Annotated in this window: 114 protein-coding genes (1 of these 114 running past the window's edge); 67 read left to right on the top strand and 47 right to left on the bottom strand. The window is 37.9% G+C overall.

What is annotated here, in order from left to right:
* The 7 genes in view from Q1K34_RS04615 to mnhG are tightly spaced (at most 6 nt apart) and all read left to right on the top strand, a layout consistent with a single transcriptional unit that may run on beyond the window.
* Positions 1 to 1,121, top strand: the 3' portion of a protein-coding gene (locus Q1K34_RS04615; protein WP_300435140.1) for a putative monovalent cation/H+ antiporter subunit A. It extends 1,234 nt beyond the left edge of the window; 1,121 of the gene's 2,355 nt are visible here — the last part of the coding sequence; its start codon lies beyond the left edge, outside the window; it ends in the stop codon at positions 1,119 to 1,121.
* Positions 1,122 to 1,124: 3 nt separating this feature from the next.
* Positions 1,125 to 1,541, top strand: coding sequence for a Na+/H+ antiporter subunit B (locus Q1K34_RS04610; protein WP_300435137.1), 417 nt, complete (start codon positions 1,125 to 1,127; stop codon positions 1,539 to 1,541).
* A 1-nt stretch (position 1,542) separates the two neighbouring features.
* Entirely contained in the window at positions 1,543 to 1,896 is a 354-nt protein-coding gene (locus Q1K34_RS04605) for a Na+/H+ antiporter subunit C (RefSeq protein WP_300435134.1), read from the top strand.
* Positions 1,893 to 3,407: a proton-conducting transporter membrane subunit gene (locus Q1K34_RS04600; protein WP_300435132.1), complete on the top strand. Its 1,515-nt coding sequence runs from the start codon at positions 1,893 to 1,895 to the stop codon at positions 3,405 to 3,407. The genes Q1K34_RS04605 and Q1K34_RS04600 overlap by 4 nt, the downstream gene beginning before the upstream one ends.
* A gap of 6 nt (positions 3,408 to 3,413) precedes the next feature.
* Entirely contained in the window at positions 3,414 to 3,890 is a 477-nt protein-coding gene (locus Q1K34_RS04595; protein WP_300435231.1) for a Na+/H+ antiporter subunit E, read from the top strand.
* The gene (locus Q1K34_RS04590) at positions 3,887 to 4,159 is read left to right on the top strand and encodes a cation:proton antiporter (RefSeq protein ID WP_300435129.1); all 273 of its coding nucleotides are present in this window, start codon (positions 3,887 to 3,889) and stop codon (positions 4,157 to 4,159) included. The genes Q1K34_RS04595 and Q1K34_RS04590 overlap by 4 nt, the downstream gene beginning before the upstream one ends.
* Entirely contained in the window at positions 4,156 to 4,560 is a 405-nt protein-coding gene (mnhG, locus tag Q1K34_RS04585) for a monovalent cation/H(+) antiporter subunit G (protein WP_300435126.1), read from the top strand. The genes Q1K34_RS04590 and mnhG overlap by 4 nt, the downstream gene beginning before the upstream one ends.
* A 15-nt stretch (positions 4,561 to 4,575) precedes the next feature.
* Here mnhG and Q1K34_RS04580 read toward each other — a convergent pair whose 3' ends face one another.
* Complete coding sequence (locus tag Q1K34_RS04580; protein WP_300435124.1) at positions 4,576 to 5,010, bottom strand: MgtC/SapB family protein; 435 nt, start codon at positions 5,008 to 5,010, stop codon at positions 4,576 to 4,578.
* A 34-nt stretch (positions 5,011 to 5,044) separates the two neighbouring features.
* Between Q1K34_RS04580 and Q1K34_RS04575 the strand changes: the two genes are divergently transcribed.
* The 8 genes from Q1K34_RS04575 (at position 5,045) to Q1K34_RS04540 (ending at position 12,937) form a co-directional block, all read left to right on the top strand.
* Positions 5,045 to 6,202, top strand: coding sequence for a pyridoxal phosphate-dependent aminotransferase family protein (locus tag Q1K34_RS04575; protein ID WP_300435121.1), 1,158 nt, complete (start codon positions 5,045 to 5,047; stop codon positions 6,200 to 6,202).
* Positions 6,202 to 6,825, top strand: a complete 624-nt coding sequence (bioD, locus tag Q1K34_RS04570) for a dethiobiotin synthase (protein WP_300435118.1) — start codon at positions 6,202 to 6,204, stop codon at positions 6,823 to 6,825. The genes Q1K34_RS04575 and bioD overlap by 1 nt, the downstream gene beginning before the upstream one ends.
* Positions 6,813 to 8,102, top strand: coding sequence for an adenosylmethionine--8-amino-7-oxononanoate transaminase (gene bioA, locus Q1K34_RS04565; RefSeq protein ID WP_300435115.1), 1,290 nt, complete (start codon positions 6,813 to 6,815; stop codon positions 8,100 to 8,102). The genes bioD and bioA overlap by 13 nt, the downstream gene beginning before the upstream one ends.
* Before the next feature lie 78 nt (positions 8,103 to 8,180).
* Positions 8,181 to 8,780 carry an SET domain-containing protein gene (locus Q1K34_RS04560; RefSeq protein WP_300435113.1) on the top strand — a complete coding sequence of 200 codons (600 nt, stop codon included), beginning with the start codon at positions 8,181 to 8,183 and terminating at the stop codon, positions 8,778 to 8,780.
* Between the two features lie 55 nt (positions 8,781 to 8,835).
* Positions 8,836 to 9,990 (top strand): beta-ketoacyl synthase N-terminal-like domain-containing protein, encoded by a 1,155-nt coding sequence (locus Q1K34_RS04555; RefSeq protein WP_300435111.1) that lies wholly within the window; start codon positions 8,836 to 8,838, stop codon positions 9,988 to 9,990.
* An 89-nt stretch (positions 9,991 to 10,079) separates the two neighbouring features.
* Positions 10,080 to 11,171, top strand: a complete 1,092-nt coding sequence (gene bioB, locus Q1K34_RS04550) for a biotin synthase BioB (RefSeq protein WP_300435109.1) — start codon at positions 10,080 to 10,082, stop codon at positions 11,169 to 11,171.
* 15 nt (positions 11,172 to 11,186) lie between these two features.
* Positions 11,187 to 12,059, top strand: coding sequence for a cupin-like domain-containing protein (locus Q1K34_RS04545; RefSeq protein ID WP_300435107.1), 873 nt, complete (start codon positions 11,187 to 11,189; stop codon positions 12,057 to 12,059).
* Complete coding sequence (locus Q1K34_RS04540; RefSeq protein WP_300435104.1) at positions 12,056 to 12,937, top strand: cupin-like domain-containing protein; 882 nt, start codon at positions 12,056 to 12,058, stop codon at positions 12,935 to 12,937. The genes Q1K34_RS04545 and Q1K34_RS04540 overlap by 4 nt, the downstream gene beginning before the upstream one ends.
* Here Q1K34_RS04540 and Q1K34_RS04535 read toward each other — a convergent pair.
* From Q1K34_RS04535 to Q1K34_RS04520, 4 genes are all read right to left on the bottom strand, one after another.
* Positions 12,927 to 13,403 carry a regulatory protein RecX gene (locus Q1K34_RS04535; RefSeq protein WP_300435101.1) on the bottom strand — a complete coding sequence of 159 codons (477 nt, stop codon included), beginning with the start codon at positions 13,401 to 13,403 and terminating at the stop codon, positions 12,927 to 12,929. The two genes, Q1K34_RS04540 and Q1K34_RS04535, sit on opposite strands and share 11 nt — an antisense overlap.
* A gap of 404 nt (positions 13,404 to 13,807) precedes the next feature.
* Positions 13,808 to 14,290 (bottom strand): ferritin-like domain-containing protein, encoded by a 483-nt coding sequence (locus tag Q1K34_RS04530; protein ID WP_300435099.1) that lies wholly within the window; start codon positions 14,288 to 14,290, stop codon positions 13,808 to 13,810.
* A 208-nt stretch (positions 14,291 to 14,498) separates the two neighbouring features.
* Positions 14,499 to 16,037, bottom strand: coding sequence for an Rne/Rng family ribonuclease (locus tag Q1K34_RS04525; RefSeq protein ID WP_300435096.1), 1,539 nt, complete (start codon positions 16,035 to 16,037; stop codon positions 14,499 to 14,501).
* A gap of 315 nt (positions 16,038 to 16,352) precedes the next feature.
* Positions 16,353 to 16,643, bottom strand: a complete 291-nt coding sequence (locus tag Q1K34_RS04520) for an HU family DNA-binding protein (RefSeq protein ID WP_011711414.1) — start codon at positions 16,641 to 16,643, stop codon at positions 16,353 to 16,355.
* Between the two features lie 140 nt (positions 16,644 to 16,783).
* Here Q1K34_RS04520 and mutY point away from each other — a divergent pair, with 140 nt between their 5' ends.
* The 7 genes from mutY (at position 16,784) to Q1K34_RS04485 (ending at position 25,746) form a co-directional block, all read left to right on the top strand.
* Positions 16,784 to 17,836 carry an A/G-specific adenine glycosylase gene (gene mutY, locus Q1K34_RS04515; RefSeq protein ID WP_300435092.1) on the top strand — a complete coding sequence of 351 codons (1,053 nt, stop codon included), beginning with the start codon at positions 16,784 to 16,786 and terminating at the stop codon, positions 17,834 to 17,836.
* A 109-nt stretch (positions 17,837 to 17,945) separates the two neighbouring features.
* Positions 17,946 to 18,416 carry a single-stranded DNA-binding protein gene (locus Q1K34_RS04510; protein ID WP_300435090.1) on the top strand — a complete coding sequence of 157 codons (471 nt, stop codon included), beginning with the start codon at positions 17,946 to 17,948 and terminating at the stop codon, positions 18,414 to 18,416.
* A gap of 21 nt (positions 18,417 to 18,437) precedes the next feature.
* A complete protein-coding gene (locus Q1K34_RS04505) occupies positions 18,438 to 19,760 on the top strand; it encodes a gliding motility-associated protein GldE (protein ID WP_300435088.1) in 1,323 nt (440 codons plus the stop codon).
* Positions 19,757 to 20,326 carry a gliding motility lipoprotein GldD gene (gene gldD, locus Q1K34_RS04500; RefSeq protein ID WP_300435085.1) on the top strand — a complete coding sequence of 190 codons (570 nt, stop codon included), beginning with the start codon at positions 19,757 to 19,759 and terminating at the stop codon, positions 20,324 to 20,326. The genes Q1K34_RS04505 and gldD overlap by 4 nt, the downstream gene beginning before the upstream one ends.
* 90 nt (positions 20,327 to 20,416) lie before the next feature.
* Positions 20,417 to 23,410 (top strand): SusC/RagA family TonB-linked outer membrane protein, encoded by a 2,994-nt coding sequence (locus Q1K34_RS04495; RefSeq protein WP_300435082.1) that lies wholly within the window; start codon positions 20,417 to 20,419, stop codon positions 23,408 to 23,410.
* A 10-nt stretch (positions 23,411 to 23,420) separates the two neighbouring features.
* Entirely contained in the window at positions 23,421 to 24,740 is a 1,320-nt protein-coding gene (locus Q1K34_RS04490; protein WP_300435079.1) for a RagB/SusD family nutrient uptake outer membrane protein, read from the top strand.
* 106 nt (positions 24,741 to 24,846) lie between these two features.
* Positions 24,847 to 25,746, top strand: coding sequence for a DMT family transporter (locus Q1K34_RS04485; RefSeq protein WP_300435076.1), 900 nt, complete (start codon positions 24,847 to 24,849; stop codon positions 25,744 to 25,746).
* A 50-nt stretch (positions 25,747 to 25,796) separates the two neighbouring features.
* Here the strand turns inward: Q1K34_RS04485 and Q1K34_RS04480 are convergent, their stop codons facing one another.
* Both Q1K34_RS04480 and Q1K34_RS04475 read right to left on the bottom strand, forming a co-directional pair.
* Positions 25,797 to 27,863 carry a pitrilysin family protein gene (locus tag Q1K34_RS04480; protein ID WP_300435073.1) on the bottom strand — a complete coding sequence of 689 codons (2,067 nt, stop codon included), beginning with the start codon at positions 27,861 to 27,863 and terminating at the stop codon, positions 25,797 to 25,799.
* Positions 27,864 to 27,882: 19 nt separating this feature from the next.
* On the bottom strand, positions 27,883 to 29,208 hold the full coding sequence (locus Q1K34_RS04475; RefSeq protein ID WP_300435070.1) for a pitrilysin family protein: 1,326 nt from the start codon (positions 29,206 to 29,208) through the stop codon (positions 27,883 to 27,885).
* 168 nt (positions 29,209 to 29,376) lie between these two features.
* Here Q1K34_RS04475 and Q1K34_RS04470 point away from each other — a divergent pair, with 168 nt between their 5' ends.
* The 4 genes from Q1K34_RS04470 to Q1K34_RS04455 all read left to right on the top strand — a co-directional run bounded on the left by Q1K34_RS04470 (position 29,377) and on the right by Q1K34_RS04455 (position 31,164).
* Positions 29,377 to 29,841: a DUF4199 domain-containing protein gene (locus Q1K34_RS04470; protein ID WP_300435067.1), complete on the top strand. Its 465-nt coding sequence runs from the start codon at positions 29,377 to 29,379 to the stop codon at positions 29,839 to 29,841.
* A gap of 117 nt (positions 29,842 to 29,958) precedes the next feature.
* On the top strand, positions 29,959 to 30,480 hold the full coding sequence (rplU, locus tag Q1K34_RS04465) for a 50S ribosomal protein L21 (protein WP_300435064.1): 522 nt from the start codon (positions 29,959 to 29,961) through the stop codon (positions 30,478 to 30,480).
* A gap of 25 nt (positions 30,481 to 30,505) precedes the next feature.
* The gene (rpmA, locus tag Q1K34_RS04460) at positions 30,506 to 30,766 is read left to right on the top strand and encodes a 50S ribosomal protein L27 (protein WP_026913974.1); all 261 of its coding nucleotides are present in this window, start codon (positions 30,506 to 30,508) and stop codon (positions 30,764 to 30,766) included.
* Positions 30,767 to 30,867: 101 nt separating this feature from the next.
* The gene (locus Q1K34_RS04455) at positions 30,868 to 31,164 is read left to right on the top strand and encodes a TIGR03643 family protein (RefSeq protein ID WP_300435058.1); all 297 of its coding nucleotides are present in this window, start codon (positions 30,868 to 30,870) and stop codon (positions 31,162 to 31,164) included.
* A 57-nt stretch (positions 31,165 to 31,221) separates the two neighbouring features.
* Here the strand turns inward: Q1K34_RS04455 and Q1K34_RS04450 are convergent, their stop codons facing one another.
* Positions 31,222 to 32,448: a hypothetical protein gene (locus Q1K34_RS04450; protein ID WP_300435055.1), complete on the bottom strand. Its 1,227-nt coding sequence runs from the start codon at positions 32,446 to 32,448 to the stop codon at positions 31,222 to 31,224.
* 143 nt (positions 32,449 to 32,591) lie between these two features.
* On the opposite strand from Q1K34_RS04450, the gene miaB reads away from it, so the two are divergent.
* The 7 genes from miaB (at position 32,592) to groL (ending at position 39,394) form a co-directional block, all read left to right on the top strand.
* Positions 32,592 to 34,037: a tRNA (N6-isopentenyl adenosine(37)-C2)-methylthiotransferase MiaB gene (gene miaB / locus Q1K34_RS04445; RefSeq protein ID WP_300435052.1), complete on the top strand. Its 1,446-nt coding sequence runs from the start codon at positions 32,592 to 32,594 to the stop codon at positions 34,035 to 34,037.
* A 72-nt stretch (positions 34,038 to 34,109) separates the two neighbouring features.
* Positions 34,110 to 35,375, top strand: a complete 1,266-nt coding sequence (locus Q1K34_RS04440; RefSeq protein ID WP_300435050.1) for a sigma-54 dependent transcriptional regulator — start codon at positions 34,110 to 34,112, stop codon at positions 35,373 to 35,375.
* Between the two features lie 105 nt (positions 35,376 to 35,480).
* Positions 35,481 to 35,984 (top strand): LptE family protein, encoded by a 504-nt coding sequence (locus tag Q1K34_RS04435; RefSeq protein ID WP_300435047.1) that lies wholly within the window; start codon positions 35,481 to 35,483, stop codon positions 35,982 to 35,984.
* Entirely contained in the window at positions 35,984 to 36,859 is an 876-nt protein-coding gene (locus tag Q1K34_RS04430) for a hypothetical protein (protein ID WP_300435044.1), read from the top strand. The genes Q1K34_RS04435 and Q1K34_RS04430 overlap by 1 nt, the downstream gene beginning before the upstream one ends.
* 2 nt (positions 36,860 to 36,861) lie before the next feature.
* Positions 36,862 to 37,206: a preprotein translocase subunit SecG gene (gene secG / locus Q1K34_RS04425; protein WP_300435042.1), complete on the top strand. Its 345-nt coding sequence runs from the start codon at positions 36,862 to 36,864 to the stop codon at positions 37,204 to 37,206.
* Between the two features lie 152 nt (positions 37,207 to 37,358).
* Positions 37,359 to 37,634 carry a co-chaperone GroES gene (gene groES / locus Q1K34_RS04420; protein ID WP_300435041.1) on the top strand — a complete coding sequence of 92 codons (276 nt, stop codon included), beginning with the start codon at positions 37,359 to 37,361 and terminating at the stop codon, positions 37,632 to 37,634.
* 122 nt (positions 37,635 to 37,756) lie between these two features.
* A complete protein-coding gene (groL, locus tag Q1K34_RS04415) occupies positions 37,757 to 39,394 on the top strand; it encodes a chaperonin GroEL (protein WP_300435039.1) in 1,638 nt (545 codons plus the stop codon).
* Between the two features lie 374 nt (positions 39,395 to 39,768).
* Here groL and Q1K34_RS04410 read toward each other — a convergent pair whose 3' ends face one another.
* From Q1K34_RS04410 to Q1K34_RS04400, 3 genes are all read right to left on the bottom strand, one after another.
* Entirely contained in the window at positions 39,769 to 40,398 is a 630-nt protein-coding gene (locus Q1K34_RS04410; protein WP_300435037.1) for a copper homeostasis protein CutC, read from the bottom strand.
* A gap of 17 nt (positions 40,399 to 40,415) precedes the next feature.
* Positions 40,416 to 42,572 carry a molybdopterin cofactor-binding domain-containing protein gene (locus tag Q1K34_RS04405; RefSeq protein WP_300435035.1) on the bottom strand — a complete coding sequence of 719 codons (2,157 nt, stop codon included), beginning with the start codon at positions 42,570 to 42,572 and terminating at the stop codon, positions 40,416 to 40,418.
* 94 nt (positions 42,573 to 42,666) lie between these two features.
* Entirely contained in the window at positions 42,667 to 43,122 is a 456-nt protein-coding gene (locus Q1K34_RS04400) for an SRPBCC domain-containing protein (protein ID WP_300435033.1), read from the bottom strand.
* A 121-nt stretch (positions 43,123 to 43,243) separates the two neighbouring features.
* Between Q1K34_RS04400 and Q1K34_RS04395 the strand changes: the two genes are divergently transcribed.
* A complete protein-coding gene (locus Q1K34_RS04395) occupies positions 43,244 to 44,722 on the top strand; it encodes an SLC13 family permease (RefSeq protein WP_300435030.1) in 1,479 nt (492 codons plus the stop codon).
* Here the strand turns inward: Q1K34_RS04395 and Q1K34_RS04390 are convergent.
* Complete coding sequence (locus Q1K34_RS04390; protein ID WP_300435027.1) at positions 44,719 to 45,768, bottom strand: AraC family transcriptional regulator; 1,050 nt, start codon at positions 45,766 to 45,768, stop codon at positions 44,719 to 44,721. The genes Q1K34_RS04395 and Q1K34_RS04390 overlap by 4 nt on opposite strands.
* Before the next feature lie 276 nt (positions 45,769 to 46,044).
* Between Q1K34_RS04390 and Q1K34_RS04385 the strand changes: the two genes are divergently transcribed.
* From Q1K34_RS04385 to Q1K34_RS04360, 6 genes are all read left to right on the top strand, one after another.
* Positions 46,045 to 46,227, top strand: a complete 183-nt coding sequence (locus tag Q1K34_RS04385) for a hypothetical protein (RefSeq protein WP_300435025.1) — start codon at positions 46,045 to 46,047, stop codon at positions 46,225 to 46,227.
* A gap of 34 nt (positions 46,228 to 46,261) precedes the next feature.
* Positions 46,262 to 46,807: a rhodanese-like domain-containing protein gene (locus Q1K34_RS04380; RefSeq protein ID WP_300435023.1), complete on the top strand. Its 546-nt coding sequence runs from the start codon at positions 46,262 to 46,264 to the stop codon at positions 46,805 to 46,807.
* Complete coding sequence (locus tag Q1K34_RS04375; protein ID WP_300435021.1) at positions 46,808 to 47,416, top strand: TIGR04282 family arsenosugar biosynthesis glycosyltransferase; 609 nt, start codon at positions 46,808 to 46,810, stop codon at positions 47,414 to 47,416.
* Complete coding sequence (locus Q1K34_RS04370) at positions 47,413 to 48,225, top strand: purine-nucleoside phosphorylase (RefSeq protein ID WP_300435018.1); 813 nt, start codon at positions 47,413 to 47,415, stop codon at positions 48,223 to 48,225. The genes Q1K34_RS04375 and Q1K34_RS04370 overlap by 4 nt, the downstream gene beginning before the upstream one ends.
* 82 nt (positions 48,226 to 48,307) lie before the next feature.
* The gene (locus Q1K34_RS04365; protein ID WP_300435016.1) at positions 48,308 to 49,099 is read left to right on the top strand and encodes a DUF547 domain-containing protein; all 792 of its coding nucleotides are present in this window, start codon (positions 48,308 to 48,310) and stop codon (positions 49,097 to 49,099) included.
* Positions 49,100 to 49,107: 8 nt separating this feature from the next.
* A complete protein-coding gene (locus Q1K34_RS04360; protein ID WP_300435013.1) occupies positions 49,108 to 49,794 on the top strand; it encodes a TIGR04283 family arsenosugar biosynthesis glycosyltransferase in 687 nt (228 codons plus the stop codon).
* On the opposite strand, the gene Q1K34_RS04355 is transcribed toward Q1K34_RS04360, so the two are convergent.
* Positions 49,784 to 50,815: a glycoside hydrolase gene (locus Q1K34_RS04355; protein WP_300435010.1), complete on the bottom strand. Its 1,032-nt coding sequence runs from the start codon at positions 50,813 to 50,815 to the stop codon at positions 49,784 to 49,786. The genes Q1K34_RS04360 and Q1K34_RS04355 overlap by 11 nt on opposite strands.
* A 100-nt stretch (positions 50,816 to 50,915) precedes the next feature.
* On the opposite strand from Q1K34_RS04355, the gene Q1K34_RS04350 reads away from it, so the two are divergent.
* The 5 genes from Q1K34_RS04350 (at position 50,916) to Q1K34_RS04330 (ending at position 57,477) form a co-directional block, all read left to right on the top strand.
* Positions 50,916 to 52,202 carry an FAD/NAD(P)-binding oxidoreductase gene (locus Q1K34_RS04350; protein WP_300435007.1) on the top strand — a complete coding sequence of 429 codons (1,287 nt, stop codon included), beginning with the start codon at positions 50,916 to 50,918 and terminating at the stop codon, positions 52,200 to 52,202.
* A gap of 2 nt (positions 52,203 to 52,204) precedes the next feature.
* The gene (locus tag Q1K34_RS04345; protein WP_300435004.1) at positions 52,205 to 53,800 is read left to right on the top strand and encodes a 4Fe-4S dicluster domain-containing protein; all 1,596 of its coding nucleotides are present in this window, start codon (positions 52,205 to 52,207) and stop codon (positions 53,798 to 53,800) included.
* 62 nt (positions 53,801 to 53,862) lie between these two features.
* Positions 53,863 to 54,552: a glycosyltransferase family 2 protein gene (locus Q1K34_RS04340; RefSeq protein ID WP_300435001.1), complete on the top strand. Its 690-nt coding sequence runs from the start codon at positions 53,863 to 53,865 to the stop codon at positions 54,550 to 54,552.
* Positions 54,549 to 56,021: a glycosyltransferase family 2 protein gene (locus Q1K34_RS04335; RefSeq protein WP_300434998.1), complete on the top strand. Its 1,473-nt coding sequence runs from the start codon at positions 54,549 to 54,551 to the stop codon at positions 56,019 to 56,021. Before Q1K34_RS04340 ends, Q1K34_RS04335 begins: the two co-directional genes overlap by 4 nt.
* 28 nt (positions 56,022 to 56,049) lie before the next feature.
* Entirely contained in the window at positions 56,050 to 57,477 is a 1,428-nt protein-coding gene (locus Q1K34_RS04330) for a mannosyltransferase (RefSeq protein WP_300434996.1), read from the top strand.
* Between the two features lie 98 nt (positions 57,478 to 57,575).
* On the opposite strand, the gene Q1K34_RS04325 is transcribed toward Q1K34_RS04330, so the two are convergent.
* From Q1K34_RS04325 to Q1K34_RS04285, 10 genes are all read right to left on the bottom strand, one after another.
* On the bottom strand, positions 57,576 to 58,223 hold the full coding sequence (locus Q1K34_RS04325) for a lipid-A-disaccharide synthase N-terminal domain-containing protein (protein WP_300434993.1): 648 nt from the start codon (positions 58,221 to 58,223) through the stop codon (positions 57,576 to 57,578).
* Positions 58,224 to 58,303: 80 nt separating this feature from the next.
* Positions 58,304 to 59,275: a deoxyhypusine synthase family protein gene (locus tag Q1K34_RS04320; RefSeq protein ID WP_300434990.1), complete on the bottom strand. Its 972-nt coding sequence runs from the start codon at positions 59,273 to 59,275 to the stop codon at positions 58,304 to 58,306.
* The gene (gene speB, locus Q1K34_RS04315; RefSeq protein WP_300434987.1) at positions 59,268 to 60,143 is read right to left on the bottom strand and encodes an agmatinase; all 876 of its coding nucleotides are present in this window, start codon (positions 60,141 to 60,143) and stop codon (positions 59,268 to 59,270) included. Before speB ends, Q1K34_RS04320 begins: the two co-directional genes overlap by 8 nt.
* 46 nt (positions 60,144 to 60,189) lie before the next feature.
* Positions 60,190 to 61,593, bottom strand: a complete 1,404-nt coding sequence (locus Q1K34_RS04310) for an arginine decarboxylase (protein ID WP_300434984.1) — start codon at positions 61,591 to 61,593, stop codon at positions 60,190 to 60,192.
* A 274-nt stretch (positions 61,594 to 61,867) separates the two neighbouring features.
* Positions 61,868 to 62,752 (bottom strand): pseudouridine synthase, encoded by an 885-nt coding sequence (locus Q1K34_RS04305; protein WP_300434982.1) that lies wholly within the window; start codon positions 62,750 to 62,752, stop codon positions 61,868 to 61,870.
* Between the two features lie 80 nt (positions 62,753 to 62,832).
* Positions 62,833 to 63,738: a geranylgeranylglycerol-phosphate geranylgeranyltransferase gene (locus Q1K34_RS04300; RefSeq protein WP_300434980.1), complete on the bottom strand. Its 906-nt coding sequence runs from the start codon at positions 63,736 to 63,738 to the stop codon at positions 62,833 to 62,835.
* Positions 63,739 to 63,747: 9 nt separating this feature from the next.
* Positions 63,748 to 64,686: a mevalonate kinase gene (locus Q1K34_RS04295; protein WP_300434977.1), complete on the bottom strand. Its 939-nt coding sequence runs from the start codon at positions 64,684 to 64,686 to the stop codon at positions 63,748 to 63,750.
* The gene (locus tag Q1K34_RS04290; protein WP_300434974.1) at positions 64,683 to 64,946 is read right to left on the bottom strand and encodes a DUF2442 domain-containing protein; all 264 of its coding nucleotides are present in this window, start codon (positions 64,944 to 64,946) and stop codon (positions 64,683 to 64,685) included. The genes Q1K34_RS04295 and Q1K34_RS04290 overlap by 4 nt, the downstream gene beginning before the upstream one ends.
* Positions 64,943 to 65,143, bottom strand: a complete 201-nt coding sequence (locus tag Q1K34_RS17995; RefSeq protein WP_367183303.1) for a DUF4160 domain-containing protein — start codon at positions 65,141 to 65,143, stop codon at positions 64,943 to 64,945. The genes Q1K34_RS04290 and Q1K34_RS17995 overlap by 4 nt, the downstream gene beginning before the upstream one ends.
* A 33-nt stretch (positions 65,144 to 65,176) precedes the next feature.
* Positions 65,177 to 66,268: a diphosphomevalonate decarboxylase gene (locus Q1K34_RS04285; RefSeq protein WP_300434972.1), complete on the bottom strand. Its 1,092-nt coding sequence runs from the start codon at positions 66,266 to 66,268 to the stop codon at positions 65,177 to 65,179.
* A 97-nt stretch (positions 66,269 to 66,365) separates the two neighbouring features.
* Here Q1K34_RS04285 and Q1K34_RS04280 point away from each other — a divergent pair, with 97 nt between their 5' ends.
* Positions 66,366 to 66,845 (top strand): TspO/MBR family protein, encoded by a 480-nt coding sequence (locus Q1K34_RS04280; protein ID WP_300434970.1) that lies wholly within the window; start codon positions 66,366 to 66,368, stop codon positions 66,843 to 66,845.
* On the opposite strand, the gene Q1K34_RS04275 is transcribed toward Q1K34_RS04280, so the two are convergent.
* The gene (locus tag Q1K34_RS04275; RefSeq protein WP_300434967.1) at positions 66,814 to 68,043 is read right to left on the bottom strand and encodes an NAD(P)/FAD-dependent oxidoreductase; all 1,230 of its coding nucleotides are present in this window, start codon (positions 68,041 to 68,043) and stop codon (positions 66,814 to 66,816) included. The two genes, Q1K34_RS04280 and Q1K34_RS04275, sit on opposite strands and share 32 nt — an antisense overlap.
* Positions 68,044 to 68,102: 59 nt before the next feature.
* Positions 68,103 to 68,816 (bottom strand): glycerophosphodiester phosphodiesterase family protein, encoded by a 714-nt coding sequence (locus Q1K34_RS04270; RefSeq protein WP_300434964.1) that lies wholly within the window; start codon positions 68,814 to 68,816, stop codon positions 68,103 to 68,105.
* 159 nt (positions 68,817 to 68,975) lie between these two features.
* On the opposite strand from Q1K34_RS04270, the gene Q1K34_RS04265 reads away from it, so the two are divergent.
* From Q1K34_RS04265 to Q1K34_RS04245, 5 genes are read left to right on the top strand one after another with little or no spacing between them, the layout of a single operon-like run.
* Positions 68,976 to 69,824 (top strand): SDR family oxidoreductase, encoded by an 849-nt coding sequence (locus Q1K34_RS04265; protein WP_300434961.1) that lies wholly within the window; start codon positions 68,976 to 68,978, stop codon positions 69,822 to 69,824.
* 9 nt (positions 69,825 to 69,833) lie between these two features.
* Positions 69,834 to 70,355 carry a DUF421 domain-containing protein gene (locus tag Q1K34_RS04260; RefSeq protein WP_300434958.1) on the top strand — a complete coding sequence of 174 codons (522 nt, stop codon included), beginning with the start codon at positions 69,834 to 69,836 and terminating at the stop codon, positions 70,353 to 70,355.
* A gap of 10 nt (positions 70,356 to 70,365) precedes the next feature.
* A complete protein-coding gene (gntA, locus tag Q1K34_RS04255; RefSeq protein WP_300434956.1) occupies positions 70,366 to 71,061 on the top strand; it encodes a guanitoxin biosynthesis heme-dependent pre-guanitoxin N-hydroxylase GntA in 696 nt (231 codons plus the stop codon).
* Positions 71,062 to 71,063: 2 nt separating this feature from the next.
* Positions 71,064 to 71,696 (top strand): FMN-binding negative transcriptional regulator, encoded by a 633-nt coding sequence (locus Q1K34_RS04250; RefSeq protein WP_300434953.1) that lies wholly within the window; start codon positions 71,064 to 71,066, stop codon positions 71,694 to 71,696.
* A complete protein-coding gene (locus tag Q1K34_RS04245) occupies positions 71,697 to 72,275 on the top strand; it encodes an urea carboxylase-associated family protein (RefSeq protein WP_300434950.1) in 579 nt (192 codons plus the stop codon).
* A gap of 16 nt (positions 72,276 to 72,291) precedes the next feature.
* Here Q1K34_RS04245 and Q1K34_RS04240 read toward each other — a convergent pair whose 3' ends face one another.
* Positions 72,292 to 73,011 carry a TerC family protein gene (locus Q1K34_RS04240; protein ID WP_300434947.1) on the bottom strand — a complete coding sequence of 240 codons (720 nt, stop codon included), beginning with the start codon at positions 73,009 to 73,011 and terminating at the stop codon, positions 72,292 to 72,294.
* A gap of 294 nt (positions 73,012 to 73,305) precedes the next feature.
* Positions 73,306 to 73,794, bottom strand: a complete 489-nt coding sequence (locus Q1K34_RS04235) for a hypothetical protein (RefSeq protein ID WP_300434944.1) — start codon at positions 73,792 to 73,794, stop codon at positions 73,306 to 73,308.
* 212 nt (positions 73,795 to 74,006) lie between these two features.
* Here Q1K34_RS04235 and Q1K34_RS04230 point away from each other — a divergent pair, with 212 nt between their 5' ends.
* From Q1K34_RS04230 to Q1K34_RS04215, 4 genes are all read left to right on the top strand, one after another.
* Positions 74,007 to 75,764 carry an SLC13 family permease gene (locus Q1K34_RS04230; RefSeq protein ID WP_300434942.1) on the top strand — a complete coding sequence of 586 codons (1,758 nt, stop codon included), beginning with the start codon at positions 74,007 to 74,009 and terminating at the stop codon, positions 75,762 to 75,764.
* 158 nt (positions 75,765 to 75,922) lie between these two features.
* Positions 75,923 to 77,263, top strand: coding sequence for a sugar porter family MFS transporter (locus Q1K34_RS04225; protein WP_300434939.1), 1,341 nt, complete (start codon positions 75,923 to 75,925; stop codon positions 77,261 to 77,263).
* A gap of 1 nt (position 77,264) precedes the next feature.
* Entirely contained in the window at positions 77,265 to 78,905 is a 1,641-nt protein-coding gene (locus tag Q1K34_RS04220) for a glycoside hydrolase family 32 protein (protein ID WP_300434936.1), read from the top strand.
* Between the two features lie 181 nt (positions 78,906 to 79,086).
* Positions 79,087 to 79,989, top strand: a complete 903-nt coding sequence (locus Q1K34_RS04215; RefSeq protein WP_300434933.1) for a PfkB family carbohydrate kinase — start codon at positions 79,087 to 79,089, stop codon at positions 79,987 to 79,989.
* 153 nt (positions 79,990 to 80,142) lie between these two features.
* On the opposite strand, the gene Q1K34_RS04210 is transcribed toward Q1K34_RS04215, so the two are convergent.
* Together Q1K34_RS04210 and Q1K34_RS04205 are read right to left on the bottom strand one after the other, a co-directional pair.
* Entirely contained in the window at positions 80,143 to 81,543 is a 1,401-nt protein-coding gene (locus tag Q1K34_RS04210; RefSeq protein WP_300434930.1) for a glycosyltransferase family 2 protein, read from the bottom strand.
* A 192-nt stretch (positions 81,544 to 81,735) separates the two neighbouring features.
* Positions 81,736 to 82,254 (bottom strand): DUF4494 domain-containing protein, encoded by a 519-nt coding sequence (locus Q1K34_RS04205; protein WP_300434927.1) that lies wholly within the window; start codon positions 82,252 to 82,254, stop codon positions 81,736 to 81,738.
* A 253-nt stretch (positions 82,255 to 82,507) separates the two neighbouring features.
* Here Q1K34_RS04205 and Q1K34_RS04200 point away from each other — a divergent pair, with 253 nt between their 5' ends.
* A complete protein-coding gene (locus Q1K34_RS04200; protein ID WP_300434925.1) occupies positions 82,508 to 82,813 on the top strand; it encodes a hypothetical protein in 306 nt (101 codons plus the stop codon).
* Between the two features lie 25 nt (positions 82,814 to 82,838).
* On the opposite strand, the gene Q1K34_RS04195 is transcribed toward Q1K34_RS04200, so the two are convergent.
* The 13 genes from Q1K34_RS04195 to Q1K34_RS04135 all read right to left on the bottom strand — a co-directional run bounded on the left by Q1K34_RS04195 (position 82,839) and on the right by Q1K34_RS04135 (position 99,009).
* Positions 82,839 to 84,707: an adenylate/guanylate cyclase domain-containing protein gene (locus Q1K34_RS04195; RefSeq protein WP_300434923.1), complete on the bottom strand. Its 1,869-nt coding sequence runs from the start codon at positions 84,705 to 84,707 to the stop codon at positions 82,839 to 82,841.
* A gap of 10 nt (positions 84,708 to 84,717) precedes the next feature.
* Complete coding sequence (locus tag Q1K34_RS04190) at positions 84,718 to 85,185, bottom strand: hypothetical protein (protein ID WP_300434921.1); 468 nt, start codon at positions 85,183 to 85,185, stop codon at positions 84,718 to 84,720.
* Positions 85,186 to 85,695: 510 nt separating this feature from the next.
* Positions 85,696 to 86,682, bottom strand: a complete 987-nt coding sequence (locus Q1K34_RS04185; protein WP_367183299.1) for a phosphotransferase — start codon at positions 86,680 to 86,682, stop codon at positions 85,696 to 85,698.
* 12 nt (positions 86,683 to 86,694) lie between these two features.
* Entirely contained in the window at positions 86,695 to 87,606 is a 912-nt protein-coding gene (locus Q1K34_RS04180; protein WP_300434918.1) for a nucleoside hydrolase, read from the bottom strand.
* Between the two features lie 341 nt (positions 87,607 to 87,947).
* Positions 87,948 to 88,697 carry an ABC transporter ATP-binding protein gene (locus Q1K34_RS04175; protein WP_300434915.1) on the bottom strand — a complete coding sequence of 250 codons (750 nt, stop codon included), beginning with the start codon at positions 88,695 to 88,697 and terminating at the stop codon, positions 87,948 to 87,950.
* On the bottom strand, positions 88,697 to 89,470 hold the full coding sequence (locus tag Q1K34_RS04170; protein WP_300434912.1) for an ABC transporter permease: 774 nt from the start codon (positions 89,468 to 89,470) through the stop codon (positions 88,697 to 88,699). Before Q1K34_RS04170 ends, Q1K34_RS04175 begins: the two co-directional genes overlap by 1 nt.
* Positions 89,460 to 90,314, bottom strand: coding sequence for an ABC transporter permease (locus tag Q1K34_RS04165; RefSeq protein WP_300434909.1), 855 nt, complete (start codon positions 90,312 to 90,314; stop codon positions 89,460 to 89,462). Before Q1K34_RS04165 ends, Q1K34_RS04170 begins: the two co-directional genes overlap by 11 nt.
* Positions 90,304 to 91,530 carry an ABC transporter substrate-binding protein gene (locus tag Q1K34_RS04160; protein WP_300434907.1) on the bottom strand — a complete coding sequence of 409 codons (1,227 nt, stop codon included), beginning with the start codon at positions 91,528 to 91,530 and terminating at the stop codon, positions 90,304 to 90,306. The genes Q1K34_RS04165 and Q1K34_RS04160 overlap by 11 nt, the downstream gene beginning before the upstream one ends.
* Positions 91,531 to 91,932: 402 nt before the next feature.
* A complete protein-coding gene (locus Q1K34_RS04155) occupies positions 91,933 to 93,375 on the bottom strand; it encodes a SusD/RagB family nutrient-binding outer membrane lipoprotein (protein WP_300434905.1) in 1,443 nt (480 codons plus the stop codon).
* 11 nt (positions 93,376 to 93,386) lie between these two features.
* Complete coding sequence (locus tag Q1K34_RS04150) at positions 93,387 to 96,605, bottom strand: SusC/RagA family TonB-linked outer membrane protein (RefSeq protein WP_300434902.1); 3,219 nt, start codon at positions 96,603 to 96,605, stop codon at positions 93,387 to 93,389.
* A gap of 79 nt (positions 96,606 to 96,684) precedes the next feature.
* Positions 96,685 to 97,215, bottom strand: a complete 531-nt coding sequence (locus Q1K34_RS04145) for a DUF2064 domain-containing protein (RefSeq protein WP_300435225.1) — start codon at positions 97,213 to 97,215, stop codon at positions 96,685 to 96,687.
* Positions 97,216 to 97,544: 329 nt separating this feature from the next.
* Positions 97,545 to 98,339 (bottom strand): ABC transporter permease, encoded by a 795-nt coding sequence (locus Q1K34_RS04140; RefSeq protein WP_300434898.1) that lies wholly within the window; start codon positions 98,337 to 98,339, stop codon positions 97,545 to 97,547.
* Between the two features lies 1 nt (position 98,340).
* Positions 98,341 to 99,009, bottom strand: a complete 669-nt coding sequence (locus Q1K34_RS04135) for an ABC transporter ATP-binding protein (protein ID WP_300434896.1) — start codon at positions 99,007 to 99,009, stop codon at positions 98,341 to 98,343.
* A 247-nt stretch (positions 99,010 to 99,256) separates the two neighbouring features.
* Here Q1K34_RS04135 and Q1K34_RS04130 point away from each other — a divergent pair, with 247 nt between their 5' ends.
* The gene (locus tag Q1K34_RS04130) at positions 99,257 to 100,000 is read left to right on the top strand and encodes an SDR family oxidoreductase (RefSeq protein ID WP_300435222.1); all 744 of its coding nucleotides are present in this window, start codon (positions 99,257 to 99,259) and stop codon (positions 99,998 to 100,000) included.
* A gap of 83 nt (positions 100,001 to 100,083) precedes the next feature.
* Here the strand turns inward: Q1K34_RS04130 and Q1K34_RS04125 are convergent, their stop codons facing one another.
* The 3 genes from Q1K34_RS04125 to Q1K34_RS04115 all read right to left on the bottom strand — a co-directional run bounded on the left by Q1K34_RS04125 (position 100,084) and on the right by Q1K34_RS04115 (position 102,659).
* Entirely contained in the window at positions 100,084 to 101,199 is a 1,116-nt protein-coding gene (locus Q1K34_RS04125) for an alkene reductase (RefSeq protein ID WP_300434894.1), read from the bottom strand.
* A 95-nt stretch (positions 101,200 to 101,294) separates the two neighbouring features.
* Positions 101,295 to 101,864, bottom strand: a complete 570-nt coding sequence (locus Q1K34_RS04120) for a Crp/Fnr family transcriptional regulator (protein WP_300434891.1) — start codon at positions 101,862 to 101,864, stop codon at positions 101,295 to 101,297.
* Positions 101,865 to 101,951: 87 nt separating this feature from the next.
* Complete coding sequence (locus Q1K34_RS04115) at positions 101,952 to 102,659, bottom strand: sulfite exporter TauE/SafE family protein (RefSeq protein ID WP_367183298.1); 708 nt, start codon at positions 102,657 to 102,659, stop codon at positions 101,952 to 101,954.
* Positions 102,660 to 102,770: 111 nt separating this feature from the next.
* Between Q1K34_RS04115 and Q1K34_RS04110 the strand changes: the two genes are divergently transcribed.
* The 8 genes from Q1K34_RS04110 to Q1K34_RS04075 all read left to right on the top strand — a co-directional run bounded on the left by Q1K34_RS04110 (position 102,771) and on the right by Q1K34_RS04075 (position 108,387).
* Positions 102,771 to 103,205 carry an Lrp/AsnC family transcriptional regulator gene (locus Q1K34_RS04110; RefSeq protein WP_300435216.1) on the top strand — a complete coding sequence of 145 codons (435 nt, stop codon included), beginning with the start codon at positions 102,771 to 102,773 and terminating at the stop codon, positions 103,203 to 103,205.
* 281 nt (positions 103,206 to 103,486) lie between these two features.
* The gene (locus tag Q1K34_RS04105) at positions 103,487 to 104,233 is read left to right on the top strand and encodes a response regulator (RefSeq protein WP_300434888.1); all 747 of its coding nucleotides are present in this window, start codon (positions 103,487 to 103,489) and stop codon (positions 104,231 to 104,233) included.
* 124 nt (positions 104,234 to 104,357) lie between these two features.
* Positions 104,358 to 105,125, top strand: coding sequence for a hypothetical protein (locus Q1K34_RS04100; protein WP_300434886.1), 768 nt, complete (start codon positions 104,358 to 104,360; stop codon positions 105,123 to 105,125).
* A gap of 14 nt (positions 105,126 to 105,139) precedes the next feature.
* On the top strand, positions 105,140 to 105,550 hold the full coding sequence (locus Q1K34_RS04095; protein WP_300434883.1) for a hypothetical protein: 411 nt from the start codon (positions 105,140 to 105,142) through the stop codon (positions 105,548 to 105,550).
* 16 nt (positions 105,551 to 105,566) lie between these two features.
* Complete coding sequence (locus Q1K34_RS04090; RefSeq protein WP_300434880.1) at positions 105,567 to 106,121, top strand: nuclear transport factor 2 family protein; 555 nt, start codon at positions 105,567 to 105,569, stop codon at positions 106,119 to 106,121.
* Positions 106,122 to 106,150: 29 nt separating this feature from the next.
* Positions 106,151 to 107,089 (top strand): NAD-dependent epimerase/dehydratase family protein, encoded by a 939-nt coding sequence (locus Q1K34_RS04085; RefSeq protein ID WP_300434877.1) that lies wholly within the window; start codon positions 106,151 to 106,153, stop codon positions 107,087 to 107,089.
* Positions 107,090 to 107,091: 2 nt separating this feature from the next.
* On the top strand, positions 107,092 to 107,493 hold the full coding sequence (locus tag Q1K34_RS04080; protein WP_300434874.1) for a RidA family protein: 402 nt from the start codon (positions 107,092 to 107,094) through the stop codon (positions 107,491 to 107,493).
* 54 nt (positions 107,494 to 107,547) lie between these two features.
* Complete coding sequence (locus Q1K34_RS04075) at positions 107,548 to 108,387, top strand: nuclear transport factor 2 family protein (RefSeq protein ID WP_300434871.1); 840 nt, start codon at positions 107,548 to 107,550, stop codon at positions 108,385 to 108,387.
* Positions 108,388 to 108,728: 341 nt separating this feature from the next.
* Here Q1K34_RS04075 and Q1K34_RS04070 read toward each other — a convergent pair whose 3' ends face one another.
* Together Q1K34_RS04070 and Q1K34_RS04065 are read right to left on the bottom strand one after the other, a co-directional pair.
* Entirely contained in the window at positions 108,729 to 110,687 is a 1,959-nt protein-coding gene (locus tag Q1K34_RS04070; RefSeq protein ID WP_300434869.1) for a histidine kinase dimerization/phosphoacceptor domain -containing protein, read from the bottom strand.
* 235 nt (positions 110,688 to 110,922) lie between these two features.
* Positions 110,923 to 111,834, bottom strand: a complete 912-nt coding sequence (locus Q1K34_RS04065; protein ID WP_300434867.1) for a helix-turn-helix domain-containing protein — start codon at positions 111,832 to 111,834, stop codon at positions 110,923 to 110,925.
* 130 nt (positions 111,835 to 111,964) lie between these two features.
* On the opposite strand from Q1K34_RS04065, the gene Q1K34_RS04060 reads away from it, so the two are divergent.
* Positions 111,965 to 114,181: a DUF5916 domain-containing protein gene (locus tag Q1K34_RS04060; RefSeq protein WP_300434865.1), complete on the top strand. Its 2,217-nt coding sequence runs from the start codon at positions 111,965 to 111,967 to the stop codon at positions 114,179 to 114,181.
* 148 nt (positions 114,182 to 114,329) lie between these two features.
* The coding region (locus tag Q1K34_RS04055; RefSeq protein WP_300434863.1) for an alpha/beta fold hydrolase at positions 114,330 to 115,343 on the top strand (1,014 nt) is incomplete at its 3' end.

Raw genomic sequence — 115,343 nt, 5'->3', positions numbered from 1 at the left:
TTACAAAAATCCTGTTGTTGTATGCCGGTTTTGTTGCCGGAATAAAACCCTTTACGGGAAAACTTCCAGAAGAACATTCTAATGTTAAAAGTCCAGGACTTGTTATGTGGGTTCCCCCGCTCTTGCTGGCCCTACTGGGAGTAGTATTTGGTGTGGCGCCATTTATAATTGAATCAGCCTTAATAAAACCTGTGGTGGAATCTTTGGGAGCAGATGCTTCAGAAATTCACCTGGCCTTATGGCACGGATTGAATTTGGTTTTTATACTAAGTTTAATCACAATTGGAGTCGGCACAGCGCTTTATTTTATTTTAAAACCTTCAAAGAAATTAGAAAATGCTATTGCAAGGTTCGATTTTATTGCTCCCAAAACTTTGTTGGAGAAATTTAATGGCCTGTTTATTTCAGTATCCAATTTCTGGACGAACTTCTTTCAGAATGGATATTTAAGGAATTATATTTCTATTATCATTCTCTTTTTAGTAGTGCTGGTAGGCTACATTATGATAGGAAACACCCGATTTGCTATAAATTATAATTCCCTTTCAAAAATCACGGTTTACGAAATTACCACCACTTTGATCCTAATTGCCGGGATCTTTTATACCGTTTTCACTCAATCCAGGCTGGCAGCCGTTGCGGCAATGGGTGTAGTTGGACTTTCCATTTGTTTGATATTTGTTTTTTATAGTGCGCCCGATCTTGCAATGACCCAGTTTTCAATCGATACACTTACCGTAATATTGTTTGTTCTTGTGCTTTATAAGCTTCCGAAGTATTTAAAACTATCAGATTATAAAACCAGACTTAGGGATGGGATCTTATCTACTATCTTCGGATTGATTATTACCACCCTTGCTTTAGAAGTGCTTTCTGAACCCGTGAGTAAAGAAGTCGGAGAGTTTTATGCGGCAAACTCTTATATTGAGGCTCACGGTAAGAATGTGGTAAATGTGATTTTAGTTGATTTTAGAGGTGCAGATACGTTGATAGAGATTTCAGTATTATCTATTGCAGCAGTTGGTGTTTTTGGTTTGATGAAGCTAAGATTGAAAATGAAGGACAGAAGAAGATATGCAGATACGAGACTGAATGAAAGAACCGGGAAAAAAGAAAATTAAAGGATGCGAACTACTATAATTCTAAAAACAGCTTCTAACTACCTTTTACCGGTATTGTTGGTGTTTTCTATTTTTATCTTGCTTCGTGGGCATTACCTTCCTGGAGGTGGTTTTGTAGGAGGTTTAATTGCGTCTATTGCTTTTATTTTACATTCTTTCGCTAATGGGCTTTCAAAAACCAGGGAGTTGCTTATCATGCACCCGGGATTTTTGCTTCCGGTAGGCCTGGCAATAGCATTTTTAGCAGGGCTCGCGCCAGTGGCATTATTTGACCTTCCCTTTATGACGGGCTTATGGTCCCACGATGAAATTGCAATTTTAGGAAGTGTGGGTTCAGCTTTATTTTTTGATATAGGGGTTTACCTGGTGGTAAACGGAGTGACTTTGACCATAATTTTTACAATTTCAGAATCGGCCTAATATGGAGATCCTTTTAGCATTAATGGTAGGAATTTTATATGGTACAGGCATTTATATGATGCTTCGCCGAAGTATGGTAAAATTGATCATAGGGATTATCCTGCTTGGAAATGGCGCCAACCTTTTAATCTTTCTTCTGGGAAGGATTACTAAAGGATCTCCGCCAATTATTCCAGGTGATGCCAAGGTTTTTACAGAAGCCTTTGCAGATCCCGTTCCCCAGGCTTTAATACTTACAGCAATCGTTATAAGTTTCGGACTTCAGTCTTTTGCAATCGTGTTAGTGAAAAGGGCTCACACGGTTGTTAGAACTGATGATCTGGATGAAATGAACGCAACCGACGAAGATTCATGACAGAACAAATAGTTTTATATCCTCTTTTTCTTCAGATGGCCATCAGTATCATTCTGATGTTCGGCTGGTCCAAAATAAAATTTCAGAAGGTGTTTAGCGTCTTCGGAAGTATTCTCAGTTTGGGTCTGGCAATATGGCTCTTTAGCTATATCTGGAGCAATGGGACACAAACCATCCAGGCAGGAAATTGGGAAGCTCCCTTTGGTATTACTTTCGTGGCAGATATGCTTTCAGCCACACTGGTATTATTAACTGCAATTTCAGGTTTGGCAGTTTCTATTTTTTCCGGGGCCTCCGTATTGAAAGACCGTTTGCGGTTTGGGTATTTTCCTATATTCCACTTTTTATTGCTTGGGCTTAATGGTGCATTTTTAACAGGAGATATATTTAACCTGTATGTATGGTTTGAGATCATTATTATAAGCTCCTTTGTGTTGATCACTATTGGTGGTGAAAAGGCCCAGCTGGAAGGAGCAGTAAAATATTTTACACTGAACATCCTTGCTTCCATGATCTTTCTCACCGCAATCGCTGTACTTTACGGGATCACCGGAAGCTTAAATATGGCCGATCTTGCGGGGCAGGTAGCTGAAGTCGAGAATAGGGGGCTGGTACAAATCACTGCACTGTTATTCCTGATTGGCTTCGGAATTAAAGCAGGGGTATTTCCATTATATTTCTGGTTGCCAGCATCCTATCATACCCCTCCATTCGCAGTTTCCGCGATCTTCGGAGGATTGTTGACCAAAGTCGGGGTGTATGCTTTGATCCGTGTATTTACGCTCATTTTTGTAGATGATCCTTTTCTGAACAATATCATTATGATCATTGCCATTCTTACCCTGGTTAGTGGGGGGATAGGTGCTTTGATCCAAAACAATATGAGAAAGGTGTTCTCCTATCTTATTATTTGCCATATTGGGTATATGATCGCCGGGTTAGGAATGTTTACTGAAATTGCGATTGCAGGAGCAATATTTTATCTTATCCATGATATCATTGTAAAAACTAACCTTTTTATGGTGAGCGGAGTGGTTTATCGTTTAAATGGAACAAACTCTATGCGTGACCTTGGAGGTATCTATGCAAACTGGCCGAAAATTAGCCTATTGCTTTTTATCCCATTGTTTTCATTAGTGGGGATACCACCACTCTCAGGATTCTGGCCCAAGATAAATCTGATAAAAGCAGGCTTTACAAATGGTTCTTATATTACCGTGGGTGCCATTATCTTCGCCAGTTTTATCACACTGGTGATCATTGCAAAATTATGGGCTGAAGTATTCTGGAAAGAGGGTAAAGAGCTTCCCTTGAGGAGTAATTTTGGATATTTTTCAAAAATGACAAATACTAAAAGACTTCAGTTTATAATTCCTGTGGCTTTTTTGAGTATCGTATCTTTGTATATAGGTTTTGGAGCTGAACATGTTCAGGAGCTTTCCGCAAGGATTGCAGATGAACTTGTGAATAGTCAGGGTTATATAGATGCGGTTTTAAAATCGAAGAATTAAGGAATGATGAAGAATAAATTTCTGTCGAACATATTACTGACCTTTGTCTGGGTTGCCCTGACAGGAGATTTTTCATTTGAGAATTATCTTTTTGGCTTCTTTCTGAATTTTCATATTCTTTGGTTGATTACGATAGGACGAAAAAGGAGTAAATATTTTTTAATAGTCCCTAAGGTTATTATATTATTAGTTTATTTCCTTTATGAACTTATAAAAGCGAATATTGAAGTAGCTTACGAGGTGATCACTCCTAAATTTAAAATGACCCCGGGAATAATTATGGTTCCATTAGATATAAAGTCAGATATTGGGATTACCATGCTAGCTAATATGATATCTCTCACACCGGGGACATTAAGCCTGGATGTTTCCAATGATAAAAAAGTGCTTTTTGTGCATGCGATGTATATAAAAGACAGGGAAAAGTTTGTCAGGGGAATTAAGAATGGTTTTGAACGCAGAATACTGGAAGTATTGTCATGAGTTTATTTGAATATTTACATTATATAATTTTACCAATTTTGGTCGTTTCGGCCGTGCTAATTCTCTGGCGATTTATCAAAGGTCCAAGCATAGCAGATAAGATTGTTTCATTAGATCTTTTAATCACGACAGGTATAGGAATTATTGCAGTGTACAGTATTATATACAATCAGTCTACTTTGATGGATACGGCACTTATTCTGGCACTTATTGCTTTTTTGAGTACCGTAGCCTTATCTTATTATCTGGAAAAAAGAAAAAGGAAATGATAGACATAATAATAGCGGCAATTGCGACACTTGGAGCCATGTTTGTGCTTTTAGCAGCAATAGGGATCGTAAGAATGCCAGATACATATTTAAGAATTTCTGTAACTACTAAAGCTGCCACGCTTGGAGTAGGATTGGTTTTACTTTCTACCACCGTTTATTTTAGTAATGCAGATGTAACTTCACAGGCATTTGTAATCATCTTATTCTTATTTCTTACCGCTCCTGTAAGCGCGCACCTTATTGGCAGGGCTTCTTATTTTATTGGTGTAAAGTTATGGGATAAATCTGTGGTGGATGAATTAAGAGGTAAATATCAAAAAAACACTCATGTTTTAAAAAGTGTGGTAGATGATACTCCTGAAGATAATGTGGACCATAGCAAAATGAAAGATAAGTAAAGATACCTGCCTTTCTCAGTCACTTTTTTTCTTATTCCTTTCTATTAGTTTCTTTTCTATAATGCTGAAAAAGAAATTAACGAATACAATGAGTATGGTCGCAATTACAAGCTCCTTAAAATAACCAAACCCGGAAAGACATCCAATAGCAGCACTGCACCAAATAGTTGCCGCGGTGGTCAGGCCTTCTATGTCATTTCCTTTTTTCATGATGGTGCCGGCACCAATAAAACCTATTCCAATAATAACCTGACTAAGCACCCTGGTGATATCGGCGTAATCTAATCCTTTAAATTCAAGGGACATCATAATAAAAATACTGGCACCTAGAGCTACCAGTGCATGGGTTTTTAGTCCGGCATGTTTTCCGCGGAATTCCCTTTCCAGTCCAATAAAAAGTCCGGCGATTACGGCCACTCCAGATTTGAGGGCAAAATCTATGATATCCATAATTTAAAAGATTCCTGTTTTATATTTTAGCGAAATGAAAAAGCTGCCTTTAAAATTAGAGAAAAGACTCCAAAGGAGAAAAGAAGAAAATTCTTTTAGAGAATTATTATCATTTTCTGATGGCGTAGATTTTTTTTCTAATGATTACCTGGGTTTTTCACGTTCTAAAATAATATTAAAAAATACAGGAAAGATACTGGAAAAATATGAAGTTTTAAATGGATCTACCGGCTCCAGGTTGTTATCCGGAAATCATCCCTTATTTAATATTTTAGAGCATCAGCTTGCCGATTTTCATGATTCTGAAGCTGTCCTAGTATTTAATTCGGGTTACGATGCTAATATTGGATTTTTTTCAGCAGTTGCACAAAAGAATGATATCATTCTCTACGACGAATATTCTCATGCTTCCATAAGGGACGGTTTGAAGATGAGCCTGGCAAAGAATTATAAATTTCGGCACAACGATCTTGAAGACCTGAAACGAAAATTAAATCGTTTTACACCCAGGAGTGAAACCTCTGAAATTTATATCGTCACCGAATCTGTTTTTTCCATGGATGGCGATTCGCCCGATCTTGAAACAATAATTAAAATTGCTGAGAATTATACTGCAAAATTAATTTTAGACGAAGCCCATGCCACGGGAGTGATTGGCGAAAAAGGAGAGGGACTGGCACAGGAATTAAATATCCAGGACAGGATTTTTGCCAGAATCCACACTTTCGGAAAAGCAATGGGCGGTCATGGAGCAGTAATTCTTGGTAGCAAGGGGCTAAAAGATTATCTGGTCAATTTTTCCAGAAGTTTAATTTATACCACGGCGCTTTCACCACATTCTATTGCGACCATTAGTGCCGCGTATAATTATTTGGAAACAGATCGGGAAGCTTTACACAAGCTTCGGGAGAATATTGTGCATTTTAAAGCTGAAAAACATAAAAATGCTCTTAAAGATATTTTTTTAGAAAGCGATTCTGCCATTCAGGCCTGTATAATTTCAGGAAACACGAAAGTAAAACTGGCAGCCGAAGAACTTCAGAATAAAGGCTTTAATGTTAAGCCTATTCTTTCTCCTACCGTTCCCCCGGGAAGTGAAAGACTAAGATTTTGTATTCATAGCTATAATTCTTTCGAGGAAATCTCGGAGGTCTTAAAAGTCCTGAGTAATTTTGTGGCAAATAATAAGTAATGCCAAAGACATTTTTTATTACCGGAATAGGAACCGAAGTAGGAAAAACAATCGTTTCAGCAATTGTTACAGAAGCTATGCAAGCCGATTACTGGAAGCCGATACAGGCGGGCGATCTACATCATTCTGATACGCATAAAATTCAGAAGCTGGTGAAAAATGATCAAAGCGTCTTTCATAAAAATGCTTATGCACTTCATACTCCGATGAGTCCACATGCTGCCGCTGAAATTGATGGAATTAGGATCGATTTAAAAGAAATTAAACGGCCAGAGACCGATAGAGAACTTGTAATAGAAGGTGCCGGGGGATTACTCGTTCCGTTAAATGAGAAAGAAAAGATTGCCGATTTAATTTCTAAAGAGGATGTGGTAATCCTTGTTTCCAGGCATTATTTAGGAAGTATAAACCATACTCTATTAAGTATTGAAAATCTTAAGAATAGAGGGTTTGAAAAAATAGGAGTTATTTTTAGTGGTGCTGAACATCCAACAACCGAAGAGGCTATCAAAATTCATGGGGAAATAAAGGTTATTGGCCGTATTGAAGAAGAACCATATTTTGATGAGATGGTGATAAGTGAATACGCTGAAAAATTTAGAAAGAGATTATGCGAGATGTAGAATTGAAAGAGAAAAGCTTAGGAGAGAGGGATAAAAAACACCTGTGGCATCCGCTTACCCAGCATAAAACAAGTCCGGAAATGCTGGCTATTAAAAAAGCAAAGGGATGTATCCTTACAGATGATAAAGGGAATGAGTATATCGATGGAATTTCTTCCTGGTATACCTCTGTCTACGGGCATTGTAATGATTACCTCACTAAAAAAGTTGCTGCGCAAATGCAACAGCTGGATCAGGTGGTTTTTAGCGGATTTACGCACGAACCGGCTGTTAAACTCTCTGAAGCCCTAATTAAAATATTGCCTCAAGGGCAGCAAAAATTGTTTTTCAACGATAATGGTTCCACAGCTACAGAGATAGGAATAAAAATGGCGCTGCAATACCATCATAACCTGGGGAATGATCGTAAGGTCATGTTGGCTTTTGAAGAAGGTTTTCATGGCGATACTTTCGGGGCTATGTCGGTTTCAGGTTTATCTGTTTATAATGGCGCTTTTCAGGATCATTTTATCCGGGTGGAAAGAATTCCGGTGCCTACGGGTGAAAATAACCAGGAGGTGCTTTCATTTTTGAAGGAGCTTATTAAAAAACAGACTATTGCCGGTTTTATATACGAACCCCTCATTCAGGGTGCAGCTGCCATGAAATTCCATGATGCTCAGGGTTTAAATGAAATCCTTAAGATTTGCCGTAAAAACGAGATTATTCTGGTCGCAGATGAAGTAATGACCGGTTTCGGGAAGACAGGCAGCTATTTTGCTTCAGATTATATAGATGAAAAGCCAGACGTGGTGTGTATGTCTAAAGCGCTTACAGCGGGATTGCTTCCTATGGGCTTAACTTCGTGCTCACAAAAAGTGTATGATGCTTTTTACTCAGATGATATTGCCAAAGGTTTATTTCACGGTCACACCTATACAGCTAATCCTTTGGCCTGTGCTGCAGCCCTGGCAGGAGTAGAATTACTTGTTTCAGAAAAAATACAGAGCAATATTAAAAATATTACAGAGGCTAATTTGGAATTTGCCAATAAGCTGGAAAGCCATCCAAAAGTTAAAAACGCGAGGAGTAAGGGGGTGATTTTAGCTTTTGAATTGAATGTGAAAATGGAACGTTACGGAAACCTTCGGAATAAACTTTTTAGGTTTTTTATGGATAATGGCGTATTTCTGCGCCCGTTAGGTAATACTATTTATATCGTCCCGCCCTATGTGATTTCAGAAAAAGAGCTTCAGAAACTCTATTCGGTTATGGAAGAGGTGCTTGAGGTTTTTTAAAAAAATTCGTCTCAGCTAACAATTTTAATTTTTCGGATTCAATTTTTATCTAATTTAGATAGATAAATCTGAAAAATTATGATGCATCCTGATACGAAATTAAAATGGATAAGTGATGAAAAGGGTTTCGGGGTCGTGGCCACGAAATTAATCCCAAAAGGGACTATTACCTGGGTGCAGGATGAGTTAGATCAGGTTTTTTCACCGCAGGAGCCAGCAAATTTCAAGCCTCTCGCCAAAGAATTATTGGAGAAATACAGTTTTCGAAATAATAAAGGTGAACATATTCTATGTTGGGATATCGCTAAATATATCAATCATAGTTTCAGATCTAATTGTCTTTCTACAAGCTATAATTTTGAAGTTGCTGTAAGGGATATTCCTATTGGGGAAGAACTTACCGATGATTATGGTTATTTAAATCTATCTGAATCTTTTGTTCCTGAAGATGAAGGAGTGGACCGAAAAGTGGTAAAACCAGACGATACCCTGGACCTTTACAAGGAATGGGATAGCTCTCTGGAACCGCTATTTCCGTTAATAGAAAATCTTGACCAGCCTTTGTTTGAACTACTTTCAGAAAAGGTAAAAGCTGAAATTAGTAGCGTAGCTTCCGGAGATAAAAAGATGTTATCTACTAAAAACCTTTATTTAAAACCTGAAAAAAGCAGAATTTAGGTTCTGAAATTTAGCCAGTCGGTAATTCAGCCTTATTTTTGCCAAAAATCAGCTTTTGAAAAATACGGTTTCTATAACTTCTATAGGCACAATTTCCCCATTAGGAAAAAATTCAGAAGAGATCTGGAAAAATTATATTTCCGACGATCATTTGTTTGAGCTTAAGAAGGTTGGAGCTCAGATTTCCTGGGTAGGGAATTTATCTGAAGAAATTAAGAAGGATGTTTCCAGCTTAAAGGAAAAAAACACTAAATATCGCTATCTGGATAATTCCGTTTTATATGCAATTCTTGCAGCTAGAAAAGCTTGCGATACTACTGCAATTAACGGACACGATACCGGAATAAATATAGGCAGCAGCAGGGGTGCGACAGGTTTATTTGAAAAATATCATGAAGAATTCCTAGAAACCGGAAAGTCTTCTACCTATAGTTCTCCTTCCACAACTTTAGGAAATATATCTTCCTGGGTAGCGCAGGACCTTCAGCTAAATGGTCCTGAATTCTCCCATAGCGTCACCTGTTCCACAGGAATGCATGCCATTCTCAATGCTATTGCCTGGATTAAAAGCGGGATGGCAAAAAGTTTTATGGCGGGAGGAAGTGAAGCTCCTCTTACAGGATTTACTCTTGCCCAGATGAATGCGATGAAAATCTATGCATCTGAAAATATCGATTTTCCCTGCCGTTCCCTGGATATGGAAAAATCTAAAAACTCTATGATCTTAAGCGAAGGAGCTGGAATGGTGGGGTTAACTTCCAAAGACCATTCGAATCCATTAGCAATCATTAAGGGAATTGGCTATGCCAATGAAAAATTGAAACATGGGGCGTCCCTTTCCAGGAATGGGAAATGCCTTCAGGATTCCATGAAAATGGCGATGGGGAATATGAATAAAAAAGAAGTAGATGCCATTGTGATGCATGCGCCTGGAACTATTGGTGGCGATCTGGCGGAAGTAAATGCGGTAAAAGCTGTTTTTCAGGATAAATTCCCGGCAATTACCAGCAATAAATGGAAAACAGGACATAGCTTTGCAGCTTCCGGAATACTGAGCCTTGAAATGGCCATTTTAATGCTTCAAAAGCAGCAGTTTTTACCGGTTCCTTTTTCAGAATTTAAACATGAACCCGATAAACTGCAAAATATTTTGGTAAATTCTGTAGGATTTGGGGGAAATGCCGTTTCAATTCTCGTAGGAAGAAAATAGAAATTGTTAGCTTTCCCGTTTATAAATCTTTTAGAAGCTATCCCTTATAAAACTTAGTTTTCGTTATTTTTGAATACAAATTGAATTACATGGCAACAAAACACGACTGGACAAAAGAAGAAATCCTAGAAATATATAATAAGCCTTTTATGGAATTGCTTTATGAAGCAGCTACCATTCACCGCGAACATCACGACCCAAATACCGTTCAGGTATCCACTTTGCTTTCCATAAAAACGGGAGGTTGCCCGGAAGATTGTGGCTATTGCCCACAAGCAGCTCGTTATCATACAGATCTTGAAGGGAACGATCTTATGAGCGTAAATCAAGTTAAAGCACAGGCTTTGCGCGCAAAGGCTTCTGGAAGTTCCCGGGTTTGTATGGGTGCTGCCTGGAGAAATGTAAAAGATGGTGAAGAATTTGATAATGTGCTGGAAATGGTAAGAACCATCAATAAGTTGGATATGGAAGTTTGTTGCACGCTGGGAATGCTTACTGAAAATCAGGCTGAACGTTTGGCGGAAGCAGGACTGTATGCTTATAACCATAACCTGGATTCTTCAGAAGAATATTATAAAGAAGTAATTTCAACTCGTGGTTATCAGGATAGACTGGATACTATAGGGAATGTGAGAAAAACAAATGTGACTGTTTGTAGTGGGGGAATTATAGGAATGGGAGAAAGTGAAGCCGACCGTGCAGGAATGCTGGTGGCGCTTTCTACTTTGAATCCGCAGCCGGAATCTGTGCCGATCAATGCTTTGGTGCCGGTAGAGGGAACTCCGCTGGAGGAGCAGGCGCCGGTACCAATCTGGGAGATGATACGTATGGTAGCCACTACAAGAATCGTAATGCCGGAAACGCAGGTTAGACTTTCTGCAGGAAGAACCCAAATGAGCAGGGAAGGCCAGGCAATGTGTTTCTTTGCCGGGGCTAATTCTATTTTTGCAGGAGATAAACTTTTGACAACTCCAAATCCCGATGTAAATGAGGATATGGAAATGTTTAAAATGCTGGGATTAAATCCACAGAAAGCTTTTGAGAAAAAATCTCAGCCAGAAAGTATTGATGCTGAAAATTCACAATATCAAAGCAAGGGAGAGAAACCTAAATGGTCACGACCAGGTCATAAAATTGAGAGAAATCTGGATGCTCAGCAAAAGACCAAAGCAAAAGCCTAGCTTAATTTATCAATTTTGGAACTAGATCTTCAAAATATTCCCAGAAGAAAGAATCTTTCTAAAGAAGATTTTTTAAGGGAATATTTTGTTCCGAAGAAACCGGTAGTAATTGAGAACCTTGCTGAAAACTGGCCTGCCTATAAAAAGTGGGATTTTGAGTATTTTAGGGAAAAAGCAGGAGATGTGGTGGTTCCTCTGTATGATGGGAAACCGGCCAAAGGAAGGCAAAATTCACATGGCCCGGCGATGAAGCTACCGTTTAAGGATTATATCGAGATCCTGAAAAAAGGTCCTACAGACCTGAGAATGTTCTTTTTCAACCTACTTCAGAATTGTCCAGAATTAATAAAGGATTTTCAGTACCCAGATTTAGGAATCAAATTTTTTAAAAAGCTACCGGTACTGTTTGTGGGCGGTGAAGGTTCAAAAGTAGTGATGCATTACGATATGGATCTGGCCAATAATTTCCATTTTAATTTTGTAGGGAAGAAAAGAATTATTCTGTATCCTCCAGATCAAACAGATTTTCTATATAAAGTACCATATTCCATAGTAAGTATGGAAATTATAAATATGGATAAGCCGGATTTTGAAAAATATCCCGCGCTGGCAATAGCGAAAGGCTATGAAACTGTACTGGGGCATGGTGAGGCTTTGTATATCCCCAGTGAGTGGTGGCATTTTATAAAATATGAAACCGCCTGTTTATCTTTAACGTTGCGTTCGTTGCCCAAATCTCCCCGAAAAATAGTAGAAGTTATGAATAAGCTGCTTTTTACCCGAAATTATGATAATTTTATGCGTAAGTTAAAAGGTCAAAAGTGGATAGATTATAAAAACAACCTAGCAATAAAAAGAACCCATAGAAAGGCAGGTATTGAAGAATGAAGAACGATAATATGAAACTTGAACAAATACCACGAGTAAAGCGAATTTCAAAAGCAGATTTTTTGGAGAAGTATGTGCGTCCACAAAAGCCTGTGGTTATAGAAAGGCTTATAGATGACTGGCCGGCTTATAATAAATGGAGTCTTGATTATATCGAGGAAGTAGCCGGTGAAAAAACAGTACCACTATATGACGATCGTCCAATTTCTTCAAAATACAAGTTCAACGAGCCGCATGCAAATATGAAGATGAGCGAATATATCGCACTGCTAAAGTCAGGGCCTACCAGCTATCGAATTTTCCTTTATCATTTAATGAAGGAAGTGCCAAGTCTTCAGAAAGATTTTAAGTTCCCCGATGTGGGCCTTCGGTTTTTAAAACAATTGCCTATGTTGTTCTTTGGAGGTGAAAATTCCAAGGTTTTTATGCATTACGACATCGATTATGCGAATATCCTTCATTTTCATTTCCACGGAAAAAAGCAATGTATCTTATTTCCTCCTTCAGAAAGTAAATATTTATATAAAGTTCCTCATGCACTCATTGCCCGGGAAGATATTGATTTCAACAACCCGAATTTCAACAAATTTCCTGTGCTAAAAAAAGCGAAGGGATATATTACAGAATTAAACCATGGTGAAACCCTGTATATGCCTGAAGGTTACTGGCACCACATGACGTATCTCACTGCAGGATTTTCCATGAGCTTAAGGGCCACTCCCAGAACGCTGACAAATTTTTCAAAAGCAGTTTATAACCTTGTTTTTATGAGACATTTTGATAATTATATGCGTAAGCTAAGAGGACAAAAATGGATAGATTATAAGAATGAGCAGGCCATAAAACGCACTCATAAAAAGAATGCTATTAGTCAATAATCTCGTTTACACATTCAAATACGAGATTAGCTTCATAGCCTTTCCGCAGTAAATGATCTGCAAGTTTTGTTTTCTTTTTAAATGAATTGGACTCATTTATCTTTTCCTCTTTCTTTTCTGCCAGATCATAAAGCGTTTTTCTGTAATCTGTTTCTTTTATTTCTGCAAGTCCCAACTTAATTATAGGTGTGGATATTTCTTTTTTCTTAAGTTCCTGTTTTATTTTTATCCTGCCCCATTTTTTTATCCTGAATTTCCCCCGCACAAACGATCTGGCAAAGCGTTCTTCATTCAGAAAGTTCTCCTGCATAAGGCAACTAATAATTTTTTCCTTTGCCTGTGGGATCATGCGCATCGCATCCAACTTGTCTTCCACTTCTTTTTGAGATCTGTCCTGGTAGGCACAAAATTGCATCAGCTTTTGTAAAGCCTCTTCGACAGTATAAGATTTTTGATCATGCTTCATTTTTAGACAGGACTTTTTTTAGTTTAATAAACCAGAAAATAATCGTGAAGCAGAGCCAGATTAAGAAGCATAAAGCTTCAGCAGAAATAATATAAAAAGTCTCATGAATTTTTATGCTTACGATCTCTCCATAAAATGTAAATCCGAAGATAAGCGTTAGAATGCTTACTAAAACTGGCAATTTTCTCATTGACCAAATATAGAATTTTAAGGCCTATTAGAAATAGAATAAACGAAACCTATTTTGGTGAGAATAAAAAGACTGACTAAAAAGTCACATTAAAATGTCATTACGAAGGAAGTGAAGTAATCGCTATTTTGATGTTCAATTATTTAAAGATTGCTTCGTTTCTCATGACAATATCTGTGACTTTTTAGCCAGCCTGATAGTTTTCAAAGAAATCCTACTTAGCTTCCTGGTTCAGCCTTGATTCTGCCAGTTTGTTCAGTTTTTCATCGGCATCATACTCTTCATCCAGGGTTTCCTGTAATTTTTTGGCGATATCTTCATGCCCCAGTTCTTTTGCATAGCGTACCAGCGTACCGTAACCGGAAATTTCATAGTGTTCCACACGCTGTGCATCTGCAATAAGGCCGGCATCGCGAACATCTTCTGAAGCGTCTTCCTGTAAAAATTCTTCAGCTTCTTCAATAAGACCTTTCATTGCTTTACAAGTTTCTCCTTTCGGGCTAATGTTAAGTTCTTTACATATAACCTCTAATCTGCTCTTATGCTCCCTGGTCTCTTCCAGGTGGCTTTCAAAAGCTTCTTTTAGTTTCTCGTCATTAGCATTCTCCACCATTTTTGGTAAAGCTTTGATCAACTGACTTTCAGCACTAAAAAGGTCTTTTAATTGATGTTCGAACAGGTCTTTCAAGTCTTTCATGATTTTATATTTATTGGTTAATAAAGTATAAAGCTAACCTTGAAATAGCACTATTCTAGTTAAAGCTGTACTAAAGCTTTGTTGGCTAAGTATTAAATAGCACTAACCCGCTCCTTTGAGTCGATTTTAAATTTAAAGGAGTTAGAATGTTTAGTTGAAATTAGGGCAAAAAAAAAACGCCTTCCAATTACTTGGAAGGCGTTTTTATTTATTTGATCACTTTCCCGTCTTTATCGTGAAAGTGGTACTCTAAATACGTGTAAGCATCGCGAGGTAAAATTTTCACCCAACGTTTGTGGTCTACAAACCACTTAGATCGGGGAGATGGAAAGCCTTTCGTTAAAAAGGCTGCAATAAATGGATGTGCGCTAAGCGTGATCTTTTTATGTTCTTTTTTGATCAGTTTTTCAAGGTCCACTTTGATCTTGTTCACCAAACTAATTGGTGCTTCAATTTCACCATTACCGTTCGGGTTATCCTCACGGGTCTTGATGTTCATTTCTGGCCTTACGCGCTGTCTCGTAATTTGAATTAATCCAAACTTACTCGGCGGCAAAATTTTATGCTTTGCCCTGTCGTCGCTCATTTCGTTTCTAAGGTGATCGTAAAGCTTTTTTCTGTTTTCAGCTCTATTCATATCTATGAAGTCTACCACGATAATACCTCCCATATCACGAAGTCGTAACTGGCGGGCTATTTCGGTAGCACTAATCATATTCACCTCTAGTGCGGTATCTTCCTGGTTTTTGGATTTATTGGAACGGTTTCCACTATTCACGTCTATTACGTGCATGGCTTCGGTGTGTTCTATAACCAGGTAGGCGCCTTTACTCATGGAAACGGTGCGCCCAAAGGAAGTTTTAATTTGTCTTTCGATACCATTCTTCTCGAAAATGGGTTGGTTGGATTGATGCAATTTTACGATTGATTCTTTTTCTGGAGCAATTTCGCTCACATAATCTTTAATTTGAGTATAAAGCGTTTCATCATCTACTACTATAGAAGTAAAAGAGTCATTAAAAATGTCTCTTAACAGGGAAGAAGCCCTGTTCAATTCTCCTAATACTTTTGATGGATGATGCGGCTTATACAGTTTTTTACACATGGCTGTCCAGCGACCTACTAAATTTTGGAGGTCTCTGTCCAGTTCTGCTACTTTTTTGCCTTCGGCTACGGTTCGTACAATAACCCCAAAACCTTTGGGTTTAATGCTTTTCACCAGTCTCTTTAATCGTTCCTTTTCATCTTTGCTTTCAATTTTCTGAGAAACTGAAATTCGGTTTGAAAAAGGGACTAATACAATATAACGGCCAGGTAAGGAAAGCTCTGAGCTTATTCTTGGGCCTTTTGTAGAGATAGGTTCTTTTACGATTTGAACCAGTAGCGACTGATTTGATTTTAAGACATCGGCAATAGAGCCGTTTTTGTCTATATCCTTTTCAAAAGAAAAATTCTTTAAAGAATAATCTTTTAATTTACCTGTGCTTACACGTTTTATGAACTTTAATAAAGAAGATACCTGTGGTCCCAGATCATGATAGTGTAAAAAACCATCTTTCTCATAGCCTACATTTACAAATGCGGCATTTAACCCAGGAACAGCTTTTCTAATTTTAGCGATATAAATATCACCAACATTAAATTTGGTACTGTCTTCCTCTTTGTTAAGTTCAATAAGTTTTCCATCTTTTAATAAGGCAAAATCTACAGCAGAAGGTTCGGACCGGATAATTAATTCTTTGTCCACACTTCCAGATTTTATATCCATATCTGTTGCAAAACAAACATAGATGGATTAAACATTATTTTTTCACAGGTTTTGAATCCTGAAGAAACCTTAATCGACAAATTGTTGTCGCGGGTTTCGATTTCAAAGAACGATTAAATAAAAAAAGTAGTTGTCACACTACTTCTTCTTGTGGCGATTAGCTCTTCTTCTTTTCTTACGCTTGTGCGTAGCCACCTTATGTCTTTTTCTTTTTTTACCACTTGGCATAGTGCAATGTCATTTAAATTAATAATTATTTCATTTGAAGCCTCCCGCAAAGGCGGGAGAGTCCAATTATTTTACCTCAACATTAGATTTTACTCCTTCTACGAAAATCTTAGCAGGCTTAAATGCCGGAATGTTGTGTGCTGGAATTTTAATAGTAGTGTTCTTAGAAATGTTTCTACCGGTCTTCTCAGCCCTTGTCTTTACAACAAAGCTTCCGAAGCCACGAAGGTAAACATTATCTCCACTCTCAAGAGAAGTTTTTACTTCATCCATAAAAGATTCTATGGTAGCCTGAACATCTCCTTTTTCCATTCCAAGTTTTTCTGAAATGTTTGCTACGATATCTGCTTTCGTCATTTTCGTGCTATTTTAATTTATAATTGGGGTTTCAATTTTTCAAGGGGGCAAATATAAGAATTAAATCTGCAATATTTCAAACCTAATACACTAATAATAACGGAATAAACTCCTATTATTGCAGAGATTCCTAATTCAATATGGTTTTATCCAATAGACTGAGACATTGGTACTTGCAAAATAAACGCGATCTACCCTGGAGAAAGACTCACGAAACGTACCACATCTGGCTTAGCGAAATTATGCTTCAGCAAACGCGAATAGAACAGGGTTTGCCTTATTATAATAAGTTTATCGAAGCCTATCCCAGCGTTTTTGAACTCGCCAAAGCACCGTTAGATGAAGTGCTTAAACTTTGGCAGGGACTGGGTTATTATTCCCGAGCCAGAAACCTCCACGAAACAGCTAAATATGTTGCCTTTGAATGTAAGGGCAAATTTCCTGACACCTATAAAGGACTTCTAAAGTTAAAAGGTGTTGGAGATTATACCGCCAGTGCAATTGCCTCTATATGTTATAATGAGCCTGTTGCCGTGGTAGATGGAAATGTATATAGGGTGTTGTCCAGGATATTTGGAATAGATACTCCAATTAACAGTACTTCGGGAGTTAAAGAATTTAAAGAGCTTGCTCAGGAATTATTAGATAAAAAAGATCCCGCGACTTATAATCAGACCATTATGGAATTTGGGGCTTTACATTGTAAACCGCAAAATCCTAAATGTGAAATTTGTCCTTTTAATGATAAGTGCCTTGCTTTGAAAAATGACAGGATCAAAGAGTTGCCCGTAAAAATTAAGAAGGCGAAGATTAAAAACAGGTATTTTAATTACCTGGTATTTAATTTTGAAACTGATAAAACCATCCTTGAGAAACGATCTGGTAAGGGGATATGGAATGGCTTATATCAATTTCCTTTGGTGGAATCCAATAAACTGGTTGATAAGATTGAATTGTTAGAACTGGATGATTTTAAAAATTCCATTATAGAAACCCATCTGGAAATCGAGCTTTTTAATGAAGTCCCGGTGGTTCATAAACTTTCGCATCAACATTTATTTACGCGCTTTTGGCTGATAAATTCAAATTCTGAATATGAAAATACACTACATCTTCAGGAAGTGATAAATTATCCTGTTCCGGTCTTAATCGAAAATTTTCTGAATGAATACCTTCCGGATGCCTATAAATAAATCCTTGTTTATATCTTTGAATGTTTTTGCAGATAGAGGCAGAAATTTTTAGTATTTTAGAATAAATTTTAATCAAATAACCGATTTTCGGTATCTAAATAGATAAGTAATGACGGGTACATTGAACAAAGTAATGTTGATAGGACATACAGGAGATGACGTGAAGATGCATTATTTTGAAGGCGGAAATTCTCTGGGAAGGTTTCCCCTGGCTACAAATGAAAGTTATACAAACCGAACTACCGGTGAAAAAGTAATTAATACGGAGTGGCATAATGTAGTGGTTAGAAACAAGGCTGCCGAAGTTTGTGAGAAATACCTCAAAAAAGGAGATAAAGTTTATATTGAAGGACGTATTAAAACCCGTAAATGGCAGGATGATACAGGCAATGAGCGGTATTCTACAGAAATTCATTGTACCGAATTCACCTTCTTAACTCCTAAGAACGAATCTGGAGCTGAGCCTTCAGGTAATTCTCAGAATTCACAGAGTGCATCTGCTAAGCCTAAAAACGATAACTTTGCAAATAAGAATGAGTCTTATCCTCAGGAAGAAGAGGAAGATGATTTGCCATTCTAAGTTTAATTAAAATTTTAGCCTTTGGATTCGGAACCTCCCAGTTTGCTTTTGTTTTGGGCCACAATGGGAATTACCCATCTTTTCAGCTTGATATTTTTATTCGTGCTATTGTTATGTTCTGCCCTAATTTCTGGTGCAGAAGTAGCATTCTTTTCTCTAACTCCGGCTAATTTCATTACTGAAGACGGGAAGAGGTCCAAAACTCAAAATATCGTTATCAACCTTCTCGAAAAGCCCAAAAAACTACTGGCTACTATCCTGGTGGCCAATAATTTTATCAACATTGCCATCGTTTTATTATTTGATAGTCTGGCAGATGATTTATTTGCAGGGATCAATACCGAAATTTACGGGGTAGATCTGCGTTTCTTCTTTGAAGTAGGCCTGGTAACTTTTTTAATTCTCTTATTCGGAGAAATATTGCCAAAAGTATATGCCAGCAGAAATAAGGTTCAATTTTCGAATTTTATGGCCTATCCTATTAATTTTCTGGATAGTTTTTTCTCTCCTTTGAGTACTCCTATGAGGGCAATTACACTTTATTTTCATGAGAAGTTTGGGAAACAACGGTCTTTTATAAGTATAGACCATCTTTCCCAGGCGCTGGAATTAACCAGTGAAGAAGATACAACCCGGGAAGAACAAAAAATACTTCAGGGAATTGTGAGCTTCGGAAATACAGATACCAAACAGGTAATGAGACCACGAATGGACATTTTCGCCCTGAATGAGGAGAGCAATTATGAAGATATTATTCCTGAAATAATTGAAAATGGGTATTCCCGGATTCCGGTTTATAAAGAGAATGTAGATAATGTTACAGGCATTCTGTATATAAAAGATCTGTTACCATATCTCAATAAAAAGAATTTTGAGTGGACGAGCTTGCTTCGGGAACCTTATTTTGTACCTGAAAATAAAAAACTGGATGATCTCCTAAATGATTTCAAGAATAAGAAAAACCATCTGGCCATTGTTGTAGATGAATATGGAGGTACCAGCGGACTTATTTCCCTGGAAGATATCATAGAAGAAATTGTAGGGGATATTAGCGATGAGTTTGATGATGAAGATCTTATTTATTCAAAACTGGATGAAAACAATTTTATTTTTGAAGGTAAAACACCTTTAAAAGATTTTTATAAGATTGCCAGGATTGAAGATCCAAGTGTTTTTGAGGATCAAAAAGGAGAAGCTGATACTTTAGCTGGGTTTCTTTTGGAAATTTCAGGAGGCTTTCCAAAAAAGAATGATGAGATTGTCTTTCTAAATTATTCTTTTAAGATTGAAGTAATAGATGATAAGCGTATCAAACAAATAAAACTGAGTATTGCGCCTGTATGAAAAAACTGATTTTGGCAGTTATTGGGGTTCTTTTCTTATGCATTTCCTGCAAAGATGATAATTCCCAACCTAAGCCTAAAGCCTTTCTGGCTCTCGAATATCCGGAAGCTGAATATCAGAGAGTAGATATTGGCTGCCCTTATTCTTTTGAGATAAACTCCTTAGCTGAAATTTCTCCTTCCAGAAACCGAATCCCCTGCTGGATAAATCTTGATTATAAAGCTATGAATGCTGCCATATTTATTACTTACCAGCCAATAAGAGATAATCTCGATTCCCTTTTAACCGATGCTCAAAAATTACCGCTACAGCATACCATAAAGGCTGATGCCATTCAGGGAGATGTATATACCAATAGTTTTAATGATACGTATGGCATATTCTATGAGGTAGACGGAGACGCAGCTTCCCAGGCTCAATTTTACCTAACTGATAGTACAGATCATTTTCTTACCGGATCGGTCTATTTTAATAGTCTGCCAAATTTCGATTCTATTGTTCCTGCAGCTGAATATCTTAAAAATGATATAAAGCATTTAATGGAAAGTCTGCAATGGGTAAAATAGTTAAATAAAATATACTAATCCCTTTTTTTTCTTATCAAATCTTTAATAAAATTCCTTATTATTGTTAATATAACTAAAAATATAACAATTATGAGGCAATTTTCTTTGAGTTATTTCAAAGTAATTTTCTTTCTACTCTGTCCTTCTTTACTTCTCTCACAGGAAGTTCTGGAAGGAAAAACGATTAATGAAGCGACCGGTGAGGTCGTGCCATTCGTAAATGTAGTTGAGAAAGGAACAACTAATGGTACTACCAGTGATTTTGATGGTAGTTTTAGTATTACGGTAAATTCACTCCCAGTAACCCTGGTTTTTTCTTATTTGGGTTTTGAAACTCAGGAAATTCGGGTTACAGAGAATTCACCACTTACAGTAAGATTTGTAGAATCTGCTGCTTCATTAGATGAAGTGGTGATCACCGGTTTAGCTACCTCTGTTAAACGAGCCAATTCTGCTAACGCTGTAGCTTCTGTAACTGCAGAAGACCTGGTGGGTACTACACCTCCTCCAACTTTAGATAATGCCTTATACGGAAAATTTCCTGGAGCAATTGTAAATGCCAATTCCGGTGCTCCCGGGGGAGGGATATCTGTGAAACTGAGAGGTGCTACTTCTTTGCAGGGGAATACACAGCCATTATATATTGTAGATGGAATTTATATTGATAATTCCTCTATTCCAGCAGGTCTAAATGCTGTTTCCGCAGCGGCAGCAGGAGGTAGTGCATCCAACCAGGATAATCCCTCTAACAGGATTGCAGATTTAAACCCGGAAGATATTGCCAATATCGAAATTCTTAAAGGTGCCTCTGCCGCAGCTATTTATGGAAGTCGTGCCGCTGCCGGGGTAGTAATTATTACTACCAAACGAGGAAAAGCCGGCGAAACAACCTATAAATTTTCTCAATCGATAGGATGGACGCAGGTTATTAATTTATTGGGAACCAGAAATTATACTGAAGAGCGGGTAAGGGAATCTTTTGGGGAAGAAGAGGTTGATGATTTTATTGCTGCTCGTGATGCGGGAAGACTAATTGATTATGAAGAAGAACTTTTTGGTGAAAACGGTTTAATTTCTATTACAAATTTTAGTTCAAGTGGAGGTGGTGAAAAAACTAAATTTTTTGCTGGAGCTACACATACTTCGGAAGAAGGGATTGTTCAAAATACAGGATATGAAAAAATATCGCTGCGATTGAACCTGGACCATCGAGCAAATGATTTTATAAAATTAGCTCTAAGTAGTAATTATATTCATTCCTCTTCAGATAGAGGTTATTTCAATAATGATAATACAGGAACCACTTTAGGTGTCGCACTTACCAGTACGGTTCCATGGCTTCAGCTTTTTCCTGATGAGAACGGTAATTTTCCAGATAACCGTTTAGGTGCTTCTAATATTTTACAAACCAGGGAGCTGGTGGTGAATAATGAAAAAACCAACCGGCTTATAATGGGAGGAACTGCAAACATAGATCTATATAAAGCAGATAAATCTAATCTTGAGCTTATTTTACGGGGTGGGGTTGATTTCTATAACTTTAATACTTTTGCTTTTTTTCCTAAAGATCTGCAGTTCCAGAAGCCAGAAAATGGAGGTCAAAATGGAGTGTCGGTGCAGGGATCTACTTTAAATCGAAACTATAACCTTTCTGCTTTCTTAGTACATAATTATTTCACTGATAGTGATATAAACTTTCGTACACAGGCTGGTCTTACCAGAGAGTATTTTGACAGGAACAGCTATTTAATAACAGCTACAGATCTAGTTGCTTCAGAATCTAATGTAGATCAGGCCACAAATACAGGGGTAGATCAAAACAGGTTAAAACAACAGGATGCAGGATTCTTTGTCCAGGAAGAAGTAAATTATCAGGACAAAATTATTGCTACTATTGGTGTAAGAGGAGATAAATCCTCTAATAATGGAGATGCAAATGAGTTATTTTACTACCCAAAAGCTTCTCTTGCAGTTAGTTTAAATGAATTTGACTTTTGGAATGAATCATCTCCGCTCGGTCAATTCAAGCTTAGGGCAGCATACGGTGAGGCAGGTAATTTCCCTCCTATTGGAGCCTTATTTACTTCCTACAATAGTTTTACCAATGTAGGTGCAAATGGGGTGGGCCTTAAGGGTATTAGCTTACGGGGTGTACGAGGAAATCCTAATCTTCAATCTGAAAGACAGAAAGAATTTGAAACTGGTTTTGACTTTAGTCTCTTTAGAGACAGAATTAATGGGTCTTTTACATACTATGTAAAAACGATTGATGATCTTATTCTTCAGGCTTCTACAGAACCATCTTCTGGATTTACCACTCAATTTGTGAATGCGGGTGAATTACAGAATAAAGGTGTTGAGATTAGTTTAAATACTATTATTGCGAGAAGCGAAGACTTTAACTGGAATTTTGGTGTGAACTTTTTCAAGAACAGTTCAGAAGTTACCCGTTTAGATGTACCTGCTTTTAATGTGGGAGCTTTTGGTGCAACTTTGGGTACTTTTAGAATTGAAGAAGGTCAAAGCGCGACGCAAATTGTTGGAATTGGCCCGGATGGCGGAGCTAATGGTTTGCAGAAATTTGGTGATTCAGAACCGGATTTTCAGATGGCTTTCAATAATCAAATTCAGTTTAAGAACTTCGATTTTAATTTCTTATGGCAATGGAAAAAAGGAGGGGATAATATCAACCTTACAGCTTTGTTAACAGACCTTAGTGCAACTAGTCACGATTATGACGAGATAGACCTGGATCCGGAAGGTGTTCTGGGGAATGGACCGTACAGGGTTAGTCAGTTAGGATCTTCAGCAGCTGTGTTCGTAGAAGATGCCGGTTATTTGAGATTGAGAGAAGTTGGGTTGTATTATAACGTCCCAACCAGTTTTACAGATAATATTTTAAACGGCACTTTTGATAGTATTAAAGTTGGATTTTCAGGAACCAACCTGATAAATATATTCGACTATAATAGTTATGATCCTGAAGTGTCAAATTTTGGAGGAAACAGTTTATTTAATGCTGTAGAGGTAACACCTTTCCCGTCTTCCAAACGTTATATGTTTAATGTAGCCTTTAATTTTTAAAAAAAAGAGTATGAAAATTATAAATAGATTTTTAATCTTATTGGCCTTTGGAACATTCGCCACATCTTGTGATGTTGAAGAATTTTCCGATTTAAACGGCCCGGAAGTATCTTCCCTGGTAGCAGATCTATCCAGAGGAGATTTACAGGACCTTATTGGAGGTGTATTTTATAGTATGCGTGTAGGTCTCGGCACCTATTACGATGATGTTGGAGTGATAGGTCGTGAATACTATCGATTTTCAAGTTCTGATCCTCGATTAACAGCTGATTTATTAGGAAGGGATAATGCTATCCTGGATAACAACACCTTTTATATAACCACTCCCTGGGCGGCGCGGTATAGATCTGTAAAGAATATTAATATTATTCTTGAAGGTTTAAATAATACTACCGCAGATTTCAGTGATGGTGAACTTAGCAGTACCAGAGGTTTCCTAAAAACTTTGAAAGCTTACGAATTGCTTCTGAACCTTAATTTAACCAATGAAAATGGAATTCGGCTAAATGTTGAAGATCCTGCAAATTTAGGAGCTTTTGTGTCTAAAACGGAAGCCCTTCAGGGGATAAGAAGTTTACTGGAAGAAGGAGCCGCAGATCTGGCAGCAGGTGGGGATTCCTTTCCTTTTTCTATGACCGCAGGTTTTCAGTCATTCAATACACCATCTGCTTTTTTAGAGGTTAATAACGCAATTTCGGCTAGGGTAGCAGCCTACCAGGGGGATTATTCGGCAGTATTAAACTTTTTGGAAGATTCTTTCCTGGATTTGAACGGTGATTTAGATGAAGGAATTTATTATGTATTTTCTGAAGATCAAACCGATATTCCAAATCCTTTATTCTTTCCTCAAAATGCTTCCTCTGCTGGAGCACGAATTGTCCAGCCAGATTTTATTGATGATGCAGAAGCAGGCGATACAAGAATTGAGGAGAAAACCAGTTTAAGAGACGAGTCAATTACCTTTGACGGCTTAACAGGTAATTACGATTTCTTTTTATATCAAACCAGAACCGATGCGATTCCTATTATTAGAAACGCAGAATTGGTTTTGTTGTATGCTGAAGCTAATATTTTTGCAGGTAGCGATGATGAAGCGGTTAACGCTTTGAATGTTATTAGAAATAGCGCTTCACTTGACGATTATTCTGGAGATACAAGCGAGTCAGATTTGATTGATGAGCTTTTAATGCAAAGAAGGTATGAATTATACGGAGAAGGCCATCGTTGGATTGATGCAAGACGTTTTGGTATTTTAGATGAATTGCCAATCGATAGACCCGGTGATGATGTGTTTGATCAATTTCCCATTCCTTTAACTGAAAATCAATAAAATAAACTTTTGTTTAAAAGATAAAATCCATTCCATTAAATTGGAATGGATTTTTTTATTCTGAAACCGATCCTAAAATATATCTTCGCGGTCTAAAAATTAGGTTTTGAAAAATCTTAAATGGATCTATCTCATTATACTTTCTATTGTTTGGGGAAGTTCTTTTATTCTTATTAAGAAAGCATTAATTGGTCTTACGGCCCTTCAGGTAGGTTCTTTTAGGATTATCTTTGCAGCCCTTTTTTTAATTTTGGTAGGATTTAAAAGTATCAGCCGATTAACAAAAAGACAATGGAAGTGGATCGTTATTTCAGGTTTCCTGGGGTCTTTCTTTCCCGTATATCTTTTTGCTTTTGCTGAAACAGAAATAGACAGTGCAATCGCTTCAATTCTTAATGCCACTACACCGTTGTTAACCCTAATTTTTGGAGTTTTATTCTTTAAAGCAGCATTTACACAGAATAAGATTTTAGGTGTGGTTATAGGTCTGTTGGGTACCGCCGGGCTTATTTTTAGCGGAGCTTCAATCAATCCAGATCAGAATTACCTTTATTCGTTACTGGTAATTATTGCGGCAGGTTGTTACGCCATGAATGTAAATATACTTAAAACCAGAATGAGTGATATCTCTCCTCTAGGGATAGCCGCGGGAAATTTTACGGTCTTGCTAATACCAGCACTCATTCTTTTATACTTTACCGGATTCTTTAACGTTCCAGGATATACGGGTGAGATTAAATTATCAATATTATTTGTAGCAGTGCTTGGGATTATAGGTACGGGTGTGGCCATGATCATTTTCAATAAACTGGTGCAAATAACAGATCCGGTTTTTACCACCTCTGTAACTTATACTATTCCTGTGGTAGCATTAGCCTGGGGTATTTTAGATGGAGAGATCTTTAGTTTCTGGCAACTTGTTTCTGCCTTCGTAATTTTAGTAGGTGTATTTATAGTGAATAAATCAAGAAATATAATTTCGAGGCATCGTAAGCAGGCGGTATAAAAAAAGCCCCCGAAATCGGAGGCTTCTTCATTATCTAACAATTTTGGGATTTACTCCACTTTAAAGTCTTCTTCAGAAACACCTTCATTAATAAGGATTTCAGAAACTTTAAACTCATATGACTGAGGTCCCATGCTTTGAAAGATTACAAAAGGGAATTTCACTCCTTCTACTTCCTGATAATCACTATAGCCAGTTGGGATTGTCATAGTTTGACCTGCCTGGCTTACTGTTTTTACCGACTGTACTTTTAGGCCGGTATCTACAGAATAGAAATTCTTATTATTTCCATCCATTTCTACCACATAAGTATCTTTACCATCTACTTTTTCCATCCCGGTAACTTTGGCCTCACCAACAGTTAATTCAGGAAAAGGATTAGCGTCTGCTTTAGCGGCCGCAATCTGCTCTTCATTGTAAGGCATCTTTTGTCCCTGAGCCATGACAAATCCAGCTTCACCGTTAAAAACCTGCTTGTTCATAACATTTCCACCCATAGAAATAGACTGGTTCATTTTACCATTTGTGGTTCTTTTCATTTCAAGTTGCAATTGCATACCCTGAATTTCAGCATCAGCTTTCATTACTACAGATTCTACATCGTTTACCGCATCTTTTCCGCCGATAGCTTTAATATAATCAGCAAAAACTTTTTCAGCAGTTACAGAAGCGTCTACTTTCTTAGCTTCCGGCTTTTCTGTCTTTTCACCGAATCTATTGTAGTAATTGATAGGAATGGTTTTTCCGTTATAGGTCATCTTTTCAAGGTTCTCCAAAACATCTGAACCTTTACCAGCAATTACGATCCTGGAATTATCTGCCATGAAATACTTTTTGGCAACCCTTTGCACATCTTCTTTGGTAACTTCATCTATCTTTTCAAGATATTCTTCATAGAAATCATCGTCAAGATCTTCAGTTTCTATTTCCATGGCGAAATTAGCAATGGTAGAAGGCTGTTCTAGAGAAAGTACGAAATCTCCTGTAAGCTTAGCTTTGGCATTAGCCAATTCGCTATCGGTTACTTTTTCATTTCTGATTTTATAAACTTCATCAAGAAATGCTACCACAGAACTATCGGTTACTTCATTTCTTACACTTGCACTTGCTACGAATGTAGAGGCGTATTTATCGTTTCCAGCTGAAGAATAGGCGCCGTAAGTGTAACCTTTATCTTCACGAAGATTTAGAAAAAGTCTTGCTTCTCCACCACCACCTAAGATCTTGTTTGCTACAAGAACAGGGAAGTAATCATCATCCTTTTTCTTTAGGTCTATAGTGTTTACTAAAGCGATCTCACTTTGAACAGCGTTAGGCATGTTTACAAAGTCAATTTCAGTTTTTTCTACATTAGATACAGCGGGTAAGTTTGCTTCAGGTACAGCATTTCCTTTCCAGTTTGAAAAGTTCTTTTTCACAAGATCTTTTACTTCATCTTCATCTACATCACCAACAATTACCAGATAAGCACTTTTAGGTGAAAACCATTTGCTGTAATAAGACTTTACATCTGCAAGGGTAATAGCATTTACTGTTTCTTCAGTAGAGAATTCACCATAAGGGTGATCTTTTCCGTAAGCTAATGCAGAGCGTACTCTTCTCGCGTTGTAAGAAACATCTTTTTCACTGCTCTTTAAACCATCAATCGTTCTGGCTTTAGACTTATCAAATTCTTCCTGAGTGAACTTTGGATTTACGATCCCATCTGCCATTAATTTCAACACTTCAGGAAAGTATTTTGATAATGTATTGGCGTTTGCTCCACTAGCGTAGAAATTTAGTCTTGCTCCAAGGAAATCAACTTTTTCGTTGAATTCATCCTTAGACATAGTGGTCGTTCCTGTTCCCAAAAGATCTCCGGTTAATCCGGAAACACCAGCTTTTGCGCCTTCTGTATGTGGAGGATTGTCAAATCTTAAAGAGATGGCTACTCTTGGTAATTTATTGTTTTCAACGATCATTACCTGCAGTCCGTTATCAAGGTCAAAAGTTTCAGGTTCGTCTACATTTACTTTCGGAGCAGGTCCCGGTTCGGGCATCGTACTACGATCTATTTGAGCTGAAACTCCTGCAGACAATAGTAAAAATGCTGCCAGAGTTAATATATTATTTCTCATTTTATTCAATTTTTTTGATTTATTCTTCTGCCTGTTCGCTAGCAGGTAAATATTCTAGAACTACTCTCTGGTTTGGCTTCAGATATTCTTTAGCCACTCTCTGTATATCTTCACGAGTGATATTGCGATAAATTTCAATCTGGTCGTTGATAAGATCTGTATCTCCGTAAAGCATATAATTTCTAGCTAGTGAATTGGCAATCCCGGCAACACTTGAGTTTGAGTTTACGAAATTGTTTTCAGCTTTATTCTGAAGTTTCTGAAAGTCCTTTTCTGAAATCATTTCATTTCTAAGCTTCGCAATTTCCTCTTCAATTTCGGTATTCAGTGTTTCCAGAGAAGTATCTCCTAAAGGAATAGAAAAGATAAGGTACATACCGTAATCCTCCTGTTCAAGATTAAAAGCACCAATCTGTAAGGCTTGCTTCTGCTCATCTACCAGTTTCTTATAAAGTTTTGAGCTGTTCCCGTCACTAAGATAATCTGAGATCATATTTAGAACATAAGAATCCTTTTCAGTAAAAGCAGGAGTTCTGTATCCAATTACTGAAGCAGGGATCTGGATGTTAGAATCATATGCTTTGGCATTGATTTGCTCTGTGATTGGATCTTCCTTTGGAAAATCTCTCGTGATCTCTTCACCTCTTTCAATAGGGCCGAAATAATCTTTGATCATTTTCTTGGTTTCATCTATTTCAATATCGCCGGCAACTACTAGGACAGCGTTGTTTGGAACATAGTACTTGTCAAAATAGGCTTTGAATTCGTCTAAAGTTGCAGCATCAAGATCTTCCATGTAACCTACATTAGGATTTTTGTATGGATGCTTTTCAAACATGTTCTCCTGCATCGCTTGCAGAAGGTTTCCATAAGGAGAGTTGTCGTAACGCAGTCTTCTTTCTTCTTTTACCACTTCATTTTGAGTGTCTACTCCTTTTTGCCCGATAATTGGATGCATCATCCTCTCAGATTCCATCCACAGGCCTAATTCCAGGTTGTTTGAAGGGAAAACCTCATAATAGTAAGTTCTATCCTGGCTTGTGTTAGCATTATTACTTCCACCATGTGAACTTACGATTTCAAACCATTTTCCGTTAGGAATATTTTCGGTTCCTTCAAAAAGAAGATGTTCGAAGAAGTGAGCCATTCCAGTTCTGCCATCTTCTCTGTCTTTTCCACCTACGTGGTACATAACCGAAGTGGTGACCACCGGTGCTGAATTATCCTGATGTAAGATAACATGCAACCCGTTGTCTAAATCATACTCAGTAAATTCAACTTCCTGAGCGAAACCTACTATTCCTATAAAGAAAAAGCAGGCCACAAGTTTTAGTTTGTTAATCATTTTCAATTAGTTTTTTTAATTGTATTTAGTTGGTAACAGTTAAGGATAAAAAGTTACAATAATTTGTGACTTTAATTAGTTCCATGCGCAATGTGTTAAAATTAACATGCTATTAAGGCAAAAAACGCTACATTTTTTAGAAATTTAAACCTAAAAAATTATCGATCCATGACAAATCTTAAAATTCCTATTTTATATGGTGTGATCATAGCAGCATGCCTGGCAGCTTATTTTTTAATATTATCAATCTTTGGGCTACATGTAAATCCCGTATACAGTATTTTAAATGGATTTATTATGGCTGCGGGTCTATGGTTGGCTTTAAAAGCATATAGAAAGGATAAAGGGAATAAATTTAAATATCAGAAAGGATTTTCATTGATCTTCCTAACGGGAATTAATGCCACTGTGATCTTCGTTATATTCTTTGGCCTTTATGCTACTGAGTTCAATCCGGATTTTTTGGATCAGCTTATAAACATGTGGGCTACTTTTTATAATACGAATATTGGAATAGTGTTGTTTACTATAGCTTTAATGGGGGCTTCTACCAGTATTGTCCTGGCTCTTGCTTATATGCAACTATTTAAAGATTCCTGGAATACCAAAGAGGCTAAAAAACATACACTTTAGGCGGGTCTTGAAAAGATAAAAAACCTTTGTCAATTAATTAATTAGGATTATATTTGCACCCGCTTGCGTGAAAACGTGAGTTAATATTTTAAGTATTTAAATAATTAATTATACGCTATGTACGCAATTGTAGAGATAGCAGGGCAGCAATTTAAAGTTGCAAAAGACCAGAAGGTTTACGTTAATCGTTTAGCAGGAGAAGAAGGAGACAGTGTTTCTTTCGATAAAGTATTACTTACTGCAGATGGTGATGATATAACCCTTGGCGCCCCGGCTATAGATGGAGCTCTTGTAGGAGCTAAAATCAATCGTCATCTTAAAGGTGATAAAGTTATTGTTTTCAAGAAGAAGAGACGTAAGGGCTACCGAGTTAAGAACGGTCACCGTCAGGCTTTAACCGAGATTCTTATTGAAGGAATAGATCTTAAAGGTGGTAAAAAAGCTACTTCAACTAAAAAGGCTGAGCCTAAAAAAGAAGAAGTAAAAAAAGAAGCCCCGAAAAACGAAACCAAAACTGATAAAAAATCAGAAGACCTTAGCCAGAACACAGTTGTAGAACTTAGAGAGATGGCTAAAGAAAAAGGAGTTGAAGGATATTCTTCAATGAAAAAAGCAGAACTAATTGCTGCATTAAGCTAAGTTTAACTACTAAAAACGAAATAAAATGGCACATAAAAAAGGAGTTGGTAGTTCCAAGAACGGTAGAGAGTCAGAATCTAAACGCTTAGGTGTGAAGATATTTGGAGGACAGGCTGCTGTTGCGGGGAATATTATCGTAAGACAAAGAGGTACTGCACATCGTCCAGGTGACAATGTTTATGCAGGAAAAGATCATACATTACATGCCAAGGTTGATGGTCTTGTAAAGTTTACAAAAAAGAAAGATGATAAATCTTATGTTTCTATTGAGCCTTTCGAAGCTTAATTGAACAAATATATTTTAAAAAAGCCCTTTCCAAGTCGGAAAGGGTTTTTTTTCTGGCTTTATACGGAATGTTTAACTTTGTGCAGATAAAATTAAACAAAATGAGTATTGCTAAAGATTTCCAGTTTGATGAGCGCCAGATAGATCGAATTATCTCCATGGCCTGGGAAGATAGAACCACTTTTGAAGCTATAGAATATCAGTTTGGTTTAACTGAGAAGCAGGTCATCAGGTTTATGAAAGAGCAGATGCATCCGCGTAACTGGAGAAAATGGCGTGCTCGTGTTCAGGGTAGAAAAACCAAACATGAAAAGCTAAGAGATGAACACGTAAAGCGATTTAAAAGTGATGCTCAAAGACAAATTAGCGGAAACAGGATTTCTAAGAAAAAGTACTAAATAAAAAACCCCCGCCCTACACGGGGATTTTTAAAAAACCAAACAAAAAAAAGGGAATTAATTTAAAGCAAAAGAGCTAATCAAATTAATCTCATTACCCTTATAAGAATACTGGTGCAGTATATTATCCCCAACCATAAGTAACCTATCTTCAAGAGGGATGACATCATAGGTGTTAATGTTATTGAATTGATCGATAAACTTAAGGTTAGGGGTGTCTTCTATGTCAAATATTTTTAGGCCAGCATTTCCATCACATACAAAAAGCCAGTTGTCTTTAACTCCCAGACCATAAGGATTGGTCATTTCATAGGAATTTACAACCATAGGATTAGCTTTGTCTGAAACATCTACAACATCAAGTTGATTTATATTTTGGCCGCAGGCATTGCCGCCACGTATAGTGACATAGGCATAATTATCTTTGACCACTACAGGATCGCATCCACGAACATGTTCTAAAAAAGAAACTTTTTGTGGACTTCCTGGGTTTTCAATATCATAAATATACATTCCGGTGCTGCTGCCCAGGTATAGGTGATCTTCATAATTAAAAATAGTTTCTACCTCCCAGCCCACGTATTCATTGCTTATACGGTTTGGGTTTTCGGGAATTGAAATATCAAATGCTGATAGTGAAGTCTCATCGGCGACATAAAGATAATCGCCATTTAAACTAAATCTGGCCATGCTTCCACCGGTACCTGAATTTCCCCCGCCATCGGCAGCCGATTCAAAAAAAGGCTCTCCGCGTGTTTCGGCATATTCTATTTTTCGTGTTTCGATCACATATCCTACAATCACTTCCTGTGATGGATCAAAATTGTCAAAGTCTACATAATTAACACCGGCAGGTGCGGTAGTATAATAATTGGGAAATATATCCTGAACCCTTCCAATTTCAGCAATTTTATCGATGTTGCTAATATCAAAAACCACGAGGTCCATTCCATTATCGGTATATAGTTTATCGTTCTTTATGGCGATGTCCATATTTCTTGGAATTTTCAGAAACCTGATATTTTGAGGATTAAAAGGATCGGTGTTGTCTATAATATGAACACCTTCGTTTTTATCATTGATGAAAATAAAATCTTTCCAGGCATATATTTTACCTGATTCTTTAATTGACTTTGGCTCCTGAACTTTTACCGAAGCTCTAAAATCTGCGATGGATTGTGTTACCGGAACTGCGACACTGGAAAGATTAGAATCCTTCTCTTCGTCACAGGAAATGAAACTAAAGAAAACTAAGAGAAACGGAAAAAGCAGTAATCTTTTCATTTTTAAATCGGTTAGTTATCCTGTAGATGCAGATAGAAGAAAAAGGTTGCGTATATATTTATAAATTTTTTTCTGTCACTTTGTCAGAACTGACTTTAGTTCTATCTTTGCCACTCTAAAAACCGACAGAGGATTGAAGAATTATGGAGAAGACTATAGACGAAAATAAGCAGGGAAACTCTTTGGTACTAGAGCCTAAGGCCAATAATGACCGCAAATTATTTATTGAGAGTTATGGCTGCGCAATGAACTTTAGCGATAGCGAAATTGTTGCTTCTATTCTCTCAAAAGAGGGTTTTAATACCACTCAAAACTTGGAAGAAGCAGACCTGGTTTTGGTTAATACCTGTTCCATTCGAGAAAAAGCAGAGCAAACGGTACGCAAGCGGTTGGAAAAATACAATGCGGTAAAAAGAATAAACCCCGGCATGAAGGTGGGTGTTCTTGGTTGTATGGCAGAACGTTTAAAGAGTAAATTCCTGGAAGAGGAAAAAATCGTCGATCTTGTGGTGGGTCCAGACGCTTATAAAGATCTTCCAAATTTGATAAATGAAGTTGAAGAAGGGCGCGACGCGATAAATGTAATTTTGAGCAAGGAAGAAACTTACGGAGACATTTCCCCGGTAAGACTTCAATCAAATGGGGTTTCCGCATTTGTTTCCATTACTCGTGGGTGCGATAATATGTGTACGTTTTGCGTGGTTCCTTTTACCCGCGGAAGAGAAAGAAGTCGGGATCCGCAAAGTATAGTGGAAGAAGTAAATGATCTCGCAGCAAAAGGATATAAAGAAATTACACTTTTAGGTCAGAATGTAGATAGTTATCTCTGGTATGGTGGTGGATTAAAAAAAGATTTTAAGAACGCGACCGAGATACAAAAAGCGACAGCCACTAACTTTGCGGCACTTTTAAGACTGGTTGCAGAAGCTCAGCCTAAAATGAGGATACGTTTTTCTACTTCCAATCCCCAGGATATGACCCTGGATGTTATAGAAGCAATGGCAGCATATCGCAATATTTGCAATTATATACATTTACCTGTACAGAGTGGAAGTGACCGTATTTTAAAGAAAATGAACCGCCTGCATACTCGTGAAGAATATTTTAGGCTAATAGATAATATTAAAGAGAGAATCCCTAATTGTGGGATCTCTCACGATCTAATAGCCGGTTTTCCTACTGAGACTGAAGAAGATCACCAGGATACACTTTCCTTAATGGAATATGTGAAATATGATTTTGGTTATATGTTTACCTATTCTGAAAGGCCTGGAACTACTGCGGAACGTAAACTGGAAGACGATGTCCCGGAGGAAGTCAAGAAAAGAAGATTACAGGAGATCGTGGACCTTCAGCAAAAACATAGCAGGTATAACACTAAACAGGCCATAGGCACTGTAGTGGAAGTTTTGATTGAAAAAGAATCAAAGAAATCTGATGCTCACTGGAGTGGCCGAAATGAGCGAAATACCGTAACCGTATTTCCGAAAGAGAATTATATGATTGGTGATTTTGTAAATGTAAAAATTACTGATTGCACCAGTGCCACGCTTATAGGTGAACCTGTGGGTTATAGTGATAATAACTAAATTATTAACTACAGTACAATAGTTTACACGTTTTGAAACTGCTACTGTTAACTAAATACTGAATACTTATAAATGGAATCAGTTCAGGCAATAAAACAACGCTTTGGAATCATTGGGGACGATCCCAAACTTAACCGGGCGGTAGAAAAAGCAATTCAGGTTGCGCCAACAGATATTTCTGTCCTGGTTACAGGTGAAAGTGGGGTAGGAAAAGAAAGTATTCCGAAGATTATTCACGCCCTGTCCCATAGAAAACACGGGAAATATATCGCCGTTAACTGCGGGGCAATTCCAGAAGGGACTATAGACAGTGAATTGTTTGGTCATGAAAAAGGGGCTTTTACCGGGGCTACCCAAACCAGGAATGGTTATTTTGAAGTGGCAGACGGCGGGACCATCTTTTTAGATGAGGTAGGAGAATTACCATTGCCCACTCAGGTTAGACTGCTTCGGGTACTTGAAAATGGAGAGTTTATTAAGGTAGGTTCTTCAAAGGTTCAGAAAACCAATGTTCGCATCGTCGCGGCAACGAATATCAATATGTTCGAATCCATCCAAAAAGAGAAATTTCGGGAAGATCTTTATTACCGTTTAAGCACGGTGGAGATCAACCTTCCTCCTTTACGTGAAAGAAAGGACGATATACATTTATTATTCAGGAAATTCGCTTCAGATTTTGGACTAAAGTATAAAATGCCTACGATAAAACTTGAAGATGAGGCCGTGGCTTTACTTCAAAAGTATCGTTGGGGAGGAAATATCCGTCAGCTAAGAAATATAGCAGAACAAATTTCCGTTTTAGAACAAAACAGGGTGATCACTGCGGAAGATTTGAGACATTATCTTCCAAATGTGGGAAGTAATCTTCCTGCAATCATTTCAGATAAGAAAAAAGAAGGAGATTTTAGTAATGAAAGGGAGATCCTATACAAGGTGCTTTTCGATATGAAAAATGATCTAAATGATCTTAAAAAATTAACCTTAAAATTAATGCAGGAAGGCGATAGCAAGCAGGTGCAGGATGAGAATGAAGGTTTGATCCAGAAGATTTATGGGAATAGTGGTGATGATATAGATGAAGCTGATATTGATGAAGATGAATTGAACGTGCTTCAAATTCCGCAACAAAATTCGGCCGGTTCCAGGCAGGAAGAAAAAGATAAATATTATTTTGCTGAAGAAATTGAAGAGGAAGAAACTCTGTCTTTGCAGGATAAAGAATTAGAGCTAATTAAAAAATCCCTCGAACGACATAGCGGAAAAAGAAAAGCGGCGGCGGAAGAACTGGGAATTAGCGAAAGAACACTTTACCGCAAGATAAAGCAATATAATTTGTAGAAAAAAGTTATCGGCTTAAAGCTAAAAGCTTTTGCACCGGAATTTAGTATTTTGGTTCTCATATAGCTTAGGGCTTACTGCTTAAGGCTTACAGCTAAAAAACACATGAAAAAACTAATCTTAATATTTTGCTCCGTTTTATTGCTCACATTGCAATCTTGCGGAATTTACTCTTTTACCGGAGCCGATACAGGGAATGCTGAAACCTTTCAGGTAAACTTTTTTCAGAATAATGCAGATCTTGTAGAGCCTGGAATAGACAGGGCTTTCACGATTTCACTTCAGGACCTTATTCAGAATCAAACCAGTTTAAGCCTGGTAAATAATAATGGAGATCTAATATTTGAGGGTGAAATTGTTGAATATTATATTTCGCCAATGTCGGCTACCGCACAGAATACAGCTGCTCAAAACAGGTTAACAATTTCGGTAAACGTGAGGTATTACAATACCTTGGAACCGGAAAAGGATTTTGAGAACCGTTTTTCTTTCTTTTATGACTATCCCGCGCAAACCCAATTAGTAGGTGCAGCCCTGGAAACTGCACTGGATGAAATATATACAAGGTTGACCCAGGATATTTTTAATGCGGCATTAACCGATTGGTAATGAAAGTGAAGGAGTTTACATATCTTCTTGAAAATCCTTCGGAAATCACCCCGGAGCAAACCCGTGATATCGAAAAGATTCTCGAAAAGGCTCCCTATTTTCAGGCAGCGAGGGCTATCCGTTTAAAAGGATTGAAGGAACATCAGGAATTCAGCTACAATTCGGCGCTTAGGAAAACCGCTGCGTATACGGCTGATAGGAGTATTCTTTTTGATTTTATCACGTCGCCGGAATTCAATCAAAATGAGATTGCAAAGCAAATACGAGAGCAGGAAGAAAGACTGAAACAAATTACCGTTTACGAAGCTGAAGAAGTTCATGGAAGGCGTAGTCTTGATATTAATGAAGCGATCAAGATGAAGCAGTCTGAATCTGAACGTGTGATGGATCCTGCACTATTTGAAAGGCCTTTAAGATCTGAAGAGGAGGAAAGACCAGAGAAAGCAGAGAAATCTTCAGAAGAACAGCTTGGAATTGGAAAGCCGCTGGAATTTGACGGAAAAGAATCGCATTCTTTTTCAGAATGGTTAAAACTTACAAAGGCACAACCAGTAGATAGAGAGGAAGAAAAAGAAGAAGGCGAAACTGATGAAGGCCGCTTGAGGAAATTTGAGCTTATTGAGGAGTTTATTTCTAAAAATCCGAAGATAAAACCCGGGAAAACTGCTAACAAAGCAAACCTGGCTGAAGAGAATATTGCCGCACCGGAATCGTTGATGACAGAGACTTTGGCAAAGGTTTATTTAGAGCAGAAAAATTACAAAAAAGCCATCCAGGCTTACAAAATATTAATTTTGAAAAATCCCGAAAAAAGTGGTTTCTTTGCAGACCAAATTAGGGCAATAGAGAAATTACAAGATACTAATAACGAATAAGAATGAGCACATTCACTATATTTTTAGCTTTAATAATTATCGTGGCATTTTTGCTGGTAGTTGTGATAATGGTACAGAATCCTAAAGGAGGAGGACTTTCTTCATCTTTTGGTGGCGGAGGTCAGCAAATGGGAGGGGTAAAGAAAACAACAGATTTTCTTGATAAAAGTACCTGGACTTTAGCAACTCTTTTATTGGTGCTAATCCTACTTTCTAACGTGACCATTATGGATGCTCCGGCAGAGGCTGGAACCAGGGTTTTCGAAAGTGACGAGCCGGTGAACACGCAAGTTCCTGCAACGCAGACTCCGGCACAACAACCGGTGGAAACTGACAGTGCTCAGTAAATTTCACAAAATATTATAATTTGAAAATGCCAGCTTATGACAAGCTGGCATTTTTTTTTGGCTATTGGCAGAAATAAGCTAGTGGCATAATTTTAGAAATATGCCTAACCGAATTTAATAAATTAATTAACCTATAATAAAATTTCGAAAAAATGGGACTAAACGTTAAACCGCTTTCAGATAGGGTTGTAATTGAACCTGTAGCTGCAGAAAACAAAACTGCGTCTGGTATTATTATTCCTGAAACTGCTAAAGAGAAACCTCAAAAAGGTAAAGTAGTGGCTGTTGGTAAAGGAACCAAAGATCACGAAATGACCGTTAAAGAAGGTGATATGGTGCTTTATGGAAAATATGCCGGTACCGAGTTGAAACTTGACGGTACAGATTATCTTATCATGCGGGAAGATGATATACTTGCAATAGTATAAGTTTTATTTCAATAGGCTTGCCTCACTTTATTTGTGAGAGAGGTAATCATTTCAACAACAAAAAATTAATTAACCATAATTTTCAGATTATTGAAAAGATCTGAAAAGTAAAATTTATAAAAATGGCAAAAGATATAAAATTTGACATTCAGGCCCGTAACGGGATTAAACGAGGAGTAGATGCATTGGCTAATGCTGTTAAGGTAACCTTAGGACCTAAGGGTCGTAATGTGATTATTAGTAAATCTTTCGGCGCACCAACTGTAACTAAAGATGGTGTTACTGTTGCAAAAGAAATTGAATTGGAAGACCCACTTGAGAACATGGGTGCTCAGATGGTGAAAGAAGTTGCTTCTAAAACAAATGACCTTGCTGGTGACGGTACTACAACTGCCACTGTACTTGCCCAGGCTATCGTAAAAGAAGGTCTTAAGAACGTTGCTGCCGGTGCCAATCCAATGGATTTGAAAAGAGGTATCGATAAAGCTGTAGAAGCTCTTACGGCAGATCTTGCAAAACAAACTAAAGAAGTTGGTGATTCTTCAGAAAAAATAAAGCAGGTAGCTTCTATTTCTGCTAACAATGACGATGTTATTGGTGATTTGATCGCTCAGGCATTCGGAAAAGTTGGAAAAGAAGGTGTTATTACTGTTGAAGAAGCTAAAGGTACTGAAACACACGTAGACGTAGTGGAAGGTATGCAGTTTGACAGAGGTTATCTTTCTCCGTATTTCGTAACAAATTCAGAGAAAATGACTGCAGATCTTGAAGATCCATATATCCTTCTTTTCGATAAGAAAATATCTTCCATGAAAGATTTGCTTCCTGTACTTGAGCCAGTTGCTCAGTCTGGAAAACCATTATTGATCATTGCTGAAGATGTAGATGGAGAAGCACTTGCTACTCTTGTGGTAAATAAACTTCGTGGATCACTTAAGATCGCAGCTGTAAAAGCTCCAGGTTTTGGTGACCGTAGAAAAGCAATGTTAGAAGATATCGCTATCCTTACCGGAGGAACTGTAATCTCTGAAGAAAGAGGTTTTACTCTGGAGAATGCGACCATTGATATGTTAGGTACTGCCGAAAAAGTAGCTATAGATAAAGATAATACTACTATCGTAAATGGAGCAGGAGATGATAAAGCGATCAAAGAACGTGTGAATCAGATCAAAGCTCAGGTAGAATCTACTACTTCAGATTATGACAAAGAAAAGCTTCAGGAGCGTCTTGCTAAATTAGCAGGTGGTGTTGCCGTCCTTTATGTAGGTGCAGCTTCAGAAGTAGAAATGAAAGAGAAGAAAGACCGTGTAGATGATGCACTTCATGCGACCAGAGCCGCTGTAGAAGAAGGTATTGTTGCCGGTGGTGGTGTTGCTTTAGTAAGGGCTCAGGCTGTGCTAAGCAAGATCAAAACTGAAAATGCCGATGAAGCAACAGGAGTTCAGATCGTATCACGTGCTATTGAATCTCCATTGAGAACAATTGTTGAAAATGCAGGAGGTGAAGGATCTGTAGTGATCAATAAAGTTCTTGAAGGTAAGAAAGACTTTGGTTACGATGCCAAGACCGACACTTTTGTTGATATGATGAAAGCAGGTATTATAGATCCTAAGAAAGTGACCAGAGTAGCTCTTGAAAATGCTGCTTCTGTTGCCGGAATGATCCTTACAACTGAGTGTGCCTTAATCGACCTTCCTGAAGATGAAAAAGGTGGTGGAATGCCACAAGGAATGGGCGGCGGTATGCCAGGAATGATGTAGTGGCACGGCCACAACGAAAATAAAACAGTTTTTTTTAAAAGCTGTTATGAAATTTAAACCTCACAGGTATTAAAAACCTGTGAGGTTTTTTTATGGCTGATTTTTAAAATGGAAAAATCCTAAATAAATTTAAATCAGTGGTGTCCGATAAAGATTTTAAAGAACGAACCTGAACCCAGTATTTTTAATAGTTCAAAGCATTTTTACTACTATCTATACCCTCCTTTTAAAAATTTTTGAATTGGGGCATTCTTTGAAAAACACAATATTAAATTTACTTTGTTTATCAGTTAGTTAAGTCCAGGTCTAATTTTCTTATATCTAAAAGCGAAGCGGTCTAGTTTCTTTAACCGGACATGAGTAAATTTAAATAATTAAACGATACGTCTGCCATGGTAAGCCTTTGCACCAATAATCTTATGCAATTCTTTAAGATTGGCTGGAGTAATTTTTCCGGCAGGCATAATTTCCAGTCGGTTTTGTGAAATTCCGATCATTTGTTTTATCTGAAAAGCTCCTTCTTCAGCGGTGTTTGCCCCACCGGAAGTTAAAATTGTATCAATCTCAGCTATATGAGACAAATCTTTAACGGCTTTGAGAATATCTTCCGTTTCATCAATGGCTTTGTGAATGGTGACTTTTAGAGGTTTAGCGATTTTGGCAAGTTTGGATATCAAATTTAAATCCAGGGTTTTATCTTCATGAAGTGCTCCAAAAACAACTCCTTCCATTTCTAATGATTTACAAAATTCTATACTTTTTATCATTTTCCTGATCTCCTCTTCCGAATAAATAAAGTCACCCGCCCGAGGTCTGATCATTACCTTTATAGGAATGGTTAATTTCTCTTGGACCAACCCTACAAGTTCTTCTGAAGGTGTTAAACCATCTAGTTCCAGATGGGAACATAATTCAATCCGGTCAGCACCATTTTTTTCGGCTGAAATTGCCTGCTCCAAAGATTCTACACAAGCTTCTTTTATATAAAGGTTAGACTTTGACATTTTGAGGAAAGAAAATTCTAAACCGAAAAATTTTTACTCACCGGGAGATCTCTCACTCTTTTACCGGTAAGATTATAAATAGCATTGACGATAGCTGCAGAGGTAGCTCCCTGCGCCGCCTCCCCAGCCCCCAGCGGCGGTTCGTATGGTTGATCTATTATTTCAACTTTTACAAGTGGGGAATCACTCATCTTGAAAATGGGATAACTTATCCAGTCCAGACTGGAAACATGTTTCTCATCGTACTTTACTTCTTCTATCATGGTCCAGCTGGCCGATTGGAGCATGCCTCCTTCCGTTTGATTCCTTAAGCCGTCAGGGTTAATTACTTCACCGGAATCTATTACACCCCACATATTCTTAATTTTCAACTTTCCGTTGGTTTCCCGGTGTATTTTTACCGCTGCTGCAAAATAGGAATCGGTATTTTTATAGCGGGAGAAAGCGTATCCTATCCCTTCATTCTTTTCAGGATTTTCAATGGAGCTGAGTTGCTTTAATTTTTTAAGGACGCTAATTGCCCGGGGATCTTTAAGATGTTTTAACCGAAACTCCACAGCATCTATCCCTGCTTTTTCAGCCAGTTCATCCATAAAGCTTTCAATCGCGAAGATATTTGCATAAGCGCCAAGGCTACGTAAAGCTGATACTCTTAAAGGCCCCTGAAAAAAGTTGGCATCAATCTTCTTGTTTTTAATTTCATAATAAGGATCGGCGTTGCGATAGGCTCCTCCCAGATATCCTTCTGGTTGTTTTAGATCTGTTTTTTGATAATAATTAGTTGGTAAAAGATTAGCTTTTTTACTTCCCGGCCTTGTACTGTGCGTGTCCGACCATAACTCATATTTCCAGCTATTAATCATTCCCTGTTCATCCAGGCTGCCTTCAAGTTCCATGAGCATAGAGCTGCCATAAGGTTCCCAGCCGTGTTCATCGTGGCGGGACCATTGAAGGCGAATATGCTTTCCCTGTTCTGCCAATGCAAGAATTGCCGCTTCTGCAGCAACATCATCGGCACCGTTATGTCCATAACATCCAGAGCCTGGGACTCCTTTTACCTGCAAATTATCTTCCGTTAAGTTCAATAAATCTGCAATGGCTCCTTCCAGAGGATATACACCCTGGCTGTGGGTCCATATTTTTAGTTTTTCCCCGTCAAAAAATGCTACCGCACAGGAGGGGCCTACCGCAGCATGCATTAGATAAGGTTTAGAATAAGATGCCTTTACAGAATTTTTCAGCATTAAATTTCCGGAGTCTTTTACATTTTCAGACTTTTTAGAAATTGACTTGACATAGGTTTTCCAGGAGTCAGGTTGGGGTAATTTATTAGGAACGTTCCATTTGCAGTCGGCTTCCAGCATTTCTTTGGCTTGTTGCGCGGTATATTCCTGAGTGGCCAAAACCCCAATAAAACCATTCATTTTAAAAATTTTTACAACCGACTTTAATTTTTCAGCGTTTTCAGGATTGAATTCTCGCAGAACAGCCTTGTAAGCTGGTGGTCTTACAACACGCGCATGCAGCATATTGGGAAATTTCAAATCGTGTACATATACTGGTGCGCCGGCAATAATTTTTTTTAGGTCTTTCCTGTGCACTGGAGTGCCTACAAATTGATATTCAGATTTTGCTTTTGTTTTAACCTCTGAGGGAATGTTACTTTCAATTTGTTTTCCTTCCAGGATTTCCGCAAAAGAAAAACTTCTGTCCCTGTCTTTTATATAAACTTTTCCTTCTTTTATCGATAATTCATCTTTTTGAATAGCATATTTTTCTGAAGCTGTTTGGAGTAAAATATTGGCAGCGGCGGCAGCGGCTTTTCTTACAGTCATTGCACTTTGAACTATAGATCTGCTCCCGGCAGTATAACCTTCATCAGGGGTTATTTTAGTTTCTGCCAGATGAACTTCTATCTGATCTATATTCATGTTGAGTTCTTCCGCAGCAACCTGTGCTATGGCGATCCTAATTCCCTGGCCAAGTTCCATCTTGCCGGTAAAAATTTTCACCCTACCATCTTCCAGTACATGAAGCCAGTCTTTTATTCGCGGATCTTTCATTTCCACTTCACCAACGCATGGATTTGTAGATGAAAATATAATATCGGGAAGTAAACTGAAACTAACGGCTACAAAACCGGTGTTCTTAATAAAATTTCTACGAGTGATCATTCTGAATAATCTTTAATGCTATTGCTATGGCTGAACGCGATGAGGGATATGATTAAAGATAGGGATAATTGCCAAAATGTTCCGTACTAAATTTTTAGCTTTTCATAAATTCAAATGCACCTTTTCTTAAATTTATATCATATTCCAGATAAGCTTTTAAACACGCCAGGAAGTTTGCCCAACCTTCGGTATTGCGTTTTAACCAAATAATGCCTTCTTCAGTGGGCGGCATTTTACTTTCGGTTATTCTAACCAAAGTTTGGTTTCCAGGTCTTTCTTCTAGTTTTATCTCAACCTTTAGAATTTTATCCTTGCTACCTTCCCATTCAAATAAGATCATTTCAGATTTTTTGGTTTCTAAAACCTTAACCTCGATATTCATATCTGGAAATTCAGGGAATTTCCAGTTCACTGTTTTCCCTTCTTCCATCCTATCAGAACCTTCAGAAATAAAGTAATGGGACATTTTTTCTGGGTTTACAATGGCTTCAAAAACTATTTTGCCTGGTTTTGCAATTTGGAGTGCAGTTTTAATTCTTAAATCTTCCATTTCTATAAGCTTTTAGAACTTAAATATCGGAATTTTAATTTTTTAAAAAGATCTGAGGTCTTAATCCTGGATATTTAAAAAGGAATAATTTTAATTACCTTCAATTTTAAATTCTTACAATATGCAGAAGATCTCCCGGCACCTGGTTGTTATCACAGGGCCTTTGCTCTTTATTATATTACAATCATTAGGAGGGCCAGAATCTATGCCTGAACCTGCATTTGATGTACTATGCGTCACTTTGTGGATGGCTTTTTGGTGGGTTACTGAAGCAATTCCTATTTCGGTCACGGCTCTTCTGCCAATTATACTATTTCCTTTAACTGGAGCATTAGACATAGGAATTACTACGGCGGCATTTGGTCATAAATATGTATTTCTTTATTTGGGAGGTTTCATCCTTGCAGCAGCTATAGAAAGATGGGGTTTGCATAAAAGAATAGCACTATCCATTATTATTTTAATAGGAACGAATATCAAATTTATAATCCTCGGATTCATGCTGGCTACAGCATTTTTGTCTATGTGGATTTCCAATACTGCCACATCTGTAATGATGCTGCCAATAGGGACGGCCATTATAAGTCAGCTTAAAAATAATCCCAATACAAAACAAAATGAGAATGAAGTATTTGGAAAAGCTTTAATGCTGGCTATAGCCTATAGCGCATCTATTGGCGGAATCGCAACTCTTATTGGTACACCGCCAAATCTTGTTTTTGCAGGTATTGTGGAAGAGTTGTATGGATTTGAAATAAGCTTTTCTCAATGGTTTATGCTTGGATTGCCCGTTTCAATACTCTTATTGTTTATATGCTGGAAATATCTCACTTCCGGGGCTTTTAATTTTACTCAAAAAGAGTTTCCGGGTGGAAAGCAGGAAATTCGGCGACTAAATAAGGAGCTGGGGAATATAAGTAAAGAAGAAAAAAGAGTACTAATTTTATTTGTTATCACCGCCTTTTGTTGGATCACGAGAAGTTTTTTGCTTCAGCCTATTTTACCCTTTATAGACGATACCATTATTGCGATGAGTGCTGCGGTGCTTCTTTTTATTGTTCCGGCAGGAAATAAGAGAAAGCTGATAACCTGGGAAGAGGCTGTAAAGATTCCGTGGGGTATCATCCTTCTATTTGGTGGGGGGATGGCGCTAGCTAAAGGTTTTGATGATTCAGGTCTGGCGGTATGGATTGGTCAACAGTTAACCAATTTAGAAAATCTACCATTATTACTTTTAGTTGTAGTACTTGTTGCTGCTGTAAACTTTTTAACCGAAATAACTTCTAACCTTGCAACTACAGCAATGCTATTGCCAATTTTGGCAAGTATGGCACTGGCATTGAACCTTCATCCTTATTTTTTAATGGTTGGAGCAACTTTAGCGGCCTCCTGTGCATTTATGCTTCCGGTAGCAACACCTCCCAATGCCGTAGTATTTGGATCGGGATATTTGCATATTCCTGATATGATAAAAGCGGGAATTTGGCTGAATATAATTTCCATTACCATTATAAGTCTGGTAGTATATTTTTGCCTTCCATTATTATGGGAGTTTGATCCCCTGGCCATCCCCGATAAATTTGAAATTACAGGAAATTAATCCCATTCGTGAACCTCGGCATCTGCGTCTTTCAGGTTCTTTCCATTTTTCAAAAAGTATTTTGGGCTTACTCCGTATTTCTCTTTAAAGATCTTAGAGAAGTAGCTTCGGTTATTTAAACCAATGGAGGTTACTATTTCAGAAATATTTTTCTCAGAAAGTCTAAGCATTTCTTTGGCAGCCTCTAATTTTACATGCTGCATATATTTATTTACCGTAAGGTTATAAACATATTTAAACCCTTCCTGGAGCTTGTTAACATTCGTTCCAGCCTCCTTGGCAAGAGTTTCAACGGTTAGGTTTGTGCTGAGATCTCCCTGTATTCTTTTAGCTACATAATTTACCTTTTCAATATCAGATTTTCTTAATATCTGCGGAAGATTATCTCCATTCTCATCATCTTCATATTGCGCTATCTGTATCACCAGCATTTCAAATACCTTACTCTCCAGGAAGAGATTTCTTAAAAAACCGGTATAATCTTTAGTATTAATGTCTTCCATGACATCTGCCGCTTTAATACTATAATTTCCCTGATAAAAGAATTGTTTTTCAGAAACCGCATCCTTAAATAAATCTTTTAAGGTAGGATCAAGATCTTTAAAATCGTAGTTGGATCTGTGGGTAAAAATAGATCGTATGATCTCCAGGCTTGAAACATGGGTAGATACATCTTTTTTAAAATGTAGTATATGCCCGTCATAACCATTGCTGCTTACTACAATATTCTGGTAAGTATCAATAATATGGATATTATCTTTCTTCTGAAAACAATGGCCAACCTTACCTTCTGAGCAAAATATAAATTTAAGTGGGTGAACTGTATTGAGCGAAAAATGGATTTCTACATCTTCAGAGAATTTACAATTATACGTAACAAAGCCCATCCCCGAATCAAAACTCACCCCCCTTATATAGCCTTCTCCAAATTCAGAAGGTATTTGAATAGATAATTCACCGCTGTTATTTTTTAGCTCGGCATTTAGGGAATTGGCAATGTCTTCCAGAATCTCATTAACCGGCAATGTATTTACATCAATTCTCATTGTAAATTTTGTAGAATTAAAAGGTTTTTAAAGTTAAGGGATTTTTAACAAATATTTTTAAAGTATTGGGAGCGTAAAATTATCATTTGTGAGAAAAAACCAAGAATAATAGCCTGATTTATCACTCTTTGGGGTAATTCTAATGCGAAAAACGTTATTCCCAGGACGCAACCCGTGAATTAGAGGAGGGAATTGGAAAAATAGGCTTTTTTAAATTATTTGTTAAAACTTTTTTTAGCATTTGCAAAGGCTGTAATTTCAATCAAAACATTTATTATGAATTCAGATAAAGATAGATCTTCCCCGGTTCCTACCGATCATAAAAAATCAGAACAAAGCAGGAATCAATCTACCGAAACCCGTACAGGAAACTCCAGGTCCAATTTGTGGGTTGTGATATTAATTGTAATTGTCTTTTTATTTATCCTTCTTTCTATTACCGGAGTAGTGAATTTTTAAAACTATAATCCAAAAAACCTCGTAAATAATAGTGTTGGAGAGATTTCTTTCCCTGGACTTTATTGAAATGACTGAAAAAACAAAATTGAAAAACTACCTGATTATATTTGTATTGATGATAAGCTTTAATAAAATGAATTCCCAGAATTCGTTAAGTACCTTATTAAATAAATATAATACCGGTAATTCCCCCTATATTTCTGTGGAAGAATTGAGAATGCATCAGTTAAATGATGAGGTAGTTATTCTGGATGCCCGTGAACTTGATGAGTTTGAAGTCAGTCATCTTCAGGATGCAATTTTTGTAGGATATAATTACTTTGACGAATCCAAAATTCAGAATATTCCGAAGGATAAAAGAATTGTAGTGTATTGTTCCATAGGTATTCGTTCTGAAAATATTGCGAAAAGAATAATGAACGCCGGATTTAAGGATGTTCACAATTTATATGGTGGTATTTTTGAATGGAAGAATGAAGATTTTCCTGTAGTTGATAGCACCGGCAAAGAAACGGAAAAGGTACATGTGTATTCAAAACGCTGGGGCAAATGGCTCGAAAATGGAAAAAAAATTTACTAAGTGATAAATAAAAACCTACTCATCATTTTTACAAAAAATCCTGTTGCGGGAAAAGTAAAAACCAGATTGGCAAAAGATCTTGGAGATGATAAAGCACTTAAAATTTATAAATTCTTACTTGATCATTCCGCAAAATTTACGGCTTCCGTAAAGGCAAAAAAGCAGGTGTATTATTCAGATTATATAAATAGAGATGATATTTGGGATAATACCGTCTATGAAAAAAAGCAGCAATTTGGGGAAGACCTCGGCGAGCGTATGTTCAATGCTTTTAGCGAGGGTTTTGCTGAAAATTATGAAAAGATAATTATTGTTGGAAGTGATATGTATGATATCAATTCTGAAGATATTGATAATGCTTTTCAGGAATTAGGGCAACATGATTTTGTGATTGGTCCTGCTGCTGACGGCGGATACTATCTATTGGGAATGAAAACCTTAAATTCAGAAGTGTTTAAAAATAAAGAGTGGGGAACTTCCAGTGTGTTGGAAGATACTTTAAAGGATCTTGATGATAAAGATGTAAAATTACTGGAAACACGTAACGATGTAGACCTGTTAGAGGATATAAAAGATCATCCCGCTTTCCAAAAATTCATAAGTGTATGATTGATAGAATAAATGAATCTGTAGACTATTTAAAATCAAAAGGTTTTGGAGAACCTGAGGTCGGGATCATTCTGGGAACGGGCCTGGGAAAGCTCATTGATGATGTGGAAGTAGAGCAGGAAGCCAGTTACAACCATATCCCTTACTTTCCAACAGCTACCGTAGAATTTCATAGAGGGAAACTCATTTTTGGAACTTTGCAGGGCAAGAAAGTAGTAGTGATGCAGGGAAGGTTCCATCTTTATGAAGGCTACAGCTTATTTGATGTTACTTTTCCAGTTAGGGTAATGAAACGTCTTGGAATAAATAAACTTTTAGTTTCCAATGCATCTGGCGCAATAAACCTTGACTTTAAAGAAAGTGAGCTGATGCTGATAGATGATCATATCAATTTGCAGGGAGGATCTCCGTTGGCCTTTCACGGTGTTGAAAAACTTGGAGAGCGTTTTGTAGATATGAGTGAGCCTTATGATAGCGCTATGAATCAACTTTTTGAAGAGGCCGCAAAAAAACTGAATATCAGGTTACATAAAGGAGTGTATGCTTCAGTACTTGGCCCTCAATTAGAAACCAGGGCAGAATACAAATATTTAAAACTGATAGGTGCAGATGCTGTGGGAATGAGTACAGTTCCTGAAGTGATAGTAGCGAACCATTTGGGAATCCCAGTTTCGGCAATTTCCGTAATTACAGATCAGGGAGATCCGGAAAACCTCGAAAAAGTAGATATTCAGAAAATTCTGGACAATGCGGAAAAAGCTGAACCTAATATGATCAAATTATTTAAAGAAATACTTCAGAATATATAAAGTAGATAAATGAAATTAAGAGCGACTTTTACACGTGAAACTTTGAAGTGTATTTGCAATAATAAGTAAAATGAAAAAAGATATGAAAAAGATAATTTTAAGTTTTGTCATTATAATATCGGGAGCCTGTATGTTTGCCTCCTGTAATTTAATTTCCAGTGCCGGCCTAAATAGTAAAGGTTTGCCTACCCCTGAAACTTCTGAGGATTCTTCAGAAAATTCCGGACAAAAGCTGGATCATGGTACCTGGAATTCTTTACTAAAGAAGCATGTGAATGAAAATGGAATGGTAGATTATAAAGGATTTCAAAAAGATCGTGCTGAACTGGACAAATATCTGAAAATGCTATCTTCCCAGGAGCCAAAAGAGGAGTGGGGCCGTGATGAATTATTGGCCTATTATATAAACCTTTACAATGCATATACGGTAGACCTTATTTTAAGGAATTATCCGGTGAAAAGCATCAAAGATATAAATGGTGCGTGGACAAAAGAATTCGTGAAAGTTGGGGATACTGAAATCTCTCTTGGCGGGATAGAAAACAGTATACTAAGAAAAATGAATGAACCTCGAATCCATTTTGCTATTAATTGTGCTTCGATTTCCTGTCCAAAATTAATAACCGAGGCATATACAGCGAATAAGATTGACCAACAACTAGAACGAGTAACCAAAGAATTCATTAATTCAGATAAAAACGAGATATCTAAAAATTCAGCGAAACTATCTTCAGTATTCGATTGGTATGCAAAAGATTTTAAAGAAAATGGGACGGTGATAGAGTATGTAAATCAGTATTCTAATACCAAAATAAATTCCGGGGCTTCTATTTCGTATAAGAACTACAACTGGGATCTAAATGAAGCTAAATAAACTGGGGAATGATTAGTATTATTGTTCCGGCTTTTAATGAAGAAGAGCAGCTTCCTATGCTTTTGCGGCACCTGGAAGCTTCATCGTCAGGTAATATTTCTGAAATAATCGTTGTGGATGGTGGTAGTACCGATGCTACGGCTACTATTGCCAAAAATCATCCTATGGTATTTTATGTTCCTTCGGAGAAAGGCCGTGCGGTACAAATGAATACCGGTGCCAGGCTGGCCAAAGGTGAAATTCTTTATTTTCTGCACGTGGATAGTTTACCTCCTTCAAATTTTGATTCCTTGATAATCGCAGAGGTGGAGAAGGGAAATAAGGCTGGCTGCTTTAAAATGAAATTTGATAAGGATCACTGGTGGCTCAATTTGATGGGGCATTTTACAAAAGTGAACCATATTACCTGTAGAGGTGGGGACCAGTCCCTTTACGTAGAAATGGCACTTTTCGATGAAATTGGAGGTTTTGATGAGTCTTATAAGGTGTATGAAGACAATGAAATTATAAGAAGGCTCTACAAGAAAAAGCAATTTACTATTATAAAAAAGTGGATTACCACCTCGGCCAGGCTCTACGACAAATTGGGAGTTTGGAATACGCAATGGTTGTTTATCCAGATATACTGGAAAAGACGTACTGGCGCGTCACCGGAAGAACTCTACAGCCACTACTACAAGAGGGTTAGTTCCTAAATTTCTTATAGTACTCTTTAATGATATTTTCTGCGGGTTTGTTTTGCGGAGTGAACCGGTCATTTTCTATACCTCCGGAATCTTCATGTTGGTGCCACTTCCATAAATATCCACCGGAAAACCAATTTTCTGTCCAGAATTCTTCATATAAAACCTTTAGTGCCCTGGCCTGCAGATTGTGATTGATATTAGCAATATTTTTTCCTGAATTCCAGGGTTCTTTAAGCGCATAATCTATACTTCTGTAACCATATTCAGTAAAAAGCACCTGTTTTTTATATTCTGAAGACAAATTTTTAAGCATTTCAGTATGTTTTCTCCATCCGCTAATAATCTCCTCCTCGCTTGGAGATAACTTTTCGCTCAACGGAAAATATGCGTCTATTCCTATAAAATCCAGTTCTTGCCATAAATCAACCTGATCTGCTTTGTCCCAGTTTTCAGCATAGACAAGTTTGCCTTCGTAAACCTTTCTAAGATCGCGTATTAACTCCTTCCAAAATTCAGGTCTTTCCTTTACAAAATTGAAAAGTTCGGTTCCAATACAAAAGATCTCAATATGATGTTTCTCTGCTATTTTTGCATAGAGCATTATATAATTTCGATAAGATCTTTCAAATTTTTGCCAATCAGCTTCCGAAGGAAATTTTAAATCTCCCGTAAAGTCTCCATTTCTTAACCAGATATGGGGCTTGATCATAATTTTTAAATCTTTTTTCTTTAGCATTAGAATGGACTGCTCTATGCCTTCAGCTCGTTCTCCAAACCACTGTCTTTCGATATTGAAGATCAATTCAGGATTTTCTTTATCCCTCATAAAAGCATAGGGCATTAAAGCGACAGCGTTAGCATTTATTTCCAGGATCCTTTCTGCCTGTTTTTCTGAAAGACTATCTCTGGCAGCAACCAGGCTTATACCATTAATTTTTTTGAAAGGAATTTCAGCCTGACATGACCAAATTAGGGTGAGAGCTAAAAGGGCTACAATTTTTAATGAGATAAATTCAGCTTTGTAAAACATTGTTAATTTTATAAAAATCTCTGGGTACTTGGGATTCTCCCTATTTTCAGCGTACTTTACTTGGGTGATATCTGGCCTTCAGGCAAATTATAAAAAATTAATGGAGCATATTGTAATTATTGGGAACGGAATTTCAGGAATAACCGCTGCAAGGCATATTCGAAAACGCTCCGATCACAAAATTACTGTCATTTCAGGTGAATCAGATTATTTTTTTTCCCGTACTGCCCTTATGTATGTTTATATGGGGCATATGAAGTGGGACCATTTGAAACCCTACGAAGATTGGTTTTGGGAAAAGAACAGGATAGAATTAAAAAAAGCCTGGGTAGAACAAATAGATTTTGAGAAAAAGAAACTTCTTTTTTCCTCGGGAGAGCCACTCGAGTATGATAAACTTATTATTGCAACGGGTTCAATCTACAATAAGTTTGGCTGGGAAGGAGAAGACCTAAAAGGAGTTCAGGGACTGGTGACCAAACAGGACCTTATAGAGCTGGAAGAAAATACAGCCTATACCAGGAAAGCGGTGATCATAGGTGGCGGACTAATTGGCGTGGAGCTTGCTGAAATGCTTAAAACACGAAATATAGAGGTTACTTTCCTGGTTCGAGAAAAAGCATTTTGGAGCAATGTATTGCCTCTTCCTGATGCTGAAATGATCTCAAATCATATTAAATCCCATGGCGTAGACCTAAGGCATAATACAGAGTTAGATAAAATTCTGGCCGATGATAATGGAAGAGCAAGAGCCGTTTTAACCCAAGAGGGCGAAGAAATTGAGTGTCAGCTTGTAGGTCTTTGCGCCGGAGTACGACCAAACATAGACTTTCTAAAAGATTCAGAGCTTGAAACCGATAAAGGGATTCTGGTAAATGAATATTTGGAAACGAGCATTGAAGATGTGTATGCTATAGGGGATTGTGCCCAGCAGAGAAATGTTATCGGCCAGAGAAAATCGGTAGAAGCAGTATGGTACACTGGTAGAATAATGGGGGAAACCCTTGCCGGAACATTAACCGGAGCGCGTACAGCCTATCAACCCGGGAACTGGTTTAATTCCGCTAAATTTTTTGATATTGAATACCAAACCTATGGCTGGGTTTGGCCTGAGCCAAAAGAGAATGAACAGCATTTTCACTGGGAACATGAAAGTGGACTAAAAGCGATTACGATTTCTTACAATTCTGAAACGAATGAATTCTTAGGGATCAACACCTTCGGAATAAGGATGCGGCAGGAAATTTTTGATCTGTGGCTGAATGAAAATCGAAAGATAGATCATGTGCTTGCTAATCTGAAACTTGCTAATTTCGACCCTGAATTTTATGATACACATGAAAAGGAAATCTTCAAAAGTTTTAAAAATAACCTACAGGAAGCCTAAAAATGAGCAGAATAGAACATAATATGTCGCTAACCGGTGACGCCCCAAAATCTATTAATACCCAACAAAAAATTGCAAGCCTCTTAGGAGTGTCGGGACTTATTATCCTTTTACTTGCTTCTTTGAATGTTAGCTTTCCCAATAAAACACTCTGGCTAAGTATTGCTTTACTTTCCATAATAGGGGGAATTGTGTGGTTCGCACAGGCTGCTTATTCGGGAACACACCCGGGGATCAAGAATGACGGGGTATGGTTTAAGTCTATGAGCAATAGAGGTTATCTCGCCTGGCTTGCAGGAATTTCCCTTACCGGCTTTTATGTGATCCTTTATTTTTTTCCTGAATATTTAGGTTTAAGGGAAGAGGGGGATAATGTAGGCTTAATCGCTTTGTTTGATCCTTTAAGTAAACTTTTGAGCGGCGAACCGGCAAGCCAGTGGTTTGTGTATGGAACGCTTTATACTATTGCTATTACAGCCTTTGGTGTGAAATTTTTGTGGAAATACCGGCATAACCGCTATGAGAAAATAAGGACATATTCGGTAATGTTCTTTCAAACCTCTTTCGCATTCTTAATTCCGGAGTTTATGGCCAGGCTCAACGGTGAAGGTTTCTCTTTGCCTTATTACGACCTGAAAAATATTTGGCCGCTTAATTATTATAATTTTGAACAATATCGCGTTGATGAATTTATTTCAGCGGGCACCATCGGTATTGCTTTATTACTTTTCGGAATTGCTTCCATTTTTATTATTACTCCTATTTTAACTTATAAATACGGGAAACGCTGGTATTGTAGCTGGGTTTGTGGTTGCGGTGGATTAGCGGAAACGGCTGGAGATCCCTATCGCCATCTTTCAGATAAAAGTCAGTTTGCATGGAGAGTAGAAAGATGGGTGGTACACAGTGTATTAGTATTTGTGGTGGTGATGACCACGGCTGTGGTCTATTCTTACCTGGGAGACGATCCTTCTAAATACTGGCTAACCAGGGACAGTTTTTTAATTGGCGTAGGTGTATTTCTCACGCTTTTATTTGCAGGGATTTGGTATTTTAAGAGAGAAGAATTAGAAAAAGATGCCAGGTATGGAGCCATAGGTTATTTGGTAATTATCCTTGCCTTAATAGGGCTCCACTATTTTAGCGGAGTAAATTTATTCCTTTTTAATGCTGAAAGTTTAAGAGCGACTTATGGTTTCTTAATTGGAGCGATATTTAGCGGAGTTATTGGTACAGGCTTCTATCCAATCTTCGGTAACCGGGTTTGGTGCAGGTTTGGCTGCCCCATGGCTGCCGTTCTTGGAATGCAGCAACGCTTATTTTCAAAATTTAGAATTACCACCAATGGAGGGCAATGTATTTCCTGCGGAAACTGTTCTACATATTGCGAAATGGGAATCGATGTGAGGGCATATGCTCAGAAAGGTCAGAATATCGTAAGATCCAGTTGTGTTGGCTGTGGAATATGTTCTGCGGTATGTCCAAGAGGTGTTTTGAAACTTGAAAATGGATCTCCAAAAAACAGAATAGATTCTGAAGAAGGCGTTTTAGGTGATAATGTGGACCTGCTGGATTTGATCAAGCAAAAGACCAAATAAGATAGAAGGAATAGCCTATTTTCGCACTTCCTATTAAATACTGAATTTTGCAAACCTCCCCAATGCCTCTTATCAAGGTTATTATCCCTGCTTTTAATGAAGCAGAATCAATTACTCATGTAATTAAAAAAATCCCCGATTTTGTGGATGAGGTTATCGTAGTAAGCAATAATTCTACTGATAAAACCGAGATCAATGCTGAAAATGCAGGTGCCACGGTACTTTCGGAATCTCGAAAAGGCTATGGTTATGCCTGTTTAAAAGGTCTGGACTATATTTCAAAACAAAACAAGAAACCTGATATTATCGTATTTCTTGATGGGGATTATTCAGATCATCCTGAAGAATTGGATAAAATCATTCAGCCTATTTTAGAAGAAAATAAAGATTTTGTAGTGGGTGCGAGGGTAAAAAAATGGAGGGAGAAAGGTTCGATGACTTTTCCTCAGATCTTCGGGAATAAATTGGCCACCAGCTTAATGAAGTTATTATTTAATTCCAGGTTTACAGATCTCGGCCCTTTTAGAGCAATTAAATACAAAAAATTACTGCAGCTGGAGATGGAAGATAAAACTTATGGCTGGACGGTTGAAATGCAATTGAAGGCTTTACGACAAAACCTAAGCTATGTTGAGATTCCTGTGCATTATAAAAACAGGATTGGCGTATCAAAAGTTTCAGGAACAATCAAAGGTGCTATCTTTGCAGGCGTGAAGATTCTTGGTTGGATTTTTAAATATAGTTTTAAATGATAGATTTAGCGGTAATCATAATTTACACCCTTGCCTTACTTGTTATATTTATTTACAGCCTGTCCCAGCTTCACTTACTCATCAATTACCTAAAAGCTACCAAAACCACAGATGATGCTGAAAAGTTTGATTTTTCTACGGAAGAATTGCCTGCGGTGACTATTCAGCTTCCACTTTATAATGAATATTATGTAGTGGAAAGATTGCTGAAAAACATAGGAAAGATCAGGTACCCAAAAGATAAATTGGAAATCCAGGTACTGGATGACTCTACAGATCATTCCATTCAAAAGACTTCTGAAATTATTAAGGAACTTCAAGGTTCCGGACTCGATATTCAGCATATAAGAAGGGAAAAGCGAACCGGATTTAAAGCCGGTGCCTTAAAAGAAGGATTGAAAATTGCAAAAGGTGAATTTATCGCAGTTTTTGATTCAGATTTTGTGCCGGGTAGAAACTGGTTGATGGAAACGCTACCCTATTTTAAAAATAAAAAAATTGGGGTGGTACAAACCCGTTGGGGACATTTAAACAGGGATTATTCTTTGCTTACCAGGATTCAGGCTTTTGCACTGGATTTTCACTTTATTCTCGAACAGACCGGTCGAAATTTCGGTCGAAATTTTATTAATTTCAACGGAACTGCAGGGATCTGGCGGAAAGAATGTATACTTGATGCCGGGAACTGGAGCGGCGATACGTTGACAGAAGACCTGGACCTTAGTTATCGGGCACAGTTGAAAAACTGGGAGTTCAAATATTTAGAAAATGTGGAAACCCCGGCTGAATTACCTGTGGTGATCAGCGCGGCCAGGAGTCAGCAGTTTAGGTGGAATAAAGGAGCGGCAGAGAATTTCAAAAAGAATTACGGAAAACTTCTTAGAGATAGATCGGTTTCGTTTAGTACCAAATTTCATGGTTTTTTTCATCTGCTCAATTCCAGTATGTTTTTAATAGTATTATTACTTGCTGTGCTTAGCGTTCCTGTTTTATATATTAAACATAACAACCCAGCTTTTGACTGGTATTTTAATGTAATAGCCGGTTTTGCCATGAGCACTCTGATCTTTTTTGCATGCTACTATACGGCCTATGCCCGGATTCACGGCAAAAGTATAAGGAGCTTTTTTAAGTTTGTGGGGATGTTTATTACCTTTTTTTCTATTGCGATGGGTTTCTCCGTCCATAATACACTGGCAGTTCTGGAAGGTCATTTTGGGAAGCGCTCAGAGTTCATCAGGACTCCCAAATTTAATATTAACTCCATAAAAGATACCTGGAAAGGGAATAGCTATTTAAAAAACCGTTTCTCTAAAAATGTGATAATTGAAGGTCTTCTCTTTATCTATTTTGGGTTTGCGATTTATAGTGCATTTAAGCTGAACGATTTTGGACTTTTAATATTCCATTTAATGCTTTTTTCTGGTTTTGGTTTTGTGTTCTTCAAAAGTATAAGATCAGAAGTTTAACTATTTTAGCAGGAAACCAAGCCTGTCCATGAGTCTTAAAATTCTGAAGCTCTATAAATTTCCTATTCTTTTAAGCCTTTCCTGCATTGCATTTTATTTCAGCTTTGCCTATGCCCTGGAAAGATCAGATTTCTTTAAACTTATTGGCATATATGCCGCCGTTTTTTACCTGAGTTTTAAACTCATCCAGATGCAGAAACATAATTTTTGGTTTCTGGCAGGCCTCGCATTGGCATTCAGATTGGTTTTCATTTTGGCTATACCCATGCTTTCTCAGGATTATTTCAGGTTTATTTGGGATGGAAGATTTATAACTTCGGGTATAAATCCCTATGAGTTTGTCCCCGATCAACTTATCCAAGATCCCAATCTAAACATTTCTCAGGCTTTGGAATTGTTTAATGGCATGGGAAGCCTCAGCGCGGGCCATTATTCAAATTACGCGGCTTTTAATCAGTTAATATTTGCCATTGCCGGCTGGCTTTCAGCAAAAAGTATACTGGGCGCTGTAATAATCTTTAGGATAATTATTATTCTTGCCGATTTTGGAACTCTATTCTTCGGAAGAAAACTCTTGAAATCTCTCGGACTTCCCGAACATCAAATCTTCTGGTATATCCTGAACCCGTTTATTATCATTGAGATGACCGGAAACCTGCATTTTGAAGCCGTGATGGTATTTTTTCTGGTACTTTCCATTTATTTATTGCATAAAGCGAAATGGTTTGTAAGTGCAATTAGCCTTGGATTATCAATATCTATCAAATTGCTGCCATTGATGTTGCTGCCTTTGCTTTTTAAATATTATTTTAAGTCTTCGACTACGCTCAGCCAGACAAGCTTAAAAAATGGTTTTGACTCCGATACCAGTCATCCTGAGCGCAGTCGAAGAATAGACGGTATTTGGAAGTTGATTCTTTATTACCTCATATGCCTGGCCACAGTCCTGGTCTCATTCCTGCCATTTTATTCTGCTGAAGTAGTTTCCAACTTTTTAGCAAGCATAGGCCTGTGGTTTGGCAAATTTGAATTCAATGCCAGTGTATATTATATTATTCGCTGGATTGGCTTTCAGGTAAAAGGTTATAATATTATTGAAACTGTGGGCAAAATATTACCATTGATCACGGTGCTGGTCATTTTTGGCTTCACATTCTTTCGAAAATATCAAAACACACAGCAGCTTATTAAAAATATGCTTTTTGCGGTGAGTATTTATCTTCTGCTATCTACCACTGTGCATCCCTGGTACCTGGCCATTCCTTTAATTTTAAGCATTTTTACGCACTATAAGTATATGATAGTTTGGTCTGCAACCGTGATGCTTAGTTATTTTGCCTATTCTAATACAGAATATCAGGAAAATTACTGGTTAATCACTATGGAATATTTACTGGTAATCGGTTATTTTCTCTATGAAATTACCGAGGATAGGAAGAAAACGGTCAGCGCATAATTAAATGTCTATAAGGAAGATTATTTTTCATCATAACCTCTTAGTTGCTGAAATCTCCTGTCTCTGATTTTCGAAAAATTAAATTTGCAATAAATATTTTATCGACGAATCTTCTCGCCAACCTGTTTATCAGAATTCTTTAAAAGATACATGTCTCTAATATAAATGATACCTCCAAAAAAGTGGGCCGCTACCAAAACCGGGTCATCTCTGAAAATTCCGTAGGTAAAAAGAAGAATGGAACCCATCAGACTTAATTCCCAAAACCCCATGGGGAGGGAAGATTTCTGTTCCTTTTCAGAATGATACCACTGGTAAAAAAATCGTGAAGTGTAAACCATCTGACCTACTATTCCCAGGGCGATGAGCCATCCTGATATATTTTCCGCAGTAAAAAGATCGCTCCATTCTAAACTTCCGAAGAAAAGTATGTAGGCGGTAATGGCAAATGGAAAAATAATTACGAGCACTTTAAACAAAATATTCCTCTTATGCCATTCTCCCATTAAATGCAGGTTGCGCCAGTATATCCCATAAATTAGGAACTGGCCCAGCATGATGGCGAAGTCTTCGCGCAAATATCCATAAGTGAAAAGTAAAATGGATGCGAGCAGGCTCAGTTTCCAAAATAAGACAGGAGTTTCTACTTTTTTTGATTTTTCAGAAAGAAACCATTGCGAAATAAGCCTGGCTGAAAATAACAATTGAGCTAAAAATCCTATGGCGAAAATTGGCCAGTTTTCCATAAACCTAAATTAAAAAAGCTGTTCAATATTAGTCATAAAGACGCATTGAACAGCTTTAAATTCCGGTAATTATTTGTTAATTACATATCCAGTAAATACGCAAAAACCAGGGGGGCAACAATGGTTGCATCACTTTCAATGATATGTTTTGGAGTGTTAATATCTAATTTTCCCCAGGTTATCTTTTCATTTGGGACCGCTCCGGAATATGAACCGTAACTAGTCGTAGAATCTGAGATCTGGCAGAAATAGCTCCAGAAAGGAGTGTCTGTTCTTTCCATATCCTGGTATAACATAGGAACTACGCAAATTGGGAAATCACCTGCAATACCGCCGCCAATCTGGAAGAAACCAATCCCGTTTTCAGAATTGTCTGTATACCAGTCGGCAAGGAAGGTCATATATTCGATACCAGATTTCATCGTGCTGGCTTTTAATTCACCTTTTAAAACGTAAGAGGCGAAAATATTTCCAAGCGTAGAGTCTTCCCAACCCGGAACTACCATGGGCAGGTTCTTTTCTGCAGCGGCATACATCCATGAATCTTTAAGATCTATTTCATAATGCTCTTCCATCACTCCGCTTAAAAGCAGTTTATGAAGGAATTCATGCGGGAAATAACGTTCTCCTTTTTCTTCAGCATCTTTCCAAATCTTGAAAATATGCTCCTGTATCCTTCTGAAAGCTTCTTCTTCGGGAATACAGGTGTCGGTTACACGATTGAGTCCTTTTTCCAAAAGATCCCATTCCTCCTGTGGAGTAAGGTCACGATAGTTTGGAACCCTTTTATAATGCGAATGTGCTACAAGGTTCATTACATCTTCTTCCAGGTTTGCACCGGTACAGGAAACAATATGAACCTTATCCTGACGTATCATCTCTGCAAAGATCTTCCCTATTTCAGCAGTACTCATAGCACCGGCTAAAGAAACCAGCATTTTTGAACCGCCTTCCAGTTGCTTTTCGTAATCTTTAGCTGCATCTACGAGAGCTGCGGCATTAAAATGTAAATAATATTTCTCAATGAATTGAGATATCTGTCCTTTACTCATCTTCGTCTTCTTCGTTGTAATTTTGATATTTAAATTTGTAGCTCAACATCTTATAATAGAGTTTTGCCGCCAGGAAATCTGAAGATTTCTCATTTTCGTTTGGGCAAAGTTCTACGATATCGAAGCCTACAACATTTTTCTTTTTGAACATCATCTTCAGAAATTCCAGGGTTTCGTACCAGAATAAACCTCCTGGTTCCGGGGTTCCCGTAGAAGGCATGATGCTGGGGTCAAAAGCATCCAGGTCTATTGTTATAAACACGTTTGGCGTCATTTGGCCAATGGCATCATCCTGCCAGTCTTCATAAAGGTCATGAGCAAAATATACCTGATTTTCATCCATATGATCCATTTCTGAAATATCCATGGAGCGAATTCCTACCTGGATAAGGTTGGCAGTATTACTGGCTTCATGAACTGCACAGGCATGATTACATTTAGAACCTTCATACTCTGGTCTTAGATCGGCATGGGCATCAATTTGCACCACTGTTAGATCTTCAAAAGATTCATTAAAGGCCCTGATGCTTCCAATAGAAATAGAATGCTCTCCTCCAAACAAGGTTACAAACTTGTCTTGTTTAATATAGTTTTTGGTCGTTTTATAAACTGCTTCTACCATTTTTTCAGGAGAAGTGTCTTCAGTAACGGGAGGTGCCAGGTAAATACCTTTTTTATACACCTCTGTTCTTGTTTCGATATCAAACAGCTCCATATTTTCTGAAGCGTTTAAAAATGCATCAGGCCCTTTATCGGCGCCTTTTTGCCAGGTACTGGTACCATCGTAGGGAACAGGAATCAATACCACTTTTGCTTCGTCTATACGAGCGTATTTATCGGGTATCCCGGCATAATTCTTTTTGCTCATGGCTAATTGAATTGATTAGTTAGTTGATTTTTAAAGTTATAAAATATTAATTGTTTCTGTCGTAACCCAAAATATTCAGCATATCCTCTGAATTTTGCTGTTCGCTGAATAATCTGGTGGTTAATTCATCATTTTTATCCCTGTCTATCAAAATATGTTTTGGCTGCGGAATTAAACAATGCTGTAATCCGCCAAATCCACCAATCGTATCCTGGTAAGCTCCTGTATTAAAGAAGCCTATATATAATGGTTTCTCTTTTCTAAATTTTGGAAGGTATATCGCATTGGTATGTTGTTCAGAATTATAATAATCGTCACTATCACAGGTTAAACCACCTAGAAGCACTCTTTCATATTCATCGTTCCATCGATTTACAGCGAGCATGACAAATTTTTTGCTAATTGCCCAGGTATCTGGCAGCGTGGTGATAAAAGAGGAATTTATCATATTCCATTTTTCGCGATCGTTCTGTTGTTTCTGATATAAAACTTCGTAGATCGCTCCTCCGCTTTCTCCAACAGTGAAGCTACCAAATTCAGTAAAAATATTTGGCACATCCACTTCTGCTTCTTCACAGGTTAATTTGATCTGGTTAATAATCTCATCTACCATATATGCATAATCATATTCGAAAGCCAGTGAGTTCTTAATTGGAAAACCTCCGCCGATATTTAAACTGTCCAGGTGTGGAGCAACCTTTTTTAAAGCGATGTAGACTTTTAAGCACTTGTTCAGTTCGTTCCAGTAATAGGCAGTATCGCGAATCCCGGTATTGATGAAAAAATGTAACATTTTCAATTCTACCTGTTCGTTTTCCTTTATCTGCTTATTGTAGAATGGCACAATGTTCTTGTAGCCAATCCCCAATCTGGAAGTATAAAATTCAAATTTCGGTTCTTCTTCTGAAGCGATCCTGATTCCTACCTGGAATTTATCATTGATTTTTTCTGAAAGCAGCTCTAATTCTTCATAATTATCAATTACCGGAAGACAATTTTTATGTCCGCCATTCAATAACCGACTAATATTATCCACATATTGATCCCTTTTAAAACCATTGCAAATAACCCATCGATCATCTGAAATTTTACCGGATTTTTTTAATTTTTCAACGATATTAATGTCGAAGGCAGAAGAGGTCTCGATATGAATATCGTTCTTCAGGGCTTCATTCAATACGTGTTCAAAATGAGAACTTTTAGTACAATAGCAATAGTTATAACTTCCCTTGTAGTCATGTTTCTCGATAGCAGAATTAAACCATCCCTTGGCACGATTTATATTCTGTGAGATCTTGGGTAGATAAGTAAATTTTAGAGGTGTACCATATTTTTCTACTAATTCCATAAGGTCGATATCATGGAATTTTAATTCTGTTCCTTCCAAAGAAAATTCTTCCTGCGGGAAGTAATAAGTCTGGTCAATTAGATCGCTATATTTGGTATTCAAGGTCTTAAATAGATTTAAGGCTAAAAATTAGAGAATAATTTAAAGGGTCAAAAGAATCGACTGGTAAATTAATGTTAAGAATGGTTTTTAGAAATCCCGTGATCGCACCAGAGAATTTGTGATGTGCTGGATTTACAACTGCTGAAAAGAAATCAGACTGAAAAAAATAGATTCTGTTCAATTACATAAGATCCAAAAGAAGCAGGATAAAATGCTTCCGTTTTTGACGTGGTAAATGTATTAAAAAAAGAGAATGGAAAAGTGAAAATTAATATTAATGCATTCCCAGGTTAATCACTTCTTGCTGAGTAAGGTTACGGTGTCTTCCACGAGGCAGATCTTTTTTAGTGAGTCCGCCAAAAACAACACGGTCTAAACTTTCCACTTCGTAACCTAAGCTTTTAAATATCCTCGTTACGATATGTTCCTTGATACTGTAAAGTTCTATGCCTACTTCGTTGTGGGGTTTGTCTTCAATAAAGCTGATGCTGGTAATGATCACTTTAGAACCTTCAATGTAAACGCCTTTCTTTATATTTTCGAGATCTTCTTTGCTCAAATTTTTGTTTAATGTAACCTGATAGATTTGTCTGATCCCGTTTTTCGGCTTGGCAAGTTTCTTGGCAAGTGTACCGTCATTAGTAAATAAGAGCAAGCCTTTCGCTTGATTATCCAGTTTTCCTACCGGGCTAACCTTTGCTGAAGTAGCCTTAGAAACTAACTCCATTACAGTTCTTCCCCCTTTTTCAGGATTTCCAGTGACAAAGAATCCTGCTGGTTTGTTAAGTAAGATATATTCTGGTTTTTCGGGATTTAGCCTTCGCCCGTCGAAGCGCACGTCGTCTTCAAGTTTCACGCGATAACCCATTTCAGTAATGGTTTTACCATTTACGGTCACATTTCCTGCCGCGATGTACATATCTGCATCACGACGAGAGCAAACGCCTGAATTGGCAATATATTTATTAAGCCGAATCCCTTCAGAATTTGATAGCGGACTCTTCTCCATTTTTTGTTTTATAGGAGCATTTCCGCGTGCATGCGATTTTTTCATTGCTCCACCACCCTGTCTTCCGCTATGTTTTCCATCAGTAGTTCTTTTTCCTCTACTCCCAGATGGCCTGCTATTTTTGCCTGAAGATCTGTCGTTTCTGCTCATCGCTTAATTTTTTGCAAAGATACATCATCCCTAATGAGGAAGCCAAGTATTTGAGAAAAGATTTAAGCTGAGGGATTTACCTAAAAAACCCGGTTTAATACTTCGTCTATATCAATCAATAAGATGCTGAAAACACCTGTAACGATGATAAGTTTCAGAATATTATGTAATAAAAGGTATTGCCATTTGGCTTTGCTGAAATATAACATCAATAGAAATATTACCAATAGCAGGAAGGAAATGTAGAAGTAATAATCCATATATCCGGTTTCAAATCTTGTAACAAGCAGATAAATGGGAATAATAGCAAGAACGGTACATATTGAAAGAAAAAATTTACTCCATTTTTCACCATACACCAGGGGAATAGTTTGGTAATTTTGAACGAGGTCTCCCTGCATATTTTCCAGATCTTTTACCAGCTCACGCATCACGATCATTAAGTAAAGAAAGGTGGCATGAATAAAAATGACGGTTTCAAAATTCCTATAATAAATGAATATGACAAAGAATGGCGTGATACTAAGAATGGAAGCCACCAGATTCCCAAGAAATAATATTTTCTTAAGTCTGTGCGAATACAGCCAGATGACGAAAATATAGATAGAAAAGAACACTACGGCCCTAAAGGATACGTAACTGGCGAAAAAGATGGAGGCAAAGTTCAGGATAAAATAAACCGAAAGTTTAGTTCGCTGACTTACAATCCTGTCCAGCATCGTTTTTTTAGGACGGTTTATTAAATCCTTTTCGCTGTCATAGAAATTATTAATGATGTAACCTGAAGCGATCACGCTGGAAGAAGCCAGGATGAGAAAGAAAAGATTGGGATCAAAGAGTACTTCTCTCAGGGGTTTATCATGAGCCAGAATAAATGCAGAAGTAAGATATTGGGCTATTATTACTACCAGGATATTATAGCCTCTAACTACAGAAAAAAGGCTGAAGGTCTTCAGTAGTAAGCGCTTATTAGCCGCAGAAGCCATACGTAGAATTTAGAAGTTATACACTACTTCTAAATTATAACCCTTCAAAGCTTTCCTGGCCTTTTCAATATCCTCGGTAAATCCAAGAATATAACCGCCACCACCAGAACCACAAAGTTTTAAATAATAATCGTTGGTATCGATTCCTTTTTTCCAAAGTTTATGAAATTTAGCAGGAATCATAGGTTTAAAGTTATCCAATACGGTGTGGGAAAGTTTCTTTACATTCGAAAATAGAGATTTTACATCTCCTTTAAGAAAATCATCCACACAGGCATCTGTTTGCTTTACAAACTGGTCTTTCAGCATTTTCCTGAAAGGTTCCTGTTTCATGTTTTCCATGAAAATACTTACCATGGGACCGGTTTCTCCTGTAATACCACTATCAAGTAAAAATACAGCTCCGGTACCATTTTCTGTTTGAGATGGAATCCCGGCAGGCTCAATATTTTCTTTTGAATTAATAAGAATTGGAATGCTTAAATAAGAGTTCAATGGATCAAGACCTGAAGATTTACCATGAAAAAAAGACTCCATTTCTCCGAAGATCTTTTTCAGCTTTAACAGCTTGTCTCTTGTTAAATTTTCCAGAACAGTAATTTTGTCTGTGGCATATTTGTCATAAATAGCTGCTACTAGAGCACCGCTACTGCCAACACCATATCCTTGTGGGATACTGGAGTCAAAATACATTCCGTTAGAAATGTCTTTTCTCAATGCATCAAGGTCAAAATGTACCAGATCTGGATTGTTCTCCTGAAGAGCTTCCAAATAAGCGGTAAATTTCCTTAAATTCTCATTCGATTTTTTTGACTCATTCCCAAGGTTCTCACCTAATTTTAAAGCTCCCTTATAGAAATTATAAGGAATGGATAATCCCTTGGAATCTTTAATGATCCCATATTCTCCAAAGAGTAGGATTTTTGAATAAAATAATGGTCCTTTCATTTAGATTTGGTATTTAAATCTTTGTTATAATGTAACATTCCGTAAGCGGAAAGATCTTCATCCAGCCTATTCCAATGTACCCCGTATCCTGTAGGGGAAATTGAAAAATCTAAGCGTTCTTTTTCAGATGCTTTTAAAAGTTTAGGAAACCATTTTAATGGTGCTCCAATCTCACGACCATCTTTAAGATAAAAAAAAACCTTTTCATCTCTGAAGAAAACCTCATCAATTCTAATATTTGAATCTACAGCAATATTCATTTTTGATAAAATTCATCCCACTTTCTAATAAAAAAGAAACGCTGATTTGTGATAGTTTTAATTATCGTACTTAAATCGTTCTTTTTCAAATTAAAAGCATGAATCAAAGTTAATGAATCTAATTCAATTTTAGCTTCTCCACCTTTTCCCTCTACATGAGTATGCTTTGGCAAGTGCTCATTGGAGTAAAAAAAAATATCTAAATCCTTTTTGTTTCAAAATAGTAGGCATCAGGATATTTTTTTCGCTCCCTCACCAACCTGGTCGCAAATATACTGTCCGTTTTCGCAATATGCAACTAACTCATTCTTAATGAATTCTAAAACTTTATCTTTTTGGTTTTCAGGATATAGTACATGTACATTAGCTCCTGCGTCCAGTGTAAAACCCACAGCAATATCAGTACTTTTTCTAAAAGACCAGATCTTATTAATGATCTCAAGTGTATTTGGTTTCATCAAAATAAAATAGGGCAGACTACTCATCATCATCGCATGGAGACTTAGAGCTTCACTTTCTATAATTTTAATAAATTCTGAAAGATCTCCCGATTTAAGAACTGGAATAAGCTTATTTAAATTATCATTTGCTTGTTTAAAGCGTTGTTCCGCAAACGGATGTTCGTGCATTAAATCATGTCCCACGGTACTGCTTACCTGCTTTTCTCCTTTATCTACCAATAGAATTGTATCCTGGTAATTCCTGAAATTATCATGAATTTCATCTGGATATTTTTCTCCAAAAAGATCTGAAGAACCCTTAATTTTTTCATGTTTTCCCCAAACCACCAACGGTCCTTCAATACTTCTCGAAGCGCTACCGGAACCCAGTCTGGCTAAAAAAGACGTTTTTATATTAAAAAAATCTTCATTTATATCTGGATATAATTTCTTTTCCAGGTCCATTACACAAAGTGCGAGCGCACTCATACCACTGGCAGAGGAAGCAATTCCACTGCTATGGGGAAAAGAATTCTCACTATGGATCTCAAATTTGTATTCTTTAAGGTAAGGGCAGTAGTTGTGTATTCTTTGAAAAAATTTTAAAACCTTTGGCTTAAAATCTTCCTTTGATTGTCCTTCAAAATAGAAGTCGAAGCTAAAATCTGCGGGATCTGACTCAGCTTTTTTCTTTGCGTATTTTAAGCTCGTGGTAGTTTTACAATTATTCAGCGTAAAACTAATGGAGGGATTGGCGGGAATTTGATTTTCCTTCTTTCCCCAGTATTTTACTAAAGCTATATTGCTGGGGGACTGCCAGGTAGCTTCACCGGCTTCTATGTTTTTTGCTTCTCTCTTAGGGATAAAATCCTGTGGGGTCATCCTCAAAAATTTTTGTCAAAGTTAAACTTTTATGGCTTGGATTCCTTCTAAAACAATTCAAATAAATTGCTATTTTAGTAGATCCAACCAACCAATTATGACTAAAAAACTGTTCATAAGAAGTTCTTTTGCAGTAATGATTTGTTTCATTTTTGGTTTTATGGGTGTGGTTGCCACTCAAACGGGATTAGAAAATGGGTACCCCAGCCTGGAAAAACCATGGTTCCATATTCGAGAGGATATCTTTATTTCCATCTGGATACTTATGTATGCGTTAATGGGCGTTTCTGCAGGTATCGTTTGGAGTAAAGGTTTTTATCATAAATGGGTGAAAACTGCATTATATCATTTTGGCTTTCAGCTATTGCTTAACGGATTCTGGTTTTTGCTTTTTTTCGCTTTAGAAAAGCCATTTATTGCCTTGTTGGATTTAATCGCGCTATTTATTTTGATACTCTTTACCATAAAATGGTTTAAGGTAGTAAGCCTTTCATCGGCCTATTTGCTAGTGCCGTATGCAATATGGGTTTTATTTGCCATTGCCTTTAATTTTGAGATATGGAGGTTAAACTCATAGCCTTTGCGGCTAAAAATCCTCCCGTCCAGGCATTCTGAAAATTAAATCCGCCTGTGATCGCATCAATATTTAAAATCTCTCCGGCGAAATACAAATTTTTGTGAATCTTACTTTCAAAGGTTTTAAAATTCACTTCTTTCAGGCTGATCCCACCCGCGGTGACGAATTCTTCTTTAAAAGTACTTTTGCCGTTCACTTTATAAACTGCGGAAGTCAATTGCTCTGATAAATTCTGTAATTGATCCTTGTTAAGGTCTGCCCATTTTGTTTCCTGTTTTATTTTTGAAGCTGCAACGATACTTTGCCAAAGCCTTTTTGGAAGTTCAAATTGAGGTCGGGTTGCCACCTGCTGTTTAGAAATTGAAAATTTTAACTGCTTGAGTTCAGTAATAATATCTTCTGAAGTGTTACCCGGTAAGCAGTTTACCTGAATTTTGAAATTGTAGTTTAGCTGGTTCAATTCCCTGGCTCCCCAGGCCGAAAGTTTTAAAATTGCAGGTCCGCTCATGCCCCAATGGGTGATTAAAAGAGGACCGGAACTTTCAAGCTTTTCATTTAAAATTTTTACTTCAGCATCTAAGGCTATCCCTGCGAGATCTTTTATCCGTGTGTCCTGGATGTTAAAAGTAAAAAGGGAAGGTACTGCCGGAACGATAGAATGTCCCATCTTTTCCAGTAAATTCCAGATTTTTAAATTACTCCCGGTTGCTAACATTAATTTTGAAGCTTTGAAACTACAGTTAGTGGTATTGATCTGCCATATACTATTTTCGCTGGAAAAATCCTTCAGGCTTTCTCCGGTTTTAACCTCAATATTTAGCTTTTTACATTCTCGCTTAAAACAATCTATGATGGTTTTAGAACTATCTGTTATAGGGAACATTCTTCCGTCTTCTTCTGTTTTGAGTTTAATTCCACGATCTTCAAACCAACTTATCGTATCACCTGTCATGAATTTATGAAAAGGGCCACGCAGCTCTTTTTCTCCTCTTGGATATCGTTTAACCAGTTCAGAAGGGATAAATTCGGCATGGGTTACATTACATCGGCCGCCACCGGAAACCCGAACTTTTGTAAGCACTTCTTTGCCGCGTTCAAGAATAAGAATTTTAAGACTGGAATTAGTTTCCGCAGCATTTATGGCGGTAAAAAATCCTGCAGCGCCTCCGCCTACAATTATAATATCGTATAAATCCAAATCTCCCGTTTTAATAAAAGGTAAAAATAGGCAGAATATAAAGAAGCGGGAAAATTTAGTTAAGGCTTGAGATTTAATACTGGATTATGCAGCCTGTTGGGATAATCTGAAATAATGCCGTCTACCCCAAAATCTATCATGCGTTGTATATCCTTTCTTTCATTCACCGTCCATACATTTACTTTAAAGCCGGCATCATGGCTTAATTTTATATTATCCCTGGTGATAATTCCCAGAGATGGATGGATGGCACTGGCGCTAAGTCGTTTTCCCAGTTCAATCGCTTCCGGGACGCTTGCTTTACTTAGCACGGCGATGGGAACCTGTTTATCTATATTCCGAACCTCAAAAAGCTCATTCTTCTGAAAGCTGGAAATTATAAAGTCTGAATATTTCCAATTTTTGCTGTTCACTCTTTCCTGAACGATTTTACAAACCGCAGCAGCAGTATTCAGTCCTTTTAATTCTATATTTATAGTGCATTTTCCTTCAATAAGATCCAGGACTTCAGTTAATAAAGGAATTTTAAAATAACCTTCCACTTTAAGTTTGCTCAGTTCTTCAGCAGATCTTTTGGCAATTTCCCCGCTTCCGTCGGTAGTTCGGTCCAGAGTGAAATCGTGGATCACCCATAATTCGCCACTCGCACATGTATGTACGTCTATCTCCACCATATCCACTCCTATAGAAAGTGCTTTCTGGATACTTTCCAGGGTGTTTTCCGCTAAGTGGCTTTTCGCGCCTCTATGTCCTATTTTTAGGAATTTATTCATATTCAAACTTATCGAATTAATCCATACGAACTATTTTTTAGCGGTTTTGCTCTCTTCTGCTAAGATTTAGAAATCATTATGAATGCTTAACATTTAATTAGAAAGATCGCTTTGTAATTTAGATTTTTTGAGTTGAGTAATTAACAAGCTGGAATTGTCATGAGTAAAAATAAGGAATTTCCTCCACAGGATCAGGAACAGCCGGGCGATGAATTTAAGATGAATCCCGAGCCGGAAATTATCAGGGATAATTATAAAGGAAGTGGTAAATTAGAAGGGAAAGCGGTTCTAATAACTGGTGGAGATAGTGGAATAGGCAGGAGTGTTGCTGTTCATTTTGCCAGAGAGGGTGCCGATATTGGAATTGTCTATTTAGACGAGGAAGAAGACGCCCAAAAGACAAAAGAGCTGGTTAAAAAAGAAGGGAAAGAGTGCTTATTGATTCACGGGGATCTGAAAGAAGAGGATTTTTGTAAGGAGTTGGTAGAAATCTTTATAGGTCATTTTGAAAAACTAGACATCCTTGTGAATAATGCTGCCATGCAATTCCCGAAAGGAGAAGTGGAGGATATTAGTTCAAGCCAGTTCAGAAAAACTTTTGACACTAATCTTTACCCATATTTTTATATCGTTAAAAAAGCTCTTGATCATTTAAAAAAAGGAGGGGTAATAATCAATACTACTTCGGTTACAGCCTATCGCGGGAGCGAACATCTTCTTGATTATTCCAGTACTAAAGGAGCTATAGTCAGTTTTACGCGGTCGCTATCTAAAATGCTGGTAGATAAAAATATAAGGGTAAACGCGGTAGCTCCCGGCCCAATTTGGACCCCACTCATACCTTCTACATTTAATGATATTTCAGATTTTGGAAAAAAAGTTCCGATGGGCAGGGCAGGTCAACCCAGTGAAGTAGGGCCTGCATATGTTTTTTTAGCTTCGGAAGATAGTAGTTATATAACAGGACAGGTAATTCATGTAAATGGAGGGGAAATAATAGGTAGTTAATTAATTAGGATGGAAAAATGGTTTGCTTTTAACCTTGAATCGATGTTGGCAATAGTTCTAACTGCGGTTGGAATTTATATAGCTATTATTATATACACACGTATTGCGGGAAAAAGGAGCTTCTCAAAAATGTCCAGTTTTGACTTTGCCATGACGGTGGCATTAGGATCTATGATAGCGACCACTGTGTTATCTAAAAGTGTGAGTTTATGGGAAGGAATTATTGGTCTGGGAGCCATCTATCTTCTTCAGCTTTCCGTAGCAATACTAAGAAGATATAAGTTGGTAAGGAATGCCGTAGACAATGCCCCATTAATGTTGATGGATGGTAAGGAGGTCTTATATCATAATTTAAAAAAAGCGCGGGTAACCGAGGACGATCTTAGGTCTAAATTAAGAGAGGCGAATGTGCTAAGGATAAAAGAGGTAAGGGCCGTTGTCTTTGAGGCTACCGGAGATATCTCTGTTTTACATACCGGCGATATGGATGAAGAAATTGAAGAGTGGTTGATAAAGGGAGTGAAAAGATAATATAAAAGGAATGGAAGTTAAGAATAGAAATAAAAAGAAGAAATATACGCTAAACCGCGATGACGGAAATATTAAAAAGGAGTTTGAGAACTTTGTTCTGAAGCATGATCATCCATGCATTATGGCTCAAACCGTTTTTAGTATGGATAAAGTGGTGTTAAAGACTTATGAGGATTTCGGGAGTATTGAAACTGCAAAGAAACTCATCGTAGATTTGGAAACGTATGTATCAAATTACGATTTTGGATCGAACGATTTTCAAACATTTCTGGCGGTATTTCCAGATTCTCCTGAATATTCCGAAATTCAATTTGAAAAAATTCTTTGGAAGCAACTTCAAAACCTTCATAATATAGATAAAAAAGAATGGGATCCTGAAGTTAGTAAAGATACGGAAAACAAAAATTTCAGCTTTAGTCTTGGAGGGAAAGCTTTTTATATTGTTGGTTTGCATCCTAATGCTTCAAGAATTGCCAGGCAAACTCCATATACAGCAATCGCATTTAACCTGCACTGGCAGTTTGAAAAATTGCGGGAAATGGGAACTTATGAAAATGTTCGTAATAAAATACGGGAACGAGACAGGGAATTACAGGGAGAAATTAATCCTATGTTAGAGGATTTTGGTAATAGTAGTGAAACGAAACAATATAGTGGAAGAAAAGTAGACAAGGAGTGGAAATGTCCTTTTCATAGCAAAAAGTAATTATGTATAGACCTCCCCAATACCGAAAGGATGATAAAGAATTTATTTTTTCATTTATTCAAAATCATCCTTTTGCAAGTTTTGTTATAAATGGGAATAGGCTGCTGGCTACTCATATTCCGGTACTTATCGATGGGAATGCTAACAACTGGAAACTCTATGCCCATATAGCCAATCATAACGAACAACTCAAGTTTTTAAAAGATGGAGCGGAAGCTCTGGTAATTTTCCATGGAGCAAATGCCTATGTTTCTTCATCCTGGTATAAGGAAAAGGATATTAGTACCTGGGATTATTCTGCGGTTCATGTGAATGCCAAAATAAAACTGCAAACAACAGCTGAGCTGGAAAATTCGCTTAGTTTACTTGTGGAAAAATTTGAAAAGAAGCAGGAAAATCCTCTTTTTTATAAGGAGCTTCCGCGGAAAATGATTGAAGATCACCTTCCACTCATTACCGGTTTTTGGCTTGAACCCTTCGAAGTGGAAGGGATTGCCAAATTACATCAGGGATATGCCGAGCATGATATTAAAAGTACAATGAATCATTTGAAAAATTCTGAAAATGCAAATGAGAAGAATCTTTCCGAAGCAATTAGAGAAGAAAACGGGATAGAACAGAATAAAAAATACTAGATGGAAATTATAGAAAAGCAAACAGGGGCAGCTTTTAAACTGGAAAAAGGTAAGTTGCTTAAAGTAATTGATCCCATGGGAGAACAGGTAAGCGATATGGTTTTGTTTAATGCGAACGATACCAGGGAGAAGATTTCCAGCGGGAAAACTATGGATTTTGAAGAAAGTATACTTATTACCAAGGCGAATTACATTTGGAGCAATCGGAGTAATAAAATGATGGAGATCCTGGAAGATACCAATGGTAGAAATGACTTCTTGTTGGCTCCATGTAGCCCGGAAACGTTTAAGATCATGTATAAAAATACCGATTATCATCCCAGTTGTTTTGAGAATTTATATTCCAATTTAAAGAGATTTGATATCGAGCCTGATGATATTCCTACCGCTTTCAATATTTTTATGAATGTTCAGTTTGATAAATTCGGTAAAATCACGGTGGAACCGCCTACAAGCAAAGCTGGCGATTATATACTTTTTGAAGCTAAAATGGACCTTTTCGTAGGTCTAACAGCATGTTCTGCAGAAGATAGCAATGGAGGGAGTTTTAAGCCCATCCATTACGAAATTTTAGATTAAAGATTTTACCTGGTATTTAAATATTCTTCTTTCGGTATCTCATATTCAGCATTTCAATGGCTAAGGAAAAGAAAACCGCGAAATAGATGTAGCCCTTGGGAACATGATAGTGTGCACCTTCCACAATAAGCATCACCCCGATCAATATCAGGAATGACAATGCCAGGATTTGAATCGTTGGATGCTTGTTTACAAATTCACCAACGGCTTTTGCAAAAATCATCATTACTATGATAGCAACCACCACTGCAATTACCATAAGAATGATTTGATCTGTAAGGCCAACAGCGGTTAAAATGGAGTCGAATGAGAATACGAGGTCCAGCAATACGATTTGTATAATGGCTGAAGAAAAAGACATGGTTTGGTTGACTTTTTTGCCAGTTTCAGCTTCTTCCTGTTGCCCTTCTACTTTATGATGAATCTCCAGCGTACTCTTTACTAGAAGGAAAATACCTCCGGCAATTAAAATAATATCCCGCCAGCTCAAATCAAAATCTGCTATAGTTAATACAGGTTTGGTTAAACCAATTATCCACGTGATACTTAGAAGTAGTAAGATTCTCATAATGAGAGCGAGAGAAAGTCCGCCAACTCTTGCCTTTTTTTGATTTTCTTCGGGCACTTTTCCAGCCACCAGGGAGATAAAAATGATGTTGTCTATCCCTAGTACAATTTCGAGGAATGTAAGTGTGAGTAGTGCTACCCAGGTATCCGGTTGTAAAAAGATCTCCATAAGAAATATGTTGGCAAAGCATCAAAATTAGATAAAAATTGATGAGTTCAAGTTAAAGTTTTGACAAAGCAATAAGGAAGTGTCTTGAAATTTAATCTTACAAATTCCCTCACGGATCTACCTCGGAATTTCCGCTTCACCTCTCCTCTTGCACCGGACGACCGCAGGGAGAGGAATGCACGGTCGGAACTATTTTTTCGCAGTTCCGGGTGAGGGGAAATAAAATCCCGATAGCTCGGTACGGCGAAATGTTCCTACGGTTTGCCCAGGGGAAAGTGGGCTTCAAGAAAATTTTCATTTAGGAAAACCAAACTTATAACTTATCCCTCCATATACAGATACCTGGAAAAAATCATAATCTGTACGCCAGCGATATTCACCTCTCAGGTGGACGAAGAACCTTGAAAAATGGAATTCTAACCGACTATTCAATGCGAGCGATGGAAAAATTTTCCAGGGACGCCTTATAAAAGATAGAGAGAGGTCGGCGACAGGAATAAGCATCTTTCCTGGTCTAAAGACATAGCCGGGATTTATCCCCATAGATTCATATTCTATTGCTGAAAATGTTTCATAATAGGCGATTATACTGAAATTTTCATTTCTATAACCCAGGTTAAATGTGCCGTCGTATGCCTGAGGGTTTACTGTTCCCCCAAAAGTCGCATTACGTAAATCAACTCCTATACCAGCAAAAAAATAAGGGTCTTCCCGAGTAAGCCAATACTGGCAGAAGACGTGCGCTGGGAGTAATAAAAGCACCAAAAGAAAAATCCTTTCCATTCATGATATAGGTAAAGGGAATTTTATCAATTCCCGGGACTCTATGTTTTTTGTTGCTTAAAGTTTTGATTTCTGGCCGATTATGAAGATAGTGTATATCTTGAATACTAGTAGTTATCTTTTGAATTAAATATTAAAAACCGAGTTCTCATTTAACATTTTATAGACATCTATTTTATCTATATTTAAATTTATTTATAAGATTTTGAATTATGGAAATTGCGCTTGTTTTGGGACTGCTGGTAGTAGCCATAATTCTTTTTGCGACGGAAAAGATTTCAGTGGATATCATAACCATAAGCTTATTGGTGGTTCTAAGTCTCACGGGAATCTTAACTCCTGCTGAAGCTTTTGCGGGTTTCAGTAGTGATTTTATGATCATTCTAGCCTCAATTTTTGTCATATCTGGAGCACTTTCTGAAACCGGGTTACTCGATAAATTAGGCTCTAAGCTGATAAAAGGCATTAAAAGCAAATCTTTATTTATAGCCTATACCATGCTTATTACCGGTTCATTTTCAGCATTCATGAACAATACCACGGTAACTGCTTTGGTAACCGGTCCTGTAGTGGGGATGTGCAGAAAATTAAACATAAGTCCTTCCAAAGTCCTTATTCCTGTTGCATATTCTTCAATTCTTGGCGGTACCTGCACCCTCATTGGAACATCAACTAATGTTGCCGTAAGTGGATATATTGCCAGTGTAGGATTAGAACCCCTGCATTTTTTTGAAATTTTCTGGATAGGACTTATTCTTTCAACTGTAGGAATTATTTTCATGCTTCTTTTTTGGAAAAAGCTACTGCCCGATAGGGAAAAAGGAAGCTATACTGAAGAATATAAGATTAAACAATACCTTTCCGAAATTGTAATTTTAGAAGGATCCAGCCTGATTGGGGAAAGGGCCTTTTCATCAGAATTGGCCAAATGGAATGTGCGTATCATCAAGATTATTCGGGAAAAGGATGAGATCATTCCTAATCATGCCACAAAATTACAGCTCAGCGATATCCTGTTGGTGGAGTGTAAAGTAGATGATCTTATAAAAGTGAAAGAACATTCAGGATTAAAGGTACTTGCAGATACTATAGATAATGAAGAAATTCAGAGTGATAAAATACGGCTGATGGAAGTGCTGGTCACCCCAGGCTCTCCGTTTGTTAAACGTACTCTAATTGAAACAAGGTTTAGACAAAATTATGATCTGGTGGTGCTGGCTATCCACAGGTTCGATGGAGTAATATCACAAAAAATAGGAAGTCTTAAGCTAAATATAGGAGATGTACTATTGGTACAGGGAACGGAAGAGGCAGTAAATGCTATAAAGAATTCTACTGAATTTTCTGTAATGGGAGATTTTAGGGTAAACATGTTTAAAGAACGAAAAGGTATTTTTTCTGTGATTATTTTTATTCTGGCAATTATCGCAGGCTCTTTGGAGCTGGTTCCGCTGTCTATAGCTTTTCTCACTGCAGCCCTGGTTACAGTAATAGTAGGTGCTATTCCCGCAGAGCGGGCGTATGAGATAATGAATTGGAAACTTCTCATTCTTATTGGAGGGATGAGCGCGTTCGGAACAGCCATGCATAATTCGGGTGCTTCAGAATTTTTGGCGAACAATATCATTAATATTTTAGGCGGAATGGGTACCCTGTGGGTGTTAACAGGTTTTGTGGTCTTAGTGATCCTGCTTACCCAGCCTATGTCTAATGCTGCCGCGGCACTGGTTATTTTACCGGTGGCCATGGATGCTGCAGCGATTCTTCAGGCAGATCCTCGTAGTTTTGCCATTGCAATTATGCTGGGCGCATCGGTTTCGCTTATTACTCCTTTTGAACCTTCCTGTATATTAGTGTACGGCCCAGGGAAATATAAATTTATGGATTTTATTAAGGCAGGTGTTCCTCTTACAAGCATCCTGATTCTTCTTATTTTAATCCTTGTTCCCATTTTCTGGCCATTAAAATGACTTAAAAGCTTCTGAAAATATGGAGCCTGGAGTTGATTTTTCTAAAATAATAAGTAGAAACTTTCAAAAATTATCTAAATTCTGCCCTCAGAGCCTGTAGGATTTCTGCTTTTGGGACCAAAGGGAGGTTTCTCAGGTTTTAATTTCAATTAGTAAATATGAATAAAATTCTTGCCTGGTCTATCAGTGCTGCGCTTGCTGGTTTTCTTTTTGGATTTGATACGGTAGTAATTTCTGGTGCTGATAAGCAGTTGCAGGAATTATGGAATACTTCAGATGCTTTTCACGGTTCGGTAGTGATGGCAATGGCATTATGGGGAACGGTGGTAGGTGCTATTTTCGGTGGTATCCCCACGAATAAGATTGGAAGAAAGAACACACTCATGATTATTGGAGTGCTATACTTTGTTTCTGCCCTTGGTTCTGCTTTCGCGAATGATTCTATTACATTTGCAGTTTTTAGATTCCTTGGAGGTCTTGGAGTTGGTGCTTCCACCATTGCCGCACCAGCTTTTGTTTCAGAAATAGCGCCTGCAGATAAAAGAGGTAAACTGGTTTCTTTATACCAGTTTAATATTGTTTTGGGAATTCTTATCGCGTTCCTTTCTAATTATTTATTAAGAGATACAGGAGAGCAGCCCTGGAGATGGATGGTGGGAGTGGAGGCAATTCCGGCCCTTATTTATTGTGTTTTTGTTCTGTTTTTGCCCAGAAGTCCGCGGTGGCTGGTTTCCAAAGGCAGGATGGAAGAAGCAACGAAGGTGCTACAAATGATAGATCCCGGGATGGATGTTCGGGATAAAGTGGCGGAGATCGAACATCAAAATAGGATGGAAGCAACCGGAGAAAACATCTTTATGCGTAAATATCGCTTTCCTCTGATCTTAGCATTTCTCATTGCATTTTTCAATCAGTTGTCCGGTATCAATGCTTTTCTATATTATGCACCAAGAATATTCGAATCTGCAGGGCTTGGGGAAAGCACGGCTCTTTTGAGCAGTATTGGAATAGGAGTGGTGAACCTCTTATTTACATTGCTGGGAGTTTTCCTTATTGATAAATTAGGAAGAAAACAACTCATGCTTTATGGTTCCATAGGTTACATTATTTCACTGTCTTTGGTAGCCGCCGCATTCTTTTTAAACTGGGGAGGGCTTTGGGTGCCAATTTTCCTATTCCTTTTTATAGCCTCTCATGCCATAGGCCAGGGAGCGGTAATCTGGGTATTTATTTCTGAAATTTTCCCGAATCGCCTACGGGCTTCAGGTCAGGCTTTTGGTTCTTCAACACACTGGGTGTTAGCGGCAATAATCCCATCTTCTATTCCTTTCTTATTCTCCAGTATTGGTCCAGGATATGTGTTTGCATTTTTCGCTTTTATGATGTTCCTACAACTACTTTTCGTGCTCTTTATGATGCCGGAAACTAAAGGAAAATCGCTGGAACAGCTTGCGGAAGAACTGTCATTTAAAAAGCAAATTTCAACTACAACAGAATAATATGAAAAAATACCTTTTATCTTTTATATGTTTCGGAATCTTTATTTTTTCTATTCTTTCCTGCAAGAATAACGAGCAGGAAACGAATGATTCCAAAGAAGGGCAAATAGCAGAAGTTCAAACCGATGAGGATTTTAGGCCAAACTTCCATTTTACTCCTGAAAAGAACTGGATGAACGATCCAAATGGGATGTTCTATCTCAATGGCACTTACCATCTGTATTTCCAATATTATCCTAAAGATAACGTTTGGGGACCCATGCATTGGGGACATGCGACCAGTAAAGACATGATTACTTGGGAAGAGCAGGAAATTGCCCTGTATCCAGATGAAAAAGGCTATATTTTTTCGGGTAGTGCAGTGGTAGATAAAAAAAATACTTCAGGTTTTGGCGAGGAAGGAAAAACTCCCGTAGTGGCAATCTTTACATATCACGATCCAATTGGAGAGGAAGAAGAACGGGAAGATTACCAATCGCAGGCAATAGCCTATAGCCTGGATGAGGGTTATAGCTGGATCAAATATGAAGGGAATCCCGTCATCCCCAATCCCGGCATCAAGGATTTTAGAGACCCGAAGGTAACCTGGGATGATATTCACAAGCAATGGCTTATGGCGCTTGCTACCCGGGAGAAAACACTTTTTTATACTTCACAGAACTTAAAAGAATGGACAAAGGTTTCAGAATTTGGTGAAGGAACTGGTGCTCATAATGGCGTTTGGGAATGTCCGGATTTTTTTCCAATGCAGGTGGAAGGGAGCGACCAAACCAAATGGGTATTAATACAAAGCCTGAATCCCGGTGGTTATAATGGTGGCTCTGGAACACAGTATTTTATTGGTGATTTTGACGGAAAGACTTTTACACCGGAAGAAAACATGAAAGACCTGGAAGAAAAGCATAATTTCTGGATAGACTTTGGAAGGGATAATTATGCAGGAGTTACCTGGGCAAATATACCCGCTGAGGATGGCCGTAAACTTTTTATGGGGTGGATGTCTAACTGGCTCTATGCACAGGAAGTTCCTACGGAAACCTGGCGTAGTGCCATGACGGTGGCCAGGGAATTGAAATTAATAAAAGAAGGTGATCGCTATTTAATTACTTCAAGACCGGTAGAAGAATTAGATAAATATCGCGCTGCTGAGGTAATAAAAAAGGAAGTCAATATCAACGGGAATACTACAGTGCTTAACTCGGAAAATATAGATCTGGGAAAGGCAGAGATCAGTTTTACTATAAATGACCTTCAGGAAATCACTTATAATTTCAGACTTTCTAATAAAGCCGGTGAAGAATTCATCGTATCTTACGATCACGCCCAGAAAAAATTCAGCGTGAATAGGTCCCATTCCGGACAAACAGATTTTTCAGATAAATTCGCTTCAGAAATTTCTACCGCACCACGCATTTCAGATTCAGAGGATCTCAAAGCCACTTTTATATTAGATAAGACATCTATTGAAATGTTCTTTGATGATGGAAAAACAGTAATGACCGAGATATTCTTTCCGAATCAACCATGGGAAGCATTTAGTTTTAGCGGACTGGAGGATTTTACTGTGAAAAATTTTAAAGCCTACGAACTGAAGTTTAATAAGCAGAGGAAAAAAGACGCTGAATCGAAAGGGGAGCGCTAGTTTAAAATTTAATTGTTTGTCCGTAAAGTTTCCTAAACCAAAAAATGACGTCATTCTGAACTTGTTTCAGAATCTCATTTTGATTTAAATCAATGCTATATTGAGACCCTGAAATGAATTCAGGGTGACGAAAGAAACTTGTAGGACAGAAAACGGATATTAGCAAATTTAATTTCAATATATGAGTAAAAAAATAAAAGCGGTTTGTTTTGGAGAGATCCTGTATGATGTTTTTCCGGATATGGAGAGAATAGGCGGTGCGCCGCTGAATGTAGCGAGCAGGCTTAGTAGTATGGGTATAGAAACCGAAATGATAAGCAGGATTGGCGTGGATAAAAAAGGAGAGAAATTACTTAATTATCTTAGTTCAAGAAATATCGAAAAAGGGAATATTATTAAGGATGAAAATCATCCTACCGGGATGGTAGATGTAAGACTTTCTGCCAGCGGCTCAGCCACCTATGAAATTAACTATCCATCTGCCTGGGATAAAATTGAGATTACTAATACGATGATCACTTCTGTAAAAAATGCAGATGCTTTTATCTTTGGAAGTCTGGTATGCCGTGATGAGGTTAGTCGAAATACTCTTTTTGAATTAATTCCAAAGGCAAAATTCAGGGTGCTGGATTTCAACCTTCGACCACCTCATTATTCAAAAGAACTCCTTATGGAGCTTATGCAACATGCTGAATTCATTAAATTGAATGATGATGAGCTTTTTGAGATTGCCGCAATGATGGGTTCTGAATATACTTCGCTGGAACAGAATCTTCTTTTTATTGCTGTAAAATCTAATGCAGCACAAATTTGTGTTACCAAAGGCAGGCATGGAGCGGTATTATTGCATGATAAAAAGCTGTATTATAATTCGGGTTATAAGGTTAACGTAAAAGATACGGTAGGTGCAGGGGATTCATTTTTAGGAACTTTGCTGGCCAAACTATTACTGGGAGAGAAACCTCAACAGGCATTGGACAAAGCATGCGCTGTTGGTGCATTGGTAGCCGCTAAGGAAGGAGCAAATCCCGAAATTTCAGAAGAACTCCTGAATGCTTTTATGGATCCGAAAAGATCCCGGTAAAAGAGATCTGATGTCAGCCTGATATATAAGAAATTTATTAGAGAATTTTTTAGTTTTATCTATACGGGAGTGGTATAAATTATACCTGCTAGGAAAACAAACACCGTTTCAATAATTTATTGAAACGGTGTTTTTGTTTTTTGATTTTCCAACTTATTTCTGACTCAATTCGCGGGTTAACCATCCGCTTTTACTTGCCGTGGCAATCGCATAAGGTGTGATCCAGAACAACCCAAAAGTATAAAGTATACTATACGAATATGCCCAAAAAGATTCTGTAGACTTATATTTTTTTGCATAAAACAAAGCTGGAAAGCTGGACAGAATAAAGATGCTCAACAAAGTAGAACTTACGAAAAGTATAGGATGAGAAATAACAAAGAATAACATCAGGAAAATCAATGGATAGCTCATGATGATCTTCAAAAACTGATTAACGAATAATAGACGGGTTCCTATTTTTGATCCTTCTCTAAAATTCGAGAATACATATTTAGACATCACAATGTTCTCACGCACATTACTTCTTCCCCAACGAATAAACATTTTATACAGGCCTTTGTATTTCTCGGGAACGTTGGTGTAAGCATAGGCATTACGCTGAAAAAGCACGTGTTTTCCCTGTTTTAAGATCATATTGGTCATGGCCCGGTCTTCACCAATATCAGATGGTTTTCCCATAAAGGTCTGATTGATCCATTGAGGCAGGCATTCAAAAACAGAAGTCCTCCGATAGGCTGCCAGTGCTCCAGGAGTACATAATACAGATTCCAGGGTGCTTTCCGCAGATCTTACGAATTCAAAGCTCAATACAAAACTTACATTAAGCATTTTTGGAAGCAGCGCCTTTTTATTGTTCAGGACTCGAATATTACCGGCAACGGCACCACACTTCTCATTTACCACAAAGGGGCTTACCAGGTTTCTCAAGGTATCCGGCTTTACTACAGAATCACTGTCTACGGTTACAAAAACATCTCCTGTACCCAGATTGAAACCGCGGTAGAGCGCATGACGTTTTCCTTTATTTTCTGGTTGCTGGTAAATCGCCACCCGATCGCCCAGAATTTTCCTGGCCTCCTGCATCCAATGCCAGGTATCATCTTTACTACCATCATCTATAGCTAATAACTGAAGTTTTTCCTTCGGGAAATCACTAGCCGCCAGACTCATTAAAGTATCATATACCTGCCTGCCTTCATTATAGGCTGGAACTATAACCGTAGAAGTTGGTAATTCTTCATCGGTAACCGATTTCACGGGCTTGTAACGAAAATAAAGGTACAGGTTATAAATAAAGAAACCTGCACGATATAAAAATAACGCCCCTGCGATAATCACAAAGATTAATCCCCAGGTAGTACTCATTCTTTCCATATTATAGGCGGAAAAGTCGCTTTGAAGGTTGAATACTAAAAAAGCAGCCCCAATCATTAGAATAAAGGTGCTTAATAAAACGACAATCCCCCATATATTCTTTGGTTCTTTTATAGTTGATGCAGAAGTATTAGTTTCTGTAGGTTCAATTTCAAAATTTTTCAAATCTGATCTCATATTTCCTGATTAAATTAAATCCTTTAGTGTAGGGCACTAGCAAGTCGTGTGCCAGTGATAAATTTGGCTAGTAATGAGGTTCTTAGAAAGGTTTTTAACTCTCAGGCTGTGGAATATTTCTGCATTTATTCCACTAGTGGAGAATAATCCCCAATAGTGGGGTTGCTGGAGATATTTTTGGAGCTTTTATATTCACATGGTTTCGGTTTCTTCTAAAACTTCTTCCTCAGAAGTTTCAGAATCTTTTATTGTAGCAAATTTTTCAGCTTCTTCTTCGTCTCCAGAGAAATAAGGAAACACATCCAAAATAGGCGATTCTGTGATCGCAGGAATAGTATAATCCCCGGTAGTACCCTGTAAAGCCTGTTCCGTATTCTCAAATGCTTCTTTTACATTATTGGCCTGAATAAGCATATAAAGATTGGATTTCCTTTCTTTACCACTCTCTTCATCGTAAGAAATAAGTGAAATTTTGGATTTGAACCAACGATCGGAATTTTCAAAAGGATGCACCTCAGAGAAATTCGCGACTTTTATATTGGTGATTTTGAATTCCTCACTGGTGTAGGCAGCCATTTCTTCGGTGATCCTTGATTCTGCTTCCGTATATGAAACAGCATCAAGTAGATAGTTTTCTGTAGTTATTTTGCTTTCACCTGTTTCGTGAGTTTTTCTATATTTTACTTTGCATTCATACCATATAACGCTCATATCTTCTTTTTTTGGGAGGCCAAATATAGATTTTAAAAAAATTCAGAAAAGAGAGAATGAAAATAGATATCCACAAATTCATCCTGATTCAATAAACTACAATTTCGAAGTGGAGAAAAATCCTTCACAATGACCGGTTAGCATAATTTATAGCCCTCTCAATAGTATTTTACGATTTTGATATGTTAGACCAGGTTAGGTATTCTTTTATTTCTAAATGAGTAAACAGTAGTCTTTTGCAAATAAAATTTTCATGGATTTTCATTCAAAAATTAAGATAAAATGTTTAAATTCCCCGTCCAAATTAGATCTTAACGTACTCGATGCACACCCTACCCCGCATTTAGAGATTAAGTCCATAAATAAAACTATTATGAATAAAGCGAGGATTATGGGGATAGGTGCTGTTATCAGCGGAATTTTGATTGGTTACTTTTTCACAAGAACTGATGTTCATCTACTATCTGGAATTCTTATAGGTCTTGGAATTGGCTGGTTAATTACCGGAAAATTTATTATAGATGGCAAATCTGGAAAATCAAGGTTAAGAAACAGATAAATTAATCTTGTATCTGTAAAATTAGTTAACCGGTATTTTTCGAAAAATTTATTTCAGACTGGGAAATTTCATGCAAAAATCCCTCTACATAATACATTTTAAGTATTCTTCCATTTTTTACTTCTACTTCACCGCGATATTCACATTCAAATTTATCTTTTATTAGGTCGTAGGTATTTTCAGAAATATTTATCCTGCCTATATCTGAATGAGATTCCATTCTTGCAGCAATATTTACCGTATCCCCCCATATATCGTATGCAAACTTTTTAGTGCCAACGACCCCTGCAACAACCGGCCCGGAATTTAAACCAATACGAACGTCAAAATCTGCATCATCATACAGGGAATTTTCTTTGGTATCCTTAACAAATTGAGTCATTTCAAAGGCAGCCTGTACTATATTAATTGCATGATTAGGATTGGTAAAAGGTAAGCCGCTTGCCGCCATATAGCTATCACCTATAGTTTTTATTTTTTCTATATTGTATTTCTCCATGATCTTATCAAATTGGGAGAAGTAATAATCTATTGTTTTTATAAGCCTTTCTGGAGGAAGTTTTTCAGCAATTTGGGTGAACCTTTTAAAATCTGCAAATAGTACTGTAACCGATTCAAATTTCTTAGCTCTAACCTTACCATTTTTCTTTAATTCTTTAGCAGTTTCTTCCGGAAGGATATTAAGTAATAGGCGATCTGAGCGATTTCTTTCTTTTTCAATAATAGCGCTGGTACGCTTAATAAATCGGTTCCTTCGATAAAGTCCAAAAGCAAGTAAAAAAATTAAAAAAGCGGCTACACCAACCGATATATTTACCAGCTGCTGATTTTTTCTTTGTTCATGGAGCAGGTCCACTTCGGCTTGCTTTTGGGCTACCTCATAATCTGCCCGCAGTCCAGCCATGTTTTGGGCGGTAGAAACATTTAGTATACTGTCCCTGTATAAAATATACTCCTTGTAGGATTCATATGCCTCCGGTATTTTTCCAGTTTTTTCATAGATCTTTGACAATTTGAAATTTGCTTCCCTAATCTCATTTTTAAAACCATAACTTTTGGCTAAATCCCTGCTGAGACTGGCAAATTCTATGGCGATTGAATCCTCATCCTTTTCTACATAAATATCAGACATCCCGTTTAAGAACTCACAAATTGGAGAATAATCTCCATGTCTTTCCAGCGCCTGGATGGCTGTTTTAATATTTTCTTCGGCCTCTGCATTTCGCCCTAATTTGGCATAAGCAAGACCCAATGTACCCGAGCAATAAGCGAGTCCCAGGTCAAACTTTAATTTTCGGAAAATTCCCTGGGATTCCTCTAAATAAGAAATAGCTTTATCAATATCATTATGTTTGAGGTATTCATCTCCTGTATTGAAAATTACAGATCCAAGACTAAGGGAGTCATCTGCTTTTCTGAAAATGTCTATGGCCTCATTATAGTAGCTTATTGATCTATTGTGATTTTTTGTTAGGGAATACACATCACCAAGAGTTACCTTTATTAAAGCCAATTCTTTTGGTGTCTGTGCTATGGAAGCTGCCTTGAAATAACTTTCCAGGGCTTCGCTAAAATCACCTCTTGTTGCAAGAGCATTTCCTTTTTGTAACAGCGCAGAATATATATAGCTAGTGGAATCCTTTTTTTTAGCCAGTATTAAAAGTTCCTGGGAAAATTGTAATTTTTTGTATGGGGCAACGCTGTTTTCGGCCAGACCTTTTAAAGTCTCTAAATCTTGTTTATTACTTCCCCCTGAATTATAGATTTTTTCCAAACTGTCTGCTATAGCCTGGTTTTGGGCATCTAAAAAATTTGTTGCTGAAACAATAAAAAACCACAGGAACAAACAGCTCCTGCTATTAAAAATCCAGATACAAATCCAGTTTAATTGCATACGATATAATTCACTCTGAAGGGATTAGCTTAAGCTTAGGGTCAATTGTGTAATTTTCCCAGGTATTACTATTTTGCTTTTTCACCATAAACTCTAAAGAATATTTTTCTATATCATTTACCCTCCCAGAATCTATGACACCTTTTATTCTGCCGCTCCTTTCCAGGATAGAGTCTTTTTTGAAAAACCTGGTACCGTTATCATGTTTAAATTTTACCAGTTTTGCAGAACCGCTACTGCCGTCTTTACGCTTTATTTTCCATTTGATTTCATCCCCCATTTGAACTTCAGTAAGAAAATCTTCATTACTAATGGTTGAGGGCTGACCAAAACTGCAGGTTTTATCTAAATTGTTCTGATTTATACTGTCGGTTTCTACTGTTAATATGATATCGATTTTTTTCCCCTGCGCATTTGAATAGGTAGAAATTAGAAGTGAACTGATTAACAGCATGGCAAACGTGATCCTTAATCCCATAATTTTTTTGATTTATTTAGTTGGTAAAAAAAGTAGGGTCAAAAAGTCTGATGTTGAAAATCAGAAAGTGTAGAAGGGTTCTTGTTCTTATGTTTTAACGACCTTTAACCTAAAGATCTTCATAAGCTGTGATAAAGATAGAAAATATATTTAAATAATTGTAAATCAGTTTAATATAGAGTAAAAAATTGGATGAAAAAACGAACCATTAGGTTTTCGAAACTCTATTTAAATTTATCGTTGAGCACCTAAATTTTAGGAACTCGCCATTGAAATGTGTTTTTATAGAAAACTTGTTTAGCTCAAACAGCCTAAAATTTCACGGTGCTTACACTTCACATTTTACGATAAATTTTCGATTGGCCGGGAAAATGGAAGCTCTTAAAATAAGTATTTAACTTTATGATTACTAATTTCAGAAATATGTCAATGGTAATTTATATCAGCATCTCATTCTAATATTTCTAACCAATTCATTTGCATAGACCCTGAAACAAGTCCAGGGTGACGTTAACTGCTCAGAATTGCTTCCCTGGATTCTCCCAATAACGCCTTTCTTTTCTCCAGTCCTATTTCCAGGGGTAATTGCGCCAGGCCTAAAATCCTTCTTAGAATTTCCACTGCGGTGAATTTTTTCCGAAGATTCTCATCTAAAGGTGCAATCTCCAGATAGGTTTGTAGAGCTTTTTTAACAAGTTGTTCCGGTTGATCAGCCATTTTTAGATGGGCAATAGTAACTCCTATTTCAAATTCAGGCTGCCCAAAATGACCAAATTCGGGATCTATTATTTTTACGCCGTCTTTGGTTTTCAACCAGCTTCCGGGAAAATAATCCCCGTGCAGCAGGCTGTTTCCATCTTCCAGATATAGATCGCCAAGCACTTTTAATTCTTTCTTGAGTATTTCATCCCGCTTATATTTTTCAGCCTCTTCCTGTAAGCCTGGTAAAATATCATCCAGGTTCAAACCATTATCTTCCATATACGGATATTGAAAAATATGCTCGTGGTTAAGCTTTCTCATTTCCCTGTTTCTTAAAGGAGTATGAGTATTAGCAACAGTAACTCCGGTATGCAATTTTGCAGCAAATTCCATGATTACCTGCAATTCATCTTCGGCAATCTCTTTAGCTATTTGATATAAAAAGCTATAGTCTGCGCCTACTCCCAGGTCTTCCATGGCCAGAACATGGTTTTCTTTATCCAGACCCAGAATTGCGGGGGTCATGCCATTAAGTTTCACTTCGCTTTCAATGAGCTTGTAGAATTCGGCTTCCCGTAACACGCGTTCTTCTGGTGCGGCAACCTGCGGATATTTCTTCACAAATTCCCGACTTTGCTTGATAATAAAGCTACGTGAACCGGTATTTATCCGCAAGGTGAAATTCATATTTCCCTCACCGGGTATTTCTACAGCTTCAATACTTTCAGCGGATTTTAGCCATCCCTGATCTTTTAAATACTTTTCTAGCTCTTTTTTGTCTGATGTTAACTTCAAAATTGTGCTATTTTAGGTTAAACTATCCATTAATTTCTGGTGGTAATCTTCCACCACATCATAGCAGTAGGTAACCGGAAACCCATCTGATTTATCACAGATCAGGTACTGCTTAAAATGTTTTTTGTCATTTTCAGCAATAGTATCGTCCGGGTGAATTTCGAGGTGGGCATTTAAGTCTTCTGAAATAATATCTTCGGGAGCAATGATATAATGGCTTGCCAAAACATCGAAGGGATTAAATCCGTCGGCGCCCAAACCTATCCATTGTTCCAGCCAGGCTTCAGAAGCTTCTGAAATCCATTGGTTACCGGCATCGCCTTTCGCTAAAATATCCAGGTCTTCTTTTTTAACCCAAACCTTACTGGAAATCTCAAACGGACAAAGAACAACTTTCACTCCGTGCTCAAACATAATTCTGAAAGCATCATTGTCCAGATCAAAATTAAGGTCTCTGGCATACACACCTTTGTTTCCAATCCCAAAATGATCGGTATGTTTTCTTCTGCCGGCTACCAAAACCACTTCTTCTATTTGATCCTTTAATTCCGGGTATTTTAAAAGCAGGATGCCCATATCGGTCGCCGGGCCAATGGCCATAATGGTCATTTTCTCCTTCCTTAAAGCTTCAGCCAGTGCTTCCACTGCTTCATTGGACGTTAAATCCTGAAGTTTTATCGCTTCTCCTGCACCCTTATAAACCGGAATATCAACTTCGGAAAATTCAGTTATTTTCTGGGATAGGGGAAAGGAGTTCTCGATAAGCGTATTGCCAAAAACGGCACTGATGCCTTTAATTTCAATATTATCAGCTTTCATAAGCTGAAGTACCGCAAATCCATCATCAACATCACAATAACCTTCCCGTTGATGCCTTTTCATTCCTACCGAAAGATCGGTATCTATCCAAACCTGTTTTTTCATTTTTTTATATTTTTTGGCCATCAATTTTTAAAATTATGGACCCGTTTATTAAATAAGGAAGTTTTAAAAGTAGCTGCACGTCATCCTGCACTTGTTTCAGAATCTTTAAAATTAGAAGCTGAAATTGAGCATAATTTACTCACTCCTTTAAAACATTCGCTTTGCTCAAAATATATTTCGAGGTAATTTTATGATTTTTCATTTTTTGCCTGTCAAAAAAGTGAACCAAAAAAAGATAGGTGCAAAAAATCTTTTTCTCATCAGGTTTAACTTGTCACACTGCGCTTGTCACACTGAGCTTGTCGAAGTGTGCTTATAAAGTTCTTGATGACTTTTATTTACTACAAACCACTCATTTCTGTTCCTGTTCTTATTTTTAGATTATCCCAGAATTCAATTTCATTTTGTACACCAGTTTCGGGATCGTTCACAAAATCTGTCTTATTTTTATATACTTTCAGCATTCCTTCACGCATATACCCAATTTGATCTCCCATTAATACAGCTTCTTTTAGATCGTGGGTTACAAAGAGGGAGGTGATCTTAAATTCGGCACTTAGCTTTTTAAACAATACCTGCATTCTCTGGCGCGTTCCTGAGTCCAGACTTCCAAAAGGTTCGTCTAAAAGTAGTAGCGACGGATTGGTAATAATGGCCCTTCCAAAAGAAACCCGCTGCCGCTGACCGCCAGATAACTGATTGGGCATTTTCAAGGCCTGTTTTTCCAGTTCCAGGCTATGTATCATATTATTTACGCGAATTTTAATTTCACTTTCACTAATCTTTTTCAGCCTTAGACCAAAAGCAATATTTTCAAAAGCGTTTAAATGCGGAAAAAGCAAATCTTCCTGGTAGAGATACACGATATTTCGCTTTTCGGGCTTCTGCATCGTAATATCTTCCCCGTTCAACATAATCCTGCCCGAGTCCGGCTTTACGAGTCCGCTAATGGTTTTAAGCATGGTAGTTTTACCGCAGCCCGATTTTCCCAGGATACTCAGGGTATGCTGAGGATCCAGGCTGAAATTCAGGTCTTTTACCACCTTTTCTTTCTGAAAACTTTTAAAAACTCTTTCTACTTCTAAAAACATTACACCAGATTTTTAAACACGTACCGCTTGTTAAGATATAATAAAACCACGGGCGGAAAAATAAGCAAACAGCAACTTAAAGCGCCGTAATAATTATTGGATTCCTTGATAAACAGGAAAACCTTAATGGTCAGGGTCTGTACTTTTCCAATACCGATAATTGAAGTTAATCCATATTCAAACCAGGAAATCAAAAAGGTCTGGAAAAAGCAGATGAGCAGCATACTTTTGGCCAGTGGCAGCAATACTTTTATAAATGTTTGGCGCCTGTTCCCGCCCAGGGTTGCCACGAGATCTTCGTAATGCCGAATTTTTTTGTTCCAGAAACTGCTGAAAAAGATCATAGCATAAGGGAAACCGATTAAAAACTGGGCGATGATCACACCGCCAATATTTCCGAAGAGTCCCATTTTAATAAAGAAAAAGCTCAGGCAGGCAGCAAAAACCACTGGTGCCAGGATATAGGGGAAATAGGTGAGCAGATTCAGGTATTTTCTCTTCGGGTGGTAATACACACTACGACTTATAAAAAAGCCGGAAAATGTGGAAACTATACCAACCGAGAGGGAAATAAATAATGATTGAAAAAAGCTTTCCAGTAGTCCGGTTTCAGAATTAAGGATGGTTTTCCAGTTTTTGAGTCCGATATAATTGGGCATGAGATCGGGGAAACGCCAGTCGGTCGCCAGTGAAAGCAAAACCATATAGATAAAGGGGAAAAGTACCAATATCACTAAAAAGCTTAATACAAAAGTTTTCCAGTTAAGTCTCATGGGCGATACCTTTTTTGGGTAAAAACAATAAAATTGCCGAGATACTCACCACGATGGTATAGATTACTGCTACCACATAACCTTCAGAAATTTGGCTGAGATCAAACTGTTTAATTTCCCTGATAATTAATACGGAAAGCATTTGCGGTGATTCCTGACCTAAAATTAGCGGAATTTCATAGGCTCCCAATAGAAAAATAAAATATAATACAATTAAAATCGAGGTCTTTTTCAGCAGAATGGGCAGAAAAACTTTGGTGGTCACCTGGTTCTTTTTAGCGCCGAGTGATTGTGCCAGAACGCCCAGATCCTCCAGCCTTTCATTCTTATAGACATTTAGAAAAAGTAACACGAAAAATGGCATTACCATGGTGATAAAAGCCAAAATGATCCCAATGGCATAGGTGTCGTTAACCAGATCGGGAAATTGCCGCGCTTCAGAAATCAGTCCTAATTGATAGGAAAGCCTGGCGAAAAATCCGCCACGGGAAAGTAATTGAAAAGTGAAAAAACCAGCTACAACTCCTGGTATTGCCAAAGGAAGGTACATAACAAAAGAAAGAAAGCGTTTGTCCAGGCTTTCCTTGAATTTCAGGGTGATCCAAAGGGCACCACTTACAGAAAGTACGGTAGAAACCAAGGCAATAAGTGCGCTGTACCCAAAAGAAGATAGAAATTCCCCGGAGCTAAAAACACTTTCCCAGAATTTCAGCGTAAAACCGTCGTTAAACACTCCCAGGATTCCAAAACTGTATAATAAAGCATAGATAAATGCCGCCGCAAAGGGAATCACCCCAATGAGGATAAAAAACAGGATGCCAATATTGGAGGTTTTACTGTTCAATTACTTTGGTTCTAAAATCTTCATACAAACGAATCATATATTCCGGGGCTGGCTCGGCAATGGCGTATGCTTCCAGGTCTTTCATTTTCAGGCCATATTCACGTTCTTGCGCATTTTCAAATTTTTGTTTCCATTTTTCGGGAAGCCTGCTAATTTCCAGTACCGTATTGGCATCCATCCCATCTGCATTAGCCTTGAGATATTGTGCTTCCGGGGAGATAAGAAAGTTGATTACCTGCATCGCTCCGGCTTTGTTCGAGGCATTATCCAAAATCCCAAGATAATTGGCATTTTTAATGGTACCGTTGTCCCAGGCGTAAGCAATGGTAGATTTGGGATATAAGCCACTTTTTACTTTTTCCTCAATGCCACCTTCGCTAAATCCGCAGGCGATTGCCAGTTCTCCATTGGCGAACAACTGACTCATTTTGGACTGTTCCTTCGGAAAAGTTTCGCCTTCTTTCCAGAAATATTGCTTATTCCGGTTAAGATATTCCCAAAGCTGACTAGATAATTCAAGATATTTCTCCTCTTTAAATTCTCCATCCAGGCTGTTGGGGCCGCCACCAATTTCTGCAAGGAAACTTTTAAGTAATGTCATTCCCGTAAAATCATTCGAAATGGTAAAAGTTCCCGGATATTCCTTGACATAAGCTTCCAGTTCTTCCAGGTTCGAGGGCGGTTCCTGTATTTTGGCTGAATTAGCTACCATGGCAAACTGCCCAATACTCCATGGTGCTTCCATATAATTCACCGGTTGTTGAAAATCGGTATTAATATAGGGATCTGAAAAATCAATATATTCTGCGTTTGGAAGTTGCTTAACAAAAGGGCCATAAAGGCCTTTGATCTTTCTAAGCTGAAAAAAGGTCTCCCCATTGATCCAAACCATATCTACCTGACTTCTGGTCACACCGGCTTCCTTTTCGCCCATTACCAGTTGAACGATCTCGGGGCCCTGCCCGCCACTAATTTCAAGATTAATGTTGTAATTTTCCTTCACCGTGGGGATTACATAATTATTGATATAATTGTTGATCACCGGGCTTCCCTGCCACATCATAAAATTTACGGTGGTACCATCTGCTTTTTCTTCAATTTCTTCCCAGGAAGCTTTTTGCAGGTCGTCTTCTTTTTTTGATTCGGAACCACAGCTAGCCAATAGCAGTGAAAAACCTAACATTAAAAAGACTTGCTGAATTTGTTTCAATTTCATAAAAACTGAATTTATATTATTTCAATTTGTTTTCGTCACCCTGAATTTATTTCAGGGTCTCAATATAGCTTTGATTTACTCTCAAATGAGATTCTGAAAGGAGTTCAGAATGACGTTTTTTATCATTGTGGTGTTCCAGTTTTGCTAATGCAAAATCAAAACCGCGATTCCCTGGCTAAATTTCCTCCAGGGCTTAAAAAATTTTTGACGCCAGGGAATCGCTACACTTGCAAAAAAGAACAGAAGTGAAATATTTTTACTCTTTACTAAAGTTAGCTTTTGTGCTATTTAATAATTCATTTCTATCTATTTCAATTTGGTTTCGTCACCCTGAGCGCAGTCGAAGGCTTATTAAGACATCTCGACTGCGCTCGAGGTGACCTTTTTGCGTTTAATTATATACTACATTTCCCACCAGCCTTCGCTGTTGATGTTATCTCCACCTATACGCTCTGCAGCCTCCTCATAATTCGTTCTATTGGTCGCCTGTTCAGATTCCGGGTAAAGATAACGCACAGGATAGCGATCATCATTCAAATTATCTGGGCCCGGATTAAGATTTGGAATTCCCGTTCTACGCACGTTAAACCAAGCTTCATGTCCATTATTAATTAGACTCAGCCATTTTTGAGTTAGAATCTTAGTGAGATTATCTTCACCAAGTGCGATTGCATCCCTGTTAAAATAATCTTCTGGCACTTCTACATCAAAATAGTCAAAACTGGCTCTGATTGCTTCTTTATAATAAGGTTCAGGATCCTGAGTTATAAAACCGCGTTCTGCAGCTTCTGCCAGAGCAAATTGAACTTCAGCATATTGCATATACTGCCCGTTCACAGCATCGGGGACATCACGAAACATGGCGCCAAAAAGGGAAATATCGTTTAGGTTAATGCCTTTTGAACTAATGGTCTCCCGACTTTGCCCGTTCAATAATCCTTTATATTGAGGATTTCCATCATTTACACTTTTTTGGGTGGGTTTGTAAAGTACTTCAACACGGGGATCGTTCCATAGCGTAAGAACCGAATCTACCGTTTTTGTCATACGATGTTCCTGGTATAATCCAAGACCTGAAAGAAACATCGGCCACTGGTTTGGTGCCGTGCTCAGGTAAGGAACGACGGCATTCTGTGAGTTTGATTGTATCAGTTTGCCTGAATCTGCCAGTTCCTGAATTTCAGAATAATCGCTCAACCTTTTACTAATTCTCATCAGGTAGCGCAATCTAAGAGAATTGGCAAAGCGCACCCATTTGTCCAGATCATTCTGAAACATTACGTCACCTTTAATGGTAGCGGAAGTATTCTCCAGGGTGGTGGCAGATCTTTTCAGCACTGCCAGAATTCCTGTTTCAGGATTGGTATAGATACTTTCCTGGGTGTCATATTTTGGAGTGTAATTCCCGTCCAGGGCCTGAATAGCTTCGGTATAGGGTACATCCCCCCACATATCGGTTAACTGGGAGAACAGATAACTTCTTAAAATATCACCCACGGCAGCATAAGCTTCGTTGGAGGCCGGCAGGTCTTTCATACTGCGAATATCTGATTGTAACCTGAATATGTTGTTCCAGTAACCACTGTTAGACCCCATTTCATAGCGATCTATTCGTTCAAATTCTACACTGGCCGAGAATTGATCGAGGTAATTCGCCAGGCGGAATCCCTGGTCATAAGTGTTCATATTCGCCTGAACAGAAATTACATTCGCCAGCAGGAACTGTGGATCTACATTTTCCGGTGAATTTGGATTTGTATTAATCTCTTCAAAATCATTGGTGCAGCTAAATAGTACTAAGCTGAAAATGCTACATCCAAGTATAATTGATTTTATGTTTTTCATGTTAGTATGTTCTAAAATTGTGTTTTTAAACTCATTCCAAAGCTACGGGTAGAAGGGTATGACATATCTTCTACTCCGTAAACGATATTTCTTCCCTGCAGGGCATTCAGTTCCGGATCAAAATGCGGGTTTTCGGTAAATAATAATAAGTTGCTTCCTACAAAGCCCAGTTTTAAACTCTGGAATCCTATAGACTTTACAAATTTGTCTGAAAATGAATAGTAAAGGCTTAGCTGTCTCAGTTTTACGTAAGAAGCGCTGTAAAGTGCACTGGCTTCATTTCCGCGGTCATAGAAATTATTGTAGAACTGGCTTGCAGGTACCGAGGTGGTATTGGGTGCATATTGCGGATTTTCAGGCGTGCCCACATTGGTAACTCCTTCTCCAATAACTCCATTTTCACGGCCTGCGAGAGTTTCCTGTAATACACCTGAGGTACTTCCCAGGGCTTTTGTTCTGGAAACAATAGTGCCGCCTTTACGCCAGTCGAATAAAATATTCAGATTAAAATCTTTATAGCTGAAGCTATTATTAAAGCCTACAATGAAATCTGGGTTATAATTCCCCAGCAATTTTAAGGTACCATCCTGTACCGGAAGTCCGTTTGAATTATAAAGCGTTTGGCCGTCAATTTCTACAAACCCGGTGCCATACATATCTCCCACTTTACCACCTTCCCGGGCGATATAGAAAACGGAATTTGATCCTCCTGAACCGCCAAAAACATCGGCAGTACCGGTTACAAACTGGGTAACCCCTTCAGGCAGTTCAGTGACTTCACTTTCATAGGTGGAAAAGTTTAAAGACGATTTCCAGCTAAAATCCTGTGCCTGGATAATTTCTCCACTAATCGCTGCTTCAAATCCTCGCGTGCGCACTTCTCCTCCATTTACATTATAATTAAGAAAACCACTGGTAGGGGAGATAGGACGGGAAATGATCTGGTCTATACTCACATTTTGATAGGCTGAAAAATCGGTTTGCAGTCTTCCGCCGAAAAACCATGCTTCTAAACCGGCTTCATAGGCATTGAGCCTTTCTGGCTTTAAATTGATGTTCTTAAGAACGGTTTCGTTGGTTACCCTGAAGTTGGAACCATAGTTTTGGTTGAATAAAAAGTTCTGTGCATTTTGGTAAGGATCGGTATCATTACCCACACTGGCCACACTTCCCCTTAATTTCAGAAAAGAAATGTCTTCAGGTAGATCGAACATATTTGAAATTACATAACTGAAGCCGGCAGAATAATAAGCGAAGGAGTTATCACCACTTGGCAAGGTACTACTCCAGTCATTCCTGAAGGTAAGATCAAGATACACCTGATCTTTATAGGCTAAATTTCCTGTTCCGTATAAGCTGTTGATCCTTTTTTCAAAATTCTGGCTATCCCCTTTCAATGGAGTTGCCGAATTTGCCAGGGTATAGATCCCCGGAAGGGCCAGTTGAGAAGCTTCTGCAAACTGGTATTTGATATGCTGATCGAACCTGTTCCCGCCGGCGGTAAGCGTATAATTCCAATCCTCATTAAAGCTGTCCTGGTAGGTGAGTAAAAAATCTGTGTTCAGCTCCCTGAAATTCACATTGTCTTCCCTGTAGGTTCCTTTTGGATTTCGGTTAGTACTTACCGCTCGTCTGAATTCACGATCATCGTTATAAGTATCCAGTCCGGCCCTTATCTTTAAGCTTAATTTATCAGTGATATCATAGATAGCGGAAACATTTCCCAATACGCGATTTTTATCAAAACTGTTGGTGTTTTCAAAAAGAGTTAGATAAGGGTTGGTAAGCCATAAGTAGTTGAAGTCAAAATGCTGCACGCCTTCCTGACCGGCCTGCCAGTAATCCCTTAAAGAACCAATATTGGTCTGTCTTCCGGTCCAGTTAAAACCATACATCACATTTTCGTACCCATAACCCAGGTTTGGCCGGTTACCACTTCTGGTATTTATATAATTTAAGAAGGTATTTATGCGGAAATCTTCCGAAAGTTCCTGGTCCAGGCTTATGGAAATCCCGTCCCTCTTAAGATCGGTATTGGGTAGAATGCCTTCATTTCTTAGGCTACTGTAAGAGAGTCTTGCGCTTCCTTCTTCCCATCCAGAACTAATAGCGATATTATCCTGGTAAGTAACCCCTGTTTCAAAGAAATCCCTTACGTTATCTGGTCTTGAAACCCATGGTGTAGGAGTGATCTCTGTAAAAGAACCATCGGGAAAGGTGCGGGCAATTACATCGCCCCCACGAACCGGGTTTCCATTAATATCTACGGAAGGACTGTCGAATTGCGGGATTAACAAACCCTGATCTAACCTGGGGCCATAACTGCTAATTCCACCATCATTTACGCCGGCGCCAATTCCATTTTCAAAAGCATATTCACCGTTGGATCCACCACCATACACGTTCTGATAATCCGGGAGGGTCAATAAAGTTTCAATAGTAAGAGAACTGTTGGTGCTCACCCCAAAGCCACGATTGTTTTTTCCTTTTTTGGTAGTAATAAGAATAACACCATTTGCAGCCCTGGTTCCATATAAAGCGGCAGAACCCGCTCCTTTTAAAACCGAAATGGATGCAATATCGTCGGGGCTAATTTCTGAAGCTCCATTCCCGTAATCCACCTCCTGTAAAGCACCATCGTTTACCAGGTCGCTGGTAATTTGTTCGTTATTAATAGGTACACCGTCTACTACGAATAGCGGTTGGTTACTGCCACCAAGAGAATTTTCCCCTCGAATTACAATTCGGGAAGAAGAACCAACGCCAGAAGCGCCATTGGTGATCTGCACCCCGGCAACCTGACCGGCGAGGCTGTTTACCACATTGGGTATGGTCACATCGGTCAGTTTTTCAGAATCGATTTCGGTTACCGAAGATACCAAAGATTGTCTTTCTCTTTCGATACCCAATGCAGTAACGATTACTTCATCCAGGGCCTCCGAAGAAATTTGCATTAAGATTTGATCGGGGAAGTTTCCGTTGGAAATCTTTATCTCCAAAGGTTCATAGCCTATGGAAGTTATTTTCAGGGTAAATTCACGTGAATTTGTTTGCAGGGTGAAATAACCGTTTTCATTTGAAGTAGTGTAGTTATCGGTTCCTGTCTGGTTAATAGTAGCAAAAGCTACCGGTTGCCCTTCATTATCTATTACTGTGGAAGAATACTCCTTCGTTTGGCATAATACCGTAGTAACAAATAGCTGGAGCACAGCTATTATAGCTATTCTCATAAATTTAATATTGTAATTGGATAGATAGATTAAGTGCTGAAAAGAATGTTATAAAACATTTTTCAGAAAAGATTCGGGTTTAAGCGGAGTGAGGTGGTGCCCTTAGGGAAAAATAGACCTGGTTGAATTTATTTTCAAACGAGATATGAGCGAATGCAAGCTTTTTAATACAGGTGGTAATACAAAACCAAATAAACTGAAAGAAAATTTCAGATTTCAGGCTTATCAATTCCAGCATGTCCTGAAGCTCATCCACATCAGAAAGTTCTTCGAGAAATTCAATAGAATGCTCGTTGTGGAAGCCAAGAGCTAAAAATTCCTCTAGAAGATTTTCCTGTTGCCAGGATAAAGACTGAAAGCTTTCAGCATGAAAAGCCGATCTATCCATTCCGATGAGGTAAGCACCGCCATCACTGGCCGGGCCCAATACCACATTATTATGATAAATCATTTCTATCGCTTCCTCAAGAATGGAAGTGGTGAGGTAAGGACAGTCATTTCCAATAGAAATCACTTTGTTATAACCCTGCTCAAAAATTTCCTGAAATGCATTGCTGAATCTTTCAGCAAAGTTTGCGCCTTTTTGTTTTTCCTCATCATACCAGAAAATATCCAGATTACTGGTTTCGGCGATATCCCGGGTATTTTCAATTAATAGATTGAAAAAATCTCCCTGAACAGAGCGGGATCCTCTCGTTTTATTAAAAAGGACTTTCCTTTCTGCCTCTATATGGGCAGAAAGTGAAAAAACGAGTAAGGCAGTATTTTTTCTGGTAGAAATAATTTATAAGATTAAGCGGCTAAATTTCCGCGACAATATACATATTATAGTTACGAGAATAATGAGAATGCGGTTTTATTAGAAGTTTTTTAATTGAATAAAATTTCAATTTGTTAGGTAGATAACTGGAATTCTATTTATTAGGGAGGGAATCCAAATTAATTCTTCTTTAAAATGTTCTTGTTAAAATTATCCTGTTTATCAAAAACAAATTTACTGGAAAACCTGATCCCCAAATACACAGACAAAATAGTGCCGGAGAAGATCGCCAGCATGATCATGATCTGGTATTTAATTGCTATAAGTGGTGAACTACCGCTTAAAATTTGCCCTGTCATCATTCCGGGTAAGGAAACCAGGCCTATAGTAGCCATAGAAGCGAGGGTGGGATTGGCAGATTTCTTTAAAGCGCCTTGGAAAAAAGGATAAATGGCCTCCCTGCGACTTGCTCCATTGGCCAGAAAGTACCGGTAGCGTTCCTGGTGACCAGATAAACCATAATAGAATTCATTAATACCAATTACATTACTGCGCAGGCAGTTACCCAGCACCATACCGGTTATGGGAATGGTATATTGGGCGGCAAGAAGTTCAGGTAGCTGTATCACAAATCGAAGGAAAAAAATATCAATTATTATAATTCCTAAAAATGTGGCTCCAAATATACTGATTAGAAGCCCCTTTGTGCGTTTAAGTTCACTGCGATCTATGGTCGCATAGTCGGCTACAACAACCATGATGAAGATCCAACCCATGTTTATCCAGGCATTGTCGTATTCAAACAAATATTCTAAATAGTAACCTACGAATATTAATTGGAGGGTCATCCGCACTACGGCAATTCCCATTTTGCTGAGGAGGCCGGTTTTAAATTTCCAGAGTATAAACGCCGGTATAATGAGAATGGCAAAACCAATAGCTAACTGAGGCCAGGTGAGATCTATAATATCCATATTAGGAAGCATTTAAATCGATCACTTTTGAACATCGCTCAAGCCACCATGGATCGTGAGAAGCAGAGATAATAATACGTGTGCCGTCAAAAAGTAAATTTTCTACTTTCTCTTTGGATTCGTCGTCCAGGGCAGAGGTAGGTTCATCTAAAATGAGTATATTTTTATCCATCAAATAGCCCAATGCAAGTCCTACGCGTTGACGCTGTCCGGTAGAAAGATCACTAAATAATTGTGTCCAGATATTTTTATTCAGGCCCAGAGCTGCAAAAATTTCCAACACCTTTTCTTCTGAAGGTATTTTCGATTTGTTGGCTTTAAAAGTAAAGGGATAGAAAAACACTTCGCTAAGAGGACCTTCTCCTAAATCCAGATCCTGGGGTAACCAGCTTGTTTGTTTACGTAAAACTTTTATTCGCTCCGGTTTCAATTCTTTGCCTTTATATAGAATTTTTCCGCTAGTGGGAGTTTCAAAACCCAGAAGCAGACGAAACAGTGTAGTTTTTCCTGATCCTGAGCTTCCTTTGATGCCAATTACATCCCCAGGATTTGCTTCTAATGATACCTTATTGATTACCGGATCCTGTTCAGGATGGTAAGAAAAACTGACTTCTGAAAATGCTATGCTCATTTCCTTTTGTAAATCGGGGGTGACCTTATTAAACCTCATTGTTCCAGGAATAAAGTTAGCCGACAATTATTGAAATTCATAGTTTATTCAGAAAAGTAATAATTTCAGGATTTATTAGAATCTATTCGAGGCAGGATTCTTATTTAAACTTCTGTTAAGGAATCCTCTTGACCTAGGTTAAGAAAACAGGTTAAACTATTTATAATCATCTCGATATACCAGATTTCCTTATTTAAGAGCCCTAGTTTTGTCTTCTCAAGGAATCATAAATTAAAATTATAGAATGATGGACGATAATATTAAAGGAAAAGTAGTAATAATTACAGGTGGAAGCAGCGGACTAGGTGAAGATACTGCCCGTCATTTAGCTTCAAAAGGAGCCAAAGTAGTCATTGCTGCCAGACGTAAGGAAAAACTGGAAGCTATTGCCGAAGACATTAAGAAAAATGGAGGCGAAGCATTGGTAGTGAAAACCGATGTGACCAATAGAAAGGAAGTGAAAAATCTTATAGATACCACCAAAAAAGAATTTGGAAAAATTGATGTGCTTATCAATAATGCCGGTCTTATGGCGATCGCACCGATGGCTGAGGATAAGGTAGAAGAGTGGGATAAAATGATAGACATCAACGTAAAAGGAGTGTTGTACGGAATTTCTGCGGCTTTACCGGTATTCCAGGAACAGGGACATGGGCACTTTATTAACCTGTCTTCAGTGGCGGGGATTAAAGTATTTAGCCCCGGAGGAACGGTTTACAGTGGAACGAAATATGCGGTAAGAGCAATTTCTGAAGGATTGAGACATGAAGTAGGTGGAAATATTAGAACTACTACTATTGAACCTGGAGCTATAGATTCTGAATTAAAATATGGAAGTAGCCATGATGAAAGTTCAGAAAATGTAAATGAATTTTACAAGCAGGCGATTCCCGGAGATTCTATTGCCAGGGCTATTGCTTATGCAATTGAACAACCAAATGATGTAGATGTGAATGAGATCGTGATAAGACCAACGGTACAGGAATTCTAGATTTTTGAGTATTGTTTGAATTAACATAAAAAAAGTCCTTTAGAAATGATCTAAAGGACTTTTTTATAACTGATATTTCTAAATTAATTAAGAACTCCTTCTCTTTCTGTTTTTACTTTATAATCGGTATATCCTTTTTCACCACCAGAGTAAAAAGTATCCTCATCCCACGGATCAAGCTCCACATCCTGAGCAAACCTTTCAGCAAGATCTGGATTGGAAATAAAAGGTTTTCCAAAAGCGACAAGATCTGCATCGCCATCTTCAATTACCTTGTTTCCTTTTTCCTGATCAAAATTGCTGTTGATCATTAATGTCCCATTATAAACCGGACGGTAACGTTTGGCGATATGTGTTTCAGCAAAAGAAATTTCAGATACATCTGAGAAAGGTTCCGAAAGATGAAGGTAGGAAAGATCATACTCATTCAGTTTCTCAATAATGTAATCGAAAGTAGGGATCGTTTCTTCGTCCATCGTCATTCCAAATAATCCATGCATGGAAGGATTAAGGCGAATACCAATTCTATTTTCTGGCATTACCTCTTTAACGGCATCAAGAACCTCAAAAAGTATTTTGGCCCTGTTCTCTATGCTTCCGCCATACTCATCATTTCTATGGTTGGAAGTTGCATTAAAGAACTGATGAAAAAGATAACCATTAGAAGAGTGAATTTCTACTCCGTCAAAACCGGCTTCCATGGCATTCTTTGCAGCCTGTTTAAAATCGGCAATCGTTTGCTTGATGTCATCAATGGTCATTTCTCTTGGTGCCACGGTGTCTTTAAAACCTTCCGGTGTAAAAGATTTAGCATTTGGATTTACCGGGGAAGGTGCCAGTGGCAACTCACCGCCATGAAAATCTGGATGGGACATCCTGCCCACATGCCAAAGCTGAATAAAGATTTTTCCATCGGCATCGTGAACTGCAGAGGTCACTTCTTTCCATCCTTCTATTTGTGGTTTTGAATGAATTCCAGGTGTATTTATATAACCAACGGCATCTTCAGAAATCTGCGAACCTTCTGAAATGATAAGACCTGCACTTGCACGCTGCTTATAATATTCTGCATGTAGTTCACGGGTAGGCTTTTTCTCCTCGTTATCTGCACGACCACGTGTCATGGGTGCCATTATAACCCGATTTTTAAGTTCCAGGTCGCCTAATTTGTATGTTTTTAAAAGTGCTTGTGTACTCATAGTTTAATTCTTCAAAAATTGAATACAAAAGTACCGGAAAGCCTTCTTCTAAAAATTGATGTAGGTTAATAAGAAGCGTTAAAGCATGTTAAGCATTAGACCGATCTACGAATGCGGCTCAAACTTTCTGGAGTGATCCCCAGGTAATTGGCGATATGATAATTTGGGACTCTTTTTTCTATGGATGGATAGGTAGCACAGAAATCGAGATAGCGTTCACGCGCGTCCATTTGCAGACTGGAAAGGATTCGGCTTCTAAGCGCTACAAAAGCATTGGTGGTTTTGATCCTGAAAAAACGTTCAAATTTAGGAATTCGTTCATATAAAGGTTCCAGGATTTCCTTTTTAATGCCTAGTAAATAAGAATCTTCAATGGCTTCGATATGTAGCGAAGCCGGTTCATTTTTAAAAAAAGCTTCAAAATCACTGATCCACCAGTCTTCAATAGCGAATTGCAGAATATGTTTGTTGCCTTTTTTGTCCAGGTAATAAGCTTTTAAGCAGCCTTTAACTACAAAATATTCATATTGCACTTCCTGTCCAGGTTTGATGAGGAAATCCTTTTTTGAAACTTTTTTTTCCACTAACAGACTAAGGAATTCATCCATTTCAGCTTTTTCCAGCTGAATGTCGCGTTGTATATGCGTGGCTATTTGATGAAACATCCGATTTTCAGAAAGTTATTCAGATCACAAAATTACATATATTATGCGTGAATAAATTGCAGAAATATTTTTATAATGAGGCAGAATTTAGAAAATCAACATAATTCCTGAAAGACACAACAAACCCAGGATGACCTTCTTTAAAACATTTTCGTTTAATTTCATATAAACTTTTTTGCCAAGGAAAATAGCAAGAATAAAAAAGGGGATCACAAATAAAGAGTTATATAACTGATTTAAGGTTAAGATTCCGCCGATGGCCAGGGCGGGTATTCTAATTAAAGTCACCAGGCCTAATACCCCAAACATCGTGGCTCTAAAGGTTCGTACATCTGGTGTGGCATTTTTTACGATCATCACATACAAAGGGCCTCCTGTAGAAAAAACCCCGGAAAAGAAACCTCCCAAAAAGCCAAAGAGATATTTCATCTTCGCTCCCAGTTGCAGGTCTCCTTTTGGTCTCAGACTGTTCAGCACAAACAGAATAATAAATACTCCCAGTGCTTTTTTTAATATGATGGGTTTGGCATAGACTAGCAGGATAATTCCTGCTACAACTCCAATAAGGGAGGAGATCGCCAGCCTCATTAATAATTGCTTATCAATATTATGACGCTCTTTATAAACGTAGTAAGGGGTGGAGATCAAATAAAAAATAGACAGATACGCGATGGCGCTGGGCAAAGGCATAACAAATAGTAAAAAAGGAAGAGCAATGAGCGCACCTGCAAAGCCAATAATGGTTTGAATAAAAAACCCGACAAATATTCCAATAATCAATAATAAAAGCATCATATCCATAGTATAAAAGTACTTGGAGATCAATAATTTTTAAAATTGATTCAACGGATTTTGTTTGATTTTCCCATAGAAAAATATAATTTTAAGGTTTTTACAGATTATTTTATGGTAGACGCGATAGATCTTAAAATTATAAGCAGACTTCAATTAAATTCCAGGGCATCATTTGTTGAAATTGGAAAACAAATAGGGCTTTCACCTTCTTCGGTAAGGGAGCGGGTACAAAAGCTGGAAGAAACCAATGTGATCAAAGCTTATAAGGCTCAGCTGGATTATAATAAACTGGGTTATGGGCTGGAAGTAATGATCATGCTAAAGATGTTCAGTGGGAAATTAAAGGACTTTAATAAGCAGGTGCATGATTTTCCGGAAATTAAAGAGCTATATAGAATTACCGGCCCACATAATATTTTTATGAAAGTAGTGCTGAAAGATCAGTCGCATCTTCAGCAATTCATAGATAGGCTTTTGGCTTATGGAGAACCTACGACTCATTTAATTTTGTCAGACTTTCATGATTTCAAATCGAGTATCATTTAGATCTTTGGATGGCAGGTATGTGATAGATAGCATATATGCTGTTTAACCTGAAGAGGACGAATTCTATTTGTTTTCCGAAACATTTGGATTTATGCTATATGACTAATAATCAGAAATAAAGCTTATTTTTTATTCTTGTTTTTATTAAATTAGCAGTCTTACCCTCCTCCTAATATTTTGTATTTCAATTAATTGGCTTATGTAAGATCCCTGCTTTTTTGAAAACCGTATTATATGAATATTTCCCTGAAGTTAATTTGAATCCAAAATAAAGCATTGCCATGGAGCAACCTGCAAAGATATTAGTAGTTGAAGATGAAATGATCATTGCAGCCAATATCTCAATGCAACTAGCAGAGATGGGTCATATCGTATTGGGAATCATCCCTAGTGGTAAAGAAGCATTAAATTTTATTAAGAACGAAGTCCCTGATATCTTACTTATAGATATCCAACTTAAAGGGCCCCTGGATGGTATAGATACAGCTCAAAAGATGCAAGAATATAATAGCAATATTGCTGTGATTTATATTACCGCCAATAATGACGAGGCCTACTTTAAGCGGGCAAAAGCCACCCATCCCTACGCTTTTATTTCTAAACCATTTAAGAAGCTTGACCTACAACGCAGTTTAGAATTAACTATCTCGCAACTACAAAATAATGATGATAGCTTTCCGCAGGAGCTTAACAACGCTCGCTCTACCTATATTCTGAAAGATTGCCTGTTTATAAGGCACCATGACTCTATGATAAAAGTAGATATCAGAGATATCCTTTACATTGAGGCAGACCGTAATTATTGCCATATTATTACCTCAAAAAAAGAATTTCTGCTGGTTTGTACACTCAAGGAAATGGAGAAAAATTTACCTCAGAAACATTTCTTCCGGCTGCATCGGTCCTATATTATAAACCTCTCTAGAATTGATGAAATTGCCGGCACTCATATTGTAATTTCCAAAAAGGCCATCCCCATGGCCAAAAAGATGCGTAAAGAGCTTCTAAAGAGGTTGCAAACCATCTAAACCCCATTCGGGTATCAATTCTAACCTTTCGGACAATATAACAGTATCTTCGTCCTAGATCATTTGTTTTCAGTGATTTACAGGTATATATTAGTTTATGATTAACTAAAAAAAGTCAGAAATTATGAAAACTACATCTCTATTGCCGCTATTCGTTGCTTTATTTTCATTACAAACTACAAATCTAATTGCCCAGGCCACGAATGAAAATCAGGCCTTTTGGGTACACGAAGACAAGGTTAAACCCTCTATGCTAACCGAGTATGAGGCAGTGACCAAAGATTTTATCGCTGCCTGTAAAGAACATGGCCTTAAAGACGCCAGTTTTACTACAGCCAGTTTAGATGATGGGACATATTTAAGTATATCTCCCGTGACCAAAATGGCCGATCTTGATAAAAATCCGCTAGCACCGCTTGCTGAAAAAATGGGAGAAGAAAAATTTGGCCAGATATTCACCCGCTTTAATAAATGCTATGACTCCCACCGCGATTATATTGTGCACCTTATAAGTGAGATGTCTTACATGCCGAACGGCTTAACTACCAATACACCGGGAAAAGAATATAGAAAGTGGCATTTTTTACATGTTACTCCTGAAAATGTGGTAAATCTTAGAAATAAGATGTTAGAAATTAAAGAACTCTATGAAAAGAAAGAATCCAAAGAGCATTTTCGGGTTTACCGTAATGGTTTTGGAAGTGACGGAGATTATTACCTCGTAGTAATTTCCGCAAAAGATGCGCAATCTTATGCGCAAACTTCCGATGAGACCGAAAGAGTTCTGGGAAAGGAAGGCGAAAAGTTATTTGATGAAATGATGAAATATGTACATAAATATGAGTCAAAAATCGGGCGTATGAGACCTGATTTAGCATACGCTTCTAATTGAGAAATAATTCCGGGATGAAACTACCACAACTGTTTTTGGCATTGATGATAGCGATAGTGACTTCATCCCATGGTTTGATGGGACAGAATATAGGCAAGCATCAGAAAATATTAAAGTTCTATGAGGATTTGCAGGATAAGGATAAATCTTCACGACATACCACGGCGTCTATACCGGATATAAAGTGGAATGAAGTCTCACCGGAAATAATTTCACCAGATAAAATTTCAGTAGGGGCTATACTCAGGAGGCATTGGATCAATGTTCAGTTTGAAGATCTTAAGTTTCAAATAGTAACCGAAGACAGGATAGTGGTACATGGAACTGTAAAAGCACGGCAACCTACAGAATGTGATTTTATTTCAAATTTCTTTGAACACACATGGATTTCGCGGAAGGAGGAACTTATACAATTTATAGAGTAATCAAAAAAGGAGAAATATGAACAAGGTGGCAACATTGGGATTCGCAGCAGTGCTTTTTATAGCGCATAATGAGCCAAAAAGGCAATACACTCAGCAGTCAGAAGAAATAGAATTCTATAAAGAATCACTGGAGGCTTATGATAACAAAGATTGGGAAAGCTTTGTCACCTTTTATGCAGATACTGCAATCATAATTCACAATATTATTGAAAGTAAGGGGATTGATATTTCCGAAGTCTTACAAAAAAATAAAAGAGATGAGGCAATTTTCAGCAGGTGGAGGTTTATAGATAGATATTCTCAATTTGAAATGGTGGTAACCGATGATGGGAAAACCTGGGTAAATTTTCGAGGTGTAAGGGAAGGTGTCTTAAAAGCCAATAATAAAAAATATATGGTTCCCACTCAGATAAATATTGAATTTGTAGAGGGTAAAATAGTAAAGGAAATAGGATACTGGGATTTTTCTGCGATCGCAATAGAATTAGAGGTGATAAACGAATCCAGGAACCTGGTTTTCAATAGAAGTCTGGGCCCAGTATGTCGAAGTATTTTCCCTTCAGAATTTTGATCATCACTTAGAACAAAACCAGTTAAAAAATGAAAGCTATAGGAGTTGTTGGTGGCGCTGGTTTCATAGGAAGCTATATCACAAAGAAATTTCTGAAAGAAGGATACCGGGTAAAAGTATCTGTAACCGATATTAAGCGGAGTGAAAAATATGAACACCTTTTTAAATTTAAAAACTCAGAGAATATTAATATTCAGCGTTTAAAACTTGAAGACCGGAAAGCCTTAAACCATTTTATTGAAGACTGTGAAATCATGGTACATAGTGGCACTCCATTCCGGCTGAACGTTCGGGACGCGAAAACCGAACTGTTGGATCCTACTATAAAGGGCACCACGAATTTTCTTGAAGCTGTTTCAGAAGTGTCCCATGTTAAGAAAGTATTATTTCTTGCATCGGTAGCGGCCTGGAACACCAATTTTCCACTTCCCGCAGCGGGTAAAAGCGCTGAGGATATTTTTGATGAGCAGGAGCTGCGGTTCAGCAGTCCAGAAAGCCATCCGTATTGCCAGGCAAAGTTCATTGCTAACCAGGTGGTAGAGACATTCATAAAAAAAAATAAGGATCTTCCTTTTGAAATTGTTTCAGTCTCACCCGTGATGGTTATGGGAAAATCACTCTCTACCCGTGAATCTACTTCTAAGGGGGTGCAGTTTCTTATAAAAAATAAGATAGCCCCCGATGAATTATTTCAGTCATTTTATGATAAGAATTTGGCCTTTGCGGTAGTTGATGTTGAAGATGTAGCAAAAGCAGTATATAAAGCAGCGACTACCAAAGGATTGCACGGAAAAGACTATCTCTTAACAAGTGAATCTTATAAGGTATCTGATATCCACGAGATGTTAAATAAACGGGAGCCAAAAGAAAATGCACAGATCATCTATAAGAACAATCTGGCAAAAACTGATTTGGGAGTGCAATTCAGACCTGTAAAAGAAACTTTAAATAATTATCAAAACTCTTAATCATGAATAAAAACATTCAAAAACCCGATTATTTTCTACTTCGTCCGGAAACAGAAAGAGCCTATGGCTATTCACATGCCGTAAAAATTGGTAATAGTATAAAAATTTCTGGGGCAGTAAGCATGGATGATGAAGGCAATCCCACTGCTGTAAATGATCTTAAGCAGCAGATGAAAAATTGCTATTCAGATCTGGAAAAGATACTGGAACACTTTGCCTGTAGCTTTGAAGATGTAGTGGTAGAAAACATATTTACCACCAACATGGCTAAATTCTTAGAAGTTGCGGACTATAGAAAAGAAATTTATACCAGCCATTTTCCTACCGGTTCATGGCTTGGAGTAAATGAACTTGCACTCCCCGAATTTCTGATAGAGATAGAACTGGAAGCGCATATATTATAATAGACAAAACAATACACTTAAAATTCAAAAAGACAACCAAAAATTTTAGAAATCATGAACAGTCAAAAAATTATTTACAGCATTTTACTCGCTTTTTTTGTTTCAATATTTTCCTTTCAAACAAATGCTCAAAGTACAGCGGTAGAAGAATTACATAAACTCTATATCAAAACTATAAATACAGGTGATTCCGGTAATTTGAACGCTTTATATACAGATGATATTTCCATCCGGAATTCAGACGGCAGTATGGTAGCCGGACTTAATAATGTTAAAGAACAATACAATGCCACATTTGATAATGGAGATTACGAAATCACTCTAAAAACTATAGAAGAACAAGCCTTGAATAAGGATTTTAAGTTTGTTAGTGGCGCTTTTGTCTTTACCAAAATTGATGAACCACAAATGATTCAAAAAGGCACATTTGTGAACACCCTGAAAAATGTTGAAGGCCAATGGAAAATTGATAAGAGCTATCGTTTTACTGAAACTACAAATAATAAAGATATTGTTGACGGTCTCTACCAAGCCTTTTCCGCAGGGGATATCCCTGTTGTTCTGGCCGCTCTTGATGAAAAGGTGGTCTGGATGGAAGCCGAAGGAAATGCCTATGCAGACGGCAACCCATATATAGGACCCGATGCTGTTTTGAATGGTGTTTTTGCAAGGGTTGGCGCGGAATACGATTATTTTAAACTGGAAGATATTGAGCTGCACGAAATGAGCGATAACAAAGTCCTGGCAACACTGCGCTATGATGCAAAAGTGAAAGAAACCGGTAACACCTTTAATGCACAGGTGGCCCATCTCTGGACGCTTAAAAACGGGAAAATAATGGGCTTTCAGCAGTATGTGGATACCAAAAAACTGGCCGATGCCACGAGTAAATAATGGTATCTATTTAATGTCGGTTAAAGCCATATTTAAAAAAAGCTAAATGAATAAAAACCGTTTTATCCTAATTGTAACCGTAATACTCATTTCGATACTGGCTGCGTGTAAATCGGAAAATTCTGATATTTCTAGTTCACTGAATCTGAACCTATCATATTCTCTAGTAAGTTTTGATTTAAATCGCATTGCAGATGATACCGAATTCTATATATTGATTACGTAAGCACCCAATTTATTTCAAGGGCCGAAGGACTAGAAAATCTGATTACCAAGGAACTTAAAAATTATTGAATATGAGTAAATTCCTGTTTAAAAAGAAACTTTTAAGCCAGGATAAACTACATGCGATGCAGCTTAAATAAAAAGAGATATTGAGTGCCTGCTGTAGTATTCACTTTAAAGCTGCCATCTAACTGCCGGGTAAGTAATTCTATAAGCTTTTTACCAAAGCCTGTGCCTTTAGCGGGCTCATCAGCCAAGCTACCCAATCCGTTATCTTTTACTTCCAGCTTTAGAATGCCTGAAGCTTCCCTGGAAAGATCGATATATATCTTCCCTTTCCGATTATTCGGGAAGGCATATTTAAGACTGTTCGTGATCAATTCGTTAATTATAAGCCCTAAAGGCACCGCCGTATCTACATCCAGATGCAACTCCTGGAAGTGACAGACTATTTGTATTCGATCTTCCAACCCAAACGATTCCAGAATGTGACTTCCAAGATTTTTTAAGTAATCTTTCATTTCTATAGAGGAGAGATGTTCTTTCTGGTAGAGACGCTGGTGTATCATACTCATAGAATATACCCTGTTCTGGCTCTCCTTCATTGCACTTACCACCGTTGGATTATTTGTTTGTGCAGTTTGAAGGGCGAGCAAACTGGAAACAATCTGGAGATTATTCTTCACCCGGTGATGTATTTCCTTTAAAAGAAATTCTTTTTCCCGGTTTTGTTCTGCCAAAAGTCTATTCTTCCTGCGGTTATTAAAAAAAGCAACCAGTAAAACTGTAAGAGTAAGAAATAATAAGACGGCCACCAGGCTTATAAGATTTTGCCGGGTTCTTTGCTGGATAAGCCGATTTCCCTGCTGCTGTATCGTATTTTCCTTTTGCGCCACATTAAACTGGGTCTCCAGTTGGGCAATACGCTGGTCTGCTTCTGCAGTAAAAACAAGACTACTGATGGAATCATATTTGGAGAAGGCTGCATAAGCCTCTTTATATTGTTCATTACCCGCATAAGCCATACCCAGATTGTTATAAGCTTTACTTAGGAAAAAATGATCTCCAAAATTTGGGGTAGCTACAGCTATAGATTTTTCTATATTCTCTATGGCAGCAGAATAATCCTGGTTCTGGATTTGTAATTCCCCGACTGAAAGATAAGACCGCATTAACATAAAGGAGTTATCTAAAAGATAAGCGTATTTAATAGCATTCTCTCCGGCTTTTTCAGCATTTTCAAAATCATCTAAAATATCGTAAAGAGCTACGAGGGAAATATAAACATCGCTTAAATTATTATAGAAGCCATAACGCTCCCCAATTGTTATAGCGCGCAAATAATAATCCATAGCCTCTTCATATTTTTCGAGGCTTAGGTAATTATTTCCAACGATATAAAGCGTAAAATCATAGTCAAGGTCTTCGATATTCCTACGTTCAAAAAAAGACAGGGACATAAGCCCATATTTAAGACCCTCGTCGTATTTTCCCTGTTTCCAAAAAAGGTTGCTAAGATCGCTATAGGCCATTCCCCGGGCCCAATCATCATTAATTTCTTCCCCTAGCGCCAGTGATTTCATAGCATAATCTGCAGCAAGATCTAGTTTTCCGCGCCGTTCATATACATATCCCAATTGGGTAAACAAAAGTGGCAGTTCTATTTTTTCCACCTTTCTTTCAGCAGTTTTTAAAACTACTTCAGCGGCATCAAGTTTTTCCTGTCTTAATAAGATAGCGCCCTGGGTAATCCGAAATTTTCCATGCCATAGAGAATCTTTTTTTTGGGAGGTTAGCTTCAGTCCTTTCCGTGTGAATTTTAGGGCTGTTACTAAATTACGTGTATGCCAGTAATAAGCCAGATCATTTAGTATATTATAATAAACCGTGTCCTGCTTTACTATTTTGAGAGCATCTTCCAGTTCCTGCAAATACGATGCATCAAAAGCATCAGTTTCTACAAACACTTTTTTATAAGGATCTTGCTGTGAAAAATCAAAGATCTGCCCATTAACAGGAAAGCTCAAAAAGAAGATAAAAACCAGCCTTAAAATATTATTTTCTATGAAGATCAAGGTTTTCTATAAATCTTTGATGGAAAAGGGAATATACAACTAAACAGCTGTTTTATAGTGTATTATTAATGAAAAATTTTATTTTAGGCAAGGTTCTATTCTTTTATTGCCCATTAATTATTTTTAAAATAAGTAAAGCGATGGATATGATAAAGTTCTTTTGACTGCAGACAAAGAATAGGAATTTTTGAAAGAATGAAAACCTCCTTAATTTTAAGTCATTTTTCTTAATATGTTAATTCAACGACCTGTATTCATTGGGAGTATAACCGGTATTCTTCTTAAACATCCTGTTGAAATGTTGTGGATATTTAAAACCTAATTCATAAGCGATCTGGCTTATAGATTTTTCAGCGTCAAAAACTTTTTCTTTTGCTTCTTCGATCAATTTATTCTGAATGTGCTCCTGCGCAGATTTTCCGGTTTCCTTTTTAACCAGATCTCCAAAATAGTTTGGTGAAAGATGAAGTTTCTCTGCAAAATAGGCCACTGAAGGTGTCCCGTATTTTTGTGCTTTATCAGATAGGAAATATTCGTTCAGCAGATCATTGAATTTTTCCAGGGAGCCTTGATTTTCGAATTCCCGGATCAAAAATTGGCGGTCGTAAAAACGCACACAATAATCCAGGAAAAGTTCAATATTGGAAACGATCAGTTTTTTGCTGTGCCTGTCCAGGTTTTGTTCCAGTTCAAACTGTATTTTTTCAAGCAGACTTAAAATCACTTTCCGCTCTTTGGCAGAAAGGTGCAAAGCCTCGTTTACCGAATAGGCGAAAAAATTATAATCATGAATTTTCCTGCTCATAGAACTTCCCAGTAAAAGATCGGGATGAAAAAGGAGTGCATAGCCTTTTGGAACATGACCGGGTTCATAACCGCCAAGTTCTATGGTCTGGCCTGGCCCGATAAAAACAAGGGTGCCTTCATCATAGTCATATGCTTTGCCGCCATATTTCATTTTGCATCCCTTTGCATCTTTCAGGAAAATGGCATAACACTCAAATTTAAAAGCATCATAACCGGATGCTTTCTTTGCTTCCGGTTCTACCTGGTTAAAATCAACGATGCCCACCAAAGGATGAAGCACTTCCTGTTTTCGAAGCGAAAAATAATCGCCTATGGTTTCAATATGTAGTATGTTCTTCATTTCGAAATAAAAGTTTAATCAAAGATAAGGCATTGATACCAAGCAAATCAAAAGCTTTTTTTGAAAACCGTAATCAAGGTAAGGATTTCCGTAATCCGGGTACAGGGCGCGGGGGTTTTGCAGTCTAAATTTGCAGGAAAGAATTAAAATGCCTAAAAAGTTCGAATTAACTCTTTTTGTTTTGCTGTTATTTTCCGGCATTTTTGGTTATGCTCAAAATACCGAAAGATCCATTCAGGTAAAATATATAAATGATTTTATAGAACTGGATGGAATTCTGGATGAGCAGGTTTGGGAAGAAGCAGATTCGCTTGACAATTTCTTTCAATTTTTCCCAACCGACTCCGTAAGGGCGGTGTCCCAAACAACGGTCAAAATCCTTTATGATGAGCTGAACCTGTATATAGGTGTACGAGCCGATGCGAAAAGTGGCAATTATGTGGTTTCCTCCCTGAAAAGGGATTTCGGGGGAACCAGTAATGATAATATTTCTTTTTTGTTCGATACATTTAGTGATGGCGCAAACGCCTTTGTGTTTGGGGTGACACCTTATGGGGTACAGCGGGAAGGTCTTGTTTCCGAAGGCGGTTCGGCATTTAACACTACCTGGGACAATAATTGGCAGGCAGAAAGCCAGATGTATGATGACCATTATGTGCTGGAAATAGCCATCCCGTTCACTTCATTAAAATTTGTGGAAGAAAGTCAAAGCTGGAGGTTCAGGGCTTATAGATGGGACCTGCAGACCAACGAACAAAGTACTTCTGCCCGGGTGCCTCAAAACCAAATGCTCTCCAGCCTTGCCTATATGAACGAACTGGTTTTTGAAAAGCCGCTGGGGCGCTCCAGGACACTCCTGGCTTTGATACCCTATGTGAATACACTGGCGGAAAAAGATTATGCCGCAGATAATTCCAATTTAGACTTTAAAGTAGGCGGGGACGCCAAAATCGCGGTCAGCAACGGAATGAACCTCGATATCACTATTAATCCGGATTTTTCCAATGTGGAGGTAGATGATATTTTCACCAACCTCACCCGGTTTGAGGTATTCCTTCCTGAAAAGCGTCAGTTTTTTATTGATAACGCCGATCTTTTTTCAAATTACGGAAGTGGCAGGGATGACCGTCCTTTCTTTTCCAGAAGAATAGGAATAGCCAGGGATCCTGAAGGCAACCGTATCGAGAACCAAATCCTGGGCGGTGTGCGTTTAAGCGGAAAACTGGACCAGGATTGGAGACTCGGATTTTTAAATCTGCAAACTGCGGCAGATCGTGAGAACGAGATCGCTTCATTTAATAATTCGATGCTCGCTTTTCAGAAAAAAATGTTTTCCAGATCAAATCTGGGATTCTTCGTGGTGAACAGGCAGACATTTGACGACTACGATTTTCTTGATCCAAAAGAGCGTTACAACAGGGTAATAGGAATAGATTATGACCTGGCTTCCCCGGATAACGTCTGGACCGGTAATTTCTACGTGCATAAATCTTTCCAGCCTGATGACAGCAAAGGAAATTTTTCTACTCAGGCTTTTATCGTACGCAATACCAGGAACTGGCGATTTGCAGCAGATCTCGTTTATGTTGATGAGGAATACCGGGCAGATCTTGGTTTTGTTCCCAGGAAGGATATCATTAAAAACGGGCTCTCCGCAACGAGAAATTTTTATCCGGATTCCGGAAACATTAACCGTCATTCGTTTGGCGGGCTATCGGTGCTTTTCTGGAGGCCCACACTTAATTATCAGAATACTGACCAGTTCTTCAGGTTTTCCTGGGACGCGGAGTTCAAAGACCAATCTGTTTTAGAAGCCCAAATTATCAATAACTATATATTTCTGGCCAATCCTTTTGATCCTACACGAAGCCAGGGCGCCGAACCGCTCCCGGGGAACCGGGGATACCGTTTTACGCAAGGCACTCTGAAATATCAATCCAACCTTTCAAAATTGTTTACCTATGGCGGTGAAGTTTCCGCAGGTGGATTCTTTAATGGGGAAAGCTATGGTGCGGGTATCCGGGCCGGGTATAGATTTCAGCCCTGGGTACAGTTAAACCTGGCGGTGAATTATGACGGTATCAGGTTACCGCAACCCTACGCAGATGCCGATATCTGGCTGGTCTCTCCCCAGGCTGAGGTGACTTTTACCAAAAATCTGTTCTGGTCAACTTTGGTACAGTACAGCAATCAGCGGGAAAATTTAGGGATCAACTCCAGGCTACAGTGGCGGTTCGCCCCGTTATCAGACCTTTTTCTGGTATATAATGATAATTATTTCACAAACCGGTTTGAACCGAGATACAGATCTATTAACTTAAAGTTTACCTATTGGTTAAATCTTTAAATCAAATAACTGAAGGATAGTAAGTTCTAAATTGAAAATGGAAGCCAATCAGTAAAAATGGTTAGGAAAACAGTTTTCTGGATATTCAAAAAACTTTATAATAGAATGATATTTGATATTAGAAAGATTAAAATGTAAAGAGCAGATAATGAAACTATTTAAAAAGCAAGATAATTTAGATTTTTCTCTTAAAGGTTTAGCCGAAAGCATACAGGGTAAAAGCTTCAAAGGATTTTTAATGTTGCTGTTAATCTTGATAACGATTTCCTGCGGAATAAAAAAGAATGATCAATTGATTATCGAAGAACAGGGAAGTTTCGCTGTGGGAGGTACCGTAAAAACGAGTCCGGGAACTTTTGATCCCATCGCGCACGGTGCGTTTAATCCGGGCAATCAAAGTACAGAGGGCCAGACCCTGCACGGGGACCACGCTTTTGTTTTTTATCAAAAACCTGTAAAAGCGCGGAAGCTTCCCCTTGTTTTCTGGCACGGCTACGGCCAGTCTATGAAAACCTGGCAAACCACGCCCGATGGCAGGGAAGGATTTCAGACGCTATTTCTGCGGAAAGGTTTTCCGGTTTATCTAATCGATCAGCCCAGGCGCGGGAAAGCGGGACGCAGCACAAAACCAACCACCATTACAGCTGCAACGGATGACCAACTCTGGTTTGGGATTTTTAGATTGGGACTATGGCCCGATTTTTATCCCGGTATCCAGTTCTCCAAAGAACCTGAAGCTGTAGAACAATTCTTCAGGCAGATCACACCGGATACCGGCCCATTGGAGATCGATGTGAATATTGATGCTGTTTCAGAATTATTCGAAAAAACAGGCCCCGCAGTGCTGGTTACGCATTCACATAGTGGCGGCCAGGGCTGGATAACCGCTCTGAAAACCTATAGTATTAAGGCGATTGCCTCTTATGAACCCGGAAGTAATTTCGTTTTTCCTGAAGGCGAAGTGCCGGAGCCAATGCCTTATCTTGGCGGAGAACTAAGTGCCCGCGGTGTCCCCATGGCTGAGTTTAAACGCCTGACTGAAATTCCCATTATCATCTACTATGGAGATTATATTCCTGAAGAACCCGTACAAAACCCCGGAAAGGAACAGTGGCGCGTTGCACTCGCAATGGCGAGGAAATGGAAAGACGTGGTAAACAAA

Source organism: Christiangramia sp. (assembly GCF_029937855.1).
Taxonomy (GTDB): Bacteria; Bacteroidota; Bacteroidia; order Flavobacteriales; family Flavobacteriaceae; genus Christiangramia.
The sequence above is the reverse complement of the archived record's forward strand: the minus strand, read 5'-3'. Positions and strand labels throughout refer to the sequence as shown.

Excerpts from the sequence above, each read along its gene's own strand:
- Q1K34_RS04610 (WP_300435137.1), top strand. The coding sequence starts at position 1,125 with ATGCGAACTACTATAATTCTAAAAACAGCTTCTAACTACCTTTTACCG.
- Q1K34_RS04605 (WP_300435134.1), top strand. The coding sequence starts at position 1,543 with ATGGAGATCCTTTTAGCATTAATGGTAGGAATTTTATATGGTACAGGC.
- Q1K34_RS04600 (WP_300435132.1), top strand. The coding sequence starts at position 1,893 with ATGACAGAACAAATAGTTTTATATCCTCTTTTTCTTCAGATGGCCATC.
- Q1K34_RS04595 (WP_300435231.1), top strand. The coding sequence starts at position 3,414 with ATGAAGAATAAATTTCTGTCGAACATATTACTGACCTTTGTCTGGGTT.
- Q1K34_RS04590 (WP_300435129.1), top strand. The coding sequence starts at position 3,887 with ATGAGTTTATTTGAATATTTACATTATATAATTTTACCAATTTTGGTC.
- mnhG (WP_300435126.1), top strand. The coding sequence starts at position 4,156 with ATGATAGACATAATAATAGCGGCAATTGCGACACTTGGAGCCATGTTT.
- Q1K34_RS04580 (WP_300435124.1), bottom strand. The coding sequence starts at position 5,010 with ATGGATATCATAGATTTTGCCCTCAAATCTGGAGTGGCCGTAATCGCC.
- Q1K34_RS04575 (WP_300435121.1), top strand. The coding sequence starts at position 5,045 with ATGAAAAAGCTGCCTTTAAAATTAGAGAAAAGACTCCAAAGGAGAAAA.
- bioD (WP_300435118.1), top strand. The coding sequence starts at position 6,202 with ATGCCAAAGACATTTTTTATTACCGGAATAGGAACCGAAGTAGGAAAA.
- bioA (WP_300435115.1), top strand. The coding sequence starts at position 6,813 with ATGCGAGATGTAGAATTGAAAGAGAAAAGCTTAGGAGAGAGGGATAAA.
- Q1K34_RS04560 (WP_300435113.1), top strand. The coding sequence starts at position 8,181 with ATGATGCATCCTGATACGAAATTAAAATGGATAAGTGATGAAAAGGGT.
- bioB (WP_300435109.1), top strand. The coding sequence starts at position 10,080 with ATGGCAACAAAACACGACTGGACAAAAGAAGAAATCCTAGAAATATAT.
- Q1K34_RS04540 (WP_300435104.1), top strand. The coding sequence starts at position 12,056 with ATGAAGAACGATAATATGAAACTTGAACAAATACCACGAGTAAAGCGA.
- Q1K34_RS04535 (WP_300435101.1), bottom strand. The coding sequence starts at position 13,403 with ATGAAGCATGATCAAAAATCTTATACTGTCGAAGAGGCTTTACAAAAG.
- Q1K34_RS04530 (WP_300435099.1), bottom strand. The coding sequence starts at position 14,290 with ATGAAAGACTTGAAAGACCTGTTCGAACATCAATTAAAAGACCTTTTT.
- Q1K34_RS04520 (WP_011711414.1), bottom strand. The coding sequence starts at position 16,643 with ATGACGAAAGCAGATATCGTAGCAAACATTTCAGAAAAACTTGGAATG.
- mutY (WP_300435092.1), top strand. The coding sequence starts at position 16,784 with ATGGTTTTATCCAATAGACTGAGACATTGGTACTTGCAAAATAAACGC.
- Q1K34_RS04510 (WP_300435090.1), top strand. The coding sequence starts at position 17,946 with ATGACGGGTACATTGAACAAAGTAATGTTGATAGGACATACAGGAGAT.
- gldD (WP_300435085.1), top strand. The coding sequence starts at position 19,757 with ATGAAAAAACTGATTTTGGCAGTTATTGGGGTTCTTTTCTTATGCATT.
- Q1K34_RS04495 (WP_300435082.1), top strand. The coding sequence starts at position 20,417 with ATGAGGCAATTTTCTTTGAGTTATTTCAAAGTAATTTTCTTTCTACTC.
- Q1K34_RS04490 (WP_300435079.1), top strand. The coding sequence starts at position 23,421 with ATGAAAATTATAAATAGATTTTTAATCTTATTGGCCTTTGGAACATTC.
- Q1K34_RS04480 (WP_300435073.1), bottom strand. The coding sequence starts at position 27,863 with ATGAGAAATAATATATTAACTCTGGCAGCATTTTTACTATTGTCTGCA.
- Q1K34_RS04475 (WP_300435070.1), bottom strand. The coding sequence starts at position 29,208 with ATGATTAACAAACTAAAACTTGTGGCCTGCTTTTTCTTTATAGGAATA.
- Q1K34_RS04470 (WP_300435067.1), top strand. The coding sequence starts at position 29,377 with ATGACAAATCTTAAAATTCCTATTTTATATGGTGTGATCATAGCAGCA.
- rplU (WP_300435064.1), top strand. The coding sequence starts at position 29,959 with ATGTACGCAATTGTAGAGATAGCAGGGCAGCAATTTAAAGTTGCAAAA.
- rpmA (WP_026913974.1), top strand. The coding sequence starts at position 30,506 with ATGGCACATAAAAAAGGAGTTGGTAGTTCCAAGAACGGTAGAGAGTCA.
- Q1K34_RS04455 (WP_300435058.1), top strand. The coding sequence starts at position 30,868 with ATGAGTATTGCTAAAGATTTCCAGTTTGATGAGCGCCAGATAGATCGA.
- Q1K34_RS04450 (WP_300435055.1), bottom strand. The coding sequence starts at position 32,448 with ATGAAAAGATTACTGCTTTTTCCGTTTCTCTTAGTTTTCTTTAGTTTC.
- miaB (WP_300435052.1), top strand. The coding sequence starts at position 32,592 with ATGGAGAAGACTATAGACGAAAATAAGCAGGGAAACTCTTTGGTACTA.
- Q1K34_RS04440 (WP_300435050.1), top strand. The coding sequence starts at position 34,110 with ATGGAATCAGTTCAGGCAATAAAACAACGCTTTGGAATCATTGGGGAC.
- Q1K34_RS04435 (WP_300435047.1), top strand. The coding sequence starts at position 35,481 with ATGAAAAAACTAATCTTAATATTTTGCTCCGTTTTATTGCTCACATTG.
- Q1K34_RS04430 (WP_300435044.1), top strand. The coding sequence starts at position 35,984 with ATGAAAGTGAAGGAGTTTACATATCTTCTTGAAAATCCTTCGGAAATC.
- secG (WP_300435042.1), top strand. The coding sequence starts at position 36,862 with ATGAGCACATTCACTATATTTTTAGCTTTAATAATTATCGTGGCATTT.
- groES (WP_300435041.1), top strand. The coding sequence starts at position 37,359 with ATGGGACTAAACGTTAAACCGCTTTCAGATAGGGTTGTAATTGAACCT.
- groL (WP_300435039.1), top strand. The coding sequence starts at position 37,757 with ATGGCAAAAGATATAAAATTTGACATTCAGGCCCGTAACGGGATTAAA.
- Q1K34_RS04410 (WP_300435037.1), bottom strand. The coding sequence starts at position 40,398 with ATGTCAAAGTCTAACCTTTATATAAAAGAAGCTTGTGTAGAATCTTTG.
- Q1K34_RS04405 (WP_300435035.1), bottom strand. The coding sequence starts at position 42,572 with ATGATCACTCGTAGAAATTTTATTAAGAACACCGGTTTTGTAGCCGTT.
- Q1K34_RS04400 (WP_300435033.1), bottom strand. The coding sequence starts at position 43,122 with ATGGAAGATTTAAGAATTAAAACTGCACTCCAAATTGCAAAACCAGGC.
- Q1K34_RS04395 (WP_300435030.1), top strand. The coding sequence starts at position 43,244 with ATGCAGAAGATCTCCCGGCACCTGGTTGTTATCACAGGGCCTTTGCTC.
- Q1K34_RS04390 (WP_300435027.1), bottom strand. The coding sequence starts at position 45,768 with ATGAGAATTGATGTAAATACATTGCCGGTTAATGAGATTCTGGAAGAC.
- Q1K34_RS04385 (WP_300435025.1), top strand. The coding sequence starts at position 46,045 with ATGAATTCAGATAAAGATAGATCTTCCCCGGTTCCTACCGATCATAAA.
- Q1K34_RS04370 (WP_300435018.1), top strand. The coding sequence starts at position 47,413 with ATGATTGATAGAATAAATGAATCTGTAGACTATTTAAAATCAAAAGGT.
- Q1K34_RS04365 (WP_300435016.1), top strand. The coding sequence starts at position 48,308 with ATGAAAAAGATAATTTTAAGTTTTGTCATTATAATATCGGGAGCCTGT.
- Q1K34_RS04360 (WP_300435013.1), top strand. The coding sequence starts at position 49,108 with ATGATTAGTATTATTGTTCCGGCTTTTAATGAAGAAGAGCAGCTTCCT.
- Q1K34_RS04355 (WP_300435010.1), bottom strand. The coding sequence starts at position 50,815 with ATGTTTTACAAAGCTGAATTTATCTCATTAAAAATTGTAGCCCTTTTA.
- Q1K34_RS04350 (WP_300435007.1), top strand. The coding sequence starts at position 50,916 with ATGGAGCATATTGTAATTATTGGGAACGGAATTTCAGGAATAACCGCT.
- Q1K34_RS04345 (WP_300435004.1), top strand. The coding sequence starts at position 52,205 with ATGAGCAGAATAGAACATAATATGTCGCTAACCGGTGACGCCCCAAAA.
- Q1K34_RS04340 (WP_300435001.1), top strand. The coding sequence starts at position 53,863 with ATGCCTCTTATCAAGGTTATTATCCCTGCTTTTAATGAAGCAGAATCA.
- Q1K34_RS04335 (WP_300434998.1), top strand. The coding sequence starts at position 54,549 with ATGATAGATTTAGCGGTAATCATAATTTACACCCTTGCCTTACTTGTT.
- Q1K34_RS04330 (WP_300434996.1), top strand. The coding sequence starts at position 56,050 with ATGAGTCTTAAAATTCTGAAGCTCTATAAATTTCCTATTCTTTTAAGC.
- Q1K34_RS04325 (WP_300434993.1), bottom strand. The coding sequence starts at position 58,223 with ATGGAAAACTGGCCAATTTTCGCCATAGGATTTTTAGCTCAATTGTTA.
- Q1K34_RS04320 (WP_300434990.1), bottom strand. The coding sequence starts at position 59,275 with ATGAGTAAAGGACAGATATCTCAATTCATTGAGAAATATTATTTACAT.
- speB (WP_300434987.1), bottom strand. The coding sequence starts at position 60,143 with ATGAGCAAAAAGAATTATGCCGGGATACCCGATAAATACGCTCGTATA.
- Q1K34_RS04305 (WP_300434982.1), bottom strand. The coding sequence starts at position 62,752 with ATGAGCAGAAACGACAGATCTTCAGGCAAAAATAGCAGGCCATCTGGG.
- Q1K34_RS04300 (WP_300434980.1), bottom strand. The coding sequence starts at position 63,738 with ATGGCTTCTGCGGCTAATAAGCGCTTACTACTGAAGACCTTCAGCCTT.
- Q1K34_RS04295 (WP_300434977.1), bottom strand. The coding sequence starts at position 64,686 with ATGAAAGGACCATTATTTTATTCAAAAATCCTACTCTTTGGAGAATAT.
- Q1K34_RS04290 (WP_300434974.1), bottom strand. The coding sequence starts at position 64,946 with ATGAATATTGCTGTAGATTCAAATATTAGAATTGATGAGGTTTTCTTC.
- Q1K34_RS04285 (WP_300434972.1), bottom strand. The coding sequence starts at position 66,268 with ATGACCCCACAGGATTTTATCCCTAAGAGAGAAGCAAAAAACATAGAA.
- Q1K34_RS04280 (WP_300434970.1), top strand. The coding sequence starts at position 66,366 with ATGACTAAAAAACTGTTCATAAGAAGTTCTTTTGCAGTAATGATTTGT.
- Q1K34_RS04270 (WP_300434964.1), bottom strand. The coding sequence starts at position 68,816 with ATGAATAAATTCCTAAAAATAGGACATAGAGGCGCGAAAAGCCACTTA.
- Q1K34_RS04265 (WP_300434961.1), top strand. The coding sequence starts at position 68,976 with ATGAGTAAAAATAAGGAATTTCCTCCACAGGATCAGGAACAGCCGGGC.
- Q1K34_RS04260 (WP_300434958.1), top strand. The coding sequence starts at position 69,834 with ATGGAAAAATGGTTTGCTTTTAACCTTGAATCGATGTTGGCAATAGTT.
- gntA (WP_300434956.1), top strand. The coding sequence starts at position 70,366 with ATGGAAGTTAAGAATAGAAATAAAAAGAAGAAATATACGCTAAACCGC.
- Q1K34_RS04250 (WP_300434953.1), top strand. The coding sequence starts at position 71,064 with ATGTATAGACCTCCCCAATACCGAAAGGATGATAAAGAATTTATTTTT.
- Q1K34_RS04245 (WP_300434950.1), top strand. The coding sequence starts at position 71,697 with ATGGAAATTATAGAAAAGCAAACAGGGGCAGCTTTTAAACTGGAAAAA.
- Q1K34_RS04240 (WP_300434947.1), bottom strand. The coding sequence starts at position 73,011 with ATGGAGATCTTTTTACAACCGGATACCTGGGTAGCACTACTCACACTT.
- Q1K34_RS04235 (WP_300434944.1), bottom strand. The coding sequence starts at position 73,794 with ATGGAAAGGATTTTTCTTTTGGTGCTTTTATTACTCCCAGCGCACGTC.
- Q1K34_RS04230 (WP_300434942.1), top strand. The coding sequence starts at position 74,007 with ATGGAAATTGCGCTTGTTTTGGGACTGCTGGTAGTAGCCATAATTCTT.
- Q1K34_RS04225 (WP_300434939.1), top strand. The coding sequence starts at position 75,923 with ATGAATAAAATTCTTGCCTGGTCTATCAGTGCTGCGCTTGCTGGTTTT.
- Q1K34_RS04220 (WP_300434936.1), top strand. The coding sequence starts at position 77,265 with ATGAAAAAATACCTTTTATCTTTTATATGTTTCGGAATCTTTATTTTT.
- Q1K34_RS04215 (WP_300434933.1), top strand. The coding sequence starts at position 79,087 with ATGAGTAAAAAAATAAAAGCGGTTTGTTTTGGAGAGATCCTGTATGAT.
- Q1K34_RS04210 (WP_300434930.1), bottom strand. The coding sequence starts at position 81,543 with ATGAGATCAGATTTGAAAAATTTTGAAATTGAACCTACAGAAACTAAT.
- Q1K34_RS04205 (WP_300434927.1), bottom strand. The coding sequence starts at position 82,254 with ATGAGCGTTATATGGTATGAATGCAAAGTAAAATATAGAAAAACTCAC.
- Q1K34_RS04200 (WP_300434925.1), top strand. The coding sequence starts at position 82,508 with ATGGATTTTCATTCAAAAATTAAGATAAAATGTTTAAATTCCCCGTCC.
- Q1K34_RS04195 (WP_300434923.1), bottom strand. The coding sequence starts at position 84,707 with ATGCAATTAAACTGGATTTGTATCTGGATTTTTAATAGCAGGAGCTGT.
- Q1K34_RS04190 (WP_300434921.1), bottom strand. The coding sequence starts at position 85,185 with ATGGGATTAAGGATCACGTTTGCCATGCTGTTAATCAGTTCACTTCTA.
- Q1K34_RS04180 (WP_300434918.1), bottom strand. The coding sequence starts at position 87,606 with ATGAAAAAACAGGTTTGGATAGATACCGATCTTTCGGTAGGAATGAAA.
- Q1K34_RS04175 (WP_300434915.1), bottom strand. The coding sequence starts at position 88,697 with ATGTTTTTAGAAGTAGAAAGAGTTTTTAAAAGTTTTCAGAAAGAAAAG.
- Q1K34_RS04170 (WP_300434912.1), bottom strand. The coding sequence starts at position 89,470 with ATGAGACTTAACTGGAAAACTTTTGTATTAAGCTTTTTAGTGATATTG.
- Q1K34_RS04160 (WP_300434907.1), bottom strand. The coding sequence starts at position 91,530 with ATGAAATTGAAACAAATTCAGCAAGTCTTTTTAATGTTAGGTTTTTCA.
- Q1K34_RS04155 (WP_300434905.1), bottom strand. The coding sequence starts at position 93,375 with ATGAAAAACATAAAATCAATTATACTTGGATGTAGCATTTTCAGCTTA.
- Q1K34_RS04150 (WP_300434902.1), bottom strand. The coding sequence starts at position 96,605 with ATGAGAATAGCTATAATAGCTGTGCTCCAGCTATTTGTTACTACGGTA.
- Q1K34_RS04140 (WP_300434898.1), bottom strand. The coding sequence starts at position 98,339 with ATGGATATTATAGATCTCACCTGGCCTCAGTTAGCTATTGGTTTTGCC.
- Q1K34_RS04135 (WP_300434896.1), bottom strand. The coding sequence starts at position 99,009 with ATGAGGTTTAATAAGGTCACCCCCGATTTACAAAAGGAAATGAGCATA.
- Q1K34_RS04130 (WP_300435222.1), top strand. The coding sequence starts at position 99,257 with ATGGACGATAATATTAAAGGAAAAGTAGTAATAATTACAGGTGGAAGC.
- Q1K34_RS04125 (WP_300434894.1), bottom strand. The coding sequence starts at position 101,199 with ATGAGTACACAAGCACTTTTAAAAACATACAAATTAGGCGACCTGGAA.
- Q1K34_RS04120 (WP_300434891.1), bottom strand. The coding sequence starts at position 101,864 with ATGTTTCATCAAATAGCCACGCATATACAACGCGACATTCAGCTGGAA.
- Q1K34_RS04115 (WP_367183298.1), bottom strand. The coding sequence starts at position 102,659 with ATGATGCTTTTATTATTGATTATTGGAATATTTGTCGGGTTTTTTATT.
- Q1K34_RS04110 (WP_300435216.1), top strand. The coding sequence starts at position 102,771 with ATGGTAGACGCGATAGATCTTAAAATTATAAGCAGACTTCAATTAAAT.
- Q1K34_RS04105 (WP_300434888.1), top strand. The coding sequence starts at position 103,487 with ATGGAGCAACCTGCAAAGATATTAGTAGTTGAAGATGAAATGATCATT.
- Q1K34_RS04100 (WP_300434886.1), top strand. The coding sequence starts at position 104,358 with ATGAAAACTACATCTCTATTGCCGCTATTCGTTGCTTTATTTTCATTA.
- Q1K34_RS04095 (WP_300434883.1), top strand. The coding sequence starts at position 105,140 with ATGAAACTACCACAACTGTTTTTGGCATTGATGATAGCGATAGTGACT.
- Q1K34_RS04090 (WP_300434880.1), top strand. The coding sequence starts at position 105,567 with ATGAACAAGGTGGCAACATTGGGATTCGCAGCAGTGCTTTTTATAGCG.
- Q1K34_RS04085 (WP_300434877.1), top strand. The coding sequence starts at position 106,151 with ATGAAAGCTATAGGAGTTGTTGGTGGCGCTGGTTTCATAGGAAGCTAT.
- Q1K34_RS04080 (WP_300434874.1), top strand. The coding sequence starts at position 107,092 with ATGAATAAAAACATTCAAAAACCCGATTATTTTCTACTTCGTCCGGAA.
- Q1K34_RS04075 (WP_300434871.1), top strand. The coding sequence starts at position 107,548 with ATGAACAGTCAAAAAATTATTTACAGCATTTTACTCGCTTTTTTTGTT.
- Q1K34_RS04065 (WP_300434867.1), bottom strand. The coding sequence starts at position 111,834 with ATGAAGAACATACTACATATTGAAACCATAGGCGATTATTTTTCGCTT.